The sequence below is a fragment of the Bizionia sediminis genome (genome assembly GCF_042684585.1).
In the GTDB taxonomy this organism is placed as follows: domain Bacteria; phylum Bacteroidota; class Bacteroidia; order Flavobacteriales; family Flavobacteriaceae; genus Algorimicrobium; species Algorimicrobium sediminis.
This window is the reverse complement of record NZ_JBHULS010000001.1, coordinates 314,841-430,183: the sequence shown is the minus strand read 5'-3', so window position 1 is coordinate 430,183 and position 115,343 is coordinate 314,841. Positions and strand designations below refer to the sequence as shown.

The 115,343-nt window shown below is 36.4% G+C and carries 120 protein-coding genes and 1 tRNA gene (1 of these 121 only partly in view); 71 read left to right on the top strand and 50 right to left on the bottom strand.

The genetic code is table 11. The features are described from left to right. Positions 1-26: the 5' portion of a Dps family protein gene (locus tag ACFSQP_RS01935; protein WP_376891361.1), read on the bottom strand. 454 nt of this gene lie to the left of the window's left edge; the window shows 26 of its 480 coding nt (coding positions 1-26); the start codon lies at positions 24-26; the stop codon falls past the left edge of the window. A gap of 105 nt (positions 27-131) precedes the next feature. Here ACFSQP_RS01935 and ACFSQP_RS01930 point away from each other — a divergent pair, with 105 nt between their 5' ends. Further along, the gene (locus tag ACFSQP_RS01930) at positions 132-1,070 is read left to right on the top strand and encodes a hydrogen peroxide-inducible genes activator (RefSeq protein WP_376891359.1); all 939 of its coding nucleotides are present in this window, start codon (positions 132-134) and stop codon (positions 1,068-1,070) included. A 44-nt stretch (positions 1,071-1,114) separates the two neighbouring features. Here the strand turns inward: ACFSQP_RS01930 and ACFSQP_RS01925 are convergent, their stop codons facing one another. The 3 genes from ACFSQP_RS01925 to ACFSQP_RS01915 all read right to left on the bottom strand — a co-directional run bounded on the left by ACFSQP_RS01925 (position 1,115) and on the right by ACFSQP_RS01915 (position 2,886). Continuing rightward, positions 1,115-1,312 carry a hypothetical protein gene (locus ACFSQP_RS01925; RefSeq protein WP_376891358.1) on the bottom strand — a complete coding sequence of 66 codons (198 nt, stop codon included), beginning with the start codon at positions 1,310-1,312 and terminating at the stop codon, positions 1,115-1,117. Between the two features lie 210 nt (positions 1,313-1,522). Further along, positions 1,523-2,323 carry a TIGR00266 family protein gene (locus ACFSQP_RS01920; RefSeq protein ID WP_376891356.1) on the bottom strand — a complete coding sequence of 267 codons (801 nt, stop codon included), beginning with the start codon at positions 2,321-2,323 and terminating at the stop codon, positions 1,523-1,525. Positions 2,324-2,421: 98 nt separating this feature from the next. Then, entirely contained in the window at positions 2,422-2,886 is a 465-nt protein-coding gene (locus tag ACFSQP_RS01915) for a DUF4442 domain-containing protein (protein ID WP_376891355.1), read from the bottom strand. Between the two features lie 141 nt (positions 2,887-3,027). Between ACFSQP_RS01915 and ACFSQP_RS01910 the strand changes: the two genes are divergently transcribed. The 3 genes from ACFSQP_RS01910 (at position 3,028) to ACFSQP_RS01900 (ending at position 5,562) form a co-directional block, all read left to right on the top strand. Next, positions 3,028-3,474, top strand: a complete 447-nt coding sequence (locus tag ACFSQP_RS01910) for a DUF4870 domain-containing protein (RefSeq protein ID WP_376891354.1) — start codon at positions 3,028-3,030, stop codon at positions 3,472-3,474. A gap of 110 nt (positions 3,475-3,584) precedes the next feature. After that, on the top strand, positions 3,585-3,929 hold the full coding sequence (locus tag ACFSQP_RS01905; RefSeq protein WP_376891352.1) for a PadR family transcriptional regulator: 345 nt from the start codon (positions 3,585-3,587) through the stop codon (positions 3,927-3,929). Further along, on the top strand, positions 3,922-5,562 hold the full coding sequence (locus ACFSQP_RS01900; protein WP_376891351.1) for a PspC domain-containing protein: 1,641 nt from the start codon (positions 3,922-3,924) through the stop codon (positions 5,560-5,562). The genes ACFSQP_RS01905 and ACFSQP_RS01900 overlap by 8 nt, the downstream gene beginning before the upstream one ends. Positions 5,563-5,700: 138 nt before the next feature. Here ACFSQP_RS01900 and trxB read toward each other — a convergent pair whose 3' ends face one another. Continuing rightward, positions 5,701-6,681 (bottom strand): thioredoxin-disulfide reductase, encoded by a 981-nt coding sequence (trxB, locus tag ACFSQP_RS01895; protein WP_376891350.1) that lies wholly within the window; start codon positions 6,679-6,681, stop codon positions 5,701-5,703. Between the two features lie 230 nt (positions 6,682-6,911). Here trxB and ACFSQP_RS01890 point away from each other — a divergent pair, with 230 nt between their 5' ends. Next, a complete protein-coding gene (locus ACFSQP_RS01890; protein ID WP_376891348.1) occupies positions 6,912-7,301 on the top strand; it encodes an arsenate reductase family protein in 390 nt (129 codons plus the stop codon). A gap of 24 nt (positions 7,302-7,325) precedes the next feature. Here the strand turns inward: ACFSQP_RS01890 and ACFSQP_RS01885 are convergent, their stop codons facing one another. From ACFSQP_RS01885 to ACFSQP_RS01850, 8 genes are all read right to left on the bottom strand, one after another. Beyond that, positions 7,326-7,649 carry a hypothetical protein gene (locus ACFSQP_RS01885; RefSeq protein WP_376891347.1) on the bottom strand — a complete coding sequence of 108 codons (324 nt, stop codon included), beginning with the start codon at positions 7,647-7,649 and terminating at the stop codon, positions 7,326-7,328. Between the two features lie 117 nt (positions 7,650-7,766). Next, complete coding sequence (locus tag ACFSQP_RS01880) at positions 7,767-7,925, bottom strand: hypothetical protein (protein ID WP_376891346.1); 159 nt, start codon at positions 7,923-7,925, stop codon at positions 7,767-7,769. Positions 7,926-7,963: 38 nt separating this feature from the next. Continuing rightward, complete coding sequence (locus ACFSQP_RS01875; RefSeq protein WP_376891345.1) at positions 7,964-8,122, bottom strand: DUF1328 family protein; 159 nt, start codon at positions 8,120-8,122, stop codon at positions 7,964-7,966. A 221-nt stretch (positions 8,123-8,343) separates the two neighbouring features. Beyond that, positions 8,344-8,793, bottom strand: coding sequence for a ferritin-like domain-containing protein (locus ACFSQP_RS01870; RefSeq protein WP_376891343.1), 450 nt, complete (start codon positions 8,791-8,793; stop codon positions 8,344-8,346). Between the two features lie 66 nt (positions 8,794-8,859). Then, a complete protein-coding gene (locus ACFSQP_RS01865) occupies positions 8,860-9,294 on the bottom strand; it encodes a hemerythrin domain-containing protein (RefSeq protein WP_376891342.1) in 435 nt (144 codons plus the stop codon). Between the two features lie 45 nt (positions 9,295-9,339). After that, positions 9,340-9,549 (bottom strand): hypothetical protein, encoded by a 210-nt coding sequence (locus tag ACFSQP_RS01860; protein ID WP_376891340.1) that lies wholly within the window; start codon positions 9,547-9,549, stop codon positions 9,340-9,342. Between the two features lie 38 nt (positions 9,550-9,587). Beyond that, positions 9,588-9,953 (bottom strand): hypothetical protein, encoded by a 366-nt coding sequence (locus ACFSQP_RS01855; RefSeq protein WP_376891338.1) that lies wholly within the window; start codon positions 9,951-9,953, stop codon positions 9,588-9,590. A 6-nt stretch (positions 9,954-9,959) separates the two neighbouring features. Further along, complete coding sequence (locus ACFSQP_RS01850; protein ID WP_376891336.1) at positions 9,960-10,289, bottom strand: YtxH domain-containing protein; 330 nt, start codon at positions 10,287-10,289, stop codon at positions 9,960-9,962. A gap of 188 nt (positions 10,290-10,477) precedes the next feature. Between ACFSQP_RS01850 and ACFSQP_RS01845 the strand changes: the two genes are divergently transcribed. Then, the gene (locus tag ACFSQP_RS01845) at positions 10,478-11,842 is read left to right on the top strand and encodes an NAD-dependent succinate-semialdehyde dehydrogenase (protein WP_376891335.1); all 1,365 of its coding nucleotides are present in this window, start codon (positions 10,478-10,480) and stop codon (positions 11,840-11,842) included. A 12-nt stretch (positions 11,843-11,854) separates the two neighbouring features. Next, positions 11,855-12,007 carry a hypothetical protein gene (locus ACFSQP_RS01840; protein WP_376891334.1) on the top strand — a complete coding sequence of 51 codons (153 nt, stop codon included), beginning with the start codon at positions 11,855-11,857 and terminating at the stop codon, positions 12,005-12,007. A 93-nt stretch (positions 12,008-12,100) separates the two neighbouring features. On the opposite strand, the gene ACFSQP_RS01835 is transcribed toward ACFSQP_RS01840, so the two are convergent. The 3 genes from ACFSQP_RS01835 to ACFSQP_RS01825 are packed head-to-tail and all read right to left on the bottom strand — an operon-like array spanning position 12,101 to position 14,021. Further along, complete coding sequence (locus ACFSQP_RS01835; RefSeq protein ID WP_376891333.1) at positions 12,101-12,613, bottom strand: pyridoxamine 5'-phosphate oxidase family protein; 513 nt, start codon at positions 12,611-12,613, stop codon at positions 12,101-12,103. A gap of 34 nt (positions 12,614-12,647) precedes the next feature. Continuing rightward, entirely contained in the window at positions 12,648-12,965 is a 318-nt protein-coding gene (locus ACFSQP_RS01830; RefSeq protein ID WP_376891331.1) for a four-helix bundle copper-binding protein, read from the bottom strand. A gap of 27 nt (positions 12,966-12,992) precedes the next feature. Continuing rightward, on the bottom strand, positions 12,993-14,021 hold the full coding sequence (locus ACFSQP_RS01825) for a helix-turn-helix domain-containing protein (RefSeq protein WP_376891330.1): 1,029 nt from the start codon (positions 14,019-14,021) through the stop codon (positions 12,993-12,995). 432 nt (positions 14,022-14,453) lie between these two features. Between ACFSQP_RS01825 and ACFSQP_RS01820 the strand changes: the two genes are divergently transcribed. Both ACFSQP_RS01820 and ACFSQP_RS01815 read left to right on the top strand, forming a co-directional pair. Continuing rightward, positions 14,454-15,113: a hypothetical protein gene (locus ACFSQP_RS01820; RefSeq protein WP_376891328.1), complete on the top strand. Its 660-nt coding sequence runs from the start codon at positions 14,454-14,456 to the stop codon at positions 15,111-15,113. A 90-nt stretch (positions 15,114-15,203) separates the two neighbouring features. Further along, a complete protein-coding gene (locus ACFSQP_RS01815) occupies positions 15,204-15,593 on the top strand; it encodes a hypothetical protein (RefSeq protein ID WP_376891326.1) in 390 nt (129 codons plus the stop codon). Positions 15,594-15,653: 60 nt separating this feature from the next. Here ACFSQP_RS01815 and ACFSQP_RS01810 read toward each other — a convergent pair whose 3' ends face one another. The 5 genes from ACFSQP_RS01810 to ACFSQP_RS01790 form a co-directional block, all read right to left on the bottom strand. After that, a complete protein-coding gene (locus ACFSQP_RS01810) occupies positions 15,654-18,242 on the bottom strand; it encodes an ATP-binding protein (protein ID WP_376891325.1) in 2,589 nt (862 codons plus the stop codon). A gap of 6 nt (positions 18,243-18,248) precedes the next feature. Then, on the bottom strand, positions 18,249-18,695 hold the full coding sequence (locus ACFSQP_RS01805) for a response regulator (RefSeq protein WP_376891323.1): 447 nt from the start codon (positions 18,693-18,695) through the stop codon (positions 18,249-18,251). Between the two features lie 15 nt (positions 18,696-18,710). Further along, entirely contained in the window at positions 18,711-19,253 is a 543-nt protein-coding gene (locus ACFSQP_RS01800; protein ID WP_376891322.1) for a helix-turn-helix domain-containing protein, read from the bottom strand. 207 nt (positions 19,254-19,460) lie between these two features. Next, the gene (locus tag ACFSQP_RS01795) at positions 19,461-20,102 is read right to left on the bottom strand and encodes an NADPH-dependent F420 reductase (RefSeq protein WP_376891320.1); all 642 of its coding nucleotides are present in this window, start codon (positions 20,100-20,102) and stop codon (positions 19,461-19,463) included. A 19-nt stretch (positions 20,103-20,121) separates the two neighbouring features. After that, positions 20,122-20,730: a nitroreductase family protein gene (locus ACFSQP_RS01790; protein ID WP_376891318.1), complete on the bottom strand. Its 609-nt coding sequence runs from the start codon at positions 20,728-20,730 to the stop codon at positions 20,122-20,124. 201 nt (positions 20,731-20,931) lie between these two features. On the opposite strand from ACFSQP_RS01790, the gene ACFSQP_RS01785 reads away from it, so the two are divergent. Then, positions 20,932-21,882, top strand: coding sequence for a lipid A-modifier LpxR family protein (locus ACFSQP_RS01785; RefSeq protein WP_376891316.1), 951 nt, complete (start codon positions 20,932-20,934; stop codon positions 21,880-21,882). On the opposite strand, the gene ACFSQP_RS01780 is transcribed toward ACFSQP_RS01785, so the two are convergent. Both ACFSQP_RS01780 and ACFSQP_RS01775 read right to left on the bottom strand, forming a co-directional pair. Then, positions 21,868-22,902, bottom strand: coding sequence for an AI-2E family transporter (locus ACFSQP_RS01780; protein WP_376891314.1), 1,035 nt, complete (start codon positions 22,900-22,902; stop codon positions 21,868-21,870). The two genes, ACFSQP_RS01785 and ACFSQP_RS01780, sit on opposite strands and share 15 nt — an antisense overlap. A gap of 48 nt (positions 22,903-22,950) precedes the next feature. After that, a complete protein-coding gene (locus ACFSQP_RS01775) occupies positions 22,951-23,190 on the bottom strand; it encodes a DUF7218 family protein (protein ID WP_376891312.1) in 240 nt (79 codons plus the stop codon). A 234-nt stretch (positions 23,191-23,424) separates the two neighbouring features. Here ACFSQP_RS01775 and ACFSQP_RS01770 point away from each other — a divergent pair, with 234 nt between their 5' ends. Beyond that, the gene (locus tag ACFSQP_RS01770; RefSeq protein WP_376891310.1) at positions 23,425-23,610 is read left to right on the top strand and encodes a CsbD family protein; all 186 of its coding nucleotides are present in this window, start codon (positions 23,425-23,427) and stop codon (positions 23,608-23,610) included. A 98-nt stretch (positions 23,611-23,708) separates the two neighbouring features. Here the strand turns inward: ACFSQP_RS01770 and ACFSQP_RS01765 are convergent, their stop codons facing one another. The 6 genes from ACFSQP_RS01765 to ACFSQP_RS01740 form a co-directional block, all read right to left on the bottom strand. Then, positions 23,709-24,596 carry a YihY/virulence factor BrkB family protein gene (locus tag ACFSQP_RS01765; protein ID WP_376891309.1) on the bottom strand — a complete coding sequence of 296 codons (888 nt, stop codon included), beginning with the start codon at positions 24,594-24,596 and terminating at the stop codon, positions 23,709-23,711. A 112-nt stretch (positions 24,597-24,708) separates the two neighbouring features. Further along, positions 24,709-25,239, bottom strand: coding sequence for a lipid-binding SYLF domain-containing protein (locus ACFSQP_RS01760; RefSeq protein ID WP_376891308.1), 531 nt, complete (start codon positions 25,237-25,239; stop codon positions 24,709-24,711). Between the two features lie 297 nt (positions 25,240-25,536). After that, complete coding sequence (locus tag ACFSQP_RS01755; protein WP_376891306.1) at positions 25,537-25,737, bottom strand: DUF6327 family protein; 201 nt, start codon at positions 25,735-25,737, stop codon at positions 25,537-25,539. 3 nt (positions 25,738-25,740) lie between these two features. Next, a complete protein-coding gene (locus tag ACFSQP_RS01750) occupies positions 25,741-26,091 on the bottom strand; it encodes a hypothetical protein (RefSeq protein WP_376891305.1) in 351 nt (116 codons plus the stop codon). Between the two features lie 5 nt (positions 26,092-26,096). Next, on the bottom strand, positions 26,097-26,423 hold the full coding sequence (locus ACFSQP_RS01745) for a YtxH domain-containing protein (protein WP_376891304.1): 327 nt from the start codon (positions 26,421-26,423) through the stop codon (positions 26,097-26,099). Positions 26,424-26,603: 180 nt separating this feature from the next. Continuing rightward, a complete protein-coding gene (locus ACFSQP_RS01740; protein WP_376891303.1) occupies positions 26,604-27,032 on the bottom strand; it encodes an FKBP-type peptidyl-prolyl cis-trans isomerase in 429 nt (142 codons plus the stop codon). A gap of 896 nt (positions 27,033-27,928) precedes the next feature. On the opposite strand from ACFSQP_RS01740, the gene ACFSQP_RS01735 reads away from it, so the two are divergent. From ACFSQP_RS01735 to ACFSQP_RS01620, 24 genes are all read left to right on the top strand, one after another. Further along, a complete protein-coding gene (locus tag ACFSQP_RS01735) occupies positions 27,929-28,336 on the top strand; it encodes a hypothetical protein (RefSeq protein ID WP_025743398.1) in 408 nt (135 codons plus the stop codon). 96 nt (positions 28,337-28,432) lie between these two features. After that, positions 28,433-29,269, top strand: coding sequence for a DUF932 domain-containing protein (locus ACFSQP_RS01730; RefSeq protein ID WP_028281660.1), 837 nt, complete (start codon positions 28,433-28,435; stop codon positions 29,267-29,269). A gap of 959 nt (positions 29,270-30,228) precedes the next feature. Beyond that, a complete protein-coding gene (locus tag ACFSQP_RS01725; protein ID WP_008992779.1) occupies positions 30,229-30,564 on the top strand; it encodes a single-stranded DNA-binding protein in 336 nt (111 codons plus the stop codon). Between the two features lie 81 nt (positions 30,565-30,645). Further along, complete coding sequence (locus ACFSQP_RS01720) at positions 30,646-31,026, top strand: DUF6876 family protein (protein WP_025743391.1); 381 nt, start codon at positions 30,646-30,648, stop codon at positions 31,024-31,026. Positions 31,027-31,766: 740 nt separating this feature from the next. Then, positions 31,767-32,315 (top strand): BfmA/BtgA family mobilization protein, encoded by a 549-nt coding sequence (locus ACFSQP_RS01715; protein WP_008992776.1) that lies wholly within the window; start codon positions 31,767-31,769, stop codon positions 32,313-32,315. Continuing rightward, a complete protein-coding gene (gene mobB / locus ACFSQP_RS01710) occupies positions 32,315-33,343 on the top strand; it encodes a MobB family relaxase (RefSeq protein ID WP_376891301.1) in 1,029 nt (342 codons plus the stop codon). The genes ACFSQP_RS01715 and mobB overlap by 1 nt, the downstream gene beginning before the upstream one ends. Next, on the top strand, positions 33,340-34,785 hold the full coding sequence (locus tag ACFSQP_RS01705) for a type IV secretory system conjugative DNA transfer family protein (protein WP_028281656.1): 1,446 nt from the start codon (positions 33,340-33,342) through the stop codon (positions 34,783-34,785). The genes mobB and ACFSQP_RS01705 overlap by 4 nt, the downstream gene beginning before the upstream one ends. Before the next feature lie 74 nt (positions 34,786-34,859). Further along, the gene (locus tag ACFSQP_RS01700) at positions 34,860-35,255 is read left to right on the top strand and encodes a hypothetical protein (RefSeq protein WP_376891300.1); all 396 of its coding nucleotides are present in this window, start codon (positions 34,860-34,862) and stop codon (positions 35,253-35,255) included. A 118-nt stretch (positions 35,256-35,373) separates the two neighbouring features. Further along, entirely contained in the window at positions 35,374-39,789 is a 4,416-nt protein-coding gene (locus ACFSQP_RS01695) for a CusA/CzcA family heavy metal efflux RND transporter (RefSeq protein WP_027126749.1), read from the top strand. Between the two features lie 16 nt (positions 39,790-39,805). Continuing rightward, the gene (locus tag ACFSQP_RS01690; protein ID WP_027126748.1) at positions 39,806-41,065 is read left to right on the top strand and encodes an efflux RND transporter periplasmic adaptor subunit; all 1,260 of its coding nucleotides are present in this window, start codon (positions 39,806-39,808) and stop codon (positions 41,063-41,065) included. Between the two features lie 108 nt (positions 41,066-41,173). Then, positions 41,174-41,512 (top strand): P-II family nitrogen regulator, encoded by a 339-nt coding sequence (locus ACFSQP_RS01685; protein ID WP_027126747.1) that lies wholly within the window; start codon positions 41,174-41,176, stop codon positions 41,510-41,512. Between the two features lie 15 nt (positions 41,513-41,527). Continuing rightward, a complete protein-coding gene (locus tag ACFSQP_RS01680) occupies positions 41,528-41,950 on the top strand; it encodes a Fur family transcriptional regulator (protein ID WP_027126746.1) in 423 nt (140 codons plus the stop codon). 44 nt (positions 41,951-41,994) lie between these two features. After that, complete coding sequence (locus tag ACFSQP_RS01675) at positions 41,995-42,342, top strand: SpoIIAA family protein (protein ID WP_376891298.1); 348 nt, start codon at positions 41,995-41,997, stop codon at positions 42,340-42,342. Positions 42,343-42,351: 9 nt separating this feature from the next. After that, positions 42,352-44,877, top strand: coding sequence for a heavy metal translocating P-type ATPase (locus ACFSQP_RS01670; protein ID WP_008992768.1), 2,526 nt, complete (start codon positions 42,352-42,354; stop codon positions 44,875-44,877). 36 nt (positions 44,878-44,913) lie between these two features. Then, the gene (locus ACFSQP_RS01665) at positions 44,914-45,348 is read left to right on the top strand and encodes a Fur family transcriptional regulator (protein WP_026753622.1); all 435 of its coding nucleotides are present in this window, start codon (positions 44,914-44,916) and stop codon (positions 45,346-45,348) included. A gap of 80 nt (positions 45,349-45,428) precedes the next feature. Beyond that, complete coding sequence (locus ACFSQP_RS01660; protein WP_027126743.1) at positions 45,429-46,745, top strand: APC family permease; 1,317 nt, start codon at positions 45,429-45,431, stop codon at positions 46,743-46,745. Positions 46,746-46,754: 9 nt separating this feature from the next. Further along, entirely contained in the window at positions 46,755-46,931 is a 177-nt protein-coding gene (locus tag ACFSQP_RS01655) for a hypothetical protein (protein ID WP_164674149.1), read from the top strand. 23 nt (positions 46,932-46,954) lie between these two features. Beyond that, positions 46,955-47,314, top strand: a complete 360-nt coding sequence (locus ACFSQP_RS01650; RefSeq protein WP_027126742.1) for a SpoIIAA family protein — start codon at positions 46,955-46,957, stop codon at positions 47,312-47,314. Between the two features lie 459 nt (positions 47,315-47,773). Next, positions 47,774-48,316: a hypothetical protein gene (locus tag ACFSQP_RS01645; RefSeq protein ID WP_027126741.1), complete on the top strand. Its 543-nt coding sequence runs from the start codon at positions 47,774-47,776 to the stop codon at positions 48,314-48,316. 33 nt (positions 48,317-48,349) lie between these two features. After that, positions 48,350-50,308, top strand: coding sequence for a heavy metal translocating P-type ATPase (locus ACFSQP_RS01640; protein WP_027126740.1), 1,959 nt, complete (start codon positions 48,350-48,352; stop codon positions 50,306-50,308). A 506-nt stretch (positions 50,309-50,814) separates the two neighbouring features. Continuing rightward, positions 50,815-51,666, top strand: a complete 852-nt coding sequence (locus ACFSQP_RS01635) for an RteC domain-containing protein (RefSeq protein WP_027126739.1) — start codon at positions 50,815-50,817, stop codon at positions 51,664-51,666. A gap of 276 nt (positions 51,667-51,942) precedes the next feature. Continuing rightward, positions 51,943-52,221 carry a helix-turn-helix domain-containing protein gene (locus tag ACFSQP_RS01630; protein WP_025743375.1) on the top strand — a complete coding sequence of 93 codons (279 nt, stop codon included), beginning with the start codon at positions 51,943-51,945 and terminating at the stop codon, positions 52,219-52,221. Positions 52,222-52,320: 99 nt separating this feature from the next. Beyond that, complete coding sequence (locus ACFSQP_RS01625) at positions 52,321-52,914, top strand: hypothetical protein (protein WP_245577802.1); 594 nt, start codon at positions 52,321-52,323, stop codon at positions 52,912-52,914. After that, on the top strand, positions 52,911-53,573 hold the full coding sequence (locus tag ACFSQP_RS01620) for an ATPase (RefSeq protein WP_110355858.1): 663 nt from the start codon (positions 52,911-52,913) through the stop codon (positions 53,571-53,573). Before ACFSQP_RS01625 ends, ACFSQP_RS01620 begins: the two co-directional genes overlap by 4 nt. Positions 53,574-53,575: 2 nt before the next feature. Here ACFSQP_RS01620 and ACFSQP_RS01615 read toward each other — a convergent pair whose 3' ends face one another. After that, positions 53,576-54,001 carry an exodeoxyribonuclease X C-terminal domain-containing protein gene (locus ACFSQP_RS01615; RefSeq protein WP_027126737.1) on the bottom strand — a complete coding sequence of 142 codons (426 nt, stop codon included), beginning with the start codon at positions 53,999-54,001 and terminating at the stop codon, positions 53,576-53,578. A 235-nt stretch (positions 54,002-54,236) separates the two neighbouring features. On the opposite strand from ACFSQP_RS01615, the gene ACFSQP_RS01610 reads away from it, so the two are divergent. Genes ACFSQP_RS01610 through ACFSQP_RS01600 form a run of 3 tightly spaced genes read left to right on the top strand, consistent with a single transcriptional unit; the run spans position 54,237 to position 59,893 of the window. Further along, positions 54,237-56,351, top strand: a complete 2,115-nt coding sequence (locus ACFSQP_RS01610; RefSeq protein WP_027126736.1) for an ATP-dependent nuclease — start codon at positions 54,237-54,239, stop codon at positions 56,349-56,351. After that, positions 56,348-58,123: a UvrD-helicase domain-containing protein gene (locus ACFSQP_RS01605; RefSeq protein ID WP_376891293.1), complete on the top strand. Its 1,776-nt coding sequence runs from the start codon at positions 56,348-56,350 to the stop codon at positions 58,121-58,123. The genes ACFSQP_RS01610 and ACFSQP_RS01605 overlap by 4 nt, the downstream gene beginning before the upstream one ends. 60 nt (positions 58,124-58,183) lie before the next feature. Then, positions 58,184-59,893 carry a hypothetical protein gene (locus ACFSQP_RS01600; protein WP_027126734.1) on the top strand — a complete coding sequence of 570 codons (1,710 nt, stop codon included), beginning with the start codon at positions 58,184-58,186 and terminating at the stop codon, positions 59,891-59,893. Between the two features lie 72 nt (positions 59,894-59,965). Here ACFSQP_RS01600 and ACFSQP_RS01595 read toward each other — a convergent pair whose 3' ends face one another. Beyond that, positions 59,966-60,631: an N-acetylmuramoyl-L-alanine amidase family protein gene (locus ACFSQP_RS01595; protein WP_035479736.1), complete on the bottom strand. Its 666-nt coding sequence runs from the start codon at positions 60,629-60,631 to the stop codon at positions 59,966-59,968. Positions 60,632-60,797: 166 nt separating this feature from the next. Between ACFSQP_RS01595 and ACFSQP_RS01590 the strand changes: the two genes are divergently transcribed. From ACFSQP_RS01590 to ACFSQP_RS01555, 8 genes are all read left to right on the top strand, one after another. Beyond that, the gene (locus ACFSQP_RS01590) at positions 60,798-61,085 is read left to right on the top strand and encodes a hypothetical protein (protein ID WP_025743366.1); all 288 of its coding nucleotides are present in this window, start codon (positions 60,798-60,800) and stop codon (positions 61,083-61,085) included. 270 nt (positions 61,086-61,355) lie between these two features. Continuing rightward, on the top strand, positions 61,356-63,758 hold the full coding sequence (locus tag ACFSQP_RS01585) for a TraG family conjugative transposon ATPase (RefSeq protein ID WP_025743365.1): 2,403 nt from the start codon (positions 61,356-61,358) through the stop codon (positions 63,756-63,758). A gap of 35 nt (positions 63,759-63,793) precedes the next feature. Beyond that, positions 63,794-64,351 carry a conjugal transfer protein gene (locus tag ACFSQP_RS01580; RefSeq protein WP_339917541.1) on the top strand — a complete coding sequence of 186 codons (558 nt, stop codon included), beginning with the start codon at positions 63,794-63,796 and terminating at the stop codon, positions 64,349-64,351. Then, positions 64,351-65,190, top strand: coding sequence for a hypothetical protein (locus ACFSQP_RS01575; RefSeq protein WP_034230060.1), 840 nt, complete (start codon positions 64,351-64,353; stop codon positions 65,188-65,190). The genes ACFSQP_RS01580 and ACFSQP_RS01575 overlap by 1 nt, the downstream gene beginning before the upstream one ends. A 21-nt stretch (positions 65,191-65,211) precedes the next feature. Further along, positions 65,212-65,838, top strand: a complete 627-nt coding sequence (locus tag ACFSQP_RS01570) for a conjugal transfer protein TraK (RefSeq protein WP_025743362.1) — start codon at positions 65,212-65,214, stop codon at positions 65,836-65,838. Beyond that, positions 65,819-66,793, top strand: a complete 975-nt coding sequence (traM, locus tag ACFSQP_RS01565) for a conjugative transposon protein TraM (RefSeq protein WP_025743361.1) — start codon at positions 65,819-65,821, stop codon at positions 66,791-66,793. The genes ACFSQP_RS01570 and traM overlap by 20 nt, the downstream gene beginning before the upstream one ends. A gap of 13 nt (positions 66,794-66,806) precedes the next feature. Continuing rightward, a complete protein-coding gene (locus tag ACFSQP_RS01560; protein WP_027126729.1) occupies positions 66,807-67,607 on the top strand; it encodes a DUF4138 domain-containing protein in 801 nt (266 codons plus the stop codon). 84 nt (positions 67,608-67,691) lie between these two features. Next, the gene (locus tag ACFSQP_RS01555) at positions 67,692-68,558 is read left to right on the top strand and encodes a cation diffusion facilitator family transporter (RefSeq protein ID WP_025743359.1); all 867 of its coding nucleotides are present in this window, start codon (positions 67,692-67,694) and stop codon (positions 68,556-68,558) included. A gap of 53 nt (positions 68,559-68,611) precedes the next feature. On the opposite strand, the gene ACFSQP_RS01550 is transcribed toward ACFSQP_RS01555, so the two are convergent. From ACFSQP_RS01550 to ACFSQP_RS01540, 3 genes are all read right to left on the bottom strand, one after another. Further along, entirely contained in the window at positions 68,612-69,133 is a 522-nt protein-coding gene (locus ACFSQP_RS01550) for an ORF6N domain-containing protein (protein WP_025743358.1), read from the bottom strand. 21 nt (positions 69,134-69,154) lie between these two features. Then, the gene (locus ACFSQP_RS01545; RefSeq protein WP_025743357.1) at positions 69,155-70,420 is read right to left on the bottom strand and encodes a site-specific integrase; all 1,266 of its coding nucleotides are present in this window, start codon (positions 70,418-70,420) and stop codon (positions 69,155-69,157) included. 254 nt (positions 70,421-70,674) lie between these two features. Continuing rightward, positions 70,675-70,749: transfer RNA gene (locus ACFSQP_RS01540), tRNA-Pro, on the bottom strand. A gap of 114 nt (positions 70,750-70,863) precedes the next feature. Between ACFSQP_RS01540 and ACFSQP_RS01535 the strand changes: the two genes are divergently transcribed. From ACFSQP_RS01535 to ACFSQP_RS01495, 9 genes are all read left to right on the top strand, one after another. Continuing rightward, on the top strand, positions 70,864-71,970 hold the full coding sequence (locus ACFSQP_RS01535; protein ID WP_376891287.1) for a PQQ-dependent sugar dehydrogenase: 1,107 nt from the start codon (positions 70,864-70,866) through the stop codon (positions 71,968-71,970). Between the two features lie 91 nt (positions 71,971-72,061). Continuing rightward, positions 72,062-72,670 carry a uridine kinase gene (gene udk / locus ACFSQP_RS01530; protein WP_376891285.1) on the top strand — a complete coding sequence of 203 codons (609 nt, stop codon included), beginning with the start codon at positions 72,062-72,064 and terminating at the stop codon, positions 72,668-72,670. Between the two features lie 9 nt (positions 72,671-72,679). Then, positions 72,680-72,997, top strand: coding sequence for an FtsB family cell division protein (locus tag ACFSQP_RS01525; RefSeq protein WP_376891283.1), 318 nt, complete (start codon positions 72,680-72,682; stop codon positions 72,995-72,997). Between the two features lie 2 nt (positions 72,998-72,999). Beyond that, positions 73,000-74,376: a methylmalonyl-CoA mutase subunit beta gene (locus ACFSQP_RS01520; protein WP_376891282.1), complete on the top strand. Its 1,377-nt coding sequence runs from the start codon at positions 73,000-73,002 to the stop codon at positions 74,374-74,376. 121 nt (positions 74,377-74,497) lie between these two features. Further along, positions 74,498-76,621, top strand: a complete 2,124-nt coding sequence (scpA, locus tag ACFSQP_RS01515) for a methylmalonyl-CoA mutase (RefSeq protein ID WP_376891280.1) — start codon at positions 74,498-74,500, stop codon at positions 76,619-76,621. Positions 76,622-76,721: 100 nt separating this feature from the next. Next, on the top strand, positions 76,722-77,156 hold the full coding sequence (locus tag ACFSQP_RS01510) for an RrF2 family transcriptional regulator (protein WP_376891278.1): 435 nt from the start codon (positions 76,722-76,724) through the stop codon (positions 77,154-77,156). Between the two features lie 54 nt (positions 77,157-77,210). Then, the gene (gene ric / locus ACFSQP_RS01505; protein WP_376891276.1) at positions 77,211-77,948 is read left to right on the top strand and encodes an iron-sulfur cluster repair di-iron protein; all 738 of its coding nucleotides are present in this window, start codon (positions 77,211-77,213) and stop codon (positions 77,946-77,948) included. Between the two features lie 180 nt (positions 77,949-78,128). Next, positions 78,129-79,331: a hypothetical protein gene (locus ACFSQP_RS01500; RefSeq protein ID WP_376891275.1), complete on the top strand. Its 1,203-nt coding sequence runs from the start codon at positions 78,129-78,131 to the stop codon at positions 79,329-79,331. A gap of 18 nt (positions 79,332-79,349) precedes the next feature. Next, entirely contained in the window at positions 79,350-79,820 is a 471-nt protein-coding gene (locus ACFSQP_RS01495; protein WP_376891273.1) for a hemerythrin domain-containing protein, read from the top strand. A 50-nt stretch (positions 79,821-79,870) separates the two neighbouring features. On the opposite strand, the gene ACFSQP_RS01490 is transcribed toward ACFSQP_RS01495, so the two are convergent. Genes ACFSQP_RS01490 through nirK form a run of 4 tightly spaced genes read right to left on the bottom strand, consistent with a single transcriptional unit; the run spans position 79,871 to position 84,170 of the window. Then, the gene (locus ACFSQP_RS01490) at positions 79,871-81,124 is read right to left on the bottom strand and encodes an alginate export family protein (protein WP_376891271.1); all 1,254 of its coding nucleotides are present in this window, start codon (positions 81,122-81,124) and stop codon (positions 79,871-79,873) included. Positions 81,125-81,172: 48 nt separating this feature from the next. Further along, positions 81,173-81,883: an SCO family protein gene (locus ACFSQP_RS01485; protein ID WP_376891269.1), complete on the bottom strand. Its 711-nt coding sequence runs from the start codon at positions 81,881-81,883 to the stop codon at positions 81,173-81,175. A gap of 11 nt (positions 81,884-81,894) precedes the next feature. Then, the gene (locus ACFSQP_RS01480) at positions 81,895-82,671 is read right to left on the bottom strand and encodes a formylglycine-generating enzyme family protein (protein ID WP_376891268.1); all 777 of its coding nucleotides are present in this window, start codon (positions 82,669-82,671) and stop codon (positions 81,895-81,897) included. 38 nt (positions 82,672-82,709) lie between these two features. Continuing rightward, a complete protein-coding gene (nirK, locus tag ACFSQP_RS01475; RefSeq protein ID WP_376891266.1) occupies positions 82,710-84,170 on the bottom strand; it encodes a copper-containing nitrite reductase in 1,461 nt (486 codons plus the stop codon). A gap of 431 nt (positions 84,171-84,601) precedes the next feature. Between nirK and ACFSQP_RS01470 the strand changes: the two genes are divergently transcribed. From ACFSQP_RS01470 to ACFSQP_RS01440, 7 genes are all read left to right on the top strand, one after another. After that, the gene (locus ACFSQP_RS01470; RefSeq protein ID WP_376891264.1) at positions 84,602-85,366 is read left to right on the top strand and encodes a ParA family protein; all 765 of its coding nucleotides are present in this window, start codon (positions 84,602-84,604) and stop codon (positions 85,364-85,366) included. Between the two features lie 3 nt (positions 85,367-85,369). After that, positions 85,370-86,272, top strand: coding sequence for a ParB/RepB/Spo0J family partition protein (locus tag ACFSQP_RS01465; RefSeq protein ID WP_376891263.1), 903 nt, complete (start codon positions 85,370-85,372; stop codon positions 86,270-86,272). Further along, complete coding sequence (locus ACFSQP_RS01460) at positions 86,262-86,855, top strand: DUF5683 domain-containing protein (RefSeq protein WP_376891262.1); 594 nt, start codon at positions 86,262-86,264, stop codon at positions 86,853-86,855. Before ACFSQP_RS01465 ends, ACFSQP_RS01460 begins: the two co-directional genes overlap by 11 nt. Positions 86,856-86,857: 2 nt before the next feature. Next, a complete protein-coding gene (dapB, locus tag ACFSQP_RS01455) occupies positions 86,858-87,559 on the top strand; it encodes a 4-hydroxy-tetrahydrodipicolinate reductase (protein ID WP_376891261.1) in 702 nt (233 codons plus the stop codon). A gap of 61 nt (positions 87,560-87,620) precedes the next feature. After that, positions 87,621-89,213, top strand: a complete 1,593-nt coding sequence (gene lepB, locus ACFSQP_RS01450; RefSeq protein ID WP_376891259.1) for a signal peptidase I — start codon at positions 87,621-87,623, stop codon at positions 89,211-89,213. Between the two features lie 40 nt (positions 89,214-89,253). Beyond that, positions 89,254-89,874, top strand: coding sequence for a WbqC family protein (locus ACFSQP_RS01445; RefSeq protein ID WP_376891257.1), 621 nt, complete (start codon positions 89,254-89,256; stop codon positions 89,872-89,874). After that, entirely contained in the window at positions 89,874-90,182 is a 309-nt protein-coding gene (locus ACFSQP_RS01440) for a DUF6122 family protein (RefSeq protein ID WP_376891256.1), read from the top strand. The genes ACFSQP_RS01445 and ACFSQP_RS01440 overlap by 1 nt, the downstream gene beginning before the upstream one ends. Here the strand turns inward: ACFSQP_RS01440 and ACFSQP_RS01435 are convergent. The 8 genes from ACFSQP_RS01435 to ACFSQP_RS01400 all read right to left on the bottom strand — a co-directional run bounded on the left by ACFSQP_RS01435 (position 90,174) and on the right by ACFSQP_RS01400 (position 96,713). Continuing rightward, positions 90,174-91,196 (bottom strand): endonuclease/exonuclease/phosphatase family protein, encoded by a 1,023-nt coding sequence (locus ACFSQP_RS01435; protein WP_376891255.1) that lies wholly within the window; start codon positions 91,194-91,196, stop codon positions 90,174-90,176. The genes ACFSQP_RS01440 and ACFSQP_RS01435 overlap by 9 nt on opposite strands. Positions 91,197-91,276: 80 nt before the next feature. Beyond that, positions 91,277-92,161 (bottom strand): rhomboid family intramembrane serine protease, encoded by an 885-nt coding sequence (locus tag ACFSQP_RS01430; RefSeq protein WP_376891253.1) that lies wholly within the window; start codon positions 92,159-92,161, stop codon positions 91,277-91,279. Between the two features lies 1 nt (position 92,162). After that, complete coding sequence (locus ACFSQP_RS01425; protein ID WP_376892107.1) at positions 92,163-92,930, bottom strand: rhomboid family intramembrane serine protease; 768 nt, start codon at positions 92,928-92,930, stop codon at positions 92,163-92,165. Positions 92,931-92,943: 13 nt separating this feature from the next. Continuing rightward, on the bottom strand, positions 92,944-94,803 hold the full coding sequence (gene mutL, locus ACFSQP_RS01420) for a DNA mismatch repair endonuclease MutL (RefSeq protein ID WP_376891251.1): 1,860 nt from the start codon (positions 94,801-94,803) through the stop codon (positions 92,944-92,946). Between the two features lie 5 nt (positions 94,804-94,808). Continuing rightward, the gene (locus tag ACFSQP_RS01415; RefSeq protein WP_376891250.1) at positions 94,809-95,087 is read right to left on the bottom strand and encodes a riboflavin synthase subunit beta; all 279 of its coding nucleotides are present in this window, start codon (positions 95,085-95,087) and stop codon (positions 94,809-94,811) included. A gap of 10 nt (positions 95,088-95,097) precedes the next feature. Further along, on the bottom strand, positions 95,098-95,304 hold the full coding sequence (locus ACFSQP_RS01410; protein WP_376891249.1) for a hypothetical protein: 207 nt from the start codon (positions 95,302-95,304) through the stop codon (positions 95,098-95,100). A gap of 140 nt (positions 95,305-95,444) precedes the next feature. Beyond that, positions 95,445-95,927 carry a 6,7-dimethyl-8-ribityllumazine synthase gene (gene ribH / locus ACFSQP_RS01405; protein WP_376891248.1) on the bottom strand — a complete coding sequence of 161 codons (483 nt, stop codon included), beginning with the start codon at positions 95,925-95,927 and terminating at the stop codon, positions 95,445-95,447. Between the two features lie 12 nt (positions 95,928-95,939). Beyond that, complete coding sequence (locus ACFSQP_RS01400) at positions 95,940-96,713, bottom strand: tetratricopeptide repeat protein (protein ID WP_376891247.1); 774 nt, start codon at positions 96,711-96,713, stop codon at positions 95,940-95,942. A gap of 123 nt (positions 96,714-96,836) precedes the next feature. Here ACFSQP_RS01400 and recF point away from each other — a divergent pair, with 123 nt between their 5' ends. Genes recF through ACFSQP_RS01385 form a run of 3 tightly spaced genes read left to right on the top strand, consistent with a single transcriptional unit; the run spans position 96,837 to position 98,677 of the window. After that, positions 96,837-97,916 carry a DNA replication/repair protein RecF gene (recF, locus tag ACFSQP_RS01395; protein ID WP_376891245.1) on the top strand — a complete coding sequence of 360 codons (1,080 nt, stop codon included), beginning with the start codon at positions 96,837-96,839 and terminating at the stop codon, positions 97,914-97,916. Positions 97,917-97,928: 12 nt separating this feature from the next. Beyond that, positions 97,929-98,351 (top strand): hypothetical protein, encoded by a 423-nt coding sequence (locus ACFSQP_RS01390; RefSeq protein WP_376891244.1) that lies wholly within the window; start codon positions 97,929-97,931, stop codon positions 98,349-98,351. A gap of 29 nt (positions 98,352-98,380) precedes the next feature. After that, positions 98,381-98,677, top strand: a complete 297-nt coding sequence (locus tag ACFSQP_RS01385) for a DUF721 domain-containing protein (protein ID WP_376891242.1) — start codon at positions 98,381-98,383, stop codon at positions 98,675-98,677. A gap of 77 nt (positions 98,678-98,754) precedes the next feature. Here the strand turns inward: ACFSQP_RS01385 and ACFSQP_RS01380 are convergent, their stop codons facing one another. Both ACFSQP_RS01380 and ACFSQP_RS01375 read right to left on the bottom strand, forming a co-directional pair. Continuing rightward, positions 98,755-101,322: a M4 family metallopeptidase gene (locus ACFSQP_RS01380; protein WP_376891241.1), complete on the bottom strand. Its 2,568-nt coding sequence runs from the start codon at positions 101,320-101,322 to the stop codon at positions 98,755-98,757. Between the two features lie 94 nt (positions 101,323-101,416). After that, positions 101,417-101,836, bottom strand: a complete 420-nt coding sequence (locus tag ACFSQP_RS01375) for a nucleoside-diphosphate kinase (protein WP_376891240.1) — start codon at positions 101,834-101,836, stop codon at positions 101,417-101,419. Positions 101,837-101,988: 152 nt separating this feature from the next. Between ACFSQP_RS01375 and ACFSQP_RS01370 the strand changes: the two genes are divergently transcribed. From ACFSQP_RS01370 to ACFSQP_RS01360, 3 genes are read left to right on the top strand one after another with little or no spacing between them, the layout of a single operon-like run. After that, positions 101,989-103,008 (top strand): DHH family phosphoesterase, encoded by a 1,020-nt coding sequence (locus tag ACFSQP_RS01370; RefSeq protein WP_376891238.1) that lies wholly within the window; start codon positions 101,989-101,991, stop codon positions 103,006-103,008. Then, a complete protein-coding gene (gldI, locus tag ACFSQP_RS01365; protein WP_376891236.1) occupies positions 103,001-103,546 on the top strand; it encodes a gliding motility-associated peptidyl-prolyl isomerase GldI in 546 nt (181 codons plus the stop codon). Before ACFSQP_RS01370 ends, gldI begins: the two co-directional genes overlap by 8 nt. 52 nt (positions 103,547-103,598) lie before the next feature. After that, complete coding sequence (locus tag ACFSQP_RS01360; protein ID WP_376891235.1) at positions 103,599-104,732, top strand: peptidylprolyl isomerase; 1,134 nt, start codon at positions 103,599-103,601, stop codon at positions 104,730-104,732. An 86-nt stretch (positions 104,733-104,818) separates the two neighbouring features. Here ACFSQP_RS01360 and ACFSQP_RS01355 read toward each other — a convergent pair whose 3' ends face one another. Further along, complete coding sequence (locus ACFSQP_RS01355) at positions 104,819-106,285, bottom strand: aminoacyl-histidine dipeptidase (RefSeq protein ID WP_376891233.1); 1,467 nt, start codon at positions 106,283-106,285, stop codon at positions 104,819-104,821. Between the two features lie 85 nt (positions 106,286-106,370). Between ACFSQP_RS01355 and ACFSQP_RS01350 the strand changes: the two genes are divergently transcribed. The 3 genes from ACFSQP_RS01350 to ACFSQP_RS01340 all read left to right on the top strand — a co-directional run bounded on the left by ACFSQP_RS01350 (position 106,371) and on the right by ACFSQP_RS01340 (position 111,803). Further along, a complete protein-coding gene (locus tag ACFSQP_RS01350; protein WP_376891232.1) occupies positions 106,371-107,420 on the top strand; it encodes a DUF3810 domain-containing protein in 1,050 nt (349 codons plus the stop codon). Positions 107,421-107,508: 88 nt separating this feature from the next. Beyond that, on the top strand, positions 107,509-110,484 hold the full coding sequence (locus ACFSQP_RS01345) for an amidohydrolase family protein (protein ID WP_376891230.1): 2,976 nt from the start codon (positions 107,509-107,511) through the stop codon (positions 110,482-110,484). A gap of 17 nt (positions 110,485-110,501) precedes the next feature. Then, entirely contained in the window at positions 110,502-111,803 is a 1,302-nt protein-coding gene (locus tag ACFSQP_RS01340) for an amidohydrolase family protein (protein WP_376891228.1), read from the top strand. Between the two features lie 431 nt (positions 111,804-112,234). Here ACFSQP_RS01340 and ACFSQP_RS01335 read toward each other — a convergent pair. After that, positions 112,235-115,343 (bottom strand): choice-of-anchor J domain-containing protein (locus tag ACFSQP_RS01335; RefSeq protein WP_376891227.1); only part of this gene is annotated, 3,109 nt, incomplete at its 5' end.

Genomic DNA, 115,343 nt, shown 5'->3' with positions numbered 1-115,343 from the left:
CTTAATCCAATTGTGTTTAATGTCATAATCATCTTCTTTTTTGGTTCAACGTAAATTTACGCAATATTTACGTGCTTTTTACATAAGTTTTATTGATACATTTTATATTTTTATAGTCTAAATTGATATTCATGACCATTACCCAACTGTACTACGTGTTAGCCGTTGCCGAACAGCAAAACTTTACCAAAGCAGCCGAAAAATGCTTTGTAACCCAGCCTACTTTAAGTATGCAAATTCAAAAATTAGAAGACGAATTGGATGTTTTAATTTTTGATAGAAGTAAAAAACCCATAGAACTAACAGAAGTTGGCAAAAAAATTGTTAATCAGGCCAAGAATATTGTAAACGAATCGTATCGCATTCAGGATATTGTAGATCAAGAAAAGGGCTTTATTGGCGGCGAATTTAAGCTAGGAATTATTCCTACTATTATGCCAACCTTATTGCCCATGTTTTTGAAGGCATTCATAAAAAAATACCCCAAAATTAAATTAAAAATAGAAGAACTTACCACCGAAGACATCATAGCCAGGCTTACAGAAGGACATCTGGATGCTGCTATTGCTGCAACGCCTTTAGAGCATGAGGCTATAAAAGAGCGCGTGCTGTTTTTTGAACCATTTGTAGGTTATATACCTGAAAATCATCGTTTACATAAAAAAGTTACATTGGAGACAACCGATTTAGAAATAGACGATATGCTTTTATTACAGGATGGTCATTGTTTTAGGGACGGTGTTATTAACCTTTGCAAAGCGTTCAAAAACCAAATAGACGATCAGTTTCAGCTGGAAAGTGGTAGCATAGAAACCTTGGTTAAACTATCCAACGAAGGTTTAGGAATGACACTTTTACCTTATTTACATACCATAGATTTAAGTGACAAAGCCAAAAAAAACTTACGCTTTTTTAACGAGCCAACACCCGCACGCGAAGTGAGTTTACTCTATCATAAAAGCGAGTTAAAAATGCAAATTATCGATGCCATGCATGGCGTAATTTCTGGTATAATAAGGGGCGCAATTGCTTTTCAGAATGTTAAAATAATTAGTCCGCTATCCAAATAAAAAAAGCGACCTGTTTTTAAGGTCACTTTTTTTATAATTTTCTTTTAGGTTTTTAAATAAATTAAACATTGGTCCAATTCGGGGTTTTGCTGTACTAAAGATTCAATGTAAACCTTAAGCTCTTCAATTTCGTAAGGTAATAAACGTTGAAGCGCTTTTTGTACTTCCTTGCAAAACAACGTAGCATCAAAACTAACTTTATTAAGTACCATTTTGGTGTACTCAAACATTGCTCTTGCCATTTTTTAAAATTTTAAGTTAAAAAGTACTGTTCTGTTATAGGCGTTGTTTTTATTATTACTTCTTAAATATAGTGAAAAATTCATACTATTTAGAATGTTTAAACAAAACTTTAACGAATTAATAGTGTGCCTAGGTTTTTTTAAAACAAATAAATTTAACTCATTAATTGTTTTCCTTTAATACCAACTATTAATAGGTTTAGGGTTATTTTAAAACTTATTATCGCCATCAAGTAAATTGCCAATACCACCTAAAATACTGCCTTCTCCTTTTTTGGTATCGCCTCCTTGTGGTGCGGCAGCCAGGACCCTACCCGCTAATCTGCTAAAAGGCAAAGACTGAATATATACGGTGCCCGGACCTTGCAGTTTGGCAAAAAATAAGCCTTCGCCACCAAAAAAACTATTTTTTATACCGCCCACAAATTCCACATCGTAATCTACTGTATCTGTAAAGCCAACAATACAACCTGTATCTACCTTAAGGGTTTCGCCTGCCTGTAATACACGTTTTGCCAAAGTGCCACCCGCGTGAACAAATGCCATGCCATTACCTTCCAATTTTTGCATAATAAAGCCCTCACCACCAAAAAGTCCGCGACCCAAACGCTTGCTAAACTCAATACCAACACTTACACCTTTGGCTGCGCACAAAAACGCATCTTTTTGGCAAATAAATCTTCCATTAAAAGCGGTTAAATTAATAGGTATAATTTTTCCGGGGTATGGCGAAGCAAAACTCACGCGAGCCTTGCCTGCTTGTGAGTTATAAAATACTGTCATAAATAAACTTTCTCCAGTTAAAATACGCTTTCCAGCTCCAAATAAAGCCCCTAATAACCCTTTGTTTTTAGCGGAACCATCGCCAAAAATAGTTTCCATTTTTATACCATTATCCATCATCATAAAACTACCTGCTTCGGCAATAACACCCTCTTGCGGATCCAATTCAATTTCTACATATTGCATTTCTTCGCCATAAATAGCGTAATCTATTTCGTGAGGTTCCATGATTTTAAATTTTAAAGTTAGTTGTTATTTTTAATATTATTTGGAGAAGTCCAAAAACTTAATCCTGCGAAAAAGCATACGCTTAACCATGTTTTTCATTAGTCTGAAGGTTCTTTTAATTTAAGCGTCCATTCAAAATTAAATTCCGCTACCACAATACCGTTTTCATTAGTACCAACTGCATGCATCCAGATTGTTTGGCCCACGCCTGTTTGTATGGCCTTATGTACGGCAGCATCTAGTGAGTCGCCATCTTTACAGGTAAATATTATTTTTCCTGTAGCTTTTTTGTAAAATCGGGCGTTATTAGCTAATACCAGCATGGAGATAGGCTTCCCATACTCTCTAATTTTTTGCATCACTAAAGCACCCGTAGCAAGTTCGGCCGCCATACCCTGAACCGCCCAAAACATGGATTTAAACGGATTCTGATTTATCCATTTATGCTTTACAGAAACCACACAGCTACTTTTATTAACATCCCGAACCCGCACACCTGCAATGTAAGCAGCGGGTAATTTAAAAAATAGAAAAGTGTTAATTTTTGAAGGAGAAAGTGGCATATAGTTCGATTATGCTTTAAATATATTGAAAATATACCAATACATATATGTTAATTCTGTGTTAAAATTAGGTACTTTGTATTACATAATACTATTTAAAATATATATATTTGCATAAGAAACTATTATATACTTTTTAAAATGCCAAACACACATCAAAAACATCTAGGTACTTTTTTGCACCTTTCTATTTTTTCAAGGTACTTTATTCCTTTTGGAAATTTTATTGGTCCCTTAATTTTTTGGCTACTCCATAAAAAGAAATCTGAATTTTTGGATGCTCACGGTAAACAGGCTATTAACTTTCAAATTAGTATTACGCTGTATATTTTATTTATAGGCAGTCTTACTTTACTATTGTTAGCCTATAATTTAATTGCCGGTTTGGAAGGTTTTACACCTGAAAACTGGCAGCAATTTCTAGAAACTGTTACGATGCCTGTATATGTTATATATACTTTAAGCATATTAGGTATCCTGCTTATTACAGGATTTATTTTGGAATTTATTTTTATAATAAAAGCCGCATTAGCAGCCCGAAACGGTAATATTTACAACTATCCTTTAACTATAAATTTTTTAAAATAACAGGCTTTAAAGGCAATAACACTACAGCATATGAAACCCATAAAAAATGTAAAAAACCTAAAAGAAAACCGGTATAATAACCTATGTTTTCTGCAAAACGACATACACACATGAAAATAGAAAATACGAAAGCACAAATGCGAAAGGGTGTTTTAGAATACTGTATTTTATCGGTGCTTAAAGACAACGATGCCTACGTAGCCGAAATTTTACAGACCCTTAAAGATGCTAAATTATTGGTGGTAGAAGGCACAATTTATCCGCTTTTAACCAGACTTAAAAATGCCGAATTGTTGCACTACCGTTGGGAAGAGTCCACTTCTGGTCCGCCACGAAAATATTATGGCCTTACTCCAAACGGGCAATTATTTCTGGATGAGCTTACCACAACCTGGACCGAACTACAACATGCTGTAAGTATAGTAACACAAAACAAAAAACACGACAATGAATAAAACAATTAACATAAATCTGGCTGGTATCTTTTTTCATATAGATGAAGATGCATATTTAAAATTACAAGGCTATTTAGAGGCTATTAAACGATCTTTTGCAGGTGAACCAGGCGAAGATGAAATTCTTGCCGACATTGAAGCGCGTATTGCCGAATTATTTACCGAGCGCGTTACACACGACAAACAAGTAATTGGCCTTAAAGAGGTTGATGCCATTATTGTTATTATGGGGCAACCGGAAGATTATATTGTGGACGATAGTATGTTTACAGATGCGCCAAATAGCCAAGCTAAAACAGCCACTAGTAAAAAGCTTTTTAGAGACACCGAAAACTCATATATAGGTGGTGTAGCCGCTGGTTTAGGACATTATTTTGGCCTGGATGCTGTTTGGATAAGGCTAATATGGATTTTACTCATATTTGGTGCGGGCACAGGTGTTTTACTGTATATTTTATTGTGGATATTAATTCCAGAAGCCAAAAGTACGGCAGACAAACTATCCATGAAAGGCGAACCGATTACCATTAGTAATATCGAAAAAAAAATTAAAGATGGTTTCGACAATGTAAGCGATGTAGCCAAAAATGTAAGCGATACGCTATCAGGAACTGCCAAATCGGTATCAGATACGGTATCAGACGCTGCCAAACATGTAAATTTTAAAAAAAAAGGCCAACAGGTAAAGTCTAGCTCTCAAAAATTTTTTGAGGCTGTAGGTGCGGTATGTCTCTTCTGCTTTAACGTTATAGCTAAATTTATAGGTGTGTTATTAATTATTATTGGTGCCAGCACCCTTATAAGTTTGCTTATTGGATTGCTATCTGTAAACGTTACCGATATTGTAAATATTCCAGGTTTTGAATTACTAGATGCCGCCAATACTGCAAATACACCCATTTGGCTTGCATCCTTACTGGTGTTTTTAAGCATTGGAATTCCGTTCTTTTTTATATTTTATTTAGGCCTTAAAATATTGGTTACAAACTTAAAATCTATTGGTAATATTGCTAAATTTTCACTTTTAGGCTTGTGGCTTATAGCGCTTATTAGTTTAGCAGTAATAGGTATAAAACATGCTTCGGAACACGCATTTGATGCTCAAACGGTACAACAAGAAACCTTACCTGTAAAAGCATTGGATACCGTTTTTGTGAAAATGGCAGAAAACCACACGTATAATAAAAAAATGAAGCGTAGCAGCCAAGCTGGCCGCATTGCCTATACCAATACTAACAAACAAATTATTTACAACAGAAATATTCGGTTTATTGTAAAAGCTACCCCAGATACAACAGCCTACCTTACTGTTGAAAAGCAAGCTGAAGGAAGTAGTTTATTATTGGCCAAAAATCGAGCAGAAAATATTCGTTACGACTATAGTTTTAGCCAAAATACATTGCTGCTAAATCCTTTTTTAACCACAGATATTGATAACAAATTTAGCAATCAGTTAGTTGAAGTTACGTTGTATTTACCAGAGCAAACCGTGTTGGTGGCAGATAATAACACCTATTCTTTTCACAAAAATCCGGGTTATTACAACGATCTTCTAGAAAATGGCATGGAAGGACATTACTTAAAAATAACAAAAAATGGTATCATTTGTTTGGATTGCCCAGCAACCGATTAACAAAATAAGCGCATTAGATACTACCAAAAACAAAAAACCGAAACACAATAGCGTGTTTCGGTTTTTTTTAAAATGTGTATTACTGCTTTAAAAGGCTATTAATTTTCAAAAAAATAACAGCTATTAATAGAACAAGCATTAATTGTACGTTGGCGTACTTACTTCAAAATTTACATCTTTACTTGCTAAATAACGCTCGGCATCCAGTGCTGCCATACATCCGGTGCCTGCTGCTGTAACGGCTTGGCGGTACACATGGTCTGCTGCATCGCCCGACACAAATACACCAGGAATGTTGGTTTTGGAAGTACCAGGTTCGTTAATTATATAGCCCGTTTCGTCTAGCTTCAAAAAGTCTTTAAAAATATCTGTGTTCGGTTTATGCCCTATAGCCACAAAAAAACCAGTAGCTGGAATCTCGTATCGTTCGTTTGTTTTATTATTAAATACACGCACTCCTGTAACCACTTGTCCGTCTCCTAAAACCTCATCGGTTTCAGTGTTATACAAAATAGTAATGTTTGGTGTATTTTGAACGCGTGCTGCCATAATTTTAGACGCTCTAAACTCATCGCGTCTTACCAACATGGTTACTTTTTTGCATAGTTTTGATAAGTAATGTGCTTCTTCGCATGCACTATCGCCTGCACCTACAATAACCACTTCCTGGTTTTTATAAAAAAAGCCATCGCATACAGCACATGCAGAAACGCCACCGCCTAATTGTAAATACTTTTGTTCAGACTCCAAGCCCAGGTATTTTGCCGAAGCCCCTGTAGAAATAATAACTGTTTCGCAATGAATTTCCTTGGTATCGTTAACCCATACCTTGTGAACATCGCCCGAGAAGTCTACTTTGGTTACCCAACCATCGCGTACGTCTGTTTCAAAACGCTCGGCTTGTTTTTGCAACTCCATCATCATGGCAGGTCCAGTTATACCATCTGGATAACCTGGAAAATTTTCTACTTCGTTGGTTGTAGTTAATTGGCCTCCTGGCTGCGAACCTTGGTATAATACGGGTTTCATATTTGCACGAGCCGCATAAATAGCTGCTGTGTAACCAGCAGGTCCTGACCCAATAATAAGGCATTTAATTTTTTCTATAGTTTCAGACATAGTATCATTATTATTAATATTACAAAAGTATAGTTTTTGAAAGAAATGGCTTCATTTTCTTATTAAAAGTTATTATGTAGCTATTGAAATTAGCAATAGCTGGCGGAACCGGTTAGCTTCAATATTCGAATAGATAGGTATAACCCATGGTTTGTAGTAAATGCGTTAAAACTTATTTTTTTTACGTTATGCAAACATGCGGTTATCCCGTATTTTTAAAATTAAAAACCATGGGTACAATAGCCAAAAATAAACGTGAAGTGAAACTGTATTACAACTCCAATAATAGTTTGGGGCAACAAGCTTTTGCATACGTGCAGGCCACAAACAAGGATGTTTTAGCCATTGATATTTCGAAAACAAAAGTAACGGGAACACAGTGGACGGAGCTCGCTAAAAATCTTGATTTAGCGGTTGCCGATTTAGTAGATAAAAAGCATCCTAATTTTAAAGAGGCTTATGGCTCTGAACCTGTAAATTTAAAAGAAACCGACTGGATTAAAGTACTGCAGAGTGAACCAACTTGTTTAAAAGGTCCTGTACTTATTAATGGCAGCCGTCATTATTTAATAAAAACACCATCGGAGGTTAGTAAATACCTCCCTTCGGAAACCCATTAAGGTTTTCAGTGATTTTGATATTATTTAAATGGCATCGTTTGAATGATCGTTGGCAGCTGGTATACTTTTAAAAAAAGTATCTAAAGCGGTATCGCTATCAATACCATAGGAAGCGGTAACCAAACCCTTTTTATGATCTTTCGTTTCAATTACAAATAATATTGACATATCCGACGGGTTACTCATACCTTCAAAACGGTGCGTGCGTTTTATAATAATATCTTCGGGCTTGTAAGGTGTTCTTGTTTCCAATTCTACCAGTTCATTTTCAACACATTTAAAACTACTTGTGTAGCCGCGTGCTTGATATTTTTGTATGTAATTAAGTTCGTTGCGCTGTTGTTCCATAGTAATCATTTTATTTAAGGTGTCATTAAAGCAGGCTAACATGCGATTGCAATAGCCTGCTTTTATAATTCCTAAAATACGGATTTTTAGTTGTATAACATAGTTTTTAACCTATTTTTAATCTACCGCATCTTCCACATCGTCTGCTGCATCTTCAACTGCATCGCCTACATCATCGGCAACATCTTCTACACTGTCGTTTTTTTGTTCGCGACAGCTAGGCAATACCAAAGACAAACTGAAAATAAATAAGAATAAATAAAGAAATTTTTTCATAATACTAATTTTAAATGATTTAACAAGAATGGGTTCGTTTACGCTTTTCTACCTCGAATAAGTGAAATAATTAATAAAACGATAAAAATAAAAAATAGAATTTTGGCTATTCCAGCAGCGCCTGCCGCTATTCCGCCAAAACCAAAAATTCCGGCTATAATAGCTAATACGATAAAAATAATGGTCCAACGTAGCATAAATAAAAGTGTTAATTGGTTAATTAGCACACTGACTTTCAGTAAGCTATAATACAAATATCCATTTTTTTGCTGGCTAAACCTTGCTCATTTAAATTTCCTTTTAACTCATTTACAGATGTTTACCACCTTTTTTTTTAGGAAAGCTATTTAACCCAAAAAAAAAAGGAGACGTACTGTACATCTCCTTCTTTAACGTCTATTTTAATTTGCCAAAACTATTATTGCAAATCTTCTAATTTTTTGATGCTTTGTAGTTCTTGCGAAATGGTATTTTTCTGTTGAAGCACCAAGTCTCTGGTAGAAACTGGCAAAGCTGTTTCGTTTAGCACGTCGTTGTATTCTTCTACCGATGCTTTTTCGCCGCGAATAGCTTCTTCCAACATGGATTCTTCATTATCCATTGAAAATAAAGCTTTCACATCCATCCACGCACGGTGTGCTGTTCCGGTTGCGCTACCGCCTTTGTCCACTTCTTGACCAAAACTTCTTATTTCTGATTTAAGTTGGTGTCCAAAATTATAACGTTCTTCTGCTTTTTTATTAAAAAAGCGTTTTAAAGCGTTGTGATCAGTGTTTTCTGCAGCTTTTTTATAGCCTTTTTCTGCATCGTAATTTTTTTCAAGTAAGGCATTTAATTTATCGCCTACTTCTTTAGTGTATGTTGTCATGATATAATTTATTTATATTGATAAGCAGATTTCTTTAAAGATGCCTGCTATATAACATCTCTAGTTTTATAAATGTGTTTGCATGTAATCCTGATAGGCTTTTGCTAACGTATTTTTTTGATTGGCGGTAAAAACCTTTCCTGCTAATTGAAAAAAACTGTGTTCCTCGTCATCTAAATGATGGGTTACTTTTTCTTGTAAATTTTTTGCAATTTTTAGCCATGCGGCTTGGTCCATGCTTGTATTGTCTAATTGTTCTAATAGTTCGTCAATTTCGTGATGCTCCGCAATGCCATGTCTGGCGTGATCTTGCATCATGTCGTTGCTAATTAATGGTTTGTAAAAATGACGCTCCTCGGCATCGGCATGAACTTTTAATTGTTTTTTTACCTTGTTGTAAATAGCTGTTCTTTTGGCTGTATCGCCAGATGTTTCTACCAACTTATTTAACAAGTTGCGTTGTGTATCGTGATCGGTCCGGATGGCTTCAAAAATTGTCATAATTCAAATTTTAAGTTTGTAGTTTCTACAAACTACCAATAGTAGTTAGCGTTTTGAAAATAGCGCCTTAAGCATGTAAAAAATACCGTACTTACTGGCGCCTTTTACAAGTGGTTCCACCCATGAATAGGGTTGGAATTCTTGTGAAATTTCGGTTTTCAAAAGTTTTAATTCTTCTTTAGCTATTTGTCGCTCTAAATCTAATTGTCGCAGTCGGATATCAATTTGCTGAAAATTTGAAAAGGTTGGTTTCATACAAGCTTTTTTTAAGTTGCTAGGGTTTAAATTAGTTGTTAAAAATCCGAGTCGTCATCAGAAAAAAAGTTAGCACTCATTTTCTTTAGCACGTAGGTGTTTACAAGGTGTCTGTTGCTGTAAATCAACCAAGCTAATAGCACAAAAATGCCAGCCATAGTTACATAACCTAAAGCCAAATTATTGAAAAGTTGCCCTAAAAATAGCGCTCCAGAAACAGCTGCAAAAATTAGTGCAATGGCAATGCAAGCCCCTATTAAAAGCACCTTACTTACCATGCTAACCGCAAAAGCTATTTCTTTAAAAAACTTTAGCTTATAGTATTGATGCGTAGTTTTTAAATAGCGCTCGGCTATATGGGTGGCGTTATTTGCGTGGTCTCCTATGGTTTTAAATACACCCATAGGGATTTAGGATTTTTGAAGTTTTTTATTCTTCGCTTTTAAATCCTTTAATTTGGCTTCTAGAGTCGTAATTACATCTTCGGCCTTATAACTGGCGTCGGAAACAATGGACTCTACCCTATTCTCCAAACTATCTTTTTCAGCACTAATGGTTTCAGCTACTTTATCGCGTAAATCTGTTGCTGTAGACGCCAATTTTTCTTTTTGAGCTTCCGCACTGTCTACAATGCGTTGTCTGGTTACGCTACCTTTGTTAGGAGCAAATAAAATACCTAGTACGGCACCTATGGTTGCACCTGCTAAAACGCCTAGTGCTGTATTTCCGTTGTTGTTCATGATAATTATTATTAGTTAATTACTATTTTAATGCTATACAAATATCATGATAATGAATAGGTTACATTAACGCAAAGCATATAAATATTAACGGAAAACAAATTCACGCATCGCGTTACATTTTTTTGTAAATACGTTAACTTAAAACCCCGATTTAATTTAGTTTAAATTCTTAAAAATAAATACTTATGTCTAAAACAATTAAAACCATAAATCCTTATACAAATCAGGTTATAAAAATTTACGAAACATTTTCTGATGCCACCCTTGAAAACTACTTAAAACGCGGGCACCAGCAGTTTTTAAAATGGCGCCACACAGCTATTGAAGAGAGAACTGCCTTATTAGAACGTTTAGGCAAAACCCTAGCTGCTAATAGGCAGGAATATGCCGAGCTTATAACCAAAGAAATGGGCAAACCCATTTCGCAGAGTTTGGCCGAAATAGATAAATGCCAAACTTTAATTGATTTTTATGCTGTAAACGCCGACCAATTTTTGGCAGATGCTTTAATAGAAACAGAGGCTCACGAGAGTTTTATAAGTTACGATCCGTTGGGCTGTATTTTAGGTATTATGCCCTGGAATTATCCTTTTTGGCAGGTGTTGCGTTTTGCCATACCTACCATAACGGCAGGTAATACCGTATTTTTAAAACATGCTGCAAATGTTACTGGTTGTGCACTTTTAATAGCCGATTTATTTACAAAAAGTGGCTATCCGGATGGCTGTTTCCAAACCTTGTTGGTTACGCATGAGCAGATTGAAAACATAATAGCCGATACGCGTATTCAAGCCGTATCGTTAACAGGGAGTGAAAAAGCTGGCAAACACATTGCTAATTTGGCCGGCAAACACCTAAAAAAAACCGTATTGGAGTTAGGCGGCAATAACGCTTGTATTGTTTTAAACGATGCCAACCTGGATAAGTACATAAAAACCATGGTTCATGCCCGCATGCAAAATACCGGACAAAGTTGTATTGCTGCAAAACGTTTTATTGTTGAGGAAGGCATTTACGACGAATTTATGGAAACTTTTAAACAACATATAGAGGCTATTGAAACCGGAGACCCCATGCAGGAACAAACAGATTTGAGTGTTTTAGCCCGCGAGGATCTTGCCGAAACATTACACCAACAGGTACAGAATTCGGTGGATATGGGAGCGACAGTACACTTGGGTAATAGCCGTAAAAAAACATTTTATAAACCTACTATCCTAACACATGTAACGCCCGGTATGCCGGTTTTTGATGAGGAAACCTTTGGACCAGTTGCTGCAGTAATTAAAGTAGAAAATGCCCAAGAAGCCTACAAAATGGCAGCTACATCTAATTTTGGTTTGGGCTGTATGGTTTTCACAGAAAATACCGAAGCCGCTAAACACCAAATTAGCCAAATTCCAGATGGCGCTTTTTTTATTAACGAATTGGTAAAATCGGATGCCCGTTTACCCTTTGGCGGCACCAAAGCTTCTGGCTACGGCAGAGAACTATCTAAGGAAGGGATTCATGAATTTGTAAATATAAAAACTGTATACATTAACCTTTAAAACTATTTAAATATGCCAGTAATTAAAGATGAAGATTCGGACAGAGAAGATTATTTATTTCAAGACGACAAAAAAACAACTTTTACGGCCACTTTTGTAATTGCAGCCCTTGTGGTTTTAATTGCAGCTGTAATTATTTCAGGTTTTTATTTGGGATGGTTTTAAACCCAAAACCTTATTTTTAAAAACATATTTTTTTAGCCAAACAAAAAGTGCCTGCATAAAGCAGGCACTTTTTATAATTGCAAGGTTAAAATTTTAATGATTCTGCATGTCTATGTGACCTTTACTACCAACATTTTGGGGGTTATCTTGAATAACACCATCTGCAATCGAGAAAAAGGACACCAATTTTCCTAAACCCGAGTCCCAGTAACTTGCTTGCTCTATATTAACACATAAAAGAGCTAGGTTGGAGTCGTCCATACCTTCAAACCATTTATTAAATTTAGGGTTCCAAAGTTCTTTGGTTTTTTGGCTATCTACAATATGCGTGGCGTTTCCGTAAATTGAAATATATTGTTGCTTCAATTCATCGGTGTACATAATCTGGACGCTATTATCTTCTTGTATATCTGAAAAATGACTACTTGTTTTAGATGAAAAAAACCACATTTGTCCTTGGTCATCCAATTCCTGCAAAGTCATAGGACACACAGAAAATGGTGTTTTATTAAGTTGGGTGGCCAACATAACTACTTTTGGCACAGTTATTAGTTGATGCATTTTTTGAATGCCATTTTTATCTTTTGTATAGTTTTGTGTTTTCATTGTTTTAATTTTTTAATTAGTACTTAAGTGTTTTTTAGGCTGCGTGCGCCAAGCAAGCTTCAGCACAAGCTAAACAAGAAGCCGCACAATCCTGACAGTGTTTATGAGGATGCTCCAAACACTGCTGGGCACACCACTGGCATATTTCTGCACACAAAGCACAAACCTGCTTGGTAAATGGGCTATCGGCTATCATAAACTTGATGGCTAGCAAACAGACTTCTGTACATTGCATGCAACAGTTTGGACAAGCATTATGACTTTCTAAAGCAGCCATTTTAGTAGCACACTGTTGGCAATCTATTACACATTGCTGGCAAGCTTCAATACAACTTTTATAATTCTGGATCATCTTACTACTATTTTGGTTCGTTCTTATTTAGGCAGAAATAGATGTGTTTCTTTGAGAAATTTTATAATCTTTTGGGCTACAATTATATTTTTCCTTGAATATTTTAGAAAAGTAACTTCTACTAGTTAAACCAATGGTATAAACCACTTGCGAAATATTCATATCGGTGCTTTTAAGCAACACTTCAGCTTTTTTAATTCTAACTTCCTTAATATACTCTGCCACCGTGTGCCCATGCATTAATTTAAAGCCCTCTTGAAGTTTTGAAGGCGACAAGCCAAATTCTGTATATAAATCAGTAATCGTAATTTGCGTATCGGAGTGTTCATTTACATAATCTGAAACCGCTTTAATAGTTTTCATTTCCGAAAAAGTAAGGGATCCGGTTTGCTTGGCTTTTAATTTGGCATCATCGGAATGTTGTTGAATTTCTAATGCTAAAATTACATGAACCAAGCCTTGAATAAGTAAACTGCGCACCAAACCTTTTTGGGTTATAGCCTGTAATTGATTAATTTTTTCTGCTATTTGCAAATTATGCGACCCTATGTAAACAAATTCTGTGTTTGTGCTGTTCTCGAAAAAAGTTTCACGTAACTTATTTTTTAAACTTTGCGTATTGGTGTAACCTGGTAAACTAAATGTTTGAACGGCAATAAGTGTGACTTTTGTAGGGGTATGTGCCGAAAAATACAACACATTATCCAACGCCTGTTTACTGGTTAAAATACCTGTTTGAAAACTTTCTAATTGGTGTTTTGCAGTTTGTTTGCCAAAGCTATGGCTAAAATTACCTTCGGAACAATATGTAAAAAATATAGGGTGCTTGTCTGGTGTAGCAATAGTTAGTTCTACATTGGTAAAAAATACCATGTTAAATTCCAGATACGACATACCATCTTTTAAAGGCACACCTTTTATACTCCCTTTACCTAACGGACCATCTACTTCTAAAATATACTCTTTATAATGGGTTGTTAAGCTTCCACCAAACTCTTGTTGTAATTGTGTAAAGGCGTCTTTAGTAGAATGGGCTTTTAGGTATGCTGTTTTCATGATGATAGTGTTTTAAGGTTCGTATTTATCTTTTTCACTTTTTACAAACACATATAAATCAATATATTAGACTTAAATAATGTTCGTTAAAATGACTAGTATAAATATCGGGTAGACAACCACTACTTGTGTTACACAATTGTGGTATTGTGTTATATAACTTTAAGGCAGCATTGTATCAGTTTTGTAAATGAAAGGTAGTGTATTTTTTATGCTTACTTTTCGGTTTCTAACTGACTTTAAATTCATTTTTGCCTCACTAAAACCACTATTATGTATACTTTGTTGGCTGCAGTTTTTTATATTCAGTAAATTTGTATTTTAGACACGTGGAAGAACAAGGTTATATAGAACTAAGGGTTACGAATAAGGACAATACGTTAAGTCCTAAAGATGTTGATATAAATGAGGTAAAAGACTTTATATCAAACGTTGAGTCTTTCTTATATCCTAATCGAAAAGAAAAATCGTCCACATATTTCATATGATATTGAAGAAGGTTCTGCTAAACACAAGTTCTTTCTGCCAATAACAGCTGTTATTTTATTTAAAGGCTTAACAAACGAAATAAAAAAAAGAAATAATCTTGATTTTTTAGATTACAAGCGCCAATCAATAATTGATAAGTTTCAAAAAAAAGCAGTAAAAGATGGTTATATTATTGAATTTAATAGTTCAATGTCTAAAGAACCTTCATTGGTTATAGATAATACTACTAATTTCGAGATGATTGTACCAACTTTTTACGAAAGTGAATTTTACTTATACGGTGAGATTTATCAAGAAGGTGGAAAAAACCCAAATTTGCATATTAGTACTAAAAAATATGGAAATCTTACGGTTTCTGCTACTAAAGAGCAGATTATGGACGGTGAGAAAAAGACTTATAAACCATATGGAATTAAAGTTAGAGGAAAAAGAAGTTTTGAAGACGATTCATTAACGGATTTAGAATTAATCGAATTCATTCAGTACAAGCCTGTTTTTAATAAGTCTCTTTTAGATAAAGTAATTGAAAAAGCCTCTGTTAATTTAAGTAAAATAACAAATGTAGATGCTTGGTTGGATGATATTAAAGCAGAGGGAATATGAAAGAAATAGAAAGCGTTCTTGTAGATAGTTCTTTTTGTATCCGTTTGTTAAAATCAGATGCGGATTTTCATCAAAACGCTGTAAACTATTTTGAATATTTTTTTAGAAAATGGAATTGAAATGTATCTTTCCACTATTGTCGTTAGTGAATATGCCGCAGGCGACAATCCAGATAATTTAATTTCTTTAAATTCTTTTCGATTATTAGAATTCGATTATGCAGATGCTAAATTTGCAGGTCAGTTTTTAGCAACTTTGAGAAGTTTGGGAAAATTCTGTGATTTTGGTGACAGAAAAGTAGTGATAAACGATATTAAATTGTTTTCTCAAATTCGCAATAGAAATATTGATGCGTTTGTAACTAAAGACAGGAAATCATTAACAAAAATGATTGAACCCTTGTCAGATTCCCATAATTTAAATTTTGAGTTTATTGATATATCTATTCCGTTAAATGATAAGTTAGGACGGTTGTTTTAAATTACAGGCAACAGCCACTAACAACCAAGAGAAGAAGTAGCAAGCTTTTTGAAGTACTGGTTAGTAAATAGGAATGTAAATACAGAATTGCGAGCCTACACCCTCTTCGCCAACGGCATAAATATAACCTTGATGGTTTTCTACTATTTTTTTACAAATTGCCAGGCCAATTCCGGTTCCAGAATATTCGTTTTTTTGATGTAATCTTTGAAAAACCTCAAAAATTTTATCGGCATACTGCGCCTTAAACCCAATACCATTGTCTTTTACTAAAATTTTGTAGTAGCTGGTATTGTGCAACCGAAGATCTTCGGGTATTTCGGTATTAGAAACCCTTTGTGCCGCAACAGTAATTTGCAAAGTTTCGGTTAGGCGCCTGTATTTTATGGCATTAGAAATTAAATTAGAGAATAGTTGCTCCATCTGGAAAAACACACCTCTAATTTCAGGTAATTTAGAAACTTGAACCGTTGCCTGTGCCTCTTTAATATCGGGTGCTAAATCCTCTAAAACCTTATCTAAAACCACGTTTAAATTAACGGGCTCTAAATCCGATTGACTACTATCGATACGTGAATAGGTAAGCAAATTATTAATTAAGCCCTGCATACGCGCTGCTGCTTTTTTTACCTTATCGAAATAAACCCGCGTTCGTTCCGATAGTTTTTGAGTTTCTAGGTCTTCAATTCGCGAAATAAACAGTTGTATTTTTCGCAAGGGTTCTTGTAAATCATGACTGGCCGCCCGGTTAAAGGAATCTAATTCGGCGTTAATTTGGCGAAGCTCCAAATTACTTTTACGCAATTCTTCGTCTGCTTTAATAGTAGCCGTAACATCTTGCACGACACCAATAATAAATTTAGTGCCATTTTTTTCTATAAATTGCGCATTGGATTTTACGTATTTTACCGTACCGCTATTGGTTATAATACGGTAAATATATTCATTAGAAACGCGTCCTGTAACGGACAACGCCACTTTTTCATCATACAAAGCTAAATCGTCTGGATGTACAAAATTCCTGAAATTTTTTAGGGTAGGCTGGTACGTGCTTGGATTTACTTCCAGAATGTTATAAAAGTTTTGAGATAATTCTGTATTATCCGAATCCACATACCATAAAAAACTACCAATTTTTGCAATACTTTCGGCGTCGGTTAAAATGGAATTTCTAATAACTAGCTGTTCGTTTAATTTTGTTAACTCATCGGACTTTTCTTTTTCCTCAGTGGTTTCACGTAGGGTTATAGTAACGCCATCGCCAAGTTTAATAGCTGTTGCCGAAAACCAATGCGTTTTATTGTTTTTTGTGTAAGGCACATTATACGTAATCGTTTTATTGGTTTCTATGGCCTGCACCAAGTGGTTGTAAACATGAGACTTAAAAATTTCTGGATACACCGCAGATACTGTTTTATTTTTTAAATCTTCGGGTATTTCGCCAGTAACAGGGTTTATACGGTCGTTAACAAATAGAATTAAAAAATCTTTAATCTTACCATCGGCGTCTCTAATACTTTTTAAATGCATAACAATATGCGAAATACTTTTAAAAATATTGGAAAGCAGCGCTCGGTTATCCAGCAGTTTTAAATTTTGATTTTCAAGACGTTTTTTTAAGCTAATCTGAACCGCTTTTGCCTCTTCTTCCGCAGTGGTATTCCGTGCTGTTACTAAAATACCTTCGGAAAGTGGTGTTACTAAAGTTTCAAACCACATTAAACTGTTGTTCATAAACAATTTACTTTGAAACTTTACTTTCTCTTTGCTTACAAAACAACTTACCAACTTATTAAAATTTGGGCTATCTTTTAAGGTAGGAAAAACGGTTAATACGGTTTTCCCAATCATATCGTCTGGTTCTAATCCAAAATAATCTCTATTACAGGCATTGGCGTAATTTATTTTGAAATCGGTTATCTCCTGTTTATTATTGTAAAGGGGTGTGTAAAAATTAATTACATTGTCTGTAGTGCCCAATACATTTTTTAAAAAGTTTTCTGATTGCCTAATCCGGGTTTTATTTCTAGATATTTTAATAAACGCCAATACAAAAACAGTTAGTGCTATTAGCGCAACGGATAATAATATTAAAGGTGCTAACGATTTACTAGAAGCGTAGGAAACTTTGCGTTGCGCCATTAAAGTTTGCTCTTCCTCTAGCATGCTATTTTTAATTTGGCGAATTTCAAATAAGGTGGCTCCTATTAACGTTTTTTGAATATTAAAATTTAGCGTATCGTTACCCGGTAATGTGTTATCTAATGCCTTTAACTGTTTGTATAGTTTTTGAAATTTTGTTTCTAATTTATTTAGGCGATCTGTTTGTGTTGCGTTTGCATGTACCAAAACTGCCAAGCTATCCAAAATAGCCCGACCTTCTGCTTGGTAGTTTTCAATAGAAAATTTTGAATTTTCCGGATTAATAAGGCGCTTTTTAAAAGCTTCGGAATCGGCTTGTGTATAATGAGCCGTAAGCATGTTTAGATGGTTGTAAATATGAACCGAATGGGTAACCATTTCAGCAGATTTTTGCATGCGCATTACCTGATTATAAGCCATTACGGTTGTAAAAATTAATAAAACAACCGCTACTACGGCAAGAATATAGTACGTTTTGGAGGCATAATATACCCGTTTAAAATCCATAATAATTTACAATCTGAAAAGAAACGTTTCTTTATTTAGGTTGGACGTGTGGTATTGCCAGTTTAATTGCAATACTTTTTCAATAACTTCCAGTAATTTACTGTAATTATTGGGTTTTTTTATATAAATGTTTGCACCATTTAGAAATGTGTCTTCTATATCTTTTTCAGATGAAGACGTGGAATATATAGCTACACAAACATCTTTTAATCGGGGATTTTTTCTAATTTCTACCAAACACTGTTTTCCATTTTTTATGGGCATATTTAAATCTAAAAAAATAAGATTGGGCAAAACAATGTTTGGAAGATTTAAATAATCCATAAGTTCTTGACCGTGGTTAAAAACCGAAAGTTTGGTTCGCATATCCAAATCTTCAATGGCTTCGCTAAACAACATTCTGTCGTCTTCGTCATCATCGGCCAGGGCAATATTTAAAAGCAATTCATTCATATATACTTAAAGAAATTAGTGACGTTTATTTTTCATAATTTTTTGAAACTTGCTAGGCGTTAAACCTGTTGTTTTTTTAAATTGCCCCGATAAATGCGCAACACTGCTATAATCCAACTGATAAGCTATTTCTGTAAGAGTTAAATTGGTTGTACAAATACGTTCTTTAACCAAATCCACTTTTTTTAAAATCATGTAGTTTTCAATAGATGTGTAGGTGTTTTCAGAAAATACAGAAGATAAATGTGCATATGAGTAATGTAGTTTTTCCGACAAATAAGTGGATACCTTAACGGTTCTTAAATCGTTACTTCTAAGCATGGTATCAATGGAAGTTTTAATCCGCTCTACCAAGGTATCTTTTTGGTTGGATAATATTTTAATCCCGTAGTGGTTTAAAGCCGCTTCTAGTTTTTGTTGTAAATGGTCCGTTAATGGGCTATGTATGGTAATTTCGCCATGATTGTTGTAAGTATACTCGATATTTAAAGCATGAAACTGCTCTTTTAAAATAGTTTTACAAATTTGATTGTAGTCATATTTTACAAATAAAGTCATTGCTGTTTTTTTGGTTTTTTATTGGGTTGGGGTTAAGAATAAAGATATATGTTTTAATTTAATAAATGGGATTTCCTGATAAAATAGTGCTAAAAACTTTCTATTCGAGTAACTTTAAAGGTATTTACAGCCCGGTTATTTAACCAAAAGCATAAAAAAAGAGGTAACTAAAAATTTACCTCTTTAAAAGCGTTAGCTATTTGTTATTTATACGGAACGGGTGGCGTTTACTAAATATTGCAAATCTTCTCGTGGTAAGGTTTTGCCATAAATAGCTTGATCCGGGTCCATAATATCTGTATCGCTTAAACTCCCTACATACAGCGGATCAAACCCAATATCCTGAATTAATTGCCTAACCACCTGCTTACTACTCTCATCCTGTGCTGCATACGGAATAGCCACTTTATCGGTTTCCATAAACGCTTTACTTTTTAAGTCTTCCGCTTTTATGGTATTAAAAGCTTTTACCGTTTTTGCTGTGTTAAATTTCATGGCTGTATATTCCGAGGCGTTATAATTGGCTTCTCGAACATTCCTAGCCATTTCGCCATCCCTTTCTGGATATGGATTTGTAGCGTCTATAATAATTTTATTACCATACTCACCGGCATATAATTCGGAAATTTTATCGATGGCTTGAAACGGTGTGGCCAATAAATAGACATCGGCATCCGATTCAAATGCTTCTGCTACGCTTACATTTGTGGCTTCTCCTTTGGTTTCGAGTACTAAATCGTTTAATTTTTCTGGGTGTCTGGAACTAAACAGTACTTGGTGTCCGGCTTTAGCCCAATGTTTTCCCAAGTTACCGCCTATATTTCCGCTTCCTATAATTCCAATTTTCATAATTGCTTATTTTTTGTTACTAAATTTCTTTCCATGTATGTTTAAATGCAAAATCCTTTTGAGGCATGCGCGCGCGCTTTTTGCTTTCCTCCTTTTGTAAATCCTCGGGAAGCTCCTCTAAAGCGCCACCATAGTAACCCAAAGCTATAGCAGTTGCCACATGAAAACCAGCAGGTACCTTAAAGAGTTTATGCGCTTTTTTCCAATCTACGCCAGCCATGTGGTGCATGCCTATGTTTTGATATTGTGCTTGTAGGGTCATGTTTCCTAAACACAAACCCAAATCGTGCAACCCGTGAAAATTTTCCTGTCCCGATGGCGTTTTCTCTTGGTACGCCGCTAACATTAATACCGGCGCGTTGGTAGCCCAAGATTGATTAAAATCGCTTAAACAACTAACCAGTTTGGTATAAGCTTCCGAACCCTTTTCGGCATAAATAAAGCGCCATGGTTGTAAATTATTTGAACTAGCCGCCCACCTAGCGGCTTCAAACAGCTGATGCAAATGTGCTTCTTTTATGGGTGCGTTTTTAAATGTACGTGGGCTGTATCGTTGTTTAATAAGTGCAAATATTTCGTGAGTTGTATCGGCTATTTTTTCTACCTGAATGGCCTCTTCTGTATTCATTTGGGTATTTTTTTAGATTAGGTGCAGTTTCTTTTTCTTCGCAGTAGCAATATATTTTAAGACACGGAGAGGTTTTAACGGAATCGGAAAAAACATTAATACAATAGCAAAACCTATGAAAATGGTTTGCGTTAAAATAAAAATGTTTCGCACGCCTAAAACCAATAGGATGTTTTTAGCTTCGCTGTTCAAATTACTATCATGACAAACACCCTATTACGTTTATGCATTGCCATAATAGGCATGGTTAGTTTTGCTCAAAATGAACCTACTTATAAGTACGAGTTAGAATTAGCAACGGACAACGATTATTTCGTAATTTATAACACCTCGGACAGGAACTACACCTACGGAGTAGCTGGTCGTTTTCGTTGGATTAGCGCTAATAATCAATTTTTAAGTGCATTGTTTGCATCTAAAAAACACCATAGCTATACCGTAGGTTTAAGCATTGAAGCCTACACCCCTAACTACAGAAAAAACGACACAGAAACATCTATAACAATTGAAAGACCTTATGCCGGTTGGAGTTACGCTGTATTTGAAAGCAATTACAGTTTTAAACACGCTTTTTTTCGCTTTGGTTTGGAACTGGGTATTTTAGGCCCCGCATCGCAGGCTGGCGCTTTTCAAAACTATATTCATGAACACATTACCCAAGATGCGCTAGTGGATTGGTCTGAACAAATTCCAAATCAATTAGGTATTAATTTAACAAGTAGCTACGCCCACGAGCTATTTAGTTTTGGTTTTTTTGATGGCTACGCAAGCGCTCAAGCCTCTGTAGGTACTATTTTAACCTATGTTTGGCCCAAAATACACTTCAGGTTAGGGAAATTTAATACTATTGGCAGTTCGGTAAGTGGAAATAACGGTCTTTTCTCTGAAAGCAAAAAGGCCGAATGGTTTCTAGACTATGGCATGGGTTTTAAACTTTCTGGCTACAATGCCACCATACAAGGAAATGTGTTTCAGGGTTCCCCCGAAAAACCAAGCCAACAAATAAACCACTATATTGTAACTGCGCATGCAACCGTAATGTATTCTTACCAACATGTTACCGCTGCCTTTGGCCTAAATTTTAATACGGGTGAATTTGATAGAACAAAAAATCACGCCTTTGGAAGCTTACGACTATTATACCGATTTTAAAGACTTATCATCGGTATCCGTAACATATTCTTGCTTGTATATTTTAATAATTACCAGAACCAAACTCACCAGCAAGGGACCAAAAATTAAACCAATAAAACCAAAAAGCGGAATACCTATAATAACACCTATTAAGGTAATTAGCGGATGAACATCGTCCAACTTTTGAAGCACAAACAAACGGATTAAATTATCGGTAGCACCAACAATTAAAATACCATACATTAAAATACCCCAAGCTGCAAATGTATGACCACTAGCAAAGGTTAATATAAAAACCGGAATTGTTCCTAACATACTACCTACAAAAGGCACCATAGAGCCAATAGTTACAATAACTGCCCAGAAAAAAGGGCTGTCAATGCCGAAAATAAAAAACCCTATTAAAGCCACCAAACCTTGAGCAATTGCCACCAAAGGAATACCTAAAGCATTGGCCCGAACCATAGCTTGAACTTCGGCTCCTAAAACTTTTAAATTATCGTGATTTATAGGAATATACCCCATCAACGATTCGCGCAAAGCCTTTCTGTTTGTAAGCATATAATAAAGTAAAAAATACATTATAGAAATGGCTATAACCGTATTAAAGGTGCCACCAGCAACATTCTGAAGATTTGTAGACAACCAACTTGATATGGCCGAAGCATCAATTTGTGTCGCTAAATCTATTCCAAATCGATCTTGCAATTCGGTTAACTGGCTTTTAATAATGCGAGCTATTTTTTCGGAGTTGGCTACCGCCTGACTAATTTTATTGCCTAGCATAAAAGCAGCACCAACCACTGGAATTAAAATGACAAAAAAGGACAAAACCATAAGCGTACCAGCTGCCAAATTAGGGTGCCAGCCTTTATTTAACAACCGGCCCATAAGTCCTCTTAAAAGCACATAAATTGTAATAGCCCCGAGTACACCAGACAAATAGGGCAACATTTCTCTAAATATTAGGCTTAGAATTAAAATAATTAAAAGCAACAAAAACAGTTGCCGAATAATTTTTGGCGAAATAATTGTCATGGTTTATGAGGTATTATAACTAACAAAACACAAAGGTAAAAATACACTTTAATTTGTACGAAGTGCTTCAATTAACGCATCTTTATTCATTTTAGACCGTCCGTTAATACCAACTTTCTTGGCTTGTTCATAAAGTTCTTCTTTTGTCCACGATTCATACGCTTTGGCGTGGCCGCCTTTTTTACCGGCATTTTTGGTATTGGCAATTCTAGCCGATTTTTCCTTGCTATAGCCTTTTTCTCTTAAAGCTTCATATTGATCCTCATTCTTTACACTTGGAATATCCATAAATTTATAATTTAAAGTTTGTCTGTCATTTTGATTTAACAAAAAAAATTCAGGTGTTAAAACCAACAATCTAAAGTCTGAAAATACTTTTGATTACTTTAACGCAATCCAAAAAATAGTGGCTACCATTAAAAACCTTTTTTTGTTTTGAAGCCATAATTTAATTTATTGGGTTCAAAAAACGCTTTACAAGATGTTATCTTTGAATGAAATAACCATTAAAAACAAATTATTATGAATAGCGATCAGTTAGAAGGCAAGTGGAAACAGGTAAAAGGTGAGTTTAAGCAAAAATATGGCAAACTTACTGACGATGATGTAACCTACTCCGAAGGTAAATTTGAAGAAATGATTGGAAAAATCCAGGAAAAAACTGGAAAAACTCGAGAAGCCATCAAAAAAGAAATCCAAGATTGGTAAACGTAAATAACACGGAAAGCATAAAAAAGCCTTTCAAAATTGCTAAAAACATTTTTGAAAGGCTTTTTTGCATCCTAATGTAAACAAATAATAACCTATTATTGGTTGCTCCGTTGGATACCCAAGCCATAACGTTCGGCATAAACCCAGGTAAATTGAGCACCAAAAAATAAAATTAAGCAGGAATACGAAACCCAAAGCAATATTAATACTATGGTACCTGCCGCCCCATAGGTAGAGCCGGGATCGGCATGACCAAAGTAAAGACCCAGCAAAAACTTTCCTAACACAAATAATATGCCTGTTATAAAAGCGCCTATCCATACTGTTTTCCATTTTATTTTAGCATCTGGTAAAAACTTAAAAATAAGAGCAAAAAGCATAGTTACGATACCTATGGACACCACAATATCAAAAACAAAAGCAATATATACCACCAAATTAGGTAATAAACTTTGAATATAATTATTAACCACAGATATGGCTGTAGTAATTAAAAAACTAATTAACATTAAAAAACCTATGGCCAAAATAAAAGCGAAACTTCGAGCCCTATCTACCACCATTTTCCAGAAACTCATGTCTTTTTTGGCTGTTATTTCCCAAATTTGATTTAATGATAATTGCAAATGATAAAAAACACCGGTAGCACCAAAAATGAGGACACCAATACCCAAAATAGTAGCCAAAGTACTTTTATTTTCATCTTGGGTTTCGCGCATCATGGATTGAATGGATTCGGCTGCATCCTGACCTAACGCCCGAGAAATCTCGTCGGTAAGTTCGCCTTGAACAATTTCCACACCCCAAACAGAGCCCACTAAATTTACAATTATAACAAGCAATCCGGGCAACGACAATACCGCGTAATAGGCCACAACGGCGCTTAATCGAAATGGTTTGTTGGCATCCCATGCTTTATAGGTAGTAACCAAAAGATTGGGAAGGTGTTTTAATTTAAAAGTTTCTTGTGCTGTATTAGTCATTATTTAGTGTTTTCTGAAGTGGCGCTAACGCTATTGTGTTTAAAATGTACAAAAAAAAGGTTGACCTAAAACTAGGCAACCTCTTAAAATTTTTATTCTTTTAATTTACATCTTAAAATCCGGTGTATGTAAATTTTTGACCACCAACAGATACATTGGCCATTAAACCAGCTTTTGGCATGGTGTAAACAAGAACCCCATCACTGTAATTGGCATTTCTGGAAACACCTTCTGTTATGGCTACAGCAGATAGACCCGCTGCAAATTCAAAATTACCTTGTTTAAAGGTAGCTAGAGCTGCCTCTGTTTCGAAAAAAATAACCTCGGTAACCGCCTGTCCACCGGCTTGCAACCCCACAGATACTTCTGTTACGCTAGCCATACCTACAGGCATACCGTTTTCGTAGAGAACACCGTTACCACTAGCACCACCTATTATTAAGCCTCCCTTTCCTACGTTTGGAAAAATAGCATATCCAGCAGCGGTATTAAACAGTTTCTCAAAACCCGCATCGCGGTCTACAATAAGTTCTTTGGCCTTATTGGCATCCTGCATTATTTCTCGGTCTTTGGCGTTTTGCGCCGTTACACCCAAGGTTATAAATAAAAGGCAAATGCCTAACATTGTTTTTAAAGTTTTCATCTTATTCGTTTTTATTGGTTAAAACATAAAACTACTTACAAATCAGTGTTTTACATAACGTGATAACTAAAAAAATTAGCGCAAATAAATTAGTGTTTCCAAAATATGATTTAATTACTATAAAAAATGGACTACCCCATTCAACATTAACAGGTGCTAAATACGGCATGGTTACTACGTAAATATAAAGTTATGTAGTAAAGATTAAGAACACAACAATAGGCGTCGCGTAGCATACGGCAAGGCGTTTAAAACCCAGTTTTATAAAGGCTACGCCCAGCCATGAGTTTGAGCCGGTTATTTTAGAAATTTTTTTACTAAAAAATAAAGTCCGTATTTTCCGCCTAATTTAAGTACCTGATTTAATAAGTTGGCGGGTTTAAATTCCTGTTTTATTTCCGTAGTGTGCAATTTCACTTCCTCAAGCGCTATTTTACGCTCTAAATCTAAACGCTTAAGCTGCAGTTCTATTTCTTCAAACGATGTATAGTTTTTCATAAATTATGCATCAAAAAATTTATCGGCTAATTTTTTTATTATAATACCATTTATAACCGCCCGTTTTAGGTACAATATAAAAGCCATTAACACGAACAAAGCGCCTACAGTAACATAACCCAACGAAGCACTATCCAGCCAATTACCAATGGCCAATGCCAAAGCAAAAGCCAAAAACAATAAACCAATAGCTGTTAAGCCACCAATTATAAGTGCTTTAGCAACTAGACTTACGGAAATGGTTACCTGTTGAAAAATTTTTAACTTGTAGTATTCCTGTGTTTTTTCAAAATAGGTTTCTCCCGCGTCTGTAACATGAGCGGATTTTTTCTTTAGTGAATCGAAAATAGACATAAAAATTACGATTTCTGAAACGTTTTATTTTTTTCTTTCAGTGCCTGTAGTTTAGTTTCCAGAGCTGTTATAACATCTTCTGTTTGGTAGCTAAGGTCCGAAACAATGGTTTCTAATTGATTTTCAAACGTATCTTTTCTATCCGATACTGAAGCAGCTACCTTATCTTTTAAATCGTGCGTTTCCGCGTTTATTTTATCTTTAAGAGCGGTTGCCTCATCTACTAGGCGTTTTCTGGTATTTTCACCTTTATCAGGCGCAAATAACAATCCAATTGCTACCCCAATTGCCGTACCTGCCAAGAGGCCCAACACTGTACTTTCTTTTGCCATTCTAAAATTTATTAAATAATCACTTCCTGTTTGTAAGATACAAAATTCGCGACTAAAACGCTTTAATTTGACTATTTATTGCGGTCTGACGTTACATCTGTACGGCAATTTTGTTGGTTTTAGAAAACAAAAAAGCTTGAGATACTCAAGCTTTTTTTTTATTGTACTCATTGTTATAGCTTATTTAATAGCCACCAACTCTAAATCGAAAGTTAAATCTTGACCTGCAAGCGGATGGTTGCCATCTACAATAATATGGTCATCATTTACAGCAGCTACACGAAACTGATGTTCGGTACCATCTGGATTTTTAGAAGCTAACCCCATACCTACCTCTGGCTTAATATCGGCTGGCAATTGATCTTTCTTTACTTCATGAAAAAGTTCTTTCTGAACATCGCCATAAGCCTCTGTTTTATTTATAACAACCGTTTTCTTTTCGTTTACTTTCATATCTAAAACTGCTTTTTCAAAACCAGGAATTAACATACCTTGCCCTAAAGTAAATTCTAACGGCTCTCTATCCACGGAGCTATCAAAAACTTGTCCTGTGCTTAATTTTCCTGTGTAATGAACTTGAACAGTATCATTTTCTTTTACTTGACTCATAAAATTGTCTTTAATTATATTTAAAATTAGGGCAAAACTAACAATTATTAGTTAGAATGCCATAGATCCTCAAAGACTTATTGAAAACATTAACATCTATTTGTGTGCTACACAAACCATTATTTACTCGCTACAATGGCAGCATTTTGGTTTTAAAAACAGATTTATTTCCGGTAGTTGTTGCTTTACAACTCGTTTTATTGCATGCTAAACACCACAGATGCTATTGGAAAAATACCACCTAAAAATTTAAAAAGAAATTGCCGTTAGCATGGTTATTTAAAAAATGAACACTTTCCCAAGTTTCAATGACTCCCCACGCTATTTTGAAGAATTAAAAAAAGCCTAAAATTAAAAAATTTTAGGCTTTTTAGTCGGGGTGGCAGGATTATACCCTTTTCCCATAATATTATATATATCAACCAGTTACAGATTCCGAAACTTTACTGTTAGCCGATTTGTTGACGATATTATAAATGAACTTAAAGTAAAATGCTTTACTTTCTGATGGTGCAAATATATAATTTGTATTAATTCAAACCAATATAAAAAGTCATTTATTTTATGACAATAAATACTTCTTCAAATTACGTTTTTTTTAACCTTATTATCCTCATAATATCTTTTCAGATTTGCATTAGTAATACACCAAAGACCAAGTAATTAACTATTAATCATAGGTCTATTTCACGGCTAACTTCTATACATATTTAGAGGAAGAGAGTATTCATACAATATTACCGAAATATAAACGTCGCAAAATATTTTTCGGAAAAGGGACGGCATAAAGCCATCGCTTCTTCCCTCGCTTATTTATTCCGTTTCCTTTCCACTCTAAAATTTTGTCTTCCGTTTGGGTTTTGCTCAAATATTGTTTAATCTAAAATCATTTAATTATGGAAACAAAAGTAAAATCAAACGGAACAGCAAAAAAAGTAAATGCAACCGTTAAAAAGGAAGTTCAAAAGAAGTTGACCGAGGAAGCTATCGGAAAAGCTGTTACACCGGAAAAGCTCGTGGTAGCCAAAAAACCAGAGATTAATTTGGATGACAGAATTCAAAAGTTTGAAAAATTGAGAGGTCTGGCTAATCAACGTGAACGGTTGACGGAAACATTGAACGAGCTTACCAAGTTCAATTACAATCAGGATGGTTCGAGTTCCTTCCATATAAGGGACTCACGTAATCTGGAATTCAAGACGACCAACACGAATTTAATCAAGTTGGTAACTACACATTTACAGTCCACTTTGGAACAACGTAAATCAGAGATTGAAGAACAGATTCTAAAATTTGAACTTTAATGAAGCTAATGTCTTCAAATGTGAAAGCCTGCTCGCAAGAGTAGGCTTTCTTTTTTTAATCATATCTGTCTTCAGACAGGTCTAAAATCAAATATTATGTATTTAAATCGTTTACAACAAGATGAAATTTTCGTTTCAAATGAAATGAAATCGTTAAAAATTATTACTGGTATGGAGTCTCGAAGAGGACTTGAAAATGCCGTTATTTCCAATGACAAAATTGTGAATGTGGTCTCGAACAGTTATGGCCATATTCCAAATGAATTGTTTTTCAAAAAAGCCGAACAGCTATTACTGGATGCCAATCTGAAATATCATAAACGCACGATTAACAGAAATGACAGGTCTTTCATTGCCGACTTTATAATCGAGGACCATAATCAGTTTTCGTTGAAGAATGAACAGGATAAGATATTACCGATGTTGCGTTTCAAAAATTCCTATGACGGAAGCGAAAAGACTTCCGGGCATTTTGGATTTTATAGAGAAGTATGCACCAATGGCTTGCACGTTGCTCAATCAGAAATAGCATTTTCAATAAAGCACAGCAAAAACAATACAGATTTAATAATGCCGAAATTGAACTTGCTATTTGATAAGTTTCTAAATAATGAATACTACGAAATCACAAGGAAATTCAGGGAAATGGAAGAAATCGAACTTATCGATACCAAGGCATTTGTAAAAGACATATTGGAAAAAACGAAATTGTTCCGATATGAATGTAGCGACAAAAACGATGACCCATCAAAAAAATCCCGTGAGGTTATAGAGCTTATCAACGATGAACCGTTTCCAGCTTATTCAAAACCAAATTTATGGGTAGGTTATAACGCCTTTAATTGGATGCTTCACAATACCTTGAAAAAGACCTTTTCGCAACAGGAAAGGTTGGATAAGGTTTTGTTTGATGAAATATATGCAATGGTTTAAAGAAACATTGTTAAAGGTTTATCCAGTACCTAACTAAACTGGATTTTTAATTATACTTCTGCCATATTATTCCGTTTAGCACATTTCCCTACATTTCGTTGCTCTACATTTTGGAAAAAGAGCTTCACTCAAAAAAGGTCTTGGACACAACTTCAAAGATTCCGATTTCCATTCCACTTGCCCACTCATTCCCGAGAAAATTCGGGAAGTGGTCAAACTCTATTCCAATCTACATCTTTAAAGTCAAGTCCGCTTTAAATCCTACTTCAAAAGAATAATTTGGTTCTATAATCCGTTCAGCACTTTCCCGCTACATTTCGCAAAAAGCTACATTTCGGGCAAAGAGCTTCTCTATAAAAAATCTTGGACCCAATTCCCGTTTTTGGTTTTCCATTCCGCTTCCCCTTCCCGCTTCGCTGGGAAGGAACGCTACATTCCCAAACCAAAACCGTGAATCCAGTCCGCTTGTAATCGGAAAGTCAAAGCCTCGATTTTCTTAACAGAATTAACGGCAAAGCCTACTTTGGTCTTTACTCGATAATTCTTAAAAACCGAACCTTTGCCTCACAAATTTTAAGGGGTTTATAATGGATGAAGCCATTGTTGTTTTTCGGGACAGCGAAAAACAGGTATGGCATAACCAATTCTAAAATAAAGCCATTTGCTCTGTTCGCTTAACTGTCGGTACGCTCTCGTCACAAATGGCTTTATAAGAATTGCTAATACCATTATGGAACTTGTCAAGACTGTACAAGTTTTAGGCAAAAATAAGGTTTCTACTTCCTTGAAAATCCAAGGTTTTTACTACGTCGCAAACACACCTGATTTATTCCCTAAAAGTCTTGACAAAACCCACTTCATCCATTGTGCGGAGCACGAAAGAAATCATACAAACACCCCTTAAAATTTAATTCAGTTTAAATCAAAAAGGGAAATATTAATCTTTTAAATCTTTTATTATGAGTACTATTAAAAATCACGTACAGTTAATTGGAAATGTTGGGCAAGAACCAACTATTACGAACCTTGAAAGCGGTAAGAAAGTAGCCCGTTTATCATTGGCAACCAATGAATACTACAAAAACGGCAAGGGCGAAAAGCAAACGGATACCAATTGGCACACCGTTGTCGCTTGGGGCAAAACTGCTGAAATTATCGAAAAGTATGCCGAAAAGGGCAAAGAAATCGGAGTTGTTGGAAAACTAAAGACCCGAACCTATACCACGGACGATGGCAATCAACGCTATGTTACCGAAGTGATAGCCGATGAAATCCTATTATTAGGTAGTAAGTAAAAAGTAAAGAGGGCACTAATACCAGTTTTCAATTAGTTTGTGCCCTCTTCTTTTCATCATTAATTCTAAAAAGATATAACAATGAAAGCACAAGTTAACGAAATAAAAGAAGGATTGCAACATTTTCACGGTTCTGAAATGTTCTATCAAATCCCATTAATACGCACCCGATTTACAAACGGACTGAAATATTTAGCCAACGTAGCAGAGTGTTTTTGGCTCATTACCGATGTTTCAGTAATCGCCAAAAGTTTGCTAAACCGAAGCCATTTTATAACAATAGATTTTAAAAGGCTATCGGAAGAGGAACAGGATTATACAGGCTATGAAGCTGAAATAATTTACAGCGATGGAAATGGGAATATATTTGAAATACACCGATACAATTTTACCGATTTTCCTTTGGATGAACTACGGTTGTATTTTGTGGATAATACGTTGATGCTTACAAGCGAATATTAAAAAGTAAGGCTATGATTTATCTAAATTATAACAACCTCGATGACGAAACCCAACAACATCTACTTTCCGTTTCAAAAGAAGATATAGAAAGCAAATTTGGGAACGACCTTAAAGCCTACGCCAATGAACATCATATGGATTATGATAAGATATTGGACGAAGAAGCGATAAAAAATCTATATTCATATCAGTACGTTTTTAACATCTAAAATAAAAACAAGAATTAAGACCTTTGAACTTTCAGAGGTCTTTTTTTGTGCTTTACTTTTTTCAAATTTACAAGAGCCAATATTCAAAAACTCGACGTCTTAAATTTACTTTTTTATAAAAATCCTATTTTTTGGTATCAAAACTAACCATTTGGAAACAATCTGTATTTCAATATTATATCTAAATAGAATATCTTTAAAAGACTGTTAGCAGTATCAATTTAAAGTATCGTTATCCCATTTTGATTTGACTTTCGCCGATAATGATACCCATCAAAAATTAAACATATCGGAATTTTTTATTCCGAAAAAAAGCAACTGACTTTTCAGTCAGGTTGTTTGAAAAATTTTGTCCCTGCGGGACGAATTTGAGAAGCAAGAGGGTAACACGCCAAGGCGATGTTAACGATTGGTTTTTAGTTGTAATTATTTGATATTCAAATAATTACTGGTTATATAAAATAGAGAAATAACAAAGTTTTACAGTAAATCCTTTTGAAACCCCTATAAAACGGCAATTTTTTACAGTAAATGAGTTCAAATCATCAAAAGAAATACAGTTTTTCTGCCATTAGTATTAAACCTAAAGTGGCAACTCGCTTTCGGAAATTTTCCAAGGAAATTACCCATTCACATACTGATACGTTGGAAGCAATGATGAACTTTTTCGATTTGAACGAGCTATCCCCAAATGAATCTTTGGGTGCAAATATGAAGACTTTAGAGAATAGCTTAAAAAAACGAATCAATGCACTTGTAGCTATTATTAGAGATATTGAAAAAAACCAGACCAAGCCTACCAATGCAATGTTGGAATTGCTTTTCCAAGAAAACCCAAAAGAGGAAGAACCACAAGAAGAATTATTTGAATTTGAACAACAGGAATTGATTACAGAAAATGAGGAACTGAATCATTATCGAAATCGGTACGAAGAAGTTCAACAACAATTCCATTCCGTAAAATATGATTTAGAAAAAATCATTGATAAGACCACTTATGTTAAAAGCAGTTTTGGAGGTGGCTATTTAAAACTGGATTTAAGCAAAGATGAATTTGAAAACATTAAACAAAAATTATAATGTATATCACAGTAACCAAACAGACATTAGATGGCAATTATGCACAGAGCGTTTCCGATTTTGTCGCTTATCTCGAAAAAGAAAACGATGACAAATCCATTGATGAAATGGAACATTTTTTCAATCAGTATGGCGAAGAAATATCAGGTAAGGAAGTCATTAAAGAAATTGACGGAAATACGGCTAAACTCAAAAAGACCGAACCAAAGTTTTATTCCATTACAGTCAATCCGAGTGCTTATGAATTGAAGCGATTGCAAAATCATTCCGAGGAACTGAAAAAGTACACCCGAGAATTGATGAAAGAGTACGCTAAATCTTTTAATCGGGAAATAAACGGACGAGCTGTTACTGTAGATGACATTAAATACTATGCCAAAATTGAGCATCAGCGTACGTATAAGGGAACGGATAGGAAAATTCAGGAGAACCAACCTTATGCCACCAAGATACTTCAAATTAAGAACGATATCCGGAAAATTAAAAGTGGCGAATTAGAAGGCAACATCAAAAAATTACAGCAAACGATGTCCCGATTGGAAAAAGAAGCACCACATCAACAAGATGGAAAACGCATTGTTAGAGGGATGCCTAAAGAAGGCTCTCAAAGCCATATCCATATTATTGTGAGCAGAAAGGATATGTCCAATAAATACAGTTTGTCCCCTGGTAGCAAGTACAAAGCTTCGGAAACCGTTTTTAATGGCAAACCTGTAAAACGTGGTTTTGATAGGGACAAATTCTTTAAGGCTTCTGAAAAAACGTTTGACACTCTATTTCAATACAAACGAAACTATGTTGAAACTTATAAGGCACGTAAAACATTCCTGAAAAATCCAAAGTTGTATTTCTCAATTCTTTCGGGATTGCCAACCAATGAAAAGGCAACTGCCTATAAAATACTTGCCAAATCTGGTGTACCCATAATGAATATTCCAACAAACAAAGTACAGTTGGCATTAAAGATAATCAACAAGTTTAAAAAAGGGATTGACCGAGCAATACAGTCGGGTTCTATTGGGATATGAGTATGTCAATACCACATATCATCCTTTTTATTGTTGTTCCGGTATTGTTTGTCAGTACAGTTTTATATGTGTTTCTTCATCAAGAAGAGCCCAAAAACGGAGATAAGAAATATCAGGTACGCTTTAAACTTCGTCGTGGAAAATTTCAAATCGAAAATATCAAGCGAGGTGCATCGATTATTGGCTCTGCGGGAAGCGGTAAAACAGAAAGTGTTATCTATAATTTTTTACAGCATTTTAGTACCCATCAATTTTGTGGTATCATACACGATTACAAGGATTTTGAACTTACCGAAATTGCCTACCCATTATTTAAAGAAAAGGATATTAAATTCTATACCATAGCTTTTGACCAAATCCATTATTGTGTAAACCCAATTACCCCAAGATATTTGCCCAATGAGGAAAGTGTGAATGAATTATCCAAGGTACTCATTGAAAATCTTTTGGAGTTCAACGAATCCAGTACAAACAGTACCACAAAATTCTTCAGTGATGCTGTTGAAGGTTTGATGGGTGGAATGATTTGGAAACTAAAAACGTCCTATCCTCAATATTGCACCCTGCCCCATTTGATTGCTATTTTTCAATCGATGACTACCAAACAGTTGGTTACTTTTGTGAGCTCAAATATCACTTCCCGAAGTATGGCAAGTGCTTTTATCAACGGAATGGATTCTGACAAACAAACGGCAGGTGTGAAAAGCACATTGGCCAATGCCTTTAAAAAGATAGGTTCACAACAGTTGTTTATGGCTTTGTCAAAAGATGAAGTACCATTGAATATCAACAGCAAGGACAATCCTGCTGTTATCTGCATCGTGAACCATCCCAAATATGAATCAGCTTACTCGCCTATCATCGCTGCAATTATGCACACAGTCATCAAGCAAATGAGCGTGAGAGGTCAACAGTCGTCATTTTTAATGATGGAAGAAGCCCCAACCATAAAGCTGCTTAATATGCACCGCATTCCCGCAACTTTAAGAAGCTATGATATTGCCACAATTTACGTGATGCAGGATAAAATTCAGAATGATATGCTATATGGAGACAAAGCGAGTAAGGCTATTTTGAGCAATCTTTCCTATCAGTTTTTCGGCAAAGTTAATGACCCAGATACTGCAAAATATTATGAGCGTTTCTTTGAGATTGTTCGTAAGGAAACCACAAGTATAAATCGTGGACACAATCTAAATTTTGATACGAGAATTACCACAGGCGAAAAAGAAGTTTCTAAACGTAGAGCAGATGTTTTTTTCCGTTTGAAACAAGGCGAGTTTATAACTTTTGCTGATGGCAAAGATAAAAGAGTTCAATTTAAACTACAAACGATTAAAAGAGAAATACCAAATCCTCATCAACATTTTACAACCGATGAATTAAAGCTCAATTTTGAACGGATTTATAGAGAGGCAAAATCTATATTTAAGGTTAACTAAAATTAGTAAATAAAGAACAACCATAGTTTTTGCACAACCTGTGCATCGATTAATTTGTATCTTTGTGAAACTTTATGAAAATATTCGTTTCCATATCAATGTCAATTTTATTCTTTTTTCAGGGAATTAGCATTGATATGGACTTTTGTGGACCAATTAAAGAAATTTCAAGCATTATTACCCATTATCAAGACCATAAAGTTTATGGAGACTCTTTCCTTGAATATGTAGTTGAAGATTACATTGACAATGATGCAAAAAATGAAGGGCATCATAATAACCCAGATAAGGAGAATACACCAGTCCATTCCCATCATCAATGTTGTCACCCTTTAGTATTAATTATTGCGAACAACAATTCGGTTTTAACCAATCGACTAAAGTTTGAAGAGAAAAAACAGTTTAACTTACATAAAGTAAACTTCACTTCCAGATATCTGGAATCGCTTTTCCAACCCCCTAAAGTATAATTCAGTTTTTTTTAGGATAGCTATATCCTACCGTGATGCTTTTCAAAGTAAGTATCGCATCATAAACGCATTGCATTTCTTTGCATTGCGATGTTTAAACTGAATTAATACTTTTTCTATGATTAACAAAATCATTTCATTTTCCATTAATAACAAGTTTATTATTGGGCTCTTTATAGTGGCACTTGTAGGTACGGGCATTTGGTCTATGGCCACTATAAATCTGGGTTCTGTACCCGATATTACCAACAACCAAGTACAGGTTATTACAGTTGCCCCAAATTTAGGTACTGAAGACATTGAACAATTTGTTACTTATCCGGTAGAATTGGCAATGGCAAATCTACCAGACGTTATCGAGCTGCGTTCGGTGTCTCGTTTTGGATTGTCAGTTGTTACTATCGTATTTGAGGACGAGGCAGGCACATATCTTCCCCGGCAATTAGTGCAAGAGAAATTAACCGAAGTTGCCGGAGAAATCCCCGAAGGCTTCGGCACGCCATTTATGGCCCCAATTACCACAGGTTTGGGCGAAATCTACCAATACAGCCTAAAAGTAAAGGAAGGCTACGAAGATAAATACGATGCAATGGAGCTTCGTACCATCCAAGATTGGATTGTAAAACGCCAAATGGCATTAGTTCCAGGAGTCGTCGAGGTAAATGCTTTTGGAGGATTTGTGAAGCAATATGAAGTAGCCATAAACCCCAATAAGCTAAAAAGTTTCGGTATTACAATGAACCAGGTCTTTGAAGCCCTTAAAGTGAACAATGCCAATACTGGAGGTGCCTATATAGAAAAAAATAACCAAGCCAATTTTATCCGTGGCGAAGGCTTGGCCCGAAGTATCGCCGATTTGGAAAACACAGTTGTAACTACTCAAAACGGTAGTCCCGTTTTAATACGGGATGTCGCTGAAAAGGTTGGATATGGCAGCCAAGTACGCTATGGCGCTTTTACCCAAGATGGACACGAATCTGTGGGCGGACAAATTTTAATGCTGAAAGGCGAAAGCCCAGGCGACGTGATCGAAAATGTGGAAAAGCGTATTGTAGAAATTCAAAAATCCCTGCCGGAAGGCGTTTATATTGATGCTTTTTTAAGTCGAAGTGAACTTATTGAGGCAACCACAAGTACCGTTAAAACAAATCTAATAGAAGGTGCCCTTATTGTCATATTTGTTTTGGTCTTGCTTTTAGGAAGCTTCCGTGGTGGCTTGATAGCAGCGTCGATAATCCCTTTATGCCTATTATTTGCATTTATTTTGATGAAACAATTTGGCATTTGGGCAAATTTAATGTCCTTGGGTGCGATCGATTTTGGGATTATTGTAGATGGTGCGGTGATTATCGTGGAAGGAGCGGTTTTCCACATTCATCAACGGATGAAAAAATCCACAACCGCCATTAACCAAGCTGAAATGGATGAAATCGCCTATGACTCTTCAAGTAAAATGATGAATTCTGCCTTCTTCGGTCAACTAATTGTTCTTATAGTTTTTACACCTATTCTGTTTTTGACCGGTGTGGAAGGGAAAATGTTTCGACCAATGGCATTTACATTTGGTTTTGCCGTTTTAGGGGCAATTATTCTTTGCCTTACCTACGTACCAATGATGTCATCATTATTTTTAAAACCTGCTAAAAATCAAAATAGTTGGTTTGCCAAATTTGAAAACAAGATTGATAGGTTCAGTGATAAAATTATGGGGGTTCTGAATCGTATCTATCTGCCTATATTAAATTTTGCACTTCGCTTTCGGGCAGGTGTGGTTATAGGCGCGGTTGCCTTGCTTTTGATTGCAGGATTTATTTTTAGCAATATGGGAGCAGAATTTGTCCCTAAATTTGATGAAGGCGATATTGCATTTCAAGCATTGATAAAACCAGGGAGCAGTCTTTCAGAATCTATTGAGGCCTCAGAGAAACTTCAGAATTTAATCAATGAGTTTCCGGAAGTAAAAACAGTAGTTTCAAGGATTGGTGTGGCTGAAATACCAACAGACCCAATGCCTATGGATATTGCCGATAGTTATATTATTCTTGAAAAGGACAAGAGTAAATGGACATCCGCAGATAGTAAAGAAGAACTCATAGAAAAGATTCAAGAAAAAATTTCAGTAGTTCCCGGCGTAAATTTTGTGTTTACACAACCTGTAGAACTTCGTTTTAATGAATTGCTGACTGGTGTCCGTGAAGACGTGGCCATCAAATTGTACGGAGAAGATTTGGACGTTTTGGCAGACAAGATACAGGAAATCGCGGCAGTAATTAGGACCGTTCCCGGAGCGGCTGACATTAATGTGGAGGCTACAAGTGGTTTGCCACAAATGACGGTGGTATATAACCGTGCGAAAATGGCACAATACGGTGTAACCGTTGATAAGCTGAATGATTATGTAAGTGCTTCATTTTCAGGAGAACAGGCAGGAGTCATTTTTGAAGGGGAAAAACGGTTCGATGTGGTCATTCGTTTGGCAGAGGAATATCGACAAGACATCAATAGCTTAAAAAACCTTTATATAGACCTGCCAAACGGTGCACAAGTACCATTAAAGGAGGTGGCAGATATCAGCTATAAACCCGGACCAATGCAGATTTCAAGAGACAATACCTCTCGTCGTACTTCCGTGGGCGTGAATGTTCGTGGGCGCGATGTAAAATCGATGGTCGAGGAAATTCAACAAAAATTGGAAACGGATGTTAAACTGCCACCAGGTTATTTTGTAACCTACGGCGGATCATTTGAAAACCTACAACGAGCATCAGACCGATTGATGATTGTAGTCCCAATCGTTCTATTAACAATATTTGTTCTGCTTTACTTTGCTTTGAATTCAGTTACACAAGCCTTGATGATCTATATGGCAGTGCCTTTGGCGGCCATTGGTGGCGTTTTCGTTTTGTTGATTCGTGGAATGCCTTTCAGTATTTCCGCGGGAGTCGGATTTATCGTGCTCTTCGGAGTTGCCGTATTAAACGGACTCATACTCATAAATAAGTTCAATGAATTAAAAGACAGTGGAATGACAGATTTAAAAAAACGTATATATGAAGCTACGCACGAACGTTTACGTCCAATTTTATTAACAGCCATTACAACAATTATGGGCTTTATCCCAATGGCGATTTCTACCTCTGGTGGTGCCGAAGTACAGCGGCCCTTGGCGACAGTAGTCATTGGAGGAATGCTTACGGCAACATTTCTGACCTTGGTGGTTATTCCTATTCTTTATTATTGGCTTGAATCGAGAAAGGAACGAAACAATAACGATGGAGGTGTAAGCTATGTCAACAAATCAACGAACATTGTAACCGTATTATTGATGGTTGGCGGTTTGATGGCTTCTGGAACTGCTTTTGCCCAAGACACCAATCAAAATGGAACAATGCCAAAAACCTTGACTGTAGATGAGGCCATTGCTATGGCAAAACAGAATTATCCATCGCTTAAGGAAAGTCAGGCATTTATTGAACGGGAAAAGGCACTAAAGGGAACGAGTTTTGACCTTGGTAGCACACAAGTTTTCACGGGCAAAGAAGAATATGGCAATAATCTTCCTGGAGTGCAAACAACCGTTGGCGTGCAACAGGGCAATATCGATTTGCTTTCAGGATTTTCAAAATCGAAGTTTTATAAAGAGCGCATTGCCTTGGGAGAAAAGTTTTATGTGGCCAGTGAACAACAGTTGGTGCGCAATGTGATGCAAGCCTATGACCAAATTAATTATTACAAGGCACAGTTGCGTTTTGCAGACCAATTGGACAGTATTTATGCCAATTTTAAGTCCGCTGCCCAACTTCGGTATGACACTGGAGAAACAGGCAAGTTGGAATTTATTTCAGCCTCTTCCGAATTTCAACAGATTCAAGTGTTGAGGCAACAAGCTTTTGATGATATTGAAATTGCCAAACGTGCCTTAAAACAATATTTGGGAACGGATGAAACCATCGAGACGGTAGATGGTTTTTACGAGCCATTGGATTTTATGGCGACATTGGATTCAACTTCGGTTGCCAATAACCCAATGTTGCAATATGCCTTGCAAAATGCCGAAGTAAGTAAAGCAAATGTGGGCGTTGAAAAATCGCAATTCCTACCGAAATTCAGTTTATCATATGGCAGGCAGGTTGTGGATGATGTTTCAGGGTTTAATACCTATCAGGCAGGTATTAGTATTCCGTTATGGTTTTTTCCGCAGAAGTCAAGGGTTAAGGCAGCCAAGGCAGACGCAATGGTAGCAGAGAATCAATATTTGGAGCAAAAAGCGGTTACAGAAAGTCGTGTTTCACAATTGACCAAATCACTCGAAAAAACAAAGAAGATTTTGCAATATTACGAAGAAGGCGCACTATTGTTGGCAGAAGAACAAATTACCACAGCGCAGTTGGCTTCTAAAGAAGGCGAAATAGATTACGTCAATTATATCACCATTCTTAATAGTGCCATCCGTATTAAACAAAACCATTTACAATACATCAATCAGTATAACCAGCAGACCATTGATATGCAATATCAATTGGGCAATTTATAACCTTAAAAAAAGAGAAATGAAGAATATACTATTAGTTAGTACCGTATTATTTACACTTATGTTTATGAGTTGTAATGATGCCCAAAAATCTGAACTTGGACATAATGAAGCCGAAGGTGTATCAAAGACCAATGAAGTTGGAGAAGATGCACACGGCGAAGAAGGCCACGTTGAAGGAGAGGAAGAAGGTGGTCACAGCGAGGAAGAAGGCGTTGTAGAACTTACAAAGCAACAAGCTGAAACCATCGGTTTGGAAATGAAATCTTTGGAGGAACGGAATTTAGGGAACAACATTAAGGTAACAGGTACGCTGGAACTTTTCCCACAGGATAAGGCGAATATCAGTCCGTTTGTTGGTGGAAATGTGAGTTCCATAAAAGTAATACCTGGAGATAATGTAAGTAAAGGACAGGTATTGGCATATATAGAACACCCAGATATCATTGCAATGCAACAGGAATATCAGGAAAAAAATGACGAACTGGTCTTTTTGAAACAGGATTTTGAGCGCAAGCAGACTCTTTATGACAAAGGTGTTTCTTCTGGAAAGGAATTTCAGATGGCGCAGTCAAAATTTCGTTCCACAACATCCAGCGTCAATGGTTTGCGGTCCCAATTGAGACTGTTGGGCATTAATCCGGACAAAGTGGCTGAAGGCCAAATATATTCCGCTGTTCCCATTACCACACCCATAAGTGGCTATGTGGATGAAGTAATGATTAGCCTTGGCGATTACGTGGCGCAACAATCCAAAATGTTCTCAATAAGCGATAATTCAAAGATTTATGTCAACTTCAAAATATATGAGAAGGACATAAAGCAAATCAAGAAAGGACAACAGATATATTTTTCTACGGCCTCTCGTCCAGATGAACTGCTTAAAGCAACCGTTCGGTCTGTGGGTAAAACATTTAACACCGACCCAAAAGCTTTGGAAGTTCTGGCAGATATTGAAAACGAGGATAAAAACCTATTGCCGGGTATGTACGTGGAAGGGCGAATAGTGCAAGGTGAGAAAAAAGGTTTCGCCGTACCGGAAGCCGCCGTTATAAAAGAAGGCGAGCAATCCTTTATTTTTATTCTGGATGAAGATGGAGAAATGGAAGCGAACAAAATGAAATTTAAAATGATACCCGTAACGGTTGGTATTACTGATTTAGGCTTTGTTGAAGTCAATCTGCCTGCCGAAGTTTCAAAGGACGCCAAAGTTGTCATAAACGGAGCTTATAATCTCTCTTCGGAAATGGTTAAAGGCGAACTGGAACACGGACATTAATTCAATAATAATCAAAGATTTTGATTCCGGGTTTGTTTATCGTCTTAATTAGTTAGTTAAAAATTAGAAAACAGGCTCGGTTCAAAATTGATTTAAAATATTCATAATATGAAGGAAATAAAAGCATTTATAAAACCGAACCGAATCCAAAGAGTCATTGAAGCACTATCAGATAATGGATTTAAAAGTATGACCCTTTCACAAGCAGAAGGAACTGGCGCCTTTAAGTCAAAAGGTGCAAGACCGTCGTTGGATTTTCACGTGACAGATAGTCCAGTGGTTAAGTTGGAACTGGTCTGCCAAAATGAGGAAGCCCAAGTGGCCATTGAAACAATTATAGCCAACGCCAAAACCGACGGACCTGGAGATGGTATTATTTATATAGCAAATATTGAAGATGCCTTTCAGATTAAATCTGGAGATTCCTTAAAACGGTACGACCTATAAAACACTTTGTTGCAAATGGAAAAAATAGTCCAACTACTTGAAAGCAAAGGGATACGACCTACGGCTATGCGCCTAATGACTTATAAACGTTTGGTGGAATTAAAGGTAGCCATCAGTCTTGGCGATTTGGAAAAGGATTTTAAGGTCAGTGAAAGAAGCACCCTATTTAGGACTATGAAAGCGTTTGAAGAAAAAGGTATTGTGCATCAAATTGAGGATGGGACAGGTGTTATAAAATACGCCCTTTGCGAAGAAAATTGTGAGTGCGAGGTCGGCAACGACCTTCATTTACACTTTCATTGCAACAATTGTAATGAAACTGTCTGTTTAACAGAGCATAAAATCCCTCATATCAACTTACCTGATGGCTATATTACCGAGGATATCAACTTGGTGGTAAAGGGCATTTGCGAAAAATGCAGCGACAATCTGGATTAAACGTTTGGTTTTTAAATTCAATTATCATTTATAAATAGTGAGCAATGATAACAATCTATAAAAAAGAGGCTACTGTATATATGGTGGCAGAGAATAAGCTGGATGCCAAGGATTATGAAAACTTGATACCGGTCTTAACAGAACATATAACTGCATATCAGGAAGTTTCCTGGTACATTGAAATGCAAAATTTTGAAGGCTGGACGGTAAGTGCCTATTGGAAGGGTATTGAATTAAATCTTCCGAATGAAAAGCATTTAAAGCGTGTTGCTTTGGTGGGTAGCGTTAAATGGCAAGAGCAATTTACCGAGGTATTGCTTCCTTTTTCAGAAGCTCATATAAAATTTTATAAGACCGAAGAAAAAGACGATGCCAAAGAGTGGATAAAATAAAAATAAAAAATGGAAAAACTACAACTAAAAATATCGGTCATCCTTCCGCAAGTTCCAAACGAAAAAGATTCTTGTGTTGAAAGGCTTATTCAAAAACTACAAGCTAAAGAGGGCATCGAAAAAGTGCACATTGCCGATGCAAACGGAGCTAATGTGCCACAGCTCTGTTTTCATTATGACCCAGATATCATTTCCATCGACCGCATTCAATCCCTCGCCGAAAGTACTGGTGCCGAGATTACCGAAAAATACGGGCATTTGCTCATTGAAGTTAAAGGAATCAGACACACAAGACAGGCTCGTTCCATAGAGAAAAGCCTTTTGGCAATCAATGGAGTTTTGGAAGCTTCCGTTTCAGGCTCTGGAATGGTACGACTTGAGTTTGATAAAAAGCAAACAAATTTTGATGAAATAAGCAAACAAATTGAAAAGGAAGACCTTCAGGTTCAACGCAGTGCTTCAAACGAAAATGATTACACCAAAGCATCCAAAAAACAGGAGCGTTCAAAGAAGGAAGAGACTAAAGAGCAAACTTCCACAGAGGGACACGAGCACAAAGAAGGCGAGACCCACGAGGAAGGAGAAGAGCACGCCCACGGTGGTATTTTCGGTAAAAATACGGAGCTCATTTTTTCCATTATCTGTGGGGCACTTCTCGGAATAGGTTTCGGCCTTTCCTATGTGGAATCCATCCCAGATTGGGTCAGTCTTACTTTATACATTGGCGCTTACTTTTTCGGTGGTTTCTTTACGGCCAAGGAAGCAGTACAGACCGTCGCCAAAGGCGGTTTTGAAATTGACTTCTTAATGTTGGTTGCCGCCATTGGTGCCGCCATTCTGGGAGAATGGGCAGAAGGTGCATTGTTATTGTTCCTGTTTAGTTTGGGGCACGCCCTTGAACATTATGCAATGGAAAAGGCCCGAAAGTCCATTGCGGCACTGGCAGATTTGGCACCAAAAACGGCATTGCTCAAAAAAGATGGCAAGACAGAAGAAGTCGGGATTGAAAAATTAATTATAGGTGATATCATTGTGGTCAAGCCCAACAGTAAAATATCTGCCGATGGTGTTGTGGTCAAAGGAAAAAGCAGTGTCAACCAAGCACCTATCACAGGGGAAAGTGTACCTGTGGACAAAATTCCTGTGGAAGATACGGGCAAGGACTATTCAGCAGACGATGATATCAAGGACGAAAACCGCGTTTTTGCTGGAACTATCAACGGTAATAATACTCTGGAAATAAAGGTAATCAAAGAAGCCAAAGACTCTACGCTGTCCCGACTGGTCAAATTGGTCAACGAGGCACAGACCCAGAAATCCCCTACCCAACTGTTGACCGACAAGTTTGAAAAATATTTTGTACCATCCGTACTGATATTGGTTAGTATCCTACTCTTTGCCTTTTTGGTCATTGATGAACCGTTTAGTGCCAGTTTTTACCGTGCAATGGCAGTATTGGTAGCTGCCAGCCCCTGTGCACTCGCCATTTCAACACCAAGTGCGGTATTAAGCGGTGTGGCACGGGCAGCACGGGGCGGTGTACTTATCAAAGGTGGGCGACCACTTGAGGATTTAGGGGTCATTACCGCTTTGGCTTTTGATAAAACGGGCACGCTTACCGAAGGCAAGCCCAAACTTACCGAAGTAGTACCACTGGGAAATATTGAAGAAAATGAACTGTTAAAGATAGCCGTTGCCGTTGAAAACTTGAGCGACCACCCTTTGGCCAAAGCCGTCGTAAGGGATGGGAAAGAGCGTCTGAAAGGTACTGATATTACCGATGCGTCAGATTTGGAAGCGGTTCTAGGAAAAGGTATCAAAGCGTCCTTTGGCAAGGATAAAATCTATATTGGAAACCTTGACTTGTACGAAGACCTCGATGAAGCAATACCATCCGAAGAAATATCGAATAAAGTAAAAGAACTTGAAGGTGGTGGAAATACCACAATGCTCATAAGAAGGAACAAAGAATATATAGGTATCATCGCCCTGATGGATACCCCACGGGAAGCGGCCAAGGAAACACTGAAAAAATTAAAGGAAATCGGCATCAAACGGATGATAATGCTAACCGGGGATAATCAAAAGGTTGCCGATGCCGTTGCTAAAGAAATTGGGTTGACCGATGCCTGGGGAAGCCTGTTGCCAGAGGAAAAGGTTGATGCCATTAAAAAATTAAAAGAACAGGAATCCAAAGTCGCAATGGTAGGCGACGGTGTGAACGATGCCCCTGCAATGGCAAACAGCACCGTAGGAATCGCAATGGGTGCTGCGGGCAGTGATGTAGCATTGGAAACAGCTGACATTGCCCTAATGGCCGATAAACTGGAAACCCTGCCCTTTGCCATAGGTTTGAGCAGGAAGGCAAAAACCATTATTAAGCAAAACCTTTGGGTAAGCCTCGGTATTGTGGCATTGCTCATACCATCGACCATTATGGGTTGGGCCAATATCGGTATTGCAGTGGTCATCCACGAAGGCTCAACGTTACTTGTGGTTTTTAATGCGTTAAGGCTTTTGGCTTATAAAAAATAAATTTAATAAAAAAGGGTTGCTTTTGAAAAGGTTAAAATGACCAAAACGGAAAAGATACTATCATATCACGGGATTCGACCTACTAAAATGAGGTCGAAGATATACAAGTTCCTAAAAAGGAAACAAAGTGCCGTGTCCTTTTCCGATTTGAAAAAGGCCTTTGTTCAAAAGAGCGAAACCAATAAAACAGCAAACAGAACGACCTTTTATCGCAATCTCAAGATTTTTGAGGATAAAGGGTTGATTCATCAGATTAATGATGGGGTCGGAGTGGCAAAATATGCGATTTCTGATGAAAACGCCAAAGGTAAATACGGTACAGATTTACATATGCACTTTCATTGTACCGATTGTAGGAAAACAATCTGTTTACCAAATAAAATATCGGAAGAGAGCTTGCCAGACGATTATGAAGTGAACGATGTGAACCTTGTATTGAAAGGAATATGTGAAAAATGCAGGAAAAAATAACAGGTGGGAGTACTTGAACCTTGAACCTTTGCGCCCAATGGTCCAGTTCAGGTTTTTTCCACCCTCTTTAACTAAAAAATATGGCAGAACTAAAAAAATCTTTGGGTACGCTTCGACTTACCTTTTATGGCGTTGGCACGATTGTGGGTGCAGGAATCTATACCGTGATTGGTGCAGCTGCTGGACAAGCGGGCACAGACCTTTGGTTGAGTTTTATTTTTGCAGCAATTGCGGCTAGTGTCTCTGCAATGTCCTATGCAGAGTTGTCCTCTACCTATCCCAATGCTGGTGCGGAATTTATTTTTGTACGCAAGGCATTTCCAAAAATTGATATTCCGTCTTTTCTCACGGGTTGGACGATTGCGTTTCATAGTTCGGCCACCATTGCAGCCGTGTTACTTGCCTTTTCGGGGTATTTCAATACGTTTTTTAATATGCCCTCTCTTCTAATAAGTTATGGCATTTTATTGGTGTTGTCATTAATTAGTATTACAGGCATCACAAAATCGTCGACAGCAAATATTATTATGGTCAGCATTCAACTTTTGGGATTGTTATTATTGATAGTATTTGGACTTTTGGAAACTGGTCCACCCAAAGCAGAATTTTTTAAAATTGAATCGATTTCTGGAACTTTGGCGGCCACAGCTACACTGTTCTTTATCTATACTGGTTTTGAACATATGGCAGCTTTGGGTTCGGAAGTTAAGAACCCAGGGAAAACAATTCCCCGTGCATTTTTAATGACTATGGTAATAACTACAATAATTTATTTATTTATTGCTTTTACGGTTTTGAATATTGCAGACCCTTCCGCTTTGGCAAACGTGGATTCGCCACTTTCTCTTGCAGCTTCCAATCTCAACAATTGGTTGCCTGTGGTATTGGCTATCGCTGCACTTTTTGCTACGGCTAATGCTGCTTTTAGTGGTATCATATCCATAAGTAGGCTGCTTTTTGGAATGGCCAGTGTCGGAGAACTTCCAAAGTTTATGACCAAAACCAATGCACAGAAAGTACCGTGGGTTACTACTATTGTAGTTATGGCAGCAGTTGCGGGATTTTTATTGTTGGGCGATATTAAGATTGTAGCAGGTATGTCTTCTTTAGGCGCTTTACTTGTTTTTGTTGCCGTAAATGTCGCACTTATCGTGCTTCGGTTTAAAGCACCAGAGCAAGAACGACCATTTAAAGTTCCTTTGGCTATAGGACGAGTGCCGATTTTACCCATTTTGGCGATACTTATAAGTCTATCATTGATAATCCAATTTAATTGGCAGGTTTATTCAGCGTTCGTAGGTGCTGTTATCGTGGGTATTGTGCTTGATTATTTTTTGGACAAAAAGTCAAAAGATGAAATAGACCCTGAAAAAGAAAAGGAACTTTTTAACCATTAAAATGAAGCTATGGACTGGATGTTTGAAGATTTTAAAACTGACCTAGATACCTTAAATCCTATTGTACGAGAAAAAGCCCTGTCCATAGCAAAAGAACTAATTGAAAAAAAAGATATTTCAGCAAAAGAAGCTTTATCAGAAGGCATCATAAGGGCGGAAGAATGGTTTTACGATTTAGAAGGATAATTATTAATTAAAAACTATATAAAATGTTACAGATAATCGAATTAAAAGAAAAAAATATTGTTGCAACAAAAGCTTCGGGCAAATTGAGAAAAGAAGATATAGAAAAAATCCATCCACTTATCCACGCCATACTGGACAAAGGAATGAAAGTCCGGTGGTATTTTGAGATGGTCAACTTTACAGGTTGGGATTTACCTGGTTTATGGGAAGACCTAAAAATGGACACAGCCCACGCCACGGACTATGAAAAAATAGCAATGGTAGGAGATAAAAAATGGCAGAATTGGATAACACAATTTATGAAGCCTTTTACCAATGCCGATATTAAGTATTTCAATATAGACCAAAAGGAAGATGCCAAAAATTGGATTGAGAGCCAGTAAGCTTACTTCCGTAAAAGACAGACGATGAATAAAAAAAGCATTCTTATTACCATTTTAATTGGGTTTGCCATAGGTGTTTTTATCCTTCAACCTTTTGGGATAACAATTTTCACGTTTAGCAGCCAGAATTACAAAATCAATTGATGGCAATATTTAATAAATAATTTCATTGAAATTTTAAATATCAATGGGAATCAAATTTTTGAGAACACTCTGTTTGGCTTATTAGGTGCAAGTGTTGTGCTAATTTATTATTTCGGTAAACGAGAAAAGGATATAGATAACAAGTAGCGGTAAATCGTTATAGGAATGAGCGAAATTTTTTATTTAAATAAGTTAAGTGAAAACTTAATTAATAGCAGGCAGCTTTTATGATGCTTTTTAAAGCAAAATGATTAATAGTATTAAAAGCAAAAGTAGAAGCTGCTTTTTTAAATTATACAAGTAAAGATGCGCATTATGAATATTAAACATTGTTTTTTAATAATCTTGTTGGTTAGTTATTATAAGGTAAATGCCCAAAAAGTTTATACAACTGAAGAAGGTCATATTATGATGATGACTTTGGTTGATGATAAACCCATCAAGGCAGAAAGCCATAAATTGGCACTATATCTTGATTATGATTCCAAAGTGGTCAATGGTGTACTCGACCTTAAGACTTTATCAACATATAGTCCTAAAATCAATGCCCTTTTAGAACAGCGGGAAGACCCTTTAATACTTCGGTTTACTGGCACTATTCCATCACAGGATTTTTTATCAAAACGGCACGACCCTATCAACTTTAATTGGCTGATAGATGTTACTTATCAAGGGAAATCCTTTAAATCACAATTTAAAGCAACCATTACCCATATAGAACAAGGAGTAAGTATGTCCTGCCTGATAAGTGCAACCGGACAATTATTGGTTTCAAATACTGGTTTGGATTCCTTAATAGAGGGTATCGATGATACCATAGAGGTGCAGTTTGCCCAATTGGTGTTGAGATTGGAATGACTGTGAATTTAAATAAAATTATAATTGATATAAATGAAAAAAAAGAAACTGAATTTAAGAGATTTAAATAAAACTTCATCCGATAATCACAAGCGCAATGATGGCCACAACCATAGCAGTCCGGAAAGTATAGGGAAATTTAAAATTTATGTACCAGCAATTTTCAGCTTTGTAATGCTGATTATTGGTATTGCGATGGATTATTTTGACGTAGCTTTTTTTAAAGATTGGATACGTATTGTCTGGTATGCAGTCGCATATCTTCCAGTAGGTTTTCCTGTGATAAAGGAAGGTTGGAACAGCATCAAAAATGGCGATTTCTTTACCGAGTTTTTATTGATGTCCATCGCAACCATAGGTGCATTCGCCATTGGCGAATATCCCGAAGGTGTGGCAGTAATGTTGTTTTATGCGGTAGGCGAATTGTTCCAAAGTGCCGCCGTTAAAAGAGCCAAGAGAAGCATCAAGGCATTACTAGATGTAAGACCTAATGAAGCCTTGGTCTATAGGAACAACAATTATGTTTCTGTAAATCCCGAAATCGTTGCTATTGGCGAAAAAGTGCAAGTCCGTGTGGGCGAAAAAATTCCTTTGGATGGTATTTTATTGTCCGAAAAAGGCTCGTTCAATACCGCAGCATTAACGGGCGAAAGCAAACCTGACACCATTGCAAAAGGAGAAAAAGTATTTGCAGGAAGCATCAACCTTGATGGCGTTATTGAAATCGAAACCACCAAGGAATTTAAAGACAGTTCCATTGCCCGAATCCTTGATATGGTCCAGAATGCCACGGCTCGTAAATCAAAAACCGAATTGTTCATTAGAAAATTTGCAAGAATCTATACACCTATTGTGGTATTCTTGGCGATTGGATTAACATTTTTGCCCTACTTTTTTGTGGATGATTATGTGTTTAACGATTGGTTATATAGAGCATTGATATTCTTGGTAATTTCCTGTCCGTGTGCCTTGGTTATCTCTATTCCGTTGGGTTATTTTGGTGGATTGGGAGCAGCTTCAAAAAATGGAATTCTCTTTAAGGGAGCATCTTTTTTAGATGAAATGACAAGGATAACCACAGTGGTAATGGACAAAACCGGAACCGTGACCAAAGGTGTTTTCAAAATCAAGGAAATAAAAACCATTGATTGGGATGAACCCGAATTTATGAAATACCTAATGGCAATGGAAGAACAATCCACCCATCCCATTGCCAAGGCCATAATGGAATATAAAGCCGATGGCGAAGATTTTCAGGCAAAAGAAGTAACCGAAGTCGCAGGAAAAGGATTAAGGGGAATGGTCAATGGCAAAACTGTTTTAGTTGGGAATAAACCATTGATGACTTCAAATAATATCGAAGTTCCATCTGAAACCGACAACATTGTAGAATCCATCGTAATGGTTTCCATTGATGGTAAATTCGCTGGCTATGTCATCATTGCAGACGAATTGAAAGAAGATGCCCACGAAGCCATCAAACAAATTAGAGAATCTGGAATTTCCAAAATCATAATGCTTTCCGGCGATAAGGATTCCATAACCCAACAAGTGGCAAAAGAAATGGGTATTGATACTGCAAAAGGCGGTTTGTTACCAGAAGATAAGCTCAACGAAGTTGAGCATTTGAAAAAACAATTTAATACTAAAGTAGCCTTTATAGGCGATGGCATCAACGATGCACCGGTTTTGGCAGCGAGCGATGTTGGCATTGCAATGGGTGGTTTGGGCAGCGATGTGGCGATAGAGACCGCAGATGTAATCATCCAAACAGACCAACCAAGTAAAATAGCTAGAGCCATAAAAATAGGACGTTCTACAAGACGCATCGTTTGGCAGAATATTGGGTTGGCCTTTGGTGTAAAAGCAGTGGTTTTGGTTTTGGGCGCAGGTGGTCTGGCAACGATGTGGGAAGCAGTTTTTGCCGATGTAGGCGTGGCCTTGTTAGCCATTCTGAATGCGGTTCGATTACAGAAGATGAATTGGAAATAGTATAAAAGAATGTCTCAAAAAAGAAGAAATAGAAGAAACAAAAAAAATCGGAAATCATCGAATACCGACATCACAAAAAGAGATAAGGTCAAAGGTATTCTTATGATAATCCTTATGGTAATAGCCGCATTTCTGCTTTATTTTTTTGTGCTAAAAGGAAATATTCATAAGCATTAATGAATTAAGATAATAAAATATTCCAAGTGGTTTGTGTGGCTACAAAAATTGAAGTGGAAATGATTGATATATAGTAAAAATGATATTCTATGTCGGAAAATAGACGGAATAGACGAAATAAAAAAAGCAATAAAGTACCCTCTGTAAAAAATAGTATTACCAAAAAAGATAAAATAATTTGGATTAGTATTCTAATCGTTGTTATTGTGTTAATCTTCTTTGTACTGTTCTTGCAATTCCTAAAGTACTTTATATCTATTTAATTAATTACAATTTTAAATGCAACGCTATTGCAGAAGATTAAGTGAAAATAATGATACCCAGAATGAATGACGACAAATTACGACGATATATTAAAAAAATTAGACAATAAATTAGATATTCTTGAAATAGAAGAACAAGATATTTTACTCAAAGCTGAAAAAGGGATTAAACTTGCAAAACAGACCCTTAAATCAGTTAGAAGTATCGTAGTTGATTATGAATTTGAAACCAAATTAGAGGAAATTCATTTCTTTAAATGTACTAAACCAAAAATTTATAGCAAACTTATTTATTACGTAAAATTATTTAACATTGAAAGTAAAAGACCCAGGGGAAGCAATAAATCGCAAGTAAAGTATTTGAACAATTATATTGAGAAACTTCAAACCTACTTTAACGACAATCTTGATTTTTACCATTATTACCGCAGGGAAGCTACTGTATTTGATGAGCAATATTTTTTAAGAGGCAAGGCAGATATTCGGTTGTTCCCAGACTCATTTCACTTTTTTGTTGATGAAGAATTTGCAACAAGCCACGATAGTACCGTGGCCTCAATTTTAGCCTACGACCTTTTGATTGTACACTTAAAACGGGAAATTGATAAATTGGAGAATAATGGAAATTATGCAAGTTTAAGATTGTTACAAAGTAAAACCAAAATTACCTGGACAGCCCACAAAATATATTTAATTGAACTGATATACGCTTTGCACAGTACAGATGTCATTAATAATGGTACTGTTGACATTAAAGATATTGCCTATTTTGTTGAAAAAACATTTAAAGTGGACTTGGGCGATTATTACAGAGCTTTTTTGGAAATACGGATGCGTAAAAATGGCAGAACCAAATTTTTGGATATTCTGAAAAAGCAGTTGACCAAACGGATGGATGATACTGATAACGTAAAATAAAACACCCAAGATGCTTCAACTTGGGTGTTTCTTGTTTTATGGAAAATCTCATTTTATTTGGTGGTTTTTAGATAGGGTATTTTTTCTGAAGAAGTACCAAAACCCTCTATTGTATTACATTGAAAATGAGAGAAGAAAAACACCCAAGTAGGCCTAACTTGTGAATAAAATCCAGCAAACTACCCCAATTTTGTAGAACGAAAGTCAAATCAGGTCAGGGGCTATCATTTTAGATGAAAGCAAAACGGTAGTCCCTTTCTTTTAATCCGTTCTATTATGCCCACAAGTATTATTACCACAGACGACCTTCGAGAATTCAAAATGGAACTGCTCGATGATATCAAGGAACTACTCAATAGCCAATCTGGTCATATTACCAAAAGGTGGCTAAAATCCCCTGAAGTAAAAAAGCTTTTGGGAATCTCTTCTGGCACGTTACAGAATTTAAGAATTAATGGCACATTGCCCTACACCAAAGTAGGGGGTGTACTCTATTACGATTACGAAGAAATAATTAGCGTAATGGAAAATAATAAAGTTCATAACAAATTCTAAATCGTTTTGGAGCAGGTCAATTACATTAAGCACCTAAACGCTGTATTCTTACAATTCTCAAAGGATAGCCGTTTAAATCCCACGCACATAAGTTTGTACGTGGCATTGTTTCAATTATGGAACAACTATCACTTTCCGACAGAATTCTATATCAATCGAGAAGAAGCGATGCGGTTTTCCAAGATTGGTTCAAAAACTACCTACCATCGCTGCATCAAAGAACTACATCATTGGAAATACCTATTATACGAACCCTCACATAATCCATTTAAAGGCAGCAGAATCAAGATGTTCAATTTTGGGACAAGTGATGGACAAGCTCTGTACCCAAACCCTACCAATATCGGAACAAGCAATGGACAAGCGGTGGTATCTATAAACAAACATATACAAACAGGAAAAAACAAAGCAAATGATACTAAACTTGACCAACCAAAAAATGAAAATGAAGTCATTGATTTTTTTGAAAAGGAAAATTGGCCAGAATTGGAAGCCAAAAAATTTTACAACCACTACCAAGGCATCGGTTGGAAAGTAGGTGGAAAAACAAAAATTGTCGATTGGCACGCCACAGCTCGAAACTGGATGATAAAGGCCGAAGAGCTAAAAGAAGAAAAAACAATGGTTGCAGTTAGCCAAAATACGGACAACCTAAAGACAAGTTCCAACAAAAATTATAATGAACCATTATGAATCCCCACAAACCACATATCATTACCGAGGGTAGCGTTCAATACACCTTGGGAGAACTGAAAGACAATCAAATGCTTTATGATTTTGATAAAATGCTAATTTATCTCAATGCCAAAGGAAAACTACTTTTTGGCAAGAAATTCAAAATTTTTGAAGAAGACCGTGATATTATATTCAAGCTCTGTAATTATTTTATCAGGGATGAAGCTAATTGCAAAAAATTAGACATCGACCGCGATAAAGGGATTTTGCTTTCTGGTCCTGTTGGTTGTGGAAAAACCAGTTTAATGAAACTGTTACGCCATATTGTGCCACATCAGAAATCGTATGAGGTTATACCCACACGAAACATTGCCTTTGCCTTTAATAATATTGGGTACACCATCATTGAAAATTACGGCGACAAAAAGTTTTATTGTTTTGATGATTTGGGTGTAGAACCCACCGGAAGGCATTTTGGAAAAGATTGTAATGTAATGGGCGAAATCTTACTTTCACGTTATGATTTATTTTTAAGTCATAAAACTAAAACACACGCAACTACAAACCTCAATGCTAAAGAACTGGAGGAACGTTATGGGAATAGGGTACGTTCAAGGATGCGACAACTGTTCAATTTAATTGCCTTTGATAAAAGCAGTCGTGATAAAAGGGATTAAATCTAATTTTGGTTTTCTTCCTCTAAAAGAAGTAGTTCGTGTATCATATCGCTTTCATCCAAATATTGAGCCAACCATTCTTGTTGGGAAAGCCAATTGATATACTCTTTATCAGATTCCCAAATAGCTTCAACATATTCCCCTCTATATTTACCGAAACTAAATTTCGTTCCAGAATCTTGTCCCTCAACTTCAGTATCGAACAATTTGTAATAGGTTTCTAATAAACCTTCTTCTCTACACCTGTAATACAGCCATTGTTTTTTATAGCCTTTGTATTGCCTTCTTTTTTCAAGATATTTTACCATTTCAACATCAGATAAGGCCTTAAATGAATTTCGTTTGGTTTTTGGTTTAAACAACCATCCAAAAGTCATCCCCAAAGTATTTTGAAGTACGTTCAAAAAGAAAATTGCAATTGCTCTCATTTTATTTGCACTAGAGTTTATAACACTCTAATTAGGCTTAATTTACGAAAAAAAACCAAAATTTTGACTTCCAGAAGTAAAGATATATTCTTAATAAAATTTTAACAATTTGTAGGAAACCGTAAGAATTTAAAAAGACATTTCAGTATATTTATAGGCGATTACGCTTAAAATATTAATGTTTAAAAAGCTAATGGGAAATCATTGGCTTTTTTATTGTTTCAAAATAATTATTATGCATATAAGTTCACTATCCATTAGGAATTTTAGAAATTTCTATAAATCAAAATTCATTTTTAAAAAAGGTATAAATACTATTTTAGGAGAAAACGGTTCAGGTAAAACCAATCTCTTTTTTGCTTTACGAGTTTTAATTGATGATAAACTTCCAAGATATATAAGATTTAATGAGTCTGACTTTAACCGAGGTCTGGGTAAATGGGCTGGACATTGGATAATTTTATCGGTTACTTTTGACGAACTGGATGCGAGTGAAGAAGCACAGGTACTGGCAGTACAATCTTCGGGAGATATGGAAGGCAGCAAAAAGACTGGAAGTTACTCGGTGTACTTTAGACCAAAATATCAGTTTAGAAAAGAATTATATGATTATTCACAAACCGCAGGTAAAAGTGTAGCAGGGCTTCAGCTTTTTTTTGATAAACTTACGATTGATGATTATGAAACGTCTTACTTATGCAGAGGCTCTGGAGATTTTAGTGATGACACTACCTATAAAAAGTATGTTGGCGATTTTGATGCTGTTGAATTCCCAAACCCAGATGATAAAGAAGAATTGATTTTTGGAACGTTTCTGCCGAGGGAAATAAGTGTGCACAACGAGGTTTCTTGTACGTTCATTAAAGCACTTCGAGATGTCGAAAGCGACTTACGTTCCTATTCTACTAATCCATTGATTAATTTATTACGAGGAAAGGAAAAAACTATTGAAGTTTCAAAACAAACGGACATCATTGATAGCGTTAACAAACTTAACGACCAAATTAGTTCTCTCAAAGAAGTAAAGGATGTGAAAGATGGAATTGACAAAAGTATTAAGGAAGCTGTGGGTACTACTTACGGCCCTAATATAGATGTCAAATCAGAACTTCCAAATGATATGGAAAAACTACTGCAATCACTCAAACTATGGGTTGGCGACCCAGATGAAGAAGGTTATATGGGTAAAATATGGGAGTTGAGTTTGGGAGGTGCAAATATGATTTACCTATCACTAAAGCTATTGGAGTATGAAAAAATCAGAACGGATAGAATTGCAAATTTTCTTTTAATAGAAGAACCAGAAGCACATATTCATACGCATATTCAAAAAACCCTTTTTGATAATGTGCAAACCAATAAAACACAGGTTATTATTTCAACGCATTCTACTCACATTTCATCTGTAAGCCGAATAAGTTCAGTAAATATTTTAAGCCGAGGAAATATGCAGACTTTGGTATATCAACCATCTAACAATCTTGATGATGATTATATAACAAGAGCCGAAAGGTACTTGGACGCCATAAGAAGCAACTTGCTTTTCGCGAAAGGCGTTGTTTTGGTTGAAGGCGATGCAGAACAGATTCTCATTCCTCAAATGTTTAAAAAAGTCTTTGGAATTTCGCTCGATGAAATTGGGATAAGTCTCGTAAACATTGGAAGTACAGGTTTTAAAAATGTTGCAAGGCTTTTCCATAAGGATAGAATTCAGAAAAACTGTGCCATACTAACTGACTTGGATGCCAGTATTGTCAATTTACCTGCAAATGAAGTTGATGATTCTGCTTATGAAAAACATTGTAGGGCATCGCAAATTAGTGGAGCTGAAAGAAAAAAGGAATTGGATAAATTTTGTGACAAAAACGACTTCTTGATTCCTTTTTACTCTAAATACACCTTTGAAGTTGATTTCCTTTTGAATGGGAATAGCCACGAATACGTACAATCACTTCCTGAAATTTTCAAACAACAAGCAGCTATTGATTCTTCAAAGAAAAAGTTAGAAGAAAAATCAGTTTCGATTGCAGGTGTAGAAGTTTTACGATTGGCTGATAAAAAAGGCAAAGGTTGGCTGGCGTTGGTTGTTGCAGATAATTTAGTTTACAATACTTATATTCCTGAATATATTTTGAAAGCCGTTGCTTTTGCATCTTCGCATTTAAATAATGCCTCTAAAGCTAAAACCGCTAAATACAGGTTACGAAAAATTAGTCGTAGTAAAAATGATAGTTATTACGATGTAGCAACAAAAATTAGTTTTAAGGATAAAGAAGACCAACAGGTTATTGATGACTATATAGCCAACTTTCCTAATGACCAATTTACTAAATTTTTATCGTTTATATGATTTTAGATACTTTAAGCGACCAACAAAAAGATGCCGTTGTTAAAGATGGAAATGTACTTCTTACAGCTTGCCCAGGAAGTGGAAAAACACGAGTGATTATTCATAAACTCGCTTATGCTCTAAAAAATATTGATGTAAACAGTAAACAAAGGATTGTCGCTCTAACTTTTACCGTAAGGGCTTCCGAAGAAATATATCGCAGATTAAACGCAATGGGAATTAATAGTAATCGGGTTTGGTCTGGCACTTTGCATTCATTTTGTCTCGAATGGATTATAAAACCCTATTCCTGTTATTTACCTGAACTTGAAAACGGCTATTTAATTGCCGATGAAACTTATGCCTCGGATATCATAAGTGAACTTAAAGAAATGCATAAGTTAAAACCTATTGACCCGATTAATTTCAGATTCAATAGGGACGGCACATTTGCCGAACCAAAAACAATTCAAAAAAGAGTCCTTAAGGATTATCACGAAAGGCTACAAACAGAGAAGTTAATTGATTTTGAGCTTCTACTATACTATTCATACAAACTCTTAACCAAGCATCCTAAAATAAAAAAAACGTTATCGAACATTTTTAGCCTTATATGTGTTGATGAATATCAAGACACGCAAGATTTGCTTTACGCAATTATTTCGTCGATTGTAACAACTGGGGAAGGTAGCTCAAATCTATTTTTAGTAGGAGATACAGACCAAGCAATTTATGCATCTTTGGGTGGCATTGCCAAAAGTTTGGAAGAAATACAGGAAGAGTTAAACACTTTACCTATTGAGCAACTTACGCTTTCTGGAAATTATAGGTCCACACAAAGAATTATCGACTTTTACTCTATATTCCAGACAAACCCAATTAAAATTGAAGCTATTGGTACTAATAAAGACGTTGATAGTATAATAACGTACAATAACACCATTGACAAAGGATATTTAGTAGATGAAATTGGACGACTTATAGAGCATAGTTTAGATAATGGAATTCCAGAAGATGAAATATGCGTATTGGTTCCGCAATGGTGGTTAATAACTACTATCACAAAACAGTTGAGAGCTAAACTACCAGATGTAAATTTTGATGCTTCAGGTTTAGCACCAATGTCAAAAAATCGAAATAACATTTGGTATAAGTTATCGAGGTTGTTCTTAACGCAGCCACAACCAAAAATATATTCATTGCGATACAAATGGTGTTCTGAAGTAATTGAAAACTTTAAAGAACATACCAATACTGAATTCAGCGAACAATATCAAACAGAGCGAAATGTATTGAAATTGATTAACTCGATAACATCCAATGAAACTGAAGGTATCGATTATCTTAATGATTGTTTTGACCAGTTTTTAGAGGCTGTTGGGATTGACCAAACTATTTACGCACAACTTCTTATAAATAGGAAGACCTTTTTCGATGTAATAAAGAGCCGTCTTGAAGACCCAACGTTTCAAGTTCCAAGTGACATAGCATCATTTATGAGTTTTTATAGAGAAATGTCAGGCGTCGTCATCAATACTTGCGTTGGTGTTAAAGGAGAAGAATTTGAAACCGTTATTGCTTATGGTTTGCTAAATGGGTATATCCCACATTGGAATGACATTTTTACTGGAGACCCTGTTGCCGCTTCAAAAAAACTACTTTATGTTATCTGTTCAAGAGCCAAAACCAATTTACACTTGATATCAGAAACTGGCAGACAAACCAAAAAAGGAAACCCGTTAGAGATTACCCCAGAATTGCAAAATCTTAATTTTGAATTTGATGAAATATAAAAAATGTTGTAATCCATTTGTAACGATTTGAAAAATTAAGGATAGTGTTTTTAGGATAAAATGAAGAAAATAGATTTAGAGAAAAAATCATTAGAAATTCAAAAAATAATCTCTCGTTATACAAAAGAGAGCTTTGTATGTTTTTTTGCTGATTTTATTAGACACCATCCAGAAAGAAGCAATATTGGATTTTCAAAAAAATTCAAGTCAAAATTAAAAGATTCTTTATATCTGATAATGTTAAGACTCTCTACACCATTGGCAGGCAAGGAAGAACTTCATTATTCAGAAAAAAATGATTTAGTACTTCAGCAAGTTGCTGACATTCTTTTAGAGATAGTTAGTTTCTATTTATCAGAAAATTATGAGGGAAATGAATTTGATGAGATTTCTGATAAAAGACAAAAATTACTTGTTCACGAATTAGCATTCAAAAATTACTTTCAAAACGGAATATTAAATTATAGAGAACAAGAGGTAAATAAGGTTATTAGGATGTTTAAACCTTATCAAGATAAAATACAGGAAAGATTAGAAATCGATTTAAAAACCTTAATTAATTTATGCAATCATTCTGAATTAATTTATCGTGCAAAGTCAATAAATTCAAAGTCATTTATTTTAGACAAAGGCTTTGACAAACTGGCTCGACAATCTGCAAATGGATTATTAGCAGAGAATGAGTTTACAGATAAGCTGTTAGAACTTTCGAATGAGACCCAAGAAAGTTTTTTGAATTTTTTTGAGAAACCCCACCAATGTTTACTTTTTGCCAAACAAGATTTTCACCTCTCTTTTGAAGAAAAACATATTGATATTTTCTGTGGCTTATTTTCAATTGATATTAAAGATAATCATAGTAATTTATTTTATTCCCAACAAAATCCTTTAGAAAATAAACCGATTATAAGAATTAGTGATAATCAGTATTTAAACGTATATCAAAAACAATTGCCTTCAGCTCTATATGATTTACTTTATACCACGCTTACTCAAACAAAAAAGGAAAAAGAACAAGTAAATTTCCGTAGAGGAAAAGTTGTTTTGGAAAGCCATACTTTGGATATATTTAAAAAATTCTTCAAAAAATCAAAAAGGATTAAAATTTTCACCAACTATTACATAAACAACGAGCCAGAAGAAAAAGATATATTAATCCTTGTGGATAATAACGCCTATATCATTGAATGTAAGGCTTCAAGATATAGAGAACCACGAAGGGTTACGGAACAAGCATACCAAAGAATTAAATCTGACTTTAACGACTGTATTCAAAAAGGTTATGACCAATGCTATCAGGTTGAACAGGAATTGTTAAACAATGAAAAGGTTATTGTTAGCTTGAAAAATAAATCGGAGGTAATTATCACGAATGAAATTCACGAGATTTTTTGCATTGTAGTTACTTCAGAAAGATTTGCTTCCATACAAACCGATTTAGGATTAATGCTTAAAAGGAAAAATAATGAAGACCCTTACCCTTGGTCAATATATGTCGATGATTTAGAAACTTTTTTGAAAGTGCTTTACAATAGTTTCAGTAATCCATCCAGAAAGATTTTTAACTTTTTGGAGCATAGAGAATTACTACACGGAAGATTAATAACCAATGATGAATTGGATGTATGTGCTATGTTCCTAAAAGACCCAAAGAACTTCAAAGAAATATGTGAAAGTGAATATGTTGTTTTTACTGACCCAACCCTACAAAATTATTTTGACAAGTTATATTTTGACAAAAAACTAAAATTTAGGATTGAGGATTTTTAGTTTTAATTATCTCTTTGAAGATAGTTATAATAATCTTTCTAATGCTTTTTACAATTTCCATAAATATTTCCTTCATAACCCAACATTTAAATAGTTATACAATCCCATTAAAATGGCCAATGCCATTGCTCTTATATTTTTGGGCTTTAAAAAATAATCTGCTTCATCGGTGCTCGAAATAAAGCCCATTTCGATGAGTATAGCAGGGCGAATTTCGATATTTTCACGTAGCACTTGAAAATTTGCGAATCGAACTGCTCGTTTTTTAAAGTCCAATTTCAGAGTGCTTTCTTCCAAAATGGACAATCCCATTCCGATAGATTTCTTTATAAGTACTTCTTCATCGTTGGTATTATGCACGTAAATGTCCATTCCTTTTGCCGATGTGTTAGAGGCATTGCAATGTAACGATACAAACACATCAGCCTTTAAGCTTTCAGCTAATCGACTTCTATCGGATAAAGAAATTAAAGTGTCCATATATCTGGTCGAATACATATCAAACTCGTTATTTAAGAGGGTTTCATTTAGCCTTATAATCTCTTTGGCAATACTTAACGATACATCCTTTTCTTGAATACTATTTGTACCGATTGCACCAGTATCTTTTCCACCGTGTCCAGGGTCGATGATAATGACTTTTTGTTGACCGAAAATCACACAGAATTGTAGCATCAAAATCACAAAACTGACGTTTTTGGGCGTTACCCACTTCCAAAATTTTAGAGTTATCAACATCGCACTTTTCAATTTTCATAAAATTTGATACCAATTCGCATCAAATAAAAACAATTGACATCAAAACTTATTTTATTCACAATTTACTGATTATCAGTTCTTTGTATTGCAATATACACTATTTTTCAAATATCAAAATTGACGTAAAATCTAAATCACTTTGATTATGAAAAAATCACATTATGTAACCATCTTATCATTACTTATTTCAAGTACAACTTTTGCACAAATTGGAGGTATCGAAGATTCCGTAAACGATGTTTCTGATACTATCCGAACCATTTTCCCCATTATTTTGGGCGTTATCTTTTTAATTGGATTCCTATTTAATGCTGGACATTTCTTTGGCGAAAATGCCGATTTAAAAAAAGGGATTACCCGCGTACTGGTCTTTGTATTGATTGCGGGAGCAGTCGTGGGCATCTTTACGTACCTCATTAGCATCGTAGTGTAATGAAACGATTCGAGGTCTATAAAAACATACGCAAGCGAGCCGTGATTATGGGTCTGCCCATATCATTGTTCGCTTTAATGATGACCGTTGTTATCGGTTCATTGCTGTTCATCATCTTTTCGTTCAGCTTTACTGTTATCATTTCAGTATTTCTATTGAACGGTGCACTGTATATCGTATTGACTCACATTACCAAAAACCCTGCATTGATGCACATCAAAAAGGTATTCCCACAAACAATTAGTAACAAAAAAGGAAGTCGTCTGTACTATGAAGAAAATTAACCTATCGGCATATCATCCTATTTTGGATATTCAAGACCATATCGTGTTCGCTAATAACGGCAATGTGGTATTGGGCTATCAAGTGGACAATCCTGAAATCTATTCCCTCGCGGAAAAAGATTTTGAGGATATTCACGGTTCGTGGTTTCAAGCGTTTAAATCATTGCCTATTGCCACGGTTATCCACAAACAGGACATCTATCAGAAAGCTGAATATTTGGCGGAAGAACTTCCGAACAAAAGCTTTTTGCAACGTGCCACACACGATTATTTTAAAGGTCGGGAATTCATTAAACATTCTTCTTACCTATTCTTTATACTTCCGCACAACAAAGCTTTGAACGCACCGAAGTTTACCAACCCATTCCGCAAGGTCGAAAAGGGTATTCATAAGCAAATGGACCATAACGTTCAGGAATTTATTGCTTCTGTTAACGATGCCGTTTCCTTTGTAAATAACAGCCGGAAAGTGTCATTGATACCTTTGGGTATCGATAAAGTCTTGTCATTGACCAATGCTTATTTTAATGGATTCAACGAAGGATTTGATACCGACATTCTATTGAAAAAAGCGAATATTGAAATTGGCGACCATCATTTTGATGTGCTGGCCATCAATAGCGAATTGTGTTATGGCGATGTGGTTCAGAGTAGCAAGACCAATGATAAATTTACTTCGGACGACTTTGTATTCCACCAAGGATTTATTGACGGATTAGGGTTGAATCTCAATGAAAATCATATTGTCAACCAAATCATTTATTTGGATGATAAGCACAAATGGCGAAAGCTGTTGGACAAGAAAATTGAAGAACTCAAAAAGAGTTCCAATTTTGGAACACAGAACAAAGTCATCTTAAAGAAGATTGAAGACATTGTTACCAAAATCAATGAGGACGATAGTTCAAGAATTATTAGGGGTCATCTAAATATTATATTCTGGGATAAAGATGAAGCACAATTAGAAAGAATTGCTTCCAAAATAAAAACCGAATTCAAAGAATTGGATATAGTGCCTTATTATCCAAAAGGCGAAGAACGCAAGCAATATTTCTTAAACTCATATTGCTGTTTTACTTCCAATTTTTCTAATGAGGATTTATACGTAACCGATTTAAAACACGCTCTTTGCCTGTACATTAACAATACCAACTATCAGTCAGATGCCACAGGTGTCATCTTTAATGACAGACAACATAACATTCCTGTACTTAAAGATGTCTGGGATGAAAAGAAGAAACGCATCAAGGCAAGGAACTTTGCCATTTTCGCACCTACTGGAGAGGGAAAATCTTTTTTGGCAAACAATATTCTACGCCAATATTTTGAACAAAATGTTCGATTGGTCATTATTGATTTAGGTGGTTCATATTCAAAATTTGCCAAGCTCTATCCAGACGACCATATCATCCTTCGCTATGAACAGGGAAAAAATTTGGGTATCAATCCATTCTATATCTCTGATGTCAATGATTTGACACCAGAGCGATTGGAAGATTTGGCAATCTTCCTTTTAGAGCTCTTGGCTTCGGGCAAAGCAACGACTAAAGCTGAAGAAGTGGCGGTCAAAAAAGTACTTCGGTACTACTATCTACAAAATGTGGGTGGTACACATTCTTTGGAAAATTTATACCAGTTCGTTGATACAAAAAAAGACACCTTTTTAGAAGAACTACATATTCAAGAGCAACATTTCAACATCTACGATTTTCTGCACATTCTCTCTGAATATGTGGATGATGGCTTGTACAGCTTCCTGTTCAATGTAAGTGAAGACCAGACCTATAAAATTGAGGATAAAAGACTGATTGTTTTTGAACTTGATGAAGTAAAGGACAATAAGGAAATCCTTTCCGTAATGTTGAAGCTGATTAAATCTGCCATTCAAAGAACCATTTGGAGAAATAAAGCCGAGAGGGGAATCATCCTATTCGACGAGTTTGCCAAACAGCTCAAATTTGGAAATGTACTCGAAAGTGTAGAATTCTATTATCAAGCCATTAGAAAACAAAATGGAGCGATTGGGATTATACTGCAATCCATTAACCAATTGCCCAACAATTCCACATCGGCGAGTATTCTTGAAAACACCCAAGTAATTTACAGCCTTCGTAATGAAAAAGGCTATGCCGAATTAAAAAACAGGCTCAACCTTACCAGTCACGATTTAAACCAGTTAAAATCCATTCGTAACAACCTTACAGGAACACGAAAATATACCGAAATGTTCATCAAAATCGGAAAGGAAAGCAACATTTTCCGATTGGAAGTACCGCCCGAAGTCTTTGCTGCTTACCTCACGGATGGCAAAGAAAACGAAGACATTATGAAACATTTTGAAGAACACCAAAATATGGAGAAAGCCATTAAAATATTTATTAATTCTTAAAAATAAAAATTATGAGACACACTATCAGAAATCTAATGTTATCCGCACTATTTGTAGTGCTAATTGGAAGTAAGGCTTCGGCCCAGGGGATGCCTGTGTATGACAACACAAACTTTATCTCTTTTGTAAAATCATTATTGGAATCAGGTAAACAAACCGCCAATTTAATGAAGACGGTAAAATTCCTTAAAACCCAAAAAGAGAATATCGATAAGGTAAACAATGTCATCAAACAACTTCAAGCAGTCAGGGAACTGGCAAGAAACAACCAACGATTGTTTGATGTTGTACAGGATGATTTGAGGGAAATCCTCAATTCCCCTTTTATTAAACCAAATGAAGTTACACGCATTTCAGATTCCTTTGATGCCATCCTTCAGAACTCTATGGCTGGTATGGAATATATCGACCAAATATTGTCCAGCGACAATCTGAAAATGACCGATGCCGAACGTGCCGAAGTCCTTAAAGAAAAAGAGCTGGAATCCAAGGAAATGGTAGCGGAAATTGAGGCAAAAACCAGACGCTATCGAGAGATTATTCAATTTCGAGAAATGCAGTACAAAATCAATAACCGAGAAACCGATTACTAATGTCAGGTATTTTTTTAGGCATAGGGTTAGAGTTTGTGGACACTATTTTTCAAACGATAAAAAATAGTGATTTCTCACAATACACTATTGTAGGAATGAAGACACTCGCCCTCTTGTTTTTTCTCATCAACATCCTAAAAAAGTACAATGAAGGTGTAGCCAATAATGAGGGTTATACGTGGGGATTGACCCCTGCGGAACTGGCCAAAAACTTTGCAATAGTGATTTTAGTCATTTTTTCCACACAGGTATTAAGTGTTTTCGACACCATTTTGGTGGCCATTGAAAACCAATATCGGGACACGGCACCCGCACTTCTTCCTTTACAGATGCAAGATATTGACATCGAACAGGATGTAAGTGCTTGGGATGCCACCAAAAAAGCAATGGCAATGCTTTATGAAGCATTAGTAACACCTTTATACGGCTTAAAAATACTATCCTTTATTGCCGGAATATTTCTCTGGCTATTGGATTTGTTTATTTACCCCTTATTCCTTGCAGAACGATTCTTTTTGCTGGGCATAATGCAAGCCTTTTTCCCTTTGGTCATCAGCTTGGCGGTTTTTGAAAAGTTCAGGTCGTTGGCATACAACTTTTTTAAGCTTTACGCTGGCGTATATATGTTAGTTCCTGCCTTCTTTCTGGTCAATGTTTTCGTGAATAATCTTTATACCGAAATCAATACAAATTTCTGGAGCGACTTATTTGGTACGGATTGGGGGAGTAATTTTTTCGCACCGCTTTTACAGTTAGGGTCTATCGGATTTATTGTATTGCTGAAATTCAAATTATATAAACGAGCGACCTCGTTCACTTTTAAACTCTTTACAGGCTGATAAAGCAATAATAATTTACAGATGAAAACACCATATAAGAATATTTACAACATCTTAAAGCTCAATCGCTTTATAGTATTGACCGTCGTTATTGGAGCTGTGCTCACGTGCGTCATTTCCGTTTTGATGGTCATAAAGCTGCATAAAGAAACAGTTAATAATGCTTTTGTAGTCAATTCGGACGGAAGTGTTATTCCCTTGAAACTGGTATCTCAACAAGAAAATTTAAAAGTAGAAGTCTTGGCACAATTGGAGTTGTTTCACACTTATTTCTATAACATTGATGCCAGCAATTACGAAAAGAACTTGGAGAAAGCCCTTTGGTTGGGTAATAGTTCTGTAGATGCTCTGTACCGACAGAAAAAAGCCGATGGAGTTTATAACCGTTTGTTGCAATACTCGTTGGTTCAAAAAGTATTGAATATCGAATCCAAAGTTGATATTCAAAACGAACCCTACAAGTTTGAAACGAAAACCATTTTTGAAATCAATAGAGGTACTATCACAGATACTTATGAGTTGACCACTATTGGAAATTTGATTCACGTAGATAGAAACTTTCCAAACAATACCCACGGACTGCTAATTACCAACTTTTTTGAAAGCACATTACGAAAATTAGAAAATTATGAAAGTAGAAAAAAATAAAATAGTCTTTGCCATCGTGTTGGTATGCATCCTGCTTTTTATAGGTGGCTATGCAATGCTTATATTGGGCGAGGACGAAGAACCGACCATTGAGAACAACCAGATTCCTGTACCGGAACTGGAAGACGACCAAAAGGAATACGATTCCAAATTGGATGCCCTAAACGACTTAAAGGAAGTTAGGGAAACCAACGCACCCAGCATTTATGATGAACGGCTGTTGGATTCCACAGGCGTATATGACCCTGATTTATTGGACAAGAAAAAAATGCAGATGGTAGATAGCATTTACCAACAAGGGCAGATTCGATATTCAGATAGAACGTTTGAAAATATTAATCCAAGATACTATCCACCAAAACCACCTGTTAAGAAGGAAAAAGACACAACGGATGCTATTGAAGAGCAAGAAACGAACGTGGAAGCCAAAGAACGTGCTTTGGAGCATCAACTCTTTTTTGCTTCGCATCCTATTGAAAATGAGGATTTGAATTCAAAAAATACCGATGATTTCATTTATGTACGAGTAGATGGCACACAAACAGTTAAAACCAATTATCGCTTACAAATGCGGTTGATAAAAGATGCTACCATTTATGGACAACGCTATTCCAAGAATACGCCTATTTATGGATTTGTCAATTTTAAACCCAATCGCACCATCATAGACATTGAGAATATCAATCATCAACCAGTAAAATTGAAAGCCTATGATTTTCAGGATGGTAGCGAAGGCATTTATGTTGAAAACAGTTTTAGAGCAGAAGTTACCAATGAAATTGTTGGCGATATGGTGGACGACATTAATATTACTGGTGTTCCGCAAGTAAGCGGTTTCAAGAAAATATTCCAACGTAACCATAAAAACGTAAAGGTTACGATAACCGATAATTACAAACTCATTTTAAGACTTCCTAAAACAAAATATCAAGGAAAGCCCATAATGGGCAATTAATAAACTCACTCTTATGAAAACATATATCACATTACTGTTATTGATTTGTTCAATGTCAATTTCAGCACAGCAACCCCTTGACACTATTTACGCCAACGACCAGAAAAACGTTGCCCTGTTTTTTCCAAACCCTATTCGACAAGGAATTACAGGAGCTTCCAATTTTGTATTCACCTATAATCGTGAGAAAGAGCAGTATTTCGGTTTGTTACAGGCGAAGCCTGGAACAGAAAGCAACCTATTGACCGTTACAAGTGATGGTCGCGTTTATTCTTATATTTTGAAATATTCTGAAAAACTTCCAGAACTGAATTATTTTATCAATGAAAATGAAAGCATTGGCAGTGAACTTCCGGAAAAGATTAAGCAGAAGCCAGAAGTTAAACCGTTGAACGAATATGCAAATAGAATAACACATTTTCAAAAATTCAGCGAGTATTTATTAAAATCCAACTTTGAGCGTATTGAAACCAAACGCAAAAAAGGAATTAAAGTCCAATTACAAAAAATAGCGTATGATGCTTCTGAAGTGTATTTGGTTATAGAGGTCAAGAACAGGTCTGGAATCGATTTTGAAATTGACTACATTAAAGTTTATAGAACCAACGGAAACAAAAAGCGTAAAGCCTCTTACCAAAGATTACAACAAGAAGTTATTTACAAACACAAAATGCCATATTCCATTACTGATGGAGAAAGTCAATGCTTTGTGTATGTAGTTCCAAAGTTTGTTTTAGGCGACAACGAAAAGTTAATGCTGGAGCTGAAGGAGCTAAAAGGGAGCAGAAAAATGATTTTGGAAACCAAAATTTAAGAGGTGTTTATCACCTCTTTTTTTTGTGATTAAAAAAGTATCTTTGTTATAAATATAACAAATTTATTGACAACTAAAATTAGAATGAATAACGAACAAACCGCAATACGAACAACTTATTTCAGCATAATTGGGAATACTGCTTTAGCCTTAATTAAAGGACTTGCGGGATTTTTTGGAAATTCTTATGCTTTAATTGCAGATGCGATTGAATCGACAACGGATATTTTTGCTTCATTTTTAGTTTTATTAGGTTTTAAATATGCAAAACGACCAGCGGACGAAAATCATCCCTATGGACACGGCAAAATTGAGCCATTAATTACCTTTGGAGTTGTTACATTCCTTGTTGTTTCTGCCACAATAATCGCCTATGAAAGTATTCAAAACATTCAAACACCTCATAAAATCCCGAAATCTTGGACTTTGATTGTGCTAGGTCTAATAATAGCTTGGAAAGAAATCTCATTTCAAATTGTAATTAAAAAAAGTAAACAAACAAATAGTTCATCATTAAAAGCAGATGCTTGGCATCATAGAAGTGATGCCATAACTTCGGTAATGGCCTTTATCGGTATTTCGATAGCAATCATATATGGAAAAGGTTATGAAACAGCAGATGATTGGGCTGCCTTATTCGCTTCTGGATTCATTTTATATAATAGTTATTTAATATTACGTCCAGCTTTAGGAGAAGTTATGGACGAACAACTTTATGACGAACTGATAATTGAAATTAGAGAAAAATCAACAGAAGTTCAAGGTGTTTTAGGAACAGAGAAATGTTTTATTAGAAAATCCGGAATGAAATTCCACGTGGATTTACACGCAATTGTGAATAATGAAATTTCGGTAAAATCTGGTCACGACATTGCTCATAAGTTAAAAGACCATTTACAAAAAGAAATACCGAATTTAGGACACATACTAATTCATATTGAACCGAATTAATAAAAGCAATATATTCATAAAAATTGTCTATTCTGATAAGCAAAGAAAAGTTACTAATCTTTCCTATCCGTTTTAAAACCAATTCGTTCCCTGTTATGCTGTTCAATCTGTACCTTGTCCTTTTGCAGTAAATAATTCAAAGCCTGATGAATGTCCTTAAATTTGATATTCATTTCTTTTTCAAGTTGGGCTATATGTTCTTTAAGGTTGCTATAATCTGTAAGATGCTGCCGTAACGCTACAAATGCACGCATAATAGATATATTTACGTCAATGGCCTTGTCGCTGTTAAGTACGCTAGAAAGCATTGCCACGCCCTGTTCGGTAAAGGCAAACGGAGTGGCAGGACTAAATTTAATGTTCTCTGGAAGGTTGTCACAATTTGTGATAACCTCTTTCCACTCATCTTTTGAAAGCTGAAACATAAAATCATCGGGGAAACGTTTAAGATTACGTCTAACCGCTTGTTTTAGTACTCTAGTTTCTACTTCATAGAGTTCAGCAAGGTCAAAATCAAGAATAACTTTGTTTCCTTGAATATTATGGATTTTATTTTTTATTATAGATAGTTCCATTGTATTTTTAATTAACTGGAATTATGAATTTTGAGAAACCACTTTAGAGATAGATTCATTTTCTATCTCATTGAATTGAGCCCTTAATTTTTGCATATCATCACTTACTTTACGTTCAATGACTTTAGCATAAATTTGGGTTGTAGATATTCGGGAGTGACCCAACAATTTTGAAACCGTCTCAATGGGCATACCATTACTTAATGTAACCGTTGTAGCAAATGTATGTCGGGCAATGTGGAAAGTAAGGTTCTTTTTAATACCACAAACATCAGCAATTTCCTTTAAATAAGAATTTAGTTTTTGATTTGAGATTTTAGGAAATATACTTCCTTGTGATATTGATTTACGGTTGCTCTTGTATTTTTCAACAATTTGCATCGCCTTTGGCAACAAAGGTATTCGTATGGGCTTTGTCGTCTTTTCCCGTTTGTAATAAATCCAAAGTTCGCCATCGATGCCAATACAGATATTATCCGCAGTTAAATGGATGACATCGATATAACTTAAACTGGTATAGCAACTAAAAACAAACAAATCCTTTACCAATTCCAATCTTGGAATGCTAAATTGTTTATTTTCTATCTCTTGAAGCTCTTCGAGACTTAAAAAGCCTCTTTCGTTTTTAATGAATTTAGATTTGAAATTGATAAATGGGTCGCGTTGAATCCAACCCAATTTAAACGATAAATTTATCATCTTTCTAAAACGCTCGATATGCTTCATTACGGTATTGTTGCCCATTGGCTTTTGATGGTCTTCTGGTATGTAGTCCCGGAGATATTTCTCAAACTTTATGATAAAGTGATAATCAAGTTCCCGTAAATAAAGGTCTGTGGTCTTATAGGATTTCGATAAAAATTTGGAGATATAACTCTGTGTAGTGTAATAATTTTTTTGTGTTCCCCACTTTAATTTGTTTACCATATCTTCATTATGGTAATTGATAATATCTGTAATGGAACGATTATTTTCGTCATTACCGAAATATCGAGCCTTAACGACCTGTGCGGTAATCAATTTATGCTCATTCATTAAATCGCGATAACATTTAAACAGATGATTGTAAGTTTCATCTAAATAACTGTTTAGAATTCTTGATTTCTGATTTGTTCCCCGAGCTCTGTTTTTATGGACATCCCAATCAGACACTAAAACTTTTCGTTTTAGACTGATGGTAGCTCGCTTGCCATTTACCGTAATTCTTGCGTAAATAGATGCTTGGTCATTTTTTGCCCTGGAGAAGTCCGCCCAGAACAAAATACTGAAGGTGGTAGATGTTTTCATTATTTCGTCTTTTAGTTAACAATAATTCGTTGTTATCAGACGAAAGTCAAATCACTTATAAAGATACATTTATTTATTGATTAGCAGACCGTTGGTCATAAATCTGGTCAACACTTTTTGAAATTTTAATTTGTTATCCGATTTGTTGACATTTTTAATCAAAACATATCAATTCTTATGATATTCTTAAAAACAGAAAAACCTGAAAATCATACGATTAACAGGTTTTTGTTATAGATTGATACTATAATTTGTCGGGGTGGCAGGATTCGAACCTGCGACCTCCGCGTCCCAAACGCGGCGCGATAACCGGGCTACGCTACACCCCGAAAAGGTTATCTATGCTGTTGTAATTAACAAACTGCAACAACGCTGCAAATATATAGTTTTTCTTTAAAACATCTCATATTATTTCTTAAATTTATTGAAAACTTATAGCCTTCATGAAATCAATTATTTACGTACTTTTTGGGGTAATAATAAGCTCATTAATGGCTTGTGCTCAAAATAAAAACAATACCAACTTGGCGTATACGCATCAAGTAATTGTATCAGGTTTAAAAAACCCATGGGGTTTTGTATTCTTACCAGATAATGCCATGCTAATTACGGAGAAATCAGGTAGTTTAATTCATTTCAAAAATGGAAAAAAAACAACCATTGCGGGACTTCCAGACATTGCCGTATATGGACAGGGCGGTTTAATGGATATCGCACTTCACCCCAATTACAAGAACAACGGTTGGATTTATTTTACATATGCCTCTAGCCAAGGGGATACCAATGGTGTAAATACCGCGCTAGCCCGCGCTCAATTAAAAAATTCAACTTTAGTTAATTTAGAAATTCTATATAAAGCAACACCTAATGTAGATGCTGGTCAGCACTTTGGATCGCGTATTGTAATAGATACCAACAATTACGTGTATTTTTCCATAGGCGACAGGGGCAACAGAGACCTGTTTCCGCAGGACCTTACAACAGACGGTGGTAAAATTTACAGATTGCATGATGATGGTAGCATCCCTAAAAACAATCCATTTTACAATACCTTAAATGCTAAAAAGGCCATTTATTCATTCGGGCATCGCAATCCGCAAGGCATGGCCATCCACCCTGAAACAGGAGAAATTTGGAGTCACGAACACGGCCCAAAAGGTGGCGATGAAATAAATATTATAAAAGCCGGCAAAAACTATGGCTGGCCCAAAGTAACCTTTGGCAAAAATTATTCGGGTACGCCAATAACAAACCAAACACAGGCGCCAGGCATGCGCGCGCCAATTCATTACTGGACGCCATCTATTGCACCCAGTGGTATGGCTTTTGTAACTAGTAGTAAATATCCAGATTGGACGGGCAATGTGCTAGTTGGTTCCTTAAAATTTCAGTACCTTAACAACTGCTTTTTAGATGGAGAAAAACTTATAAAAGAAGAACAATTATTAAACGGATTGGGCCGCATACGCTCGGTTGTGCAAGGTCCAGATGGCTACCTGTATGTGGGTGTGGAAAATTTGGGCATTGTAAAAATAGTTTCCAAATCCTAAAAATTTGTTTTCAGCAACACAACTTTAAATGGTGGAATCACAAATTTACGCTGTAAATAACTAAATTTGTGACCAAATAAAATTTAATTTCATGCTTATTATTGGTATTGCTGGTGGTACTGGCTGTGGTAAAACAACGGTTGTAAATCAAATTCTGGAACAATTACCGGAAGGGGAAGTTGGTGTTATTTCGCAGGATTCGTACTACAAAGACACCACCCATTTATCATACGACGAACGGGTTAAAATAAATTTTGACCACCCCAGATCAATAGATTTCGAATTACTAACCAACCATTTAAAAGCCTTAAAAGAAGGACAGGATATTAACCAGCCTGTATATTCGTTTATAAAACACAATCGCACAGGCGACACCATTTTAACACATCCGCGTGAAGTCATGATTGTTGAGGGAATTCTTATTTTAACTAATCCAGAGCTACGCGATATGTTCGATATTAAAATATTTGTACATGCCGATAGCGACGAACGATTAATAAGACGCCTAAAACGAGATATCTCGGAACGTGGTCGCGATTTAGACGAAGTATTAAGCCGGTACCAAAACACCTTGAAACCAATGCATCAGCAGTTTATAGAACCAATGAAAGCTTATGCCGATATTATTATACCAAATAACAAGTACAATACTGTAGCTGTAGATATTGTAAAATCGATTATTAACGAACGTTTATCTTAAAAACAAACAATGGCCCTATTTAAGCGCAAATTCCTAAAATCGTCCACACACATATTTTTGGTGTTAAGCCTTGGTTTTGTTATTTGGATGCTTTTTTTTGATGCCAACTCATATCTAATTCACAGAGAATTAAATGCTGAAATAGAAGATTTAGAAGCCGAGAAAGCATATTATCAAAACGAAATAATAAAAGATAAAAAAGCCATTAAAGAATTACAAAGCGATTTAGGTGTTGAAAAATTGGCACGCGAAAAATATTACATGAAAAAATCCAATGAAGATATCTTCATTATTGAATATGAAGACAGTATTCCAAAAGAAAAATAACCATGACTAAACCTTTATTTAGTGTATTTCCCGAAGTATCATCGAAGGAGTGGAAACAAAAAATTCAAGCCGATTTAAAAGGTGCAGACTATACAGAAACTTTAATATGGCAGTCCAATGAAGGCATTCATGTTAAACCTTTTTACCACAAAGATTCCCAACATTTTTTAGCCAATCCTGCCATACCAGAAAGTACCTGGCAAATATGTCAAACTATTTATGTACAACAGCTGGAAGTGGCCAATAAAATTGCTGTTTCGGCCATAAAAAATGGTGCTGAAAGTATTAAATTTATTATTCCAGACCCTGAAATTGCGCTTTCTAAATTACTTAAAAACATTAATTTAGAAGAAACTTCATTGTTTTTTGAATTACAGTCATTGTCCGAAAGTTTTACAGAAAGTATCAAGACGCTAAACAAGCCTAAAACCGTATTACTACAACATGATATTATTGGTAATTTAGCACGTAGCGGCAACTGGTTTTCAAGTATGGATGCGGATTACAACACTTTTACCAAACTAGTAAAAACAAGTGAATCTCTAAGTGTAGATGTTGGCTTATACCAAAACGCTGGTGCCAATATGGTGCAACAGCTAGCCTATGCCCTAGCCCATGTTAATGAATACTTTAATTATCTGGACACGCAACTAAGCAGTAAACAAAAACAAGGGCTGCAAGTTGTTTTTCAAATAGCGGTTGGCTCCAACTATTTCTTTGAAATAGCAAAAATTAGGGCCTTACGCCTACTGTTTAAAAGTGTAGCCGATGCATACGGCTATAACAACACCTGCCAAATTTTTGCCACGCCAAGCAAACGCAATAAAACCTTGTACGATTATAATACAAACATGTTACGAACCACAACAGAATGTATGAGTGCCGTTTTAGGAGGTGCCAATACCGTTTGTAACATGCCTTACGATGCTATTTACCACAAAAACAATGAATTTGGCGACAGAATAGCCAGAAACCAATTACTTATTCTTAAACACGAAAGTTATTTTAGTGAGGTAAAAAACCCGGCAGAGGGAAGTTATTACATTGAATCCCTTACCGAACAGTTAGCAGAAAAAGCATTAGAACGCTTTAAAGATATAGAGGCCAACGGAGGCTTTTTAAAACAACTCAAGGAAGGTATTATTCAACGTAAAATAAACGAAAGTGCTTCCAAAGAACAAGCACAGTTTAATTCTGGCGAACTTATTTTGGTAGGCACCAACAAACATCCAAATAGCCAAGATAACATGGCGCATGAATTGGAGTTGTTTCCCTTTGTAAAAAACAATCCAAGAAAAACACTTATCGCACCAATTGTAGAAAAACGTTTGGCAGAGCAAATGGAACAAGCGCGTTTAAACAAAGAACAAGCGCAGTAGCACTCCTATTATAAAGGGCAGTTCTAAAAAACGGAACAAGTATAAAGGTGTAAATTAGAATACAATATTAAATGTGTACCTTATGGCTGCAAAACCATAGGTAATTAAAAAAACAGGAAGAATGAGTCGGAAAGACATGCAACATATTCACATTAAATCGGGTAACAACACAGCACAAAAATCTGCTGTTACAACAAGTAACACAGCCGAGGATATTCCTATAAAATCTATTTACAGTAAAGCAGATGTAACCAATTTAGAACATCTAAATTTTGTAGCCGGTATTACCCCAAATTTACGCGGTCCATACAGTACCATGTATGTACGACGCCCTTGGACGATACGGCAATATGCAGGCTTTTCAACTGCGGAAGATAGCAATGCTTTCTATAAAAGAAATTTAGCTGCAGGGCAAAAAGGACTTTCCGTAGCCTTCGATTTGGCCACACATCGCGGTTACGATTCCGATCATGAACGGGTTGTTGGCGATGTAGGAAAAGCAGGTGTTGCTATTGATTCTGTTGAAGACATGAAAATACTTTTCAACGAAATTCCTTTGGATAAAATGAGCGTTTCCATGACTATGAATGGTGCCGTTTTACCCATTATGGCTTTCTATATTGTGGCCGCCGAAGAACAAGGTGTAAAACCCGCGCAACTAGCAGGAACTATTCAAAATGATATTCTAAAAGAGTTTATGGTGCGTAATACCTATATCTACCCGCCTACACCATCCATGAAAATAATATCGGATATTTTTGAATACACCAGTAAATTTATGCCAAAATTTAATAGCATCAGTATTTCCGGCTACCACATGCAAGAAGCTGGTGCAACCTGCGATATTGAACTAGCTTACACATTAGCTGACGGTTTGGAATATGTAAAAAAAGGACTTGAAGCAGGTATGGATATAGACACCTTTGCTCCTAGACTATCCTTCTTTTGGGCTATTGGTATGAATCATTTTATGGAAATTGCAAAAATGCGTGCAGCGCGTATGCTATGGGCTAAATTAATAAAGCCATTTAACCCTAAAAATGAAAAATCGCTCGCCCTACGAACCCATTGCCAAACATCTGGATGGAGCTTAACAGAACAAGACCCCTTTAACAATGTAGCCCGAACAACCATTGAGGCAGCAGCTGCCGCCTTTGGTGGTACACAAAGTTTACATACCAATGCCTTGGATGAAGCCATTGCTTTGCCAACAGATTTCTCGGCGCGTATTGCCAGAAATACACAAATTTACTTACAGGAGGAAACGCATATTACAAAAACAGTAGACCCCTGGGCAGGAAGCTATTACGTAGAAAAGTTAACCCATGACATTGCTCACAAAGCATGGCAACTCATTGAAGAAGTAGAAACTTTAGGAGGCATGACAAAAGCTATTGAAGCCGGAATTCCTAAACTACGTATTGAAGAAGCGGCGGCTAGAAAACAAGCCCGAATAGACTCTGGTCAGGATATCATTGTAGGCGTAAACAAATACGTACTTGCCGAAGAAGCACCAATAACCACTTTGGAAGTAGACAACCAAACTGTTAGAAACTCGCAAATACAACGCTTAAAAAACATTAAGGCCACACGCAACAACCAAAATGTTACAAAAGCACTTCATAATTTAACCCATGCAGCTAAAAATAATTCTGAAAATTTATTAGCTTTAGCTGTTGAAGCGGCAAGAGAACGCGCCACATTGGGCGAAATTAGCAATGCTCTAGAAAGCGCATTTGGCCGTTATAAAGCACAAATAAAATCATTCTCTGGTGTGTATAGTAAAGAAATTAAAAATGATGCATCGTTTGCCAAAGCAAAAGATTTAGCCGACAAATTTGCCGAGCAGGACGGCAGACGCCCGCGTATTATGATTGCCAAAATGGGGCAAGATGGTCACGACCGTGGCGCCAAAGTAGTAGCTACAGGTTATGCGGATGTAGGCTTTGATGTGGATATTGGCCCCCTATTCCAAACACCACAAGAAGCCGCTAAACAAGCTGTAGAAAACGATGTACATGTATTAGGTGTGTCCTCTTTAGCCGCAGGACATAAAACTTTGGTTCCACAAGTAATTGATGCTTTAAAAGCTTACGGTCGCGAGGACATAATGGTTATTGTTGGTGGTGTAATTCCAAAACAAGACTACCAATACTTATTTGACGCAGGAGCTGTTGCAGTATTTGGTCCAGGTACTAAAATTAGCGACGCTGCTATTAAAATTTTAGACATTTTATTAGCCTAAAACACACCTAGCAAAACATAAATTAATAAACATATTTTTAATTCGGATAAGTTTGTCTGAATTAAAAATATGTTTTATATTTGTACTTTAAATTAACACTATGTTTTCCAAAGCTTGCGAATACGGTATCAAGGCTTCTATTTTTATTGCTTTAAGTTCACACGAAGGAAAACGTGTAAGCCTAAAAGAAATAGCTAACGAAATAGATTCGCCTGTAGCCTTTACAGCAAAAATATTACAAGACTTGGTACGCCATAACATTATAAATTCGGTTAAAGGCGCGCATGGTGGTTTTGAAATTGATCCCCAAAAAACAAACAGCATTAAGTTAAAATACATAGTGAGTGCCATAGACGGCGATGGCATTTATAACGGCTGCGGGTTAGGTCTTCACACGTGTAATGAAAACCATCCGTGTGCGGTTCACGATAAATTTAAACACATACGTAACGAATTAAAAAATATGTTAGAAACAACCAGTTTAGAAGAATTAGCTCTGGATATTCAGTCTGGTGTTTCTTTTTTGAAAATTTAAACCTAAAAAAATTTATTTATAAATAGGATAAAATTATCCGAAATAAGATGTCATATGGAAACAATACATAAAAATTTTAAAAAACCAATTGGCGAATTTGTAGCCGAAGATTATAGAACAGCTGCCGTATTTAGTAGCTACGGAATCGATTTTTGCTGCAAAGGACACCGCACCGTTCAAGAGGTTTGCGATAAAAATGGTGTTAATGCTAATGAGCTTTTAGATAAGCTAGATAGTGTTTTAAATGCTAAAAGCACACCGGTAATAGACTACAAGTCATGGCCATTAGATTTATTAGCAGACTATATTGAAAAAACACACCACCGTTATGTGGAGGAAAAAATTCCTGTTTTGCGCCAATTCCTAGATAAACTGTGCAAAGTGCATGGTGCTAATCATTCAGAGTTATTTAAAATTAATGAACTTTTTACCGCTAGTGCTGGCGAATTAGCCTCGCACATGAAAAAAGAGGAACTAATTTTATTTCCGTTTATTAAGAAAATGGTAAAAGCCACTCTAGACGGCCAACCGCTGGAGGCGCCACATTTTGGTACGGTAGAAAACCCTATCGCTACAATGATGGAAGAGCATGATAATGAAGGTGAGCGCTTTAGAAAGATTGCTTTAATTACTAATAACTACACCCCACCTGCCGATGCTTGCAATACCTATCGGGTTACCTATGCCATGCTAGAGGAATTTGAAAAAGATTTACACCTTCATATCCATTTAGAAAACAATATTTTGTTTCCTGAAGCTGCCAAATTAGAACAGCGTTTTTTTGTTAGTTAATAGCCTTTGCTATTTAAAGTTACGGGATACTTGCCCTTACAATATTCCGTTCATGTAGTTAATAGTTTGTTTATTGGTACACGTCTCTTGTAAGAGTGATAAATAAGTGTTTTATTAGAGGAAATTACTTATTACAACACTTCCATAAGAGACGTGTTTTTTTGTTTAAACCATTTATTCATGCCTAAAAGTTTTATAATTACCTGCCTGTTTAATTTTTTAATAGCAGCATTAATGGGGTTACTGTTACGCTACATGTTTATTAACCCCGTGTCCATAAATTACAGGTATTTAACGCATGCACATTCTCATATAGCCATGCTGGGCTGGGTATATTTAATGCTTTATGCTTTTTTTGTTCAGTATTTTATCTCTGAAAAAAAATCTGTTTACACCAAATTATTTTGGCTAACACAGGTAGCCGTTTTAGGCATGATGTTTAGTTTTCCGTTTCAAGGTTATGCGGCTATTTCTATCAGTTTTTCTACACTACATATTTTCGGTAGCTATTTTTTTGTTTACCGCTTGTGGCAGGATATTCAAATTTCAAATCCATTGGTAAAAAAACTGGTCAAAACCGCCTTAATTTTTATGCTACTTTCTACGGTTGGTATTTGGTGTTTAGGACCAGCTGCCAGCACACTAGGACCTAGCTCGGCATTTTACCAAATAGCCATACAGTTTTTTTTACATTTTCAATTTAATGGCTGGTTTTTATTTGCTGTTCTAGCCGTAGCCTGCTTCCAATTGCAACTTAAGCCATCCAAAAATACCAACTTATTTTATTATTGTCTTACTGCGGCTACTTTATTCACGTTTGCCATGCCAGTTCAGTGGTTTGCCAATCATCCTATATTATATTGGTTAAATACCATTGGCCTTTTCCTTCAAATAACAGCCTTAATTATGGTTTTTAAAATTATACAAACCCAACCTAAAAACATTTTAAAAAATTCCAGGCCATTGGCTAGAACCATGTATATTTTTGCATTTATTTGCTTTTGTGTAAAAATACTGTTTCAAACAGCATCCATAATTCCAGTGTTTTCCGCATCCTTATATACCCATCATAATTTTATAATTGGTTTTATCCATTTAACCATGTTAGGGGTTATTACAGGCTTTATCTGGGCATTTTTAATTCAATCTAGAATTTTTAAAATTACACCAACCCTACGCATTGGATTTACCTGCTTTTTATTAGGTTTTTTATGTACCGAGGCGCTTTTATTTATGCAAGGAACTTTTTATTTATTTCAATGGGGCATCCTACCTTCCTACCACTTACTATTGTTTTCAACCAGTATCTTGCTGGCTGCTGGAGTTTTATTAATTTTATTAAGCTACTTACAACAAAACTTTAAAAGAAAAATACATATTTAATTCAAAAAAAAATAACGCATGACTTTAAAACCTTTAAAACGTCACAAAGCATTGCAACCTTTAAGCAGGGAGCATCATTTTGGTCTTTTACTTTGTTGGAAAATTAGAATGGGCATAAAAAACAACATTGCGGTAAGTCGCATTGCCACCTATGCTAGTTGGTTTTACCAAACCCATTTAATTCCGCATTTCCGGATAGAGGAAACAGTAATTTTCCCAATTCTAGAGGCTAATCATAAGTATATAATCAAAGCCTTGGAAGATCATGCATTAATTGAACACTTATTCAAAAATCCTATTATAAGTGAGGATGATTTAAAAGCTATTGAACAAGCTTTGGAACAACATATTAGGTTTGAAGAACGGATTTTGTTTCCCGAAATACAAAAAAATGCTTCGGAAGCACAGATGTTTGACATAGAAAAAATTCACCAGTCAGAACCTTTTCAAGATAATCTGACCGATGAATTTTGGAGAAAAACGGATTAAAAGGCATTATTATGAATAAACAAACCGAACAGCCTTATAACCACCATTTTCTATAAAGTAGTTTTAAAAATACGCGGATTAATAGTTACCATTAACCAAGCCCAATTATTGGTAGCGTTGGCATTACCACCTTTTAAAATACCCATAGTTTCCGAAGCAAACATATGCGAATATCCAGCTTGGAAAGTTACATCTGGCGTCCATTTGTAATTAAAAGTAACATCCAATTCGGTGCCTAAATAAGCATCCATCTCTTGATTTTGAGAGTTTATAACTGCAGCTGCCGCATTAAAAACGTGTGGTGTTACAGCCATCGAAAACTTGTTTTTAGCATACGCCACTGATGCATAAACATCTATTAAACCAACAGAGTTAATATGGTTGCCTACATAAAAATAATCCATAAAGCCATTAAATTTATGATTGGTACCATACCATGGATTAAACGATTTTACGGTAGTGCTTGTGGTATTCATATCGGTTCCAGATAAATACTCTGCTCCTAACCCTGTTTTTAAGCCATTAGTAAATTTATACGAGGCATTTAAAGCTACATTGAACGCATTTAAACTGGCTGTATCTAATTTTCCTGTTTGGAAATACACAGAACCATCTGCCTGGAAGTTATTTTTTCTATAACGCGCATGTGTGCCAAACGTTTGGTTGTAAGCCACTTCCTGTTTGTTGTTTTCCATATAGGCTAAACCGTTGTTTAACACCAAAAAGCTCAATTTTAATGGATTTAATTGGGCATGGTACCATAAGTATTGCATGGCTTTGTAGTTATTTAAAGTATAATCTGTTTCAAATAGTGTTTCTGCAGTTGCGTTTAGCGCTAGTCCTAACGTAATTTCATGAAATTCATTTGGTTTATACGATGCTAACAAAGCATCGTGACTTCTAGCTTGTTGTGCCCAACCAACTGCTCCAAAAATACGCTGGTTGTCCAATGATATTTCTTGACGCCCAAGTTTCAAGCGCCAGGCAGGTGCAAGCAGCAGTTCTGCCCATGCCTCGTGTACGGCCGGTGCATTTTTATCGGAAGCATTTAATGTAGCTACATCGCCCCACACCCGAACATCCTGAACACTTAAGTAGGCATTCATTTTTTCGCTGTTGTAAGTAAAATTTAAGCGGGTGCGCTGCGATACAAAGGCAGCGGCATTTAACGAGTCCACTTTTAAGGTTTTGTACCCATGCCGGTATTCCAATCGCGGTCTAATTTCTGCACCTATTTCAAGGCTTTGCGCCATAAAATGCTGACTAAATAATCCAATAAGTAAAATAATTAATGTTTTTTTCATGGTGGTAGTTTGTTTTGGTTTTTACACTGTGTTTGGTATTTTCTTAAATTAAGAACTTAACGCTAAAATAGTGTCTATGGTTTCTTTATTATCTACGCCAAGTCCTTCTTGCTGGTGTACCAATTCGCCTGCATTATTAAACACCGAAATAATATTAGAGTGCGAAAAATCTATAGGCGAGATTTCTTTGTATTTAACAGATAATACATTGGCAAATTCCCGAACACTGCTTTCGGTACCTTGCAAAAACATCCAATGTTCTGCATCCATAAAGTTTTCTTTAGCAAAAGCCTTCAGCCTTTGTGGCGTATCTGTTTCTGGATCTATGCTTACCATTACAAATTGAATATCTGCTATTTTTTCTTCAGGTATTTGGGCTTCAATATTGCGCATATCGGCCACTAAACGTGGACATGCTGCTTTACACGAGGTATAAATCATTACCATAACCAACGTTTTTCCTTTTAGGTCTTCCAACTGGATGGCTTTATTTTCCTCGGTATGCCATTGTGAGGTTAAATTAAAAATAGATTCATCTGAAATATCTTCAGCAACGGGCTTATTTACTTCTGTTTCAACCGCTTTTAAATCCATTTTACAAACAGCACAAGAACCCGGATTTTGATAGGTTTTTTGGTCCTCGCATTGCATAGGACATGCGTAAACAAGCGAGTCGTTTTTAGTTTCTTCATTAGTAAAAGCGCAACTTTGTAATAGTAGCGCTAATACCCATATAATTGTATATTTTAGTGTTTTCATACTTATAAAATTTAGTTAGCTGGTTGTGCGTCTTTTACACAGCGGAAGCCCATATTTTTCATGGCATTTTTAGCTTTTAAACTACCTCGGGTAGCATAGCGCATAAACGCGGCATAATTCATTAAATCGGTTGCATTTAAAGCGGCACTACCACAAAATAGATTAGCATCTTTATCGGTGTCTTTTCGCGATTCGCCCGTTATTAATACCGAATTGAAATCCAATGTCCACTCCCAAACCAAACCATGCAAATCGGCTACACCCCAAATGTTTTTGGGTGTATTCCCTATGGTGAAGTCTTTTTTAGGAGCTTCGTACCAGGCCAAAATTCTTTCGTTGTAATCGGCTTTTATTCGGGCGTCTTTGGTTGTTTCATCGGCCATAGCTACGTACTCCCATTCATCTACAGTTGGTAGGCGTTTGCCTTGAGCCTCGCAGTAGCTTTTTGCCGCAAACCAGGATACACTGGTAACAGGTTTTTTAGCGTTGTTTGTTTCCGTGTCTGCTAGAGTTGTTTCCCAATTTGGCAGGTAGCTTTTATCTGCAAATAGTCCTTTAACATGGCTTTTTTTCCAGTTTGGATGCTGTTCTAAAAACCTATTAAAATCGGCTACACTAACGGGATACACATCCATAAAAAAATCCTTTACTTCCACCACTGTCGAGTCGCGCCCGTATAGCGGAATATACCGAGACCCCTCTATAAAAACCATCTCTTTAGCTTGTCCGAAAGCGAACCATTGAAACGTTACACACACTATAAACAAGCTAAAGATGTTGGTTTTCATAATATTATTTTTAGAGGTTAACTTGCCCTAATTTAAGCTTATTTATTTTTTACGTTTTCTACCATGTCTTTGGTAACAACTTGTTTGTTATTTCCCCAACTGTTGTATACATACGTTAATACGTTTGCTACCTCTTCAGAGGAAATCATTTGTCGGGTCATAACACTGTTATAGGTGTCTCCATTTACCGTAATTTCGCCACTTAAACCATTTACTACGGCACTAATAGCGCGATCTACATCAGCATTTAGGTAATCTGAATTTGCTAACGGTGGAAACGCATTTGGAATACCTTGACCTTCACTTTGGTGACAAGCAAAACAGTTTTGCATATAAACTTGTTTTCCAAAAGTCATCTGTTCATCAAAGGATTTAGCAGGTACATTGGTTTCAGCTAACTCGGCTGTGGTTGGCATACTTTGTATTCCAGGACCTTCTGGTAGGTAAATGCCTTCACGAATTTCGCCCGAATAAATTTTCTTATCCTCTTCGCCTTCCACATTTAGTATCCCTAAAGCCCCTTTATTAAAGGCTCTAAAAATTGAATGATCTACTAATACCAGAGAGCCAGGAACATCCACACGGAATTCAACTATAGCGGCACCTCCGGCAGGAATAAGTGTGGTTTGTATATTCTCGTTTATGACGCTACCGCCTTCTACATAAACTTTGTCGAAAATTTCGCCAATAACATGAAATGACGATACTAAATTTGGACCACCGTTACCTACATATAAACGCACTGTCTCGCCTACTTTTGCAGTAATAGCGTTATCGCCTGTAAGACCATCTACACTACCGTTAAATACCACATAATCGGCATTTTCATCGACTGCTTTTTGCATATCGAATGGTTGTAAGCCACGCTCGCCATTTTTTCCTTTGGTATAGAAGTCGCCTTGCATAATATAATACTCCTTATCTACTGGAGGCAAGCCACCTTCTGGTTCAACCAAAATAAGTCCGTACATACCGTTGGCAATGTGCATACCTACAGGTGCTGTTGCACAGTGGTACACATATAAACCTGGATTTAATGTTTTAAATGAAAACGTTTTTTCAAATCCTGGAGCCACAAAAGACGATTCGGCACCGCCGCCTGGTCCGGTTACGGCATGTAAATCGATGTTGTGAGGCAATTTATTATCGGGGTGATTGGACAGGGTAAATTCTACCTCATCGCCTACCCGAGTTCTTATAAAACTACCAGGCACAGAACCACCAAAGGTCCAGTAAACATAACTTACACCAGAGGTTAATTCGCCTTCTAGTTCTAGTATTTCCATGTTAACTTTTAGTTTTTTTGCCTTGCGCTTGCCCACTGGTGTTGGTACGTGAGGTGGTGCCGTTAGTTCTGCTACCATTTCTTGTGTTACATTAATATCGGCTGCTGTAGCTAATTTAGGCGATTTTTCATTCATGCACCCAATTGAAAATACGGTTACCCCGAGTAGCAAAATTAGTGGATACACGCGTTTCATATTTTTCTGAATTTTCATAATGATGGATTTTTTAGAGTTATTGATTGCTGTTGATTTTAAATCGGACTTTTTTATCCTATTTAAAGCAAAATTAAATGACAAGGCTTGTTAATAATATGATAATTGTCAGTTTTCCGAAATATTTTGCCATTAATAGGTTTAATTTGTTAGCCTAAACGGCCGTCCAACGGGTTTGCAAACACCTACCTTTTTATATTTTGTTTTTGTTGGTAATCAGGTTCAAGCTGTTAATTTCAATTTGTTATACACATATAAACTGTTAAGAAATAAGTTCAAAAATGACGCTATAAACACTTGTCTATATTTCGTAAAACACTGAATACAAGACGTCTTACAAAAAAATAGTTTGCTTTTGTGTTTTTAACAACTTCCATTTTCTAAACCCACAAATAATTGTATTTTTACACGTAAATAAACCAATTCAATTAATGGGTAAAATAATAGCTATTGCCAACCAAAAAGGCGGTGTTGGAAAAACAACAACATCCATAAATCTTGCCGCCGCTTTAGGCGTTCTTGAAAAAAAAGTTTTATTAATAGATGCGGATCCCCAAGCCAATGCTACCTCGGGCCTAGGTATAGACGTAGAAAGTGTAGAAATAGGAACCTACCAGTTGCTAGAGCACACCAGTAATGTGCGCGATGCCATTATAAAAACCGAAACACCAAACCTAGACATTATTCCGGCCCACATAGATTTGGTGGCTATTGAAATTGAACTAGTAGACAAAGAAGAGCGCGAATACATGCTAAAAAAAGGTTTAGCAGAAATTGACAGCGATTACGATTATATTTTAATAGATTGTGCGCCATCTTTGGGCCTACTAACGCTTAACGCCCTTACGGCAGCACAAGCGGTTATTATACCTATTCAATGCGAATATTTTGCATTAGAAGGGCTTGGAAAATTATTAAATACCATAAAAAGTGTTCAGCGCATTCATAATCCAGAATTGGATATTGAAGGCTTACTGCTTACCATGTACGACTCCCGTTTACGACTATCCAACCAAGTTGTAGAAGAGGTTCAAAAACACTTTAACGATATGGTGTTCCAAACCATTATACAACGCAATGTGCGTTTAAGTGAAGCCCCAAGTTACGGAGAAAGCATTATAAATTATGATGCCGATAGTAAAGGTGCCAAAAATTATTTAAGTTTGGCCAAAGAAATAATAAATAAAAACTCCTAAAACATGGCGAAGGCAACCAAGAAACAGGCTTTAGGTAGAGGTTTATCTGCTTTATTAAAAGACCCCAGCAACGATATTACATCCAGTCAGGACAAAAATGCCGATCAGGTAATTGGTAATATTGTAGAACTGGATATTGATGCCATTGAAATAAACCCATTCCAACCGCGTACCAACTTTAATGAAGAAACGTTAAAAGAATTAGCCTCTTCTATTAAAGAATTGGGCGTAATTCAACCCATCACGGTTAGAAAATTAGATTTCAATAAGTTTCAATTGGTTTCGGGCGAGCGCCGTTTTAGAGCGTCTAAATTAATAGGTTTAGAAACCATTCCTGCTTATATCCGAATTGCAAACGATCAGGAATCGTTAGAAATGGCTTTGGTAGAAAACATTCAACGCCAAGATTTAGACCCTATTGAAATAGCCCTATCCTACCAGCGCCTTATTGATGAAATTAATTTAACACAAGAACAAATGAGCGATCGTGTGGGTAAAAAACGCTCCACTATTGCTAACTATTTGCGCTTATTAAAGCTAGATCCTATTATACAAACGGGCATGCGCGACGGTTTTATTTCTATGGGTCATGGCCGTGCCATTATAACTATAGAAGACCATGCGGTGCAACTAGACATTTACGAAAAAATAATTTCAAAAAAATTATCGGTACGCGATACGGAAGAATTGGTAAGAAATTACCAAGACCAAGCTACAAAAAAAACAGCCAAACCTGCAAAGGAGCTGCCCCAATTTGCCAAAAAAGGCATGCAAGATTTTTCGGAATACTTTGGCCATAAAATTAACGTTAAAGTAGCTAAAAACGGTAAAGGAAATATTTCCATTCCATTTAGCTCCGAAGAAGATTTTAACCGTATTCTAAAATTAATAAAGCGTGGTGAATAAATATGCCATAACAGTTTTATTTATCTGGATTTTTAGTTGTTTAACATGGGCGCAAAACACCGAAAACAATAAGCGTTCAGAGGCCGAAACAACAGACGATCTGGTTGTTACTTCATCACAAATTACAAGCAATCCAATAGACCCGTTGGCTCCCGCTCGAGCGGCATTTTATTCGGCAGTCTTACCTGGGTTAGGCCAAGCTTACAATAAAAAATATTGGAAAATCCCTATAGTGTACGCTGGTCTGGGTATTAGCGTTTACTTCTATATTGATAACAACAAAGAATACAAACGCTACAGAGGTGCCTACAAAAGACGTTTAGCAGGGTTTACCGACGATGAATTTTATGGAACCATAAATGACGACGGACTCCGAGAAGCGCAAAAAACTTTGAGTAGAAATAGAGAAATTTCGCTTTTAGTTACCATAGGCATTTATGCACTAAACATTATTGACGCCAATGTAGATGCACATTTGCTGCAGTATAATGTGGACGATAATTTATCTTTAGCCCCACATTATAAACTAAATGAATTTGATAACACAGGCGATTTGGGCATTACAATAAACTACAAATTTTAAGTATGAAAATTGCACTTTTGGGATATGGAAAAATGGGTAAAACCATTGAAAACCTAGCTAAACAACGCGGTCATGATATTGTTATAAAAACCAATAAAGAAACGGGTTACGATATTAGTATAGCCGATGTGGCCATAGATTTTAGTGTCCCAGATGCAGCCTTTAACAACGTGGTAAAGTGCTTCAAAAATAGGGTGCCAGTTGTTTCAGGAACTACCGGGTGGCTGGATAATTACAACAAAGCAGTAAGTATTTGTAACGAAGAACAAGGTGCCTTTATTTATGCCTCTAATTTTAGTTTGGGTGTTACTATTTTTTTCGAATTAAATACGCAACTAGCCAAAATGATGGCCAACTTAAAAGACTATAATGTATCTATAGAGGAAGTGCATCACACACAAAAGCTGGACGCACCAAGTGGCACGGCTATAACACTTGCCCAGTCCATTATAAACGAACATCCAGCATATCAAAAGTGGAATTTAAACACGGAAACAGCACATAGCATTCCCATTACGGCCAAACGAATTGCCGATGTGTCTGGTAAACACACCATAAGCTATAGCAGCCCAACAGATAGTATTTCTATTACACATAATGCTAATAATAGGCAAGGTTTTGCACAAGGTGCGCTTGTGGCGGCAGAATGGTTATATGGCAAAACAGGTGTCTTTACTATGAAAGATGTTTTAAAAATAAGTTAATAAAAACAATTCGGGCAAATAAAATAATACCTTACCTACCCAAAAAGATAAACAATAAAATATGGCACTAACACACTGGCTTTTAGTAATACTAATCATTCAAGTTATTCACGGTTTAGGAACTTGGAAATTATATGAAAAAGCAGGCAGAAAAGCCTGGGAAGCATTTGTTCCTGTGTACAATGCGGTTATTTTAATGAAAATTATAAATAGACCTTGGTATTGGACAATACTGTTATTTTTACCCATTGTAAACCTCATTATGTTTCCTGTTGTTTGGGTAGAAACGGCTAGAAGTTTTGGAAAAAATACAACCACCGATACCTTGTTAGCCTTATTTAGTTTAGGCTTTTATAATTTTTACTTAAACTACAGTGCCCCAGTGGCGCATATAGAAAACCGTAGCTTACAACCTAAAACATCGCTTGGCGATTGGGTTAGCTCTATTTTATTTGCGGTTGTAGCGGCAACTGTTGTGCATACCTACGTTATTCAACCCTACACCATACCTACTTCTTCTTTAGAAAAATCATTATTGGTAGGCGACTTCTTATTTGTAAGTAAATTTCATTACGGTGCTCGGGTACCCATGACCACTATTGCTGCACCAATGGTGCATGACACGATTCCGGTTATAAATAAAAAATCTTATTTATACGATGATAATGTAGCCAACAAAAACACAGCTTTCATAAATAAATTATCCCTGCCATATTTACGCTTACCGGGTTTCCAAGATATTTCGCAAAATGATATTGTGGTTTTTAATTGGCCTGTAGATACCTTGTACAACATGTACAAAAAAGCAGACCGGAATTACTACAAACCAATCGATAAAAAAACTAATTACGTAAAACGTGCGGTTGGCTTGCCTGGCGATTCATTAGAAATTAGAAATGGTTACGTATATATTAACGGCAAGCAAAATGAACTACCCGATCGTGCTAAATTGCAGTTTTCGTATAAAGTAGAAACAAAAAATGGCCCTTTTAATAACTATATGCTGGCGAACCGCTATGGTATAACAGATTTTCCACAATACAATCAGGATTACTCCTTAAGTTATTTTCCAGGAATTACCGATAGCAATTTAGCTAAATTTAGAAACCACCCTAACGTAAAAACCATTACACCTTTAAAACGCGAAAAGGGCGAACGCGAAGCTAGTGTATTTCCACACGACCCCGCATACAATTGGAACAACGACTGGTTTGGCCCTTTGTATATTCCGAAAGCAGGTGCTACAATTAACCTGGATTTAGAAGTTTTACCTTTATACAAGCGTGTTATTTCCGAGTATGAGAATAATGAACTTCAAGTAAAGGGGAATCAAATTTTAATAAACGGTGTTGTTGCTAACAGCTACACCTTTAAAAAAGATTATTACTGGCTTATGGGCGATAACAGGCATAATTCTTTAGATGCACGTTCTTGGGGCTTTGTTCCTTTTGATCACGTTGTTGGAAAACCCGTTTTTATTTGGATGAGTTACAACGCCAATGGCCAAGGTATTAAAGAAAAAATACGTTGGGACCGTTTATTTACAACTGTGCATGGCAGTGGTGAACCAGTGTCGTATTTCATTCCATTTTTAATTCTTGTGGCCGCCTGGTTCGGATTTAGCAAGTGGCGTAAACACAAAAAAGCCAATTAACAAACGGTATTGCCAACCTATGTAACCGTATTTTACAGGTATGAATCTATTAATGCACCCCACCTATTTCCCTAACATTGCACACTTTGTAGCTATAAGTCAAGCGGGTAGTCTAACTTTTGAAAAAGCCGACAATTTTCAGAAACAAAGCTACCGTAACCGAAGCTATATTTATGCCGCCAATGGGAAGCAACTTTTAAATATTCCAGTGGTGCATACACAAAAAAACAGACAACAATACGCCCACGTATTAACCTGTAATACAGAAAACTGGCAACGCAATCACTGGCGAAGTCTAGAAACTGCTTACAGAACCTCACCTTTTTTTGAGTTTTATGAAGACGATATAGCACCACTTTTTAAGGCTCCCGTAACACGTTTGTTCGACTTTAACATGGCTTGTATTGAAACCGTTTTAGATTGTATGCAGTACAACTTACCATACAAAACCACCACCGTGTACCAAAAAAACCCGGAGCAGCAAACAGATTTGCGGTTTCTAGCCGATGTAAAAGCAACCAATAATTTGAAATTTGAACCCTACAACCAGGTATTTAATACCAAGCACGGCTATATTAATAATTTAAGTATTTTGGATTTATTGTTTAATGAAGGCCCCAACAGCATTAACTATTTACAGGCTCAAAAAGCATTTTGGTAATGTTACAATCCTCTATTCATTATGGCATACATTTTTTAGTACCCCTACTAATTGCCTTCGTATTTTACAAACCTATTTGGCTAAAAGCCTTTGGTATCATGATAGCCACTATGGTTATAGATTTAGATCATTTACTAGCAACGCCTATTTTCGATCCCAACCGCTGTAGCATTAATTTTCACCCGCTTCATACTTATTGGGCTATGGTGGTTTATGTTATTTTACTAATACCGAAGCGCACGCGCCTAGTGGGTATTGGCCTGGTTGTGCATATTATAGCAGATGCTACCGATTGCGCTTTAATGTAAATTCAAAGTTGTTATAATAGGATAATGGTCCGAATATTTAACATCTAATGTTTTAAAATCGGCGACTTCAAAACTTGGATCAGATAGGATAAAATCTATTCTAACCGGAAAAAACTGAAAATCGTACGTTCGGCCAAACCCATTACCTGCCTCTTTAAACGTATCTACCAACTCGCCTTTTATTTCCTTATAAACGTAGGAGAAAGCTGTGTTATTAAAATCGCCTGCAATAATAATTTTATACGGACAAGCCGCTTTATGCGCTAAAAACAATTCGGCCTGCTCCTGCTGCATTTCAAAAGTTTTTTCAATGCGTTTTAATAAACGTTCCGAATCGCCTTCTTGAAACGTTTTAATATTGGTGTCTATTTTTAAGGATTGTAGGTGCACATTATATACACGAATCGTGTCTGTTGCTATAACTATATCGGCAAATATGGCGTTATTAGAAGTGTTTGGAAAGGTAATAGAACCCGAATTAACAATGGGGTATTGCGATAAAATTACTTGGCCGTATTTTGTTTTATTACCAGATAGTCTTTCAAACTTATACTTAAAAAATGATAAATCTACTTCCGGATGCGGATGGTACTCCTGAATAGACAGAATATCCGGAGCCTTCTCCTTTATTAAATGAGTTATTTTATGCCTTACGGTAGTATCTGGAATCCAATCGTACAAATTAAACAAACGGACATTGTAATTCATTACTTTTAACTGATTGGAATTAGCAACACCAGACTCCGAAGAAAATTTATAAAGCGAGCCAAAACTGAAATAACCAATTACCAAAACGACCAACGAAACCATTAGCTGTTTTTTTAGTTTCACCAACCAGAACAAAAAAAACAACACATTCAATAATATTAAAAATGGCACTCCTAAACTTAAAACGGACAGCAATGCAAAGGTTTTTGGTGGTACAAAAGGCAGTAAGTACGCCAATAGTAGCATAAAAGCCAACACACCGTTTATAAGGTATAGAAATTTATCTATTAGCGTTAAGTTTTTCATGAATGCGTGATAAAAACAACAAGGTATTAATTACCTTAACTAACCAGTAACAAGCTAGCTACAAGCAATGAAAACAGGCGTTATTTTCCTGCTTTAAACAAAAATTCCTTTTCGGCTTTGGTTAAACTGTCGTAACCACTTTTACTAATTTTATCTAAAATAAGATCTATTTTTTTTTGCTTGTTAAACTGGTTAAACTCTTCCTCCGAGAAACCAGCTACCTTACCCGTTTTCTTTTTATGAACCGTTTTTAAGGGTGTTTTTTTCGACTTTTTAAACCAACTGGCAACAACATCCATATAACCTTCAAACCCCTTACCTATATCCGTTCCCTTTAGCAACTGTTTTGCATAAAAATAACCTAAAGCTGCACCTCCTAAATGTGCCAAATTACCACCAGCATTACCTACCAATGGATCTTTAACACCTGCCAGTACACCCAACACATCAAACACTACAATAGCAGCACCAATATACCAAAGTTTTATGTTGAAGGTAAAAAACCGAACTTCGGTGCTTGGCATATAGGCACATAAAAATATTAATATAGCCCTAATTGCTGCCGAGGCTCCTACCAATCGGGATGGCGAATGAAATACATCAGGAAAAACGGTATACGCCAATAAAAATAGAGCACCACCAGATATAATACCCATAAAGTAAATATTCAGCCCCATTTTTGTGGAAAATAAATTGGTAAACATACCACCAATAAAATAGAGCCAAATCATATTAAAAAAGAAATGCCAAAAATCGTAGTGTATAAAGCCATAGCTTATTATGCTCCATGGCTGCGTAATAAAATTCCCAAACGTACTGGGCATTTCAAACCAAAATAAATCCGTTTTAAAAAGCAACTTAAGCAGTAAACTTAACACGTACACGGCTAAATTAACCCCTATTAGTTTTTCAAAAACAGTAAGGCGCTTTAGTTTATCCTGAAGGTCTTGGTTTAAACTTGTCATACTAATACCATCTATTTTTATTAAACTGTGTTTTTTTCCAATACCACATAATTATAAATCCGGTTAAGGCGCCACCTAAATGCGCCACGTAAGCGGTATTACTTGGACTAAAAAAAGATTGACCAGTAATGGCCGAAATTAAATCTAAAGCTAAAATACCGGGAATAAAGTACTTGGCTTTTATAGGAACAGGTAAAAATATTAGCATGAGTTTGGAGTTAGGATAGAGCATACCAAAAGCCACTAAAACCCCCATAATAGCGCCAGAGGCACCAACCATAGTACTGTTAAAAACGCGTATAAATTGCTGCATATCTGCAGCACCCATTATTTGCTGCCAACCAGTATTATACATTCCAGAGTTAAGGGTATCTAAAATTTGTGCTTTGTTTAAGCCATTTTCTGTTAAAACCGATAAACCTGAATAAAAAGTAATGTAATAATACCCCAACATGCATATAGCTGCTCCAAGCCCCGAAGAAATATAGAAAAACAAAAACTTTTTAGCGCCAAAGCGCTGTTCTACGGCTGTGCCAAACATCCAAAGGGCAAACATATTAAACAGGATATGCATAAAACCACCATGCATGAACATGTGCGTAATTATTTGCCAAAACTGAAAGGTAACATTTTCCGGAAAATGCAAAGCAAACCAATCGTAAAATAACGTATTGCTACCAAATGCGCTTCCTCCTATGGTAAGCGTGCCCACAAACATTATAACATTAATAATAATTAAATGTTTTACGGTTTCGGTAATATTATTCATCATAGCTTATTCGTTAAAAAAATTTTTTGTCCAATTCATCCACACTTATCGTAATAAAAATGGTTTTATTATCGGGGGCATGATTTGGATCTTTGCAGGCAAACAAACTGTTAACCAAATGTTCTTGCTCCAACAAAGATAAGGATTGTCCTCTTTTAATGGCTAAACTCTTTGCCATAGATTTGGCTAATAAGTCGGTTGCACTAAAATGGCTGTCGGGTACTTCGTTTTCTATATCGCTAATTAGTTGTTCTAAAATAACCGTTACCTCACTTTCAGGCACATTTACAGGCACGCCAGATACTTCAATATGATCGTTATGGAAGTTAGCAAAAACAAAGCCTGTGTGCTCCAAATCGGACTGCACACTTTTTATACAAGCCATTTCTTGTTGCGATAAAAATACCAATACAGGAAACAATAATTGTTGGCTCACAGCTTCCTTAATAGTCATATGTTTTAAAAAGTTTTCATACAAAATACGGCAATGCGCTCGATGCTGATCTATAATAAGCATCCCAGACTTTATAGTACTAACAACGTATTTATTGTGCAGTTGGTATGTTGTTTGCTTCTTATCCAATTCTGAAGCATCTTCAAACATATTACTAGTTTCTTCACCGCTTTCAAAACGCATAGCACGGGCATCTGTTTGGGCCTCTGTGCCACTGGCATCCAAATCTAAATTGGTATACAATCCTTGCCAACTGGAGCCCTTATCTTTTTTAAACTTGGGTGCAAAGCTTTGTTTAGAAGCGGTTTCTTCGGCAAAGGGATTAAAGCTTCTATCCACCTCAATACTGGGCGCCTTGGCTTGTTTATTTTCGAAATTATAAGGCGTATCAAAATTCGCGTCGCGATCAAAATCCAATACTGGCGCAATACTAAACTGACCCAAACTATGCTTTACTGCCGATCTTAAAATAGCGTATAAGGTATGTTCATCGTCAAACTTAATTTCAGTTTTAGTAGGATGAATATTAATATCTATAGTTTCCGGATTTACAGTTAAATCTAAAAAATAACTAGCATGAGCTCCATCTTTTAGTAGGCCTTCAAAAGCTGCATTAATGGCGTGATTTAAATAGGCACTTTTAATAAACCGATTGTTTACAAAAAAGAATTGTTCGCCTCGGGTTTTTTTGGCATACTCTGGTTTACCTACAAACCCCGAAATGGTTAAAACCTCTGTGGTTTCGTTAACAGGCACCAACTTTTCGTTGGTTTTACTGCCAAAAATATTAACAATACGTTGCCTAAAATTACTTTCGGGTAGGTTAAACGATTCGCTACCGTTATGATACATAGAAAACTGAATACCAGGATGCGCTAATGCAACCCGGTGAAATTCATCGATAATATGCCGGAGTTCCACAGCATTCGATTTTAAAAAATTACGTCTGGCGGGAATATTAAAAAATAAATTTTTTACCGCAACCGATGTGCCTGTTGGGGTTACAACGGCTTCTTGAGACTCCACCGTGCTTCCCGCTATAACAATATGGGTACCTACTTGATCTGTTTCCTGTTTGGTTTTTAGTTCTACATGTGCAATGGCCGCTATACTCGCTAAAGCCTCGCCACGAAATCCTTTGGTACGTAGCTGAAACAAATCGTTTGCCGCTTTTATTTTAGAGGTAGCATGCCGTTCAAAACTAAAACGGGCATCGGTAACGCTCATCCCAACACCATTGTCTATTACTTGAACCAAGGTTTTTCCAGCATCCTTAAGAAGCAATTTAATTTCGGTGGCTTGCGCATCTATAGCATTTTCTAAAAGTTCCTTAACTACCGAGGCTGGCCGTTGTACAACTTCGCCCGCTGCTATTTGATTGGCAACATGATCGGGTAATAACTGAATAATATCTGCCATCAGTTTTAAGAAAAGAATATGGATAAATCGAAACCAATAATAAGCAAGAATATAAACAGTAAAATTGCTATTATTAGTAAAACACGTTTGTTTGCTTGCGTGTCTGCGTTATGCTTAAAATCATCTAAAGCCGTGTTTATTTTACCTTTTAACCCGCCAGTGCTTCCAACCGTTGTCCTAAAATCGTCGAATTTATGTTTTATTTCGTACGGGTTTCCCTCGCCTTTGTAGTAACGCGGGGTATATTCGTATCGTTTATTTTTTCGCTTCCCAAAAACTCCCATTAGTTCTGTTTTACTCGTAGCGACTTAACCAAAAAATCACTATTAAAATTACAATTAAAGCTAGGATTAAAAAGGTAGGGCTAGTAAAAAGATTAATTTTTCGCTTTCTAGTGTCCTTTAAACCACGCCACTGGGTTTTAAAATCGGTAGGTTCCTGTTTTACAGCTTCCGACTGAAATTGCGGTTTGTAACTAAAGCGTTTGTTCTTTTTTGCCAAGGTGTACCGTGTTTTCTTGCTTCTGATTCAAAAATACAGAATTTACAAGGATTTTAAACAGCTATATTGCCAAAAATTGTTAACATTTGGCGCAGTCTAGCACCGCTGCCCTTTTACGAAGAAATAATAAGAACCGTTGTTTAAAACGTATTTAAATGCGCCATTTTTATAGCAGCAATGGCGGCTTCCGTTCCTTTATTGCCGTGTTTCCCACCAGACCTATCTATGGATTGCTGCAGGGTATTATCTGTAAGTACACAAAATATGACTGGTGTATTATGCTGTACATTTAAATCTTTTATCCCCTGTGCAACGCCTTCGCAAACAAAATCGAAATGTTTGGTTTCTCCTTGTATAACACTACCAATAGCTATTACCGCATCTACAGGTTGTTGCTGCATTTTTTTACAGCCAAAAATAAGCTCGTAACTGCCTGGCACATTCCAACGGATAATATTTTTTTCGGCAACATGGTGTTGCAGCAAGGTTTCTAGAGCGCCCTTATAAAGGTTTTCTGTAATGGAATCATTCCATTCTGAAACAACAATCCCAAACCGAAAATTTTTCGCATTTGGGATTGACGCTTTATCGTAAACCGATAAATTTTTATTTTCTGTAGCCATATGTAGGATTGCTTAATTGCTTGCCAATGCTTCGGCCTTACCAATAAAAATATCAATATTGGTGCCTTCTTTAGACGACGGATAATTTTCTTTTATGGCTTTAAAGTGCTTTAAAGCTACCTCTGTTTTCCCTAAATCCATGGCAGTTAAACCGGCCTTGTACAGAAACATCGGTGTTGTAAATTCATTGGAACGCATTTTTGCTGCTGCTTCATAGTAGCTTAATGCATCTTCCTGCTGATTTAATTGTACAAAGGCATCGCCAATACATCCTTTCGCCATAGGCGCTAGTATTTCGTCCTCCCCAGAAAAATCGCTTAAAAAGGCAATAGCGTTTTTGTAATCTTTCATGTTTAAATAGGCCATTCCTGCGTAATAATTAGCCATATTAGCAGCAGGCGTTCCGCTGTATTCCGAAATAACATCCAACATTCCAAATTTCCCTTCGCCACCATTTAAAGCTAAATTGAATAACGAATCTTTTTCAGTGGTTGCATTAATTGCGTCGTTGTAATATTTCTGGGCTTGGTACATATCATTCATAGCCTCCGTTTGTTTTGGTTTTGCTACAAACTCGTTAAAACCTAAATACCCTAAAACCACGGCAGCTACAACACCAATAATAATAAAAATATATTTTTGATTGCTAATAACCCAATCCTCGGTTTTGGAAGCACTTTCATCCAATGTATTAAAAACTTCTGCCGTAGTAGATTGCTCTTCTACTTGATTTTGTTTTTCTTGCTTGGTTTCTGGTTTATATCCTCTTTTCTTGTACGTTGCCATATAGTCTTAATTAATGCGCCGCAAAAATATAATTTTTCTTTATATTTAAAAGCCTATTTATTTGTTATTTTTTGAATAATTTGCACCTTCTTAACCTAAATCGGTATTTAAGTTCCAAAACCTATGATTCTGAAATCGCTTTCAATGATTAATTACAAAAACTTTGATGAACGTAGTTTTGTATTTAACAATAAAATTAACTGCTTTGTTGGAAACAATGGCGTGGGTAAAACAAATATCCTAGATGCTATTTACCATTTATCCTTTGGGAAAAGCTATTTTAATCCTGTGGCTTCACAAAATATAAAACACGAAGCTGCCTTTTTTGTCATAAATGGAACCTACGAAAAAGAGCAACAAACCGAAAAAATTGTAGTAAGTTTAAAACGCGGACAAAAAAAAATTATAAAACGAAACGGCAAAATTTACGATAGGTATAGCGACCATATTGGCTTTTTACCACTTGTAATTATTTCCCCAGCGGATAGCGACCTTATTATTGAAGGTAGCGCTACACGCCGAAAATTTATGGATGGTGTTATTTCCCAAAGTGACAAACACTATTTGGACGCGCTTTTAAAGTATACTAAAACGCTTACCCAACGCAATTCGCTCTTAAAATACTTTGCGCTAAACAGGACTTTTAATCAGGATACTTTAGAAGTTTACAACCTACAATTAGAGCAATACGGCCAAATTATATACGAAAAACGCCAAGCCTTTTTAGAAACATTTATTCCTATTTTTAAAGCACGCTACCAAGCTATAAGTAGTGGCAACGAAACCGTTAACTTACTTTATGAAAGCCACTTAAGCACCAATAATTTAAACAACCTTTTAACTAACGCCCTGCAAAAAGATAGAGCCCTGCAGCACACCAGTGTTGGGATTCATAAAGATGATTTGGTGTTTAATATTGAAGACCATCCCATTAAAAAATTTGGCAGCCAAGGCCAGCAAAAATCATTTCTAATTGCGTTAAAATTGGCACAATTCGACTTTATTAAAACAAAAAGCCAAGTAAATCCTATTTTGCTTCTAGATGATATTTTTGATAAATTAGATGCCCAAAGGGTTACACAAATTATTAAATTAGTGAACGACGAAAATTTTGGACAGCTTTTTATTAGCGATACGCATGCGGACCGTACAGAAGCCGTTATACAACAAGTGCACCAAACCTACCAAATGTTTAAACTTTAAAATACACGTACCATGAAAACCAACGCAACACTACTTATTCTTGCCACCTGCCTCCTTTTTAGTTGTGCCAAAAATCCCGAGTCGTATTTGGAGCATTTGGAAGGTTATTGGGAAATAGATGAAGTTACTCTAAAAAATGGTAGCACCAAAAAATACAAATACAATGATACTATCGATTTTATTAGTTTAGAGGACTCTTTAACTGGCGTTAGAAAAAAACTTAAACCTAACTTTATGGGAACCTTCGAAACCTCAAAAAGTTCCGAAACATTTCAAATTAAAATTGAAAACGATAGTGTTAACATGTACTATAACACACCTTTCGATTCCTGGAAAGAAACCGTTTTATTTGCAAATAAAAATCAGCTAAAAGTAATAAACAAAAACGATGCTGTATTTTTATATAAACGATATATTCCGCTGGACATTAATTAACCTAACAGCATGCTGTAATAATAGAACCCATGACCAAACGCCACAATGAAAATTTAAGTCTTGCCGACGTTTTAAAAGAGTTTGTAGAAACTAATAGACTAGAAAAGGGCTTGGACGCCGTAAATGTTCAAGACGCCTGGAAACAGATGATGGGTAATGGTGTAAATAATTACACAACAGCCATTCAGCTAAAAAACGATACTCTTTTTGTAAAATTAAGTTCCAGCGTACTTCGGGAGGAGTTAAGTTATGGTAAGGCCAAAATAATTAATATGTTAAACGAACATTTAGGGAAAGAGCTTATTAAAAAGTTGGTTTTACAATAAGTACCACAGTACTAATAAACCGCTCAAAACAAAAAAAATCCCGCATATTGCGGGATTTTTTATTAGCTAAAAGTTACTTATTCTTTTACTAGTTTAATAACACTACTGGCTAAATTAGACTGTACTTTTAAGAAGTACATACCAGATGCCATACCAGACAAATCGATGGCCGTTGTTTGTGCGGTATTTTTTAAATTTAGCGACAGTACCACACGACCGTTTATATCCATAACGTCTGCTTTCATTAAATCTAATGCGCCTACATTCTTCAAATTGAAGATTCCTTGAGATGGATTTGGAAACACGCGTAAGCCAGATTCCAACGCATCAAAATTGCTAACAGATAGCGGGTACAAGCAATTGTATATGGTAATATCGTCTATATACCAACCTATTAAACCATTACAGCCATCTGTTCCCATGTCAAATCGGAATTGAATAGTTGCTCCCGCACCAAAGTTTGGAAGTGCAGACAGATTAATAATACTCCTACCCCAGCTTCCCGCCGTTGAGCCTTCATCTGCTCCCGTGAATGCATCTTGTCCAGACATTGGGTTATCGTTTCCTTCTCTAAACGAATTAATAGTTGCATTATACGCATTGGCAGTAAAAGCAGTAACTGGCAACAAAAGCCACTCGGATGTGTTGTTTAAACGATATTTTATATTTCCACCGTCCCAGCCACCTTCTGTGGCAATGTAGTGAACAAATGAAAGCTCTATAGTACCCGTTGTATAAGAGTCGGGAATTGAAATTTCAGGACTTTGCAGACTTATAATTCCGTTTTGCATGGAAGAACTGCAATTACCATTAACAGGATCTACTCCAAAAGCAGCTTGACCAGCACGACCGTCTGGTAAATTGCCTGTTACCACCCAGTCTCTAGATTCCCAAGAATTTGGATTGGAAGGTAATTGCTGTAAGGTCCAAGCACCCAAACCAGATTCCCAATTTTCAGCATAAATTGGGTTGGTAGTTGCTGCCTCGCACGGATCTGCTACCGCCTCTAAAATTGGTTGGAAATTGCAGGATTCTGGCGCCATACGCAACTCTACCGCCATTAAGGTTTTACTTAACTCTAAAAAATCGGCTTCTGTTATAACCTCATCTGAAGGGCCCACAGCATTTGCTTCTGTAGTTAAACCCTCTAAATTAACACCCATTAAATCGGTGCATGACGCTTCCAATGCATCGGCCAATGTGGCAAAATCGCTGGTAGCTGTTAAATACGTACTTTGTGCACGCCAAAAAATGTGTGCGGCTTTTGTTAAACCAATTCCATTTACAGTCTGACCATTGTAAGTACCACCATCTACCAAAAGTGCGTAAGCATGGTTAGGAATACCCGAATTGGAATGAACACCACCCCCGTCACTGGTGCTACAACGGTAGTTAAAATCAGAAACTTTCCCTGGATGCCCGTTACATTGCGGATTCCACATATCGCGAATGGCACCACCAAAAGCTGTGGCATCCTCGCCAATACGCCAGCGATCGGAGCTAGCACAACCTGTTCGTAACGCTAAACTTTCATCTTCGTCTTGGTAAGCGTTAATTAAATCGACTGTTTCGCCCCAAATATCCGAGAAGGATTCGTTTAGTGCACCAGATTGCCATGCATAAATTAAACCACTCGTATACTCGGTATAAGCATGACCCCATTCGTGTGCAATAACATCATCCGAAGCGGTACCGTTACAGTAATTGGCTGTTACACCATTCCAATTTGCATTCGGACAATTTATGTTGGGATTATTATTAATGGTTCGCATTTGGGCGTCGTTGTTATCGTACGATACAAAGCCGAAAACATTATTGAAAAAGTTGTAAACATGTCCAGAAGCAATAACTTCATTGCGTTGCCAAATGGTTAAATTACCGGGTAATGCATCGCCTTCTTGCCATACCAAATTACTTGTATTACCCTCGTAAACACGGCGGTCCATGGCATGTGGCATACCTGTAAATTGTTCAACAAGTAAACCAGTGTGCGCATTTATATGCACATATTCGCGTACATCGGCATTATTTCGTACCTCCACTTTATATACTAAAAAACTAGCGCCTAAATTATTTTGCACCAAGCCTTTTTGAAAAACCATTAAATCCGTTTTAAAGGCAAATACTGGCTGCCCGGAATAATTTATATCTTGTTTGTTAACTAAATTAATAGCTATGTTGTTGGCTTCCTGTAAGGATATGGTAGGCGTAGCATTTACCTTAATATTGGTAATGTAATTTCCGTTTACAGCGGTTAATTGCTTGTTAGCATTAAAATGAAAACGCAACTGACCATCAAACACCGGAACAGCTTGATGATATTGCTGAAACGTAACGCGCTGTAACCCATAACTATCTGGTTTGGATGTTTCAATTTGAAAATCTGTAACAGACAGGTTGTTGGCAAAAACAGCTGCATAGGTTTCCATAAATGCTATGGCCTTAGCCTCCAACGTAGCACCAGGTAACGTTAAGGGCTTATTGGCAGGAAACTTTATAAACTCTGGTACACCCGATTGTGTATTTAAGGTAATACTGGCATCGGTTTGTTTTTGAAGCGTATTGAGCGCCTCTGTTGCATGTTGCGCCCATAATAGTCCGCTACAAAGAAAATAGGCTATTAGTAGGTAATTTTTTTTTAACATAGTTTATTATTTATGAAGGTCAAAGATACATTAATACCAAAAAAAAAGCCTAAAATATCAATTATTTTAGGCTTTTTGTCATTTCATTTATGTTTTAAAACATCTCGCGTCCCGAAAAATGGAAGGCGCTTTCTATGGCAGCATTCTCGTCGCTATCGCTTCCATGTACGGCGTTTTCGCCCATTGAGGTCGCATATAATTTTCGAATAGTACCCTCTGCAGCATCTGCAGGATTAGTTGCACCAATTAAGGTTCTAAAATCTTCCACTGCATTTTCCTTTTCTAAAACTGCCGCTACAATAGGACCACGTGTCATGAACTCCACCAGCTCGCCAAAAAATGGACGCTCGCTATGAACGGCATAAAAAGCCTCGGCGTCTGCTTTTGTCATTTGTGTTTTTTTCAATGCTACTATTCTAAATCCTGCAGCATTAATTTTTTCTAAAATTGCGCCAATGTGACCGTTTTCAACCGCATCTGGCTTAAGCATGGTAAATGTTCTGTTTGTTGCCATTCTTTTTAATTATTTTCTATCGTTTACAATTATTTTCCGAAAACGCAACGTCCTCATTAGGCATACGCTTCGTTAAAATTTCGTGCAAAAGTAACGTATTTCTTCATAAAAACCATACAATCCGTTCGTAAAATATTGTATATTCGTTGCCTATGAAAACAGACGCTATTTTAAAGATAAAACAGTACTTAAATACACCTCAAAAAATTGTAATTGTTCCACACAAGAATCCAGACGGCGATGCTATTGGTGCCTCATTGGGTTTGTTTCACTTTTTAAAAACACAGGAACAAAACCCAGTTATTATAGCGCCTAATGATTATCCCGAGTTTTTAAAATGGATGCCTGGAGATTCCGAAATTTTAAAATATGATACCCAAACAGGTATTTGTACGCAACTAATTAACGCCGCGACACTTATTTTTACCTTGGATTTTAATGCCTTGGACCGAGCAGGCGATATGGCCCCATTGTTAGACGCTAGCAAGGCCATAAAAATAATGATTGACCACCACCAACAACCAGACACCTATGCTACGTTTATGTATTCGGATGTTAGCATGAGCTCTACCTGCGAAATGGTTTTTAACTTTATAGACATGCTTGCTGGAAAACAGCACATTACCGCGGATATTGCCACCTGCCTTTACACGGGTATCATGACAGATACCGGGTCGTTTCGTTTTGCCTCAACCACTAGCCAAACACACCGAGTTATAGCCTTTTTAATGGACCAAGGAGCCCAAAATAGCGCCATACATAATGCCGTTATGGACGCCAACAGCTACAACCGGATGCAACTGTTAGGGCAAGCTTTAACCAATTTAAAGCTATTGCCAGAATTTAATACAGCTTACATTACTCTAACCCAAGAGGAGTTAAATAAACATCATTTTCAAAAAGGTGATACCGAAGGCTTTGTTAACTACGCGCTATCTTTGAAAAACGTTATATTTGCAGCTATTTTTATTGAAGACAAGCCTAACAATATTATAAAGATATCATTGCGTTCTAAAGGAGATTTTTCCGTTAATGCATTGGCTAGAACACATTTTAATGGTGGCGGACACACCAATGCAGCAGGTGGTAAAAGCGAATTAAACTTATCTGAAACCGTTGAAAAATTTATTAGTATATTACCAGCCTATAAAGACGCCCTTCAAAATGACTAACTATTTATACTTATTTTTTTTAGTGCTAACAGTTGCTGCTTGCAAATCGCCAGAGGCCAGAAAACCTGTTTCAGCCAAATCGGGCTCCTTTATAGACCAATCAGTCGCCCGTAACATTGAATTAAACGAGCGCGAACATGCGGTTTTCGAGCAATTAATGCAAGCCGATACAACAACCAAATACATAGCTTCCAACTCGGGCTTTTGGTATGCTTACCAAACACAGGTAGCCGACTCCCTTATAACACCACAATTTGGAGATAAACTTACCTTTGAATACCACGTAACAGATATTGCTGGTAATACCATATATAGCAAAGCAGATTTACAGCCACAAACGTATATTATGGACAAACAAGAACTGTTTACAGGATTGCGTGAAGGCTTAAAACTAATGCGTGCAGGCGAAACAGTTACTTTTTTATTTCCGTCGCAAAAAGCCTATGGTTACTATGGTGATGAAAACAAAATTGGAACCAATGTTCCTTTAATTTGTGAGGTAACCTTGCACAGCATAACCAGATCAGAATCTAATTAAATTTACAATAACAACCCTTTAAAAATTAAAAATGAACACGTTAAAACATACCATGAAATTAGTTTTGTTGGCACTATTAGTAAGCTTTACCTCTTGCAGCCAACAATATCCAGATTTAAAAGAAGGACTTTATGCCGAGTTTGTAACCAACAAAGGTACCATGGTAACAAAATTATTTTATGATAAAGTACCCGTTACCGTTGCTAATTTTGTGGCGTTAGCCGAAGGCACACATCCAGATGTTTCTAGCGAATTTGCAGGAAAACCGTATTACGATAGCTTAACTTTTCATAGAATAATTGATAAATTTATGATTCAAGGTGGCGATCCTACAGGCACTGGATCCGGTAGTCCAGGCTACAAATTTACAGACGAATTTAACCCAGATTTAATGCATGACAAATCCGGCATCCTATCAATGGCTAATTCTGGACCAAATACCAATGGCAGTCAGTTTTTTATAACCGAAGTACCTACACCACACCTAGACAATAAACACGCCGTTTTTGGTGAAGTTGTAATAGGTTTAGACGTATTAGATACTATTTCAAATGTTCAAGTAGAACCGGGCAGCAACAAACCACTTGAACCTGTTATAATTAACAAGCTAAACATAATTCGTAAAGGTGCAGAAGCCAAAGCGTTTAACGCCGCGCAGGTTTACAAAGAGGAATTACCAAAAGTACTTGAAAAGCAAGAAGCCTTAAAAGAAGCCGCACGTTTAAAAGCTAAAGAGTCGGCGCAAGCAGCCGCAGACGCCTTTGTTGCTAAATATGAAAATTTAGGAACGGTAAAAAAATTAGACACAGGTGTTGTCATGATTTTTATGGAAGAAGGTGCCAATACCAAACCATCTAACATGGACAAAGTTCTAGTAAACTATGCGGGCTTTTTTGAGGATGGCCGTTTATTTGATACCAGTTGGGCCGATGTGGCGAAAGAAAATAACGCATACAATCAGCAACGCGACGCAGCAGGCGGTTACCAACCATTTGCTATGATTTATAATGAAACAGCTAGGTTGGTACCAGGTTTTAGAGAGGCCATGTTAAATATGAACGTTGGTAACAAGGCAAAAGTATTTATTCCATCCTATTTGGGTTACGGCGAAAATGGCTCTGGTCCTATTCCGCCTAACACAAACCTAATTTTCGATTTAAAAATTGAAGGCATCCAAGGACAATAAAAAACAAGCGTCCATTTATTTTTAAATTAAAAAAGCCGCATTTCAGCAAAAAGAAATGCGGCTTTTTAGTGCGTAAAGCAAAAGCATTACGCTACTTGTTCCGGGATATTCTTTAAAATTTCAAGAACAAATTTCCAATATTTTTGAGCCGATGATATCTGGGCACGTTCATCTGGGGAATGCGCACCTTTAATATTAGGACCAAAACTAATCATGTCCATATCTGGATAGTTCTGCCCTAAAATACCACATTCCAAACCAGCATGGCAAGCCGCCACATGTGGTTTTTTACCATTCATTTCTACATATAAATTTTCTAAAACTTTTAAAATCTTGGAATCCATATTAGGTGTCCACCCAGGATAATCGCCAGAAAATGTAACCTCACAGCCTGTTAACTCAAAAGTTGCCCGCAGGGTATTGGCCAAATCCCATTTCGAGCTCTCCACCGAGGAACGCGTTAAACACGCTATTTCAATATTGCCGTTAGCAATAGTTACGCGTGCCAAGTTGTTGGATGTTTCAACCAAACCAGGAATATCGGCACTCATACGGTACACACCATTTAAGGCCGCATAAAGCGCTCTTGTTACACCTTCTTGCACGCCTAAATCCATAATTTTTTCTGGCGCTTCTACTTTTAAAACCTCAATTATTAAATCGGGTTCCATAGTTTTTAATTCCGTTTTTATTGCTTCAGCCATGTCGCGCATGTCTGTTTCAAAAGCCGCTTCATGTATAGTATCAATAGCTACAATAGCCTGACTTTCTCTTGGAATAGCATTTCGAAGGCTACCGCCTTTTAAATTAGAGATACGCAGCCCAAAATTTTCGAAACCATCAAATAATAACCGATTCATTATTTTATTGGCATTACCCAGCCCTTCGTGAATTTGCATACCCGAATGGCCACCTTGTAATCCTTTAACGGTAATTTGGTACCCCGATTTAAATTCGGGTGTTTCCTCTTCTTTGTAATCTCTTCTGGCGGTAATATCTACGCCACCGGCACAGCCAACACCTATTTCGTCGTCTTCTTCTGTGTCTAAATTCAAAAGAATTTTACCTTCTAATAAGCCGCCTTTTAAACCCATGGCACCTGTCATACCTGTTTCTTCATCAATGGTGAACAAGGCTTCCAATGCCGGATGATCAATTGTTGTACTCTCTAAAATAGCCATTATAGTAGCTACTCCTAAACCGTTATCTGCACCTAAGGTAGTGCCTTTAGCGCGCACCCAATCGCCATCTAAATACATGTCAATACCTTGTGTATCAAAATCGAACGTAGTGTCGTTATTTTTTTGATGAACCATATCCAAATGCGATTGCATAACAATTGGGGTTCTGTTTTCCATACCAGGTGTAGCCGGTTTTTTTATAATTACGTTGCCAACCTCATCCTCTATAGTTTCTAAACCTAGTTTAGTTCCAAAATCCTTCATAAAAGCAATAACACGTGCTTCTTTTTTTGAAGGTCGTGGTACAGCATTTAAATCGGCAAATTTATTCCATAAAACTTTAGGTTCTAATTCTCGTATTACTTCGTTCATAAGTATATTTTTAAAGAGTTACAAAGGTACTTATATTGTGTTGAGTAATAAAACAATTCCTTATTTTTGAGTTATGCAAAAAAACGTGAAAAAATACGTGGCGCTTGCCCTCATACCTCAAGTTATAGTAACTTCGCTACTTTCTGAATATCCGCAGTTTGTTGAAACATTTTACAGCACAGGTGTGTATCCTTATCTAGCCACCCTATCGCGTTACGTTTTTGGATGGGTTCCGTTTTCTGTAGGCGACATCATGTATTTAATAGGTATTGTTTTAATTGTAAGATGGCTTCTTTTAAATAGAAAACACCTGTTAAACAATAGTTTAGAATGGCTAACAGATGTGGTAGCAACCCTTTCTGTAGTGTATTTTGCTTTCCATATTTTTTGGGCATTTAATTATTACCGACTGCCACTGCATAAAAATTTAAATTTAGAAGCTAGTTATACCACGGAGGCGCTGTTGGAAGTAACCAATAAATTAATCACCATTTCCAATAATTTACACAAAGAATTGGAGCCCAACGATAGTTTAATGGTAGTGTTACCTTACTCCAAAACAGACATTTTTAATTTGGCTCCAGAAGGTTATAAAGCCCTACAAAACCAGTTTCCAAATTTGGCTTATAAGCCTACTAGTGTTAAAATGTCGCTTTTTAGTTTGCCATTAACCTATATGGGATTTAGTGGGTATTTAAACCCGCTAACCAACGAAGCACAAGTAGATAAGCTTATTCCGGTATATAAATTCCCCACTACGGTTTCGCATGAAATAGCGCATCAATTGGGTTATGCCGCCGAAAACGAAGCCAATTTTATTGGTAGCCTAGCGGCCATGTCTCACCCCGACCCCTATTTTAAATATTGCGGCTACACGTTTGCCTTAAGACATTGTTTATACGAAATTTACAGACGAGACCCGGAAACATACAACACCTTATTACCTAACATAAGAACAGGCATTTTAAAAAACTATCAAGAAGTACAAGACTTTTGGCGCAGTTACCAAAATCCGCTTGAACCGCTATTTAAAACAACCTATAACTCTTTTTTAAAGGCTAATAACCAACAAGGTGGCATGAAAAGCTACAGTTATGTGGTGGCTTTGTATGTTAATTATTTTTTGGAATCCTAAACAAAATGTTAAATAGCTTTAGGAATGAAACATTCAAAATCCATATTACCTATATTTAGGATTTTAAAATGTCAACCAAAATTTAACAATGAAAAAATTAATCTTTCTCCTGTGTCTGTTTTACGGCATTCCGTTGCTAGCACAAAATTATTTTCCTAAAAACGATGGCGTAAAAGCAGAAAACAACAACTACCATGCTTTTACTAATGCAACTCTGCATATTTCGCCCACCGAAACCATTACAAATGCAACCTTACTAATTAATAAAGGTAAGGTAGTGGCAAGCGGTAAGCGTGTTAGTATTCCAGAAAACACAACCGTAATTAATGTGGAAGGCAAACATATTTATCCATCGTTTGTGGACATTTACACCACTTTTGGAACTAAAACCCCTACCCGAGCTACACGATCTAATAGTCCGCAGTACGATGCTGGCAGAGAAGGATATTACTGGAACGACCATATAAAACCAGAACAAAACGCTATTGAATCTTATGATTTTGATGCAGAAAAAGCAACCGAATTACGGGAGGCTGGTTTTGGTGCTGTAAATACATTTATACCCGATGGTATCATGCGCGGTACAGGCAGTTTAATTGCACTTTCGCCAAGTGGAACCGATGCTGAACGCATTTTATCAGACCGCTCTGCACAGTATTTATCTACACAAAAAAGTGTGGCCTCACAACAAGCCTACCCCACGTCGCTAATGGGTGCCATGGCGTTAATACGGCAAGTAAATTATGATGCCGACTGGTATGCCAAGGGCTTATCGGAAACAAAGGACCGCTCGTTAGAAGCTTTCAATAACAATCGAGATTTAGTGCAAATTATAGAAGCTGGTAGCAAATTAAACAGTTTGCGTTTAGATAAAGTTGGAGACGATGTAAACACCCAATATGTTATAGTGGGTGGTGGCGATGAGTACGAGCTTATAAACGCTATAAAAGCAACCAATGCCTCGTTTATAATTCCAATCGACTTTCCAGATGCTTTTGACATGGAAGATCCAATTATGGCCAACACAGCTAGTTTAGCCGACATGCGTGAGTGGAATCAAAAACCAAGTAACCCTGCTGTGCTTTACAAAAATGGTGTTCCTTTTGCGCTAACAGTGCATAATTTAAAAAAAGCATCGGAATTTATGCCAAATCTTCAAAAAGCCATAGAATATGGTTTGGAGGAAACAGCTGCATTGGCTGCCTTAACAACCATACCGGCAAAAATTATAGGAAAAAGTGACGTATTGGGTAGTTTAAAAAACGGGGCGTATGCTAATTTTCTAATTACTTCTGGTCCTATTTTTGATAAAAAAACTACGTTATACGAAAACTGGGTTTTAGGTAACAAACACGAAATTGTACCTATGGATACCAAAGACCTTCGTGGTACGTATGAATTACAAGTAGCAGGAACAACCTACGATCTGGAAATTTCTGGCGAAATTACCAAACCAAAAGCGCGTGTAAAAACAGAGGCCCAATCATTAGGCACAAAAATTAGCCTCTCTGATAATTGGTTAGCTTTAACATTTTCTAGTACAGACAGCACCAAGCAAGATTTTATAAGACTCTCTGCCAAAATAGCCCAAACAGCATCCATTAGCGGCACCGCAATTTTACCAAATGGAACCGAAACAACTTTTTTTGCCAAGAAATTAGTGTCTGAAACGGATAAAAAAGACGACGCCACAGAAAAAGATGCTTCCAACAATTCAGAATCCGAAATAAAGCTATTTCCAGTTACCTACCCTAATGAAGCTTACGGATACACAAATAAACCAAAACCACAAACCATTTTATTCCAAAATGCAACAGTATGGACCAACGAGTCGGCTGGCATTTTAAAAAACACCGATGTACTCGTTAAAGATGGTAAAATTGCTAAAATAGGTACCAACCTAAAGGCAGGAAATGCCCTTGTAGTTGATGCCACAGGAAAGCATATAACCTCGGGTATTGTGGATGAGCACTCGCATATTGCTACAGCAGCTGTTAATGAAGCTGGGCAAAACTCCACGGCCGAAGTAAGTATTGAAGATGTTATAGACTCGGACGATGTTAACATATACCGAAACCTAGCTGGCGGTGTTACCACCATACAAATACTACATGGGTCGGCAAATCCCATCGGAGGCCGTTCTGCCATTATTAAGTTAAAATGGGGCGAATCTCCTGAAAATTTAATTTTTCCAGACAGTCCAAAATTTATAAAATTTGCCTTGGGCGAAAATGTAAAACAATCTAATTGGGGCGATTACGCCCGGTCGCGTTTTCCTCAAACCCGTATGGGCGTAGAGCAGGTTTATAAAGACTATTTTTTACGTGCTAAAAATTACGATGCTTTAAAGAAAAGTGGTAAACCTTTCCGCAAAGATTTAGAATTAGAAACCCTTGCCGAAATTTTAAACGAAGAACGTTTTATTAGCTGTCATTCGTACGTACAAAGCGAAATTACGATGCTTATGCGTGTTGCAGAGGCGTTTAATTTTACCATAAATACCTTCACCCATATTTTGGAAGGTTATAAAGTAGCCGATAAAATGAAAGCCCATGGCGTAGGAGCCTCTACTTTTAGCGATTGGTGGGCATATAAATATGAAGTAAATGACGCCATTCCATACAACGCAGCCATACTACATGAGCAAGGTATTGTAACTGCTATTAATAGCGACGACGCCGAAATGTCTCGCCGATTAAACCAAGAAGCTGCCAAAGCTGTAAAATACGGTGGCGTTTCCGAGGAAGAAGCATGGAAAATGGTCACTTTAAATCCTGCAAAATTACTACATATAGATCATCGTGTTGGCAGTATAAAGGAAGGAAAAGATGCCGATATGGTTATGTGGAGTGGCCACCCTTTATCTGTTTACACCAAAGCAGAAAAAACCTTAATTGAAGGCGCTGTTTATTTTGACATGGCAACCGACAAGCAAACGCGTGAGGCCATGAAACGCGAAAAAAATGAGTTAGCCACCATGATGCTTCAAGCAAAAAATAAAGGTTTAAAAACAAAACCTATTGTTAAGAAAGAAGAAAAACATTTCCACTGCGACACCCTTTAAACATAAAAAAAACAACAATGAATTATATTAAAATATATTTAGTGTGCCTTGCGCTAGTTACTGGAACCTTTGGTTTTGCGCAACAAACACCAGGAAACAAACAAACCACCACCATAGCCATAGTAGGTGCCACTGCGCATATTGGTGACGGAACTATTATAGAAAATGCAACCGTGGTTTTTAAAGACGGTAAAATAGTTTCCGTAGGAAAAAATAACGCTGCTTCTAATACCAACGGCATGACTGTTATAAACGCCGAAAACAAACATGTATATCCAGGATTTATTGCGCCAAATGCCGCTTTAGGTTTGGTTGAAGTAGATGCTGTAAGAGCTTCAGACGACCAAGACGAAGTTGGAAGCATGATACCACATATAAGAAGCATTATAGCCTACAATGCCGAATCGCGTGTGGTGGAATCTATGCGTCCTAACGGTATCTTAATGGCTCAAATAGTACCCAAAGGTGGGCGCATTTCGGGTACCTCCTCGGTGGTACAATTAGATGCATGGAATTATGAAGATGCTTCCATTAAAACCGATGATGCCATTCACCTAAATTGGCCAAGTACGTTTTCTAGAGGTCGTTGGTGGCTTGGCGAACCTGCCGGATTAAAACCAAATAAAAATTACAGCAATCAAATTGCCGAAATGGCATCGTTTGTTAATGAGAGTAAAGCCTATTTAAAGGGTACTAAACAGCCTTTAAACATACCTTTTGAAGCCATGGAAGGCTTATTTAATGGTAAGCAAAAGTTATTTGTACATGTTAATGATGAAAAAGGAATAACCGATGCTGTTTATTTTGCCAAACAGCACGACATAAAGCAGCTTGTTATTGTTGGCGGTGCCGAAGCAAACAAAGTAACAGGTTTATTAAAGCAGCATAATATTCCCGTTTTAATAAACAACCCACATAGCTTACCTGCCAATGACGATCAGGACTACGATATGCCATTTAAGCTTGCCAAACAATTACATGATGCTGGAATACTGGTGGGTATTCAAGTTGGTAATGCCGATAATTTTCAAACACGTAATTTACCATTTTATGCCGGTACCTGCGCTGCTTATGGTATGAATAAAGAGCATGCCTTACAGCTTATTACGGCTAATACTGCAAAAATATTGGGAATAGACGCCTTTGTAGGCACTTTGGAAGTAGGTAAGGACGCTACCTTATTTATTAGTGAGGGTGACGCGCTGGATATGCGAACAAATATACTCACGCACGCATTTATTCAAGGCCGAAAAGTTAGTTTGGAGAGTCACCAAACTGAACTATGGAAACGTTACTCTGAAAAATACAAGAACCAGTAACCAAGCTAACAACTTGTAATAAGGAGGCTGTTTTTAAACAACAGCCTCTTTTTTTTTCTAAAATTGAATTGTACAACCCATATTGGCGTACACATAAAAGCGAATAAACACCCCCCTTTCAATACAGGAGATTTACATCGTAATAATACATAAAGAAAACCCGTCTAAAATAGAAGCGCGTTACTACTGGAGCTACCATTGCATCCCAAATAAGCACATAAAAAACATCTCAAAAATCGATGCTATTTTCTAAATACATTATTTAAAAGCCATTGAAACACGTTACAATCCAATAAATTTATTAACATCAACTATGAAGTCGTTTATAGCCGATAACCAAAAACAAAAAGGCTGCCTAATGTGTTTTTAGGCAGCCTCTTTTTAATTATGGTTTTTAGCTAAAAATTAGCTAAATACAATATGCGTTATTATTAGTTTTTAATAATTCGTACCGTTTGTACGTTTGCATCAATTGTTACTTTTACAAAGTATGCACCAGCTTGTAAATTAGACATATCTAACGCGCTTGACACCGTATTTGGTGCCGTTCTAATAACTTCCTGACCTAACATATTAAACACAGACACGTTTTGAATATTTTGTTCTGCGCGTAACGATAAGGTATTGGTAACTGGGTTTGGAAAGTATTTAAAGCTTGCCAACTCTACCTGATTTACAGCTAATGTTGCATTTTCTACTATACTAAATTTACCAATATGAAAATCATAATCTTCAGAGTCATTAACTGGTCCATCGCTTGCCCAAATAGCAAATTTGATGCTCCCACTATACGCTGATAAATCTGCAACAAACTCGGTACCTGTAACTGCTGGTTGGTTACCCACATTCCAAGTGGTTAGGTTTGTCCAGGTAGCACCATCATCTGTGGTTACTAATAGTTGTACTTCATCGTCACTACCCATGGAATCGGTATCAGTAGGCGTACTAATACCTGACGTGGTCCAATTAGTTACAGCAACCTCTACAACTAAATTGTAGGCTACATCTCCAGGAATATTATATGTTGGAGATATTAACCATTCTCTATCTACAGCACTATATAAATTAACTGCATTACTATTAATTATATCAGAATTGGCGTTTGTGTAGCCTCTACCAGATCTCCAATCCGATGACCCCAAGCTAGAAGGTCCATCAGCAACTTCGCCAGAACCTGCTTCAGACCAACAATCTGTTGGTGGATTGTTTGTAAAATCTGTTGTAAACGGGAATGTTGAAATGGCGGTACACGCTGTTGTAAAATTTCGTGGGCCATTCCATGTAGAAACGCCATTAGTTGTTCCACAATCCGCTTGAACATAAAATGCATAATCGTTGGAAGCCACTAAATTTGTTGCAACGTATGGGTTTGTAACACCTGTTACTGTTGCATTTCCTGTAAAAGTTCCACCAGCTGTAATATCAACAATTTCAATATTATATAATGTAGCTGTGCCATTTTCAGTCCATCCTAAAGTTGCAGCAGCATCTGTTATATTGGACGCTGTTAAAGCCGTAGGTTCTGGACAAGCAATTGCAGTTGAGAAGGCAAAAGGGCCTACCCAAGCACTGGTATCGCCAGCGCCACAATCTGCTCTAACATAAAATTCATAGTCGTTATCTGGTGTTAAAGACATAGCGACATAAGGATTTGTAACGCCTGTAAAACTAGCCGTTCCTGTAGCAGAGTTTCCAGCTGTAATGTCTACAATTTCGATATCGTATGAAGCTGCCGATCCAGCTTCCGTCCACCCTAATTCAGCGCTAAAAGCTGTTATTGAGGTTGCTGTTAATGCTGATGGCTCTGTACATGAAGGAATTTGTTCCCATGTAACATCATCGATTGAGACAGAGGCATACGTACTTGAATACGACATTTTAAAAGCAAAGTAACTATCTGTATTTACCATGTTAAAATTAACAACATGCTCTGTATGTGTTGTTATTAATGGTATTGTTTGAACGGTTGTAAATGTATTAACATCTGTTGGATCACTCATTCTACCTACTTCCAATGTAACTGATGAAGAACCATAAACAAAGAATTTAAGTCTATGTGTTCCGTTTGGCATATCAAGTAAGCTTGGAGATATAATATATTGTTCTGCTGTAGCTGATGACAAATTACCTGACCTTAAGGCTCTAGAACCTGTATTTACATTGCTAGAACTTGTATAAATATACCCTGATGAACCATTTAAGTTTTCTGACCAACAATCTGGATCTACGTTAGTTGCATAAGACTCAAAACCTTCAACAAAACTACCAGTAGCCTCACAAAGCGTTGTAAAACTAAAAGGGCCTACCCAAGCACTAGTTTCACCACCACCACAATCGGCTTGCACATAATATTCATAACTTGTATTAGCAGTTAATCCTGTAATTGTAAACGGGTTGGTTACACCTGTATTGGTAGCGGTACCAGTTACGGTACCAGCTACGGTTACATCTACTATTTCAACATTCCACAACGTTTCTGCATCTCCTGCTGCCCATGCTAAATCGGCCGTTGTTGCCGTAATATTTGAAGCTGTTAATGCTGATGGCTCTAGACATGAAGGAATTTCTTCTACTGTGAAATCATCCAAATAAATATAATAACCATCTAAACCACCTGATGGTACATGAATAGCTATATAAACATCCCCAGAGTATGCACTCAAGTTAATAGGCTCAATTTCTATGTGAGTTGTATTAGATACTATTGTTAAAGGCATCAACTCCTCTGTAAAATCTGCTGGTGCAGTTCCCGAAGTTGACAATACGACTCTATAGTCGTTAGGTTCAGTAGAGCTTCTAGCTCTTACACTAAATTTTAAACGCTCGTTCCCTGTTAAAGTAAATGGAGGCAATACTAAATAATCATCATTATTACCACCATTATAGTCTGTATACAAACTAGCAGCATTTGAGCCTGAAGTACCATAAGTGTCAAAAGTTTTCCAAAAATCTGTATCTGAGTTATTATTTATATAATTCCAACAGGATGGTAAATCTGGTGTTGAAATTGACTCGAAATCTTCTGTCCAAGGAAAGGTAGTTACTGCATAGCATAACGTGGTAAATTCAAAAGGACCTACCCAAGCACTAGTTTCACCACCACCACAATCGGCTTGCACATAATATTCATAACTTGTATTAGCAGTTAATCCTGTAATTGTAAACGGGTTGGTTACACCTGTATTGGTAGCGGTGCCAGTTACGGTACCAGCTGCGGTTACATCTACTATTTCAACATTCCACAACGTTTCTGCATCTCCTGCTGCCCATGCTAAATCGGCCGTTGTTGCCGTAATATTTGAAGCTGTTAATGCTGATGGCTCTGTGCATGAAGGAATTTCTTCTACTGTGAAATCATCCAAATAAATATAATAACCATCTAAACCACCTGATGGTACATGAATAGCTATATAAACATCCCCAGAGTATGCACTCAAGTTAATAGGCTCAATTGCTTGATGAGTTGTATTAGAAACCGTTGTTAAAGGCATCAACTCCTCTGTAAAATCTGCTGGTGCAGTTCCCGAAGTTGACAATACG

What these genes read in the sequence shown, in the direction of transcription:
- ACFSQP_RS01550 (WP_025743358.1), bottom strand. Translation starts at nt 69,133, where the DNA reads ATGGAACTATCTATAATAAAAAATAAAATCCATAATATTCAAGGAAAC.
- ACFSQP_RS01355 (WP_376891233.1), bottom strand. Translation starts at nt 106,285, where the DNA reads ATGAACGAAGTAATACGAGAATTAGAACCTAAAGTTTTATGGAATAAA.
- ACFSQP_RS01930 (WP_376891359.1), top strand. Translation starts at nt 132, where the DNA reads ATGACCATTACCCAACTGTACTACGTGTTAGCCGTTGCCGAACAGCAA.
- ACFSQP_RS01635 (WP_027126739.1), top strand. Translation starts at nt 50,815, where the DNA reads ATGACGACAAATTACGACGATATATTAAAAAAATTAGACAATAAATTA.
- ric (WP_376891276.1), top strand. Translation starts at nt 77,211, where the DNA reads ATGGAAACAATACATAAAAATTTTAAAAAACCAATTGGCGAATTTGTA.
- nirK (WP_376891266.1), bottom strand. Translation starts at nt 84,170, where the DNA reads ATGAAAATTCAGAAAAATATGAAACGCGTGTATCCACTAATTTTGCTA.
- ACFSQP_RS01510 (WP_376891278.1), top strand. Translation starts at nt 76,722, where the DNA reads ATGTTTTCCAAAGCTTGCGAATACGGTATCAAGGCTTCTATTTTTATT.
- ACFSQP_RS01610 (WP_027126736.1), top strand. Translation starts at nt 54,237, where the DNA reads ATGCATATAAGTTCACTATCCATTAGGAATTTTAGAAATTTCTATAAA.
- ACFSQP_RS01555 (WP_025743359.1), top strand. Translation starts at nt 67,692, where the DNA reads ATGAATAACGAACAAACCGCAATACGAACAACTTATTTCAGCATAATT.
- udk (WP_376891285.1), top strand. Translation starts at nt 72,062, where the DNA reads ATGCTTATTATTGGTATTGCTGGTGGTACTGGCTGTGGTAAAACAACG.
- ACFSQP_RS01920 (WP_376891356.1), bottom strand. Translation starts at nt 2,323, where the DNA reads ATGGAACCTCACGAAATAGATTACGCTATTTATGGCGAAGAAATGCAA.
- ACFSQP_RS01370 (WP_376891238.1), top strand. Translation starts at nt 101,989, where the DNA reads ATGAAAACAGACGCTATTTTAAAGATAAAACAGTACTTAAATACACCT.
- ACFSQP_RS01770 (WP_376891310.1), top strand. Translation starts at nt 23,425, where the DNA reads ATGAATAGCGATCAGTTAGAAGGCAAGTGGAAACAGGTAAAAGGTGAG.
- ACFSQP_RS01885 (WP_376891347.1), bottom strand. Translation starts at nt 7,649, where the DNA reads ATGGAACAACAGCGCAACGAACTTAATTACATACAAAAATATCAAGCA.
- ACFSQP_RS01670 (WP_008992768.1), top strand. Translation starts at nt 42,352, where the DNA reads ATGGAAAAACTACAACTAAAAATATCGGTCATCCTTCCGCAAGTTCCA.
- ACFSQP_RS01785 (WP_376891316.1), top strand. Translation starts at nt 20,932, where the DNA reads ATGACAAACACCCTATTACGTTTATGCATTGCCATAATAGGCATGGTT.
- ACFSQP_RS01875 (WP_376891345.1), bottom strand. Translation starts at nt 8,122, where the DNA reads ATGCTACGTTGGACCATTATTTTTATCGTATTAGCTATTATAGCCGGA.
- traM (WP_025743361.1), top strand. Translation starts at nt 65,819, where the DNA reads ATGAAAGTAGAAAAAAATAAAATAGTCTTTGCCATCGTGTTGGTATGC.
- ACFSQP_RS01535 (WP_376891287.1), top strand. Translation starts at nt 70,864, where the DNA reads ATGAAATCAATTATTTACGTACTTTTTGGGGTAATAATAAGCTCATTA.
- trxB (WP_376891350.1), bottom strand. Translation starts at nt 6,681, where the DNA reads ATGTCTGAAACTATAGAAAAAATTAAATGCCTTATTATTGGGTCAGGA.
- ACFSQP_RS01605 (WP_376891293.1), top strand. Translation starts at nt 56,348, where the DNA reads ATGATTTTAGATACTTTAAGCGACCAACAAAAAGATGCCGTTGTTAAA.
- ACFSQP_RS01825 (WP_376891330.1), bottom strand. Translation starts at nt 14,021, where the DNA reads ATGAAAACAGCATACCTAAAAGCCCATTCTACTAAAGACGCCTTTACA.
- ACFSQP_RS01445 (WP_376891257.1), top strand. Translation starts at nt 89,254, where the DNA reads ATGAATCTATTAATGCACCCCACCTATTTCCCTAACATTGCACACTTT.
- ACFSQP_RS01645 (WP_027126741.1), top strand. Translation starts at nt 47,774, where the DNA reads ATGAATATTAAACATTGTTTTTTAATAATCTTGTTGGTTAGTTATTAT.
- ACFSQP_RS01860 (WP_376891340.1), bottom strand. Translation starts at nt 9,549, where the DNA reads ATGAAACCAACCTTTTCAAATTTTCAGCAAATTGATATCCGACTGCGA.
- ACFSQP_RS01400 (WP_376891247.1), bottom strand. Translation starts at nt 96,713, where the DNA reads ATGGCAACGTACAAGAAAAGAGGATATAAACCAGAAACCAAGCAAGAA.
- ACFSQP_RS01675 (WP_376891298.1), top strand. Translation starts at nt 41,995, where the DNA reads ATGATAACAATCTATAAAAAAGAGGCTACTGTATATATGGTGGCAGAG.
- ACFSQP_RS01880 (WP_376891346.1), bottom strand. Translation starts at nt 7,925, where the DNA reads ATGAAAAAATTTCTTTATTTATTCTTATTTATTTTCAGTTTGTCTTTG.
- ACFSQP_RS01890 (WP_376891348.1), top strand. Translation starts at nt 6,912, where the DNA reads ATGGGTACAATAGCCAAAAATAAACGTGAAGTGAAACTGTATTACAAC.
- ACFSQP_RS01360 (WP_376891235.1), top strand. Translation starts at nt 103,599, where the DNA reads ATGAAATTAGTTTTGTTGGCACTATTAGTAAGCTTTACCTCTTGCAGC.
- ACFSQP_RS01795 (WP_376891320.1), bottom strand. Translation starts at nt 20,102, where the DNA reads ATGAAAATTGGAATTATAGGAAGCGGAAATATAGGCGGTAACTTGGGA.
- ACFSQP_RS01900 (WP_376891351.1), top strand. Translation starts at nt 3,922, where the DNA reads ATGAATAAAACAATTAACATAAATCTGGCTGGTATCTTTTTTCATATA.
- ACFSQP_RS01590 (WP_025743366.1), top strand. Translation starts at nt 60,798, where the DNA reads ATGAAAAAATCACATTATGTAACCATCTTATCATTACTTATTTCAAGT.
- ACFSQP_RS01905 (WP_376891352.1), top strand. Translation starts at nt 3,585, where the DNA reads ATGAAAATAGAAAATACGAAAGCACAAATGCGAAAGGGTGTTTTAGAA.
- ACFSQP_RS01655 (WP_164674149.1), top strand. Translation starts at nt 46,755, where the DNA reads ATGGACTGGATGTTTGAAGATTTTAAAACTGACCTAGATACCTTAAAT.
- gldI (WP_376891236.1), top strand. Translation starts at nt 103,001, where the DNA reads ATGACTAACTATTTATACTTATTTTTTTTAGTGCTAACAGTTGCTGCT.
- ACFSQP_RS01525 (WP_376891283.1), top strand. Translation starts at nt 72,680, where the DNA reads ATGGCCCTATTTAAGCGCAAATTCCTAAAATCGTCCACACACATATTT.
- ACFSQP_RS01765 (WP_376891309.1), bottom strand. Translation starts at nt 24,596, where the DNA reads ATGACTAATACAGCACAAGAAACTTTTAAATTAAAACACCTTCCCAAT.
- ACFSQP_RS01695 (WP_027126749.1), top strand. Translation starts at nt 35,374, where the DNA reads ATGATTAACAAAATCATTTCATTTTCCATTAATAACAAGTTTATTATT.
- ACFSQP_RS01595 (WP_035479736.1), bottom strand. Translation starts at nt 60,631, where the DNA reads ATGTTGATAACTCTAAAATTTTGGAAGTGGGTAACGCCCAAAAACGTC.
- ACFSQP_RS01520 (WP_376891282.1), top strand. Translation starts at nt 73,000, where the DNA reads ATGACTAAACCTTTATTTAGTGTATTTCCCGAAGTATCATCGAAGGAG.
- ACFSQP_RS01680 (WP_027126746.1), top strand. Translation starts at nt 41,528, where the DNA reads ATGGAAAAAATAGTCCAACTACTTGAAAGCAAAGGGATACGACCTACG.
- ACFSQP_RS01910 (WP_376891354.1), top strand. Translation starts at nt 3,028, where the DNA reads ATGCCAAACACACATCAAAAACATCTAGGTACTTTTTTGCACCTTTCT.
- ACFSQP_RS01620 (WP_110355858.1), top strand. Translation starts at nt 52,911, where the DNA reads ATGAATCCCCACAAACCACATATCATTACCGAGGGTAGCGTTCAATAC.
- ACFSQP_RS01440 (WP_376891256.1), top strand. Translation starts at nt 89,874, where the DNA reads ATGTTACAATCCTCTATTCATTATGGCATACATTTTTTAGTACCCCTA.
- ACFSQP_RS01850 (WP_376891336.1), bottom strand. Translation starts at nt 10,289, where the DNA reads ATGAACAACAACGGAAATACAGCACTAGGCGTTTTAGCAGGTGCAACC.
- ACFSQP_RS01660 (WP_027126743.1), top strand. Translation starts at nt 45,429, where the DNA reads ATGGCAGAACTAAAAAAATCTTTGGGTACGCTTCGACTTACCTTTTAT.
- ACFSQP_RS01915 (WP_376891355.1), bottom strand. Translation starts at nt 2,886, where the DNA reads ATGCCACTTTCTCCTTCAAAAATTAACACTTTTCTATTTTTTAAATTA.
- ACFSQP_RS01715 (WP_008992776.1), top strand. Translation starts at nt 31,767, where the DNA reads ATGAGTTCAAATCATCAAAAGAAATACAGTTTTTCTGCCATTAGTATT.
- recF (WP_376891245.1), top strand. Translation starts at nt 96,837, where the DNA reads ATGATTCTGAAATCGCTTTCAATGATTAATTACAAAAACTTTGATGAA.
- ACFSQP_RS01485 (WP_376891269.1), bottom strand. Translation starts at nt 81,883, where the DNA reads ATGAAAACACTAAAATATACAATTATATGGGTATTAGCGCTACTATTA.
- ACFSQP_RS01600 (WP_027126734.1), top strand. Translation starts at nt 58,184, where the DNA reads ATGAAGAAAATAGATTTAGAGAAAAAATCATTAGAAATTCAAAAAATA.
- ACFSQP_RS01760 (WP_376891308.1), bottom strand. Translation starts at nt 25,239, where the DNA reads ATGAAAACTTTAAAAACAATGTTAGGCATTTGCCTTTTATTTATAACC.
- scpA (WP_376891280.1), top strand. Translation starts at nt 74,498, where the DNA reads ATGAGTCGGAAAGACATGCAACATATTCACATTAAATCGGGTAACAAC.
- ACFSQP_RS01385 (WP_376891242.1), top strand. Translation starts at nt 98,381, where the DNA reads ATGACCAAACGCCACAATGAAAATTTAAGTCTTGCCGACGTTTTAAAA.
- dapB (WP_376891261.1), top strand. Translation starts at nt 86,858, where the DNA reads ATGAAAATTGCACTTTTGGGATATGGAAAAATGGGTAAAACCATTGAA.
- ACFSQP_RS01740 (WP_376891303.1), bottom strand. Translation starts at nt 27,032, where the DNA reads ATGAGTCAAGTAAAAGAAAATGATACTGTTCAAGTTCATTACACAGGA.
- ACFSQP_RS01870 (WP_376891343.1), bottom strand. Translation starts at nt 8,793, where the DNA reads ATGACAACATACACTAAAGAAGTAGGCGATAAATTAAATGCCTTACTT.
- ACFSQP_RS01805 (WP_376891323.1), bottom strand. Translation starts at nt 18,695, where the DNA reads ATGAATGAATTGCTTTTAAATATTGCCCTGGCCGATGATGACGAAGAC.
- ACFSQP_RS01685 (WP_027126747.1), top strand. Translation starts at nt 41,174, where the DNA reads ATGAAGGAAATAAAAGCATTTATAAAACCGAACCGAATCCAAAGAGTC.
- ACFSQP_RS01580 (WP_339917541.1), top strand. Translation starts at nt 63,794, where the DNA reads ATGTTATCCGCACTATTTGTAGTGCTAATTGGAAGTAAGGCTTCGGCC.
- ACFSQP_RS01490 (WP_376891271.1), bottom strand. Translation starts at nt 81,124, where the DNA reads ATGAAAAAAACATTAATTATTTTACTTATTGGATTATTTAGTCAGCAT.
- ACFSQP_RS01430 (WP_376891253.1), bottom strand. Translation starts at nt 92,161, where the DNA reads ATGACAAGTTTAAACCAAGACCTTCAGGATAAACTAAAGCGCCTTACT.
- ACFSQP_RS01775 (WP_376891312.1), bottom strand. Translation starts at nt 23,190, where the DNA reads ATGGATATTCCAAGTGTAAAGAATGAGGATCAATATGAAGCTTTAAGA.
- ACFSQP_RS01840 (WP_376891334.1), top strand. Translation starts at nt 11,855, where the DNA reads ATGCCAGTAATTAAAGATGAAGATTCGGACAGAGAAGATTATTTATTT.
- ACFSQP_RS01855 (WP_376891338.1), bottom strand. Translation starts at nt 9,953, where the DNA reads ATGGGTGTATTTAAAACCATAGGAGACCACGCAAATAACGCCACCCAT.
- ACFSQP_RS01615 (WP_027126737.1), bottom strand. Translation starts at nt 54,001, where the DNA reads ATGAGAGCAATTGCAATTTTCTTTTTGAACGTACTTCAAAATACTTTG.
- ACFSQP_RS01725 (WP_008992779.1), top strand. Translation starts at nt 30,229, where the DNA reads ATGAGTACTATTAAAAATCACGTACAGTTAATTGGAAATGTTGGGCAA.
- ACFSQP_RS01560 (WP_027126729.1), top strand. Translation starts at nt 66,807, where the DNA reads ATGAAAACATATATCACATTACTGTTATTGATTTGTTCAATGTCAATT.
- ACFSQP_RS01345 (WP_376891230.1), top strand. Translation starts at nt 107,509, where the DNA reads ATGAAAAAATTAATCTTTCTCCTGTGTCTGTTTTACGGCATTCCGTTG.
- ACFSQP_RS01390 (WP_376891244.1), top strand. Translation starts at nt 97,929, where the DNA reads ATGAAAACCAACGCAACACTACTTATTCTTGCCACCTGCCTCCTTTTT.
- ACFSQP_RS01810 (WP_376891325.1), bottom strand. Translation starts at nt 18,242, where the DNA reads ATGGATTTTAAACGGGTATATTATGCCTCCAAAACGTACTATATTCTT.
- ribH (WP_376891248.1), bottom strand. Translation starts at nt 95,927, where the DNA reads ATGGCTACAGAAAATAAAAATTTATCGGTTTACGATAAAGCGTCAATC.
- mutL (WP_376891251.1), bottom strand. Translation starts at nt 94,803, where the DNA reads ATGGCAGATATTATTCAGTTATTACCCGATCATGTTGCCAATCAAATA.
- lepB (WP_376891259.1), top strand. Translation starts at nt 87,621, where the DNA reads ATGGCACTAACACACTGGCTTTTAGTAATACTAATCATTCAAGTTATT.
- ACFSQP_RS01835 (WP_376891333.1), bottom strand. Translation starts at nt 12,613, where the DNA reads ATGAAAACACAAAACTATACAAAAGATAAAAATGGCATTCAAAAAATG.
- ACFSQP_RS01470 (WP_376891264.1), top strand. Translation starts at nt 84,602, where the DNA reads ATGGGTAAAATAATAGCTATTGCCAACCAAAAAGGCGGTGTTGGAAAA.
- ACFSQP_RS01745 (WP_376891304.1), bottom strand. Translation starts at nt 26,423, where the DNA reads ATGGCAAAAGAAAGTACAGTGTTGGGCCTCTTGGCAGGTACGGCAATT.
- mobB (WP_376891301.1), top strand. Translation starts at nt 32,315, where the DNA reads ATGTATATCACAGTAACCAAACAGACATTAGATGGCAATTATGCACAG.
- ACFSQP_RS01495 (WP_376891273.1), top strand. Translation starts at nt 79,350, where the DNA reads ATGACTTTAAAACCTTTAAAACGTCACAAAGCATTGCAACCTTTAAGC.
- ACFSQP_RS01790 (WP_376891318.1), bottom strand. Translation starts at nt 20,730, where the DNA reads ATGAATACAGAAGAGGCCATTCAGGTAGAAAAAATAGCCGATACAACT.
- ACFSQP_RS01780 (WP_376891314.1), bottom strand. Translation starts at nt 22,902, where the DNA reads ATGACAATTATTTCGCCAAAAATTATTCGGCAACTGTTTTTGTTGCTT.
- ACFSQP_RS01640 (WP_027126740.1), top strand. Translation starts at nt 48,350, where the DNA reads ATGAAAAAAAAGAAACTGAATTTAAGAGATTTAAATAAAACTTCATCC.
- ACFSQP_RS01500 (WP_376891275.1), top strand. Translation starts at nt 78,129, where the DNA reads ATGCCTAAAAGTTTTATAATTACCTGCCTGTTTAATTTTTTAATAGCA.
- ACFSQP_RS01630 (WP_025743375.1), top strand. Translation starts at nt 51,943, where the DNA reads ATGCCCACAAGTATTATTACCACAGACGACCTTCGAGAATTCAAAATG.
- ACFSQP_RS01690 (WP_027126748.1), top strand. Translation starts at nt 39,806, where the DNA reads ATGAAGAATATACTATTAGTTAGTACCGTATTATTTACACTTATGTTT.
- ACFSQP_RS01415 (WP_376891250.1), bottom strand. Translation starts at nt 95,087, where the DNA reads ATGGGAGTTTTTGGGAAGCGAAAAAATAAACGATACGAATATACCCCG.
- ACFSQP_RS01570 (WP_025743362.1), top strand. Translation starts at nt 65,212, where the DNA reads ATGAAAACACCATATAAGAATATTTACAACATCTTAAAGCTCAATCGC.
- ACFSQP_RS01830 (WP_376891331.1), bottom strand. Translation starts at nt 12,965, where the DNA reads ATGATCCAGAATTATAAAAGTTGTATTGAAGCTTGCCAGCAATGTGTA.
- ACFSQP_RS01865 (WP_376891342.1), bottom strand. Translation starts at nt 9,294, where the DNA reads ATGACAATTTTTGAAGCCATCCGGACCGATCACGATACACAACGCAAC.
- ACFSQP_RS01845 (WP_376891335.1), top strand. Translation starts at nt 10,478, where the DNA reads ATGTCTAAAACAATTAAAACCATAAATCCTTATACAAATCAGGTTATA.
- ACFSQP_RS01575 (WP_034230060.1), top strand. Translation starts at nt 64,351, where the DNA reads ATGTCAGGTATTTTTTTAGGCATAGGGTTAGAGTTTGTGGACACTATT.
- ACFSQP_RS01545 (WP_025743357.1), bottom strand. Translation starts at nt 70,420, where the DNA reads ATGAAAACATCTACCACCTTCAGTATTTTGTTCTGGGCGGACTTCTCC.
- ACFSQP_RS01720 (WP_025743391.1), top strand. Translation starts at nt 30,646, where the DNA reads ATGAAAGCACAAGTTAACGAAATAAAAGAAGGATTGCAACATTTTCAC.
- ACFSQP_RS01755 (WP_376891306.1), bottom strand. Translation starts at nt 25,737, where the DNA reads ATGAAAAACTATACATCGTTTGAAGAAATAGAACTGCAGCTTAAGCGT.
- ACFSQP_RS01435 (WP_376891255.1), bottom strand. Translation starts at nt 91,196, where the DNA reads ATGAAAAACTTAACGCTAATAGATAAATTTCTATACCTTATAAACGGT.
- ACFSQP_RS01730 (WP_028281660.1), top strand. Translation starts at nt 28,433, where the DNA reads ATGTATTTAAATCGTTTACAACAAGATGAAATTTTCGTTTCAAATGAA.
- ACFSQP_RS01750 (WP_376891305.1), bottom strand. Translation starts at nt 26,091, where the DNA reads ATGTCTATTTTCGATTCACTAAAGAAAAAATCCGCTCATGTTACAGAC.
- ACFSQP_RS01700 (WP_376891300.1), top strand. Translation starts at nt 34,860, where the DNA reads ATGAAAATATTCGTTTCCATATCAATGTCAATTTTATTCTTTTTTCAG.
- ACFSQP_RS01480 (WP_376891268.1), bottom strand. Translation starts at nt 82,671, where the DNA reads ATGAAAACCAACATCTTTAGCTTGTTTATAGTGTGTGTAACGTTTCAA.
- ACFSQP_RS01705 (WP_028281656.1), top strand. Translation starts at nt 33,340, where the DNA reads ATGAGTATGTCAATACCACATATCATCCTTTTTATTGTTGTTCCGGTA.
- ACFSQP_RS01735 (WP_025743398.1), top strand. Translation starts at nt 27,929, where the DNA reads ATGGAAACAAAAGTAAAATCAAACGGAACAGCAAAAAAAGTAAATGCA.
- ACFSQP_RS01665 (WP_026753622.1), top strand. Translation starts at nt 44,914, where the DNA reads ATGACCAAAACGGAAAAGATACTATCATATCACGGGATTCGACCTACT.
- ACFSQP_RS01650 (WP_027126742.1), top strand. Translation starts at nt 46,955, where the DNA reads ATGTTACAGATAATCGAATTAAAAGAAAAAAATATTGTTGCAACAAAA.
- ACFSQP_RS01425 (WP_376892107.1), bottom strand. Translation starts at nt 92,930, where the DNA reads ATGAATAATATTACCGAAACCGTAAAACATTTAATTATTATTAATGTT.
- ACFSQP_RS01585 (WP_025743365.1), top strand. Translation starts at nt 61,356, where the DNA reads ATGAAGAAAATTAACCTATCGGCATATCATCCTATTTTGGATATTCAA.
- ACFSQP_RS01340 (WP_376891228.1), top strand. Translation starts at nt 110,502, where the DNA reads ATGAATTATATTAAAATATATTTAGTGTGCCTTGCGCTAGTTACTGGA.
- ACFSQP_RS01800 (WP_376891322.1), bottom strand. Translation starts at nt 19,253, where the DNA reads ATGACTTTATTTGTAAAATATGACTACAATCAAATTTGTAAAACTATT.
- ACFSQP_RS01925 (WP_376891358.1), bottom strand. Translation starts at nt 1,312, where the DNA reads ATGGCAAGAGCAATGTTTGAGTACACCAAAATGGTACTTAATAAAGTT.
- ACFSQP_RS01465 (WP_376891263.1), top strand. Translation starts at nt 85,370, where the DNA reads ATGGCGAAGGCAACCAAGAAACAGGCTTTAGGTAGAGGTTTATCTGCT.
- ACFSQP_RS01375 (WP_376891240.1), bottom strand. Translation starts at nt 101,836, where the DNA reads ATGGCAACAAACAGAACATTTACCATGCTTAAGCCAGATGCGGTTGAA.
- ACFSQP_RS01380 (WP_376891241.1), bottom strand. Translation starts at nt 101,322, where the DNA reads ATGTTAAAAAAAAATTACCTACTAATAGCCTATTTTCTTTGTAGCGGA.